The 115,343-nt window shown below is 62.5% G+C and carries 95 protein-coding genes and 3 tRNA genes; 41 read left to right on the forward strand and 57 right to left on the reverse strand.

Annotated elements, in window-relative coordinates:
* Positions 1-51: 51 nt before the first annotated feature.
* From GTP27_RS05140 to GTP27_RS05160, 5 genes are all read right to left on the reverse strand, one after another.
* Positions 52-1,245, reverse strand: coding sequence for an alkaline phosphatase family protein (locus tag GTP27_RS05140; protein ID WP_161038083.1), 1,194 nt, complete (start codon positions 1,243-1,245; stop codon positions 52-54).
* Positions 1,246-1,370: 125 nt separating this feature from the next.
* Entirely contained in the window at positions 1,371-1,985 is a 615-nt protein-coding gene (locus tag GTP27_RS05145; protein ID WP_161038084.1) for an FxDxF family PEP-CTERM protein, read from the reverse strand.
* Positions 1,986-2,198: 213 nt separating this feature from the next.
* Positions 2,199-2,828, reverse strand: coding sequence for an FxDxF family PEP-CTERM protein (locus tag GTP27_RS05150; RefSeq protein WP_161038085.1), 630 nt, complete (start codon positions 2,826-2,828; stop codon positions 2,199-2,201).
* 298 nt (positions 2,829-3,126) lie between these two features.
* Entirely contained in the window at positions 3,127-4,161 is a 1,035-nt protein-coding gene (locus GTP27_RS05155; protein WP_161038086.1) for a hypothetical protein, read from the reverse strand.
* Positions 4,162-4,472: 311 nt separating this feature from the next.
* Positions 4,473-6,167 carry a DEAD/DEAH box helicase gene (locus tag GTP27_RS05160; protein ID WP_229633392.1) on the reverse strand — a complete coding sequence of 565 codons (1,695 nt, stop codon included), beginning with the start codon at positions 6,165-6,167 and terminating at the stop codon, positions 4,473-4,475.
* A 304-nt stretch (positions 6,168-6,471) separates the two neighbouring features.
* Between GTP27_RS05160 and GTP27_RS05165 the strand changes: the two genes are divergently transcribed.
* On the forward strand, positions 6,472-9,576 hold the full coding sequence (locus GTP27_RS05165; RefSeq protein WP_161038087.1) for a diguanylate cyclase: 3,105 nt from the start codon (positions 6,472-6,474) through the stop codon (positions 9,574-9,576).
* A 7-nt stretch (positions 9,577-9,583) separates the two neighbouring features.
* Positions 9,584-9,808 (forward strand): oxidoreductase-like domain-containing protein, encoded by a 225-nt coding sequence (locus GTP27_RS05170; protein ID WP_161038088.1) that lies wholly within the window; start codon positions 9,584-9,586, stop codon positions 9,806-9,808.
* An 18-nt stretch (positions 9,809-9,826) separates the two neighbouring features.
* Here GTP27_RS05170 and GTP27_RS05175 read toward each other — a convergent pair whose 3' ends face one another.
* Positions 9,827-11,527, reverse strand: coding sequence for an alkaline phosphatase family protein (locus GTP27_RS05175; RefSeq protein ID WP_161038089.1), 1,701 nt, complete (start codon positions 11,525-11,527; stop codon positions 9,827-9,829).
* Complete coding sequence (locus GTP27_RS05180) at positions 11,527-13,782, reverse strand: TonB-dependent receptor (protein WP_161038090.1); 2,256 nt, start codon at positions 13,780-13,782, stop codon at positions 11,527-11,529. Before GTP27_RS05180 ends, GTP27_RS05175 begins: the two co-directional genes overlap by 1 nt.
* A gap of 161 nt (positions 13,783-13,943) precedes the next feature.
* Here GTP27_RS05180 and GTP27_RS05185 point away from each other — a divergent pair, with 161 nt between their 5' ends.
* Entirely contained in the window at positions 13,944-15,266 is a 1,323-nt protein-coding gene (locus GTP27_RS05185) for an NRAMP family divalent metal transporter (RefSeq protein WP_161038091.1), read from the forward strand.
* A 28-nt stretch (positions 15,267-15,294) separates the two neighbouring features.
* The gene (locus GTP27_RS05190) at positions 15,295-15,630 is read left to right on the forward strand and encodes a hypothetical protein (RefSeq protein WP_202416553.1); all 336 of its coding nucleotides are present in this window, start codon (positions 15,295-15,297) and stop codon (positions 15,628-15,630) included.
* A 27-nt stretch (positions 15,631-15,657) separates the two neighbouring features.
* Here GTP27_RS05190 and GTP27_RS05195 read toward each other — a convergent pair whose 3' ends face one another.
* Entirely contained in the window at positions 15,658-17,976 is a 2,319-nt protein-coding gene (locus tag GTP27_RS05195) for a putative bifunctional diguanylate cyclase/phosphodiesterase (protein WP_229633396.1), read from the reverse strand.
* Positions 17,977-18,109: 133 nt separating this feature from the next.
* Positions 18,110-18,715: a LysE/ArgO family amino acid transporter gene (locus tag GTP27_RS05200; RefSeq protein WP_161038092.1), complete on the reverse strand. Its 606-nt coding sequence runs from the start codon at positions 18,713-18,715 to the stop codon at positions 18,110-18,112.
* A gap of 86 nt (positions 18,716-18,801) precedes the next feature.
* On the opposite strand from GTP27_RS05200, the gene GTP27_RS05205 reads away from it, so the two are divergent.
* Complete coding sequence (locus GTP27_RS05205; RefSeq protein WP_161038093.1) at positions 18,802-19,704, forward strand: LysR family transcriptional regulator ArgP; 903 nt, start codon at positions 18,802-18,804, stop codon at positions 19,702-19,704.
* Here the strand turns inward: GTP27_RS05205 and GTP27_RS05210 are convergent.
* Together GTP27_RS05210 and GTP27_RS05215 are read right to left on the reverse strand one after the other, a co-directional pair.
* Entirely contained in the window at positions 19,701-20,702 is a 1,002-nt protein-coding gene (locus GTP27_RS05210) for a class I SAM-dependent methyltransferase (protein ID WP_161038094.1), read from the reverse strand. The two genes, GTP27_RS05205 and GTP27_RS05210, sit on opposite strands and share 4 nt — an antisense overlap.
* A gap of 1 nt (position 20,703) precedes the next feature.
* Complete coding sequence (locus GTP27_RS05215) at positions 20,704-21,063, reverse strand: DUF5710 domain-containing protein (protein WP_161038095.1); 360 nt, start codon at positions 21,061-21,063, stop codon at positions 20,704-20,706.
* A gap of 156 nt (positions 21,064-21,219) precedes the next feature.
* Here GTP27_RS05215 and GTP27_RS05220 point away from each other — a divergent pair, with 156 nt between their 5' ends.
* Entirely contained in the window at positions 21,220-21,840 is a 621-nt protein-coding gene (locus tag GTP27_RS05220) for a hypothetical protein (protein WP_161038096.1), read from the forward strand.
* A gap of 90 nt (positions 21,841-21,930) precedes the next feature.
* Positions 21,931-22,638: a lysoplasmalogenase gene (locus GTP27_RS05225; RefSeq protein ID WP_161038097.1), complete on the forward strand. Its 708-nt coding sequence runs from the start codon at positions 21,931-21,933 to the stop codon at positions 22,636-22,638.
* On the opposite strand, the gene GTP27_RS05230 is transcribed toward GTP27_RS05225, so the two are convergent.
* Genes GTP27_RS05230 through GTP27_RS05250 form a run of 5 tightly spaced genes read right to left on the reverse strand, consistent with a single transcriptional unit; the run spans position 22,551 to position 28,828 of the window.
* Positions 22,551-24,197 carry a Na/Pi symporter gene (locus tag GTP27_RS05230; RefSeq protein WP_161038098.1) on the reverse strand — a complete coding sequence of 549 codons (1,647 nt, stop codon included), beginning with the start codon at positions 24,195-24,197 and terminating at the stop codon, positions 22,551-22,553. The two genes, GTP27_RS05225 and GTP27_RS05230, sit on opposite strands and share 88 nt — an antisense overlap.
* 26 nt (positions 24,198-24,223) lie before the next feature.
* Positions 24,224-24,574 carry an STAS domain-containing protein gene (locus GTP27_RS05235; protein WP_161038099.1) on the reverse strand — a complete coding sequence of 117 codons (351 nt, stop codon included), beginning with the start codon at positions 24,572-24,574 and terminating at the stop codon, positions 24,224-24,226.
* 47 nt (positions 24,575-24,621) lie between these two features.
* Complete coding sequence (locus tag GTP27_RS05240; protein WP_161038100.1) at positions 24,622-27,033, reverse strand: ATP-binding SpoIIE family protein phosphatase; 2,412 nt, start codon at positions 27,031-27,033, stop codon at positions 24,622-24,624.
* A gap of 12 nt (positions 27,034-27,045) precedes the next feature.
* Complete coding sequence (locus GTP27_RS05245; RefSeq protein WP_161038101.1) at positions 27,046-27,471, reverse strand: phosphate ABC transporter substrate-binding protein; 426 nt, start codon at positions 27,469-27,471, stop codon at positions 27,046-27,048.
* A gap of 10 nt (positions 27,472-27,481) precedes the next feature.
* The gene (locus tag GTP27_RS05250) at positions 27,482-28,828 is read right to left on the reverse strand and encodes a hypothetical protein (protein ID WP_161038102.1); all 1,347 of its coding nucleotides are present in this window, start codon (positions 28,826-28,828) and stop codon (positions 27,482-27,484) included.
* A 248-nt stretch (positions 28,829-29,076) separates the two neighbouring features.
* Here GTP27_RS05250 and GTP27_RS05255 point away from each other — a divergent pair, with 248 nt between their 5' ends.
* Positions 29,077-32,694, forward strand: a complete 3,618-nt coding sequence (locus tag GTP27_RS05255; RefSeq protein WP_161038103.1) for an AfsR/SARP family transcriptional regulator — start codon at positions 29,077-29,079, stop codon at positions 32,692-32,694.
* Positions 32,695-32,758: 64 nt separating this feature from the next.
* Here GTP27_RS05255 and GTP27_RS05260 read toward each other — a convergent pair whose 3' ends face one another.
* The 9 genes from GTP27_RS05260 to ybiB all read right to left on the reverse strand — a co-directional run bounded on the left by GTP27_RS05260 (position 32,759) and on the right by ybiB (position 43,178).
* Positions 32,759-34,153 (reverse strand): hypothetical protein, encoded by a 1,395-nt coding sequence (locus GTP27_RS05260; protein WP_161038104.1) that lies wholly within the window; start codon positions 34,151-34,153, stop codon positions 32,759-32,761.
* Positions 34,154-34,402: 249 nt separating this feature from the next.
* Positions 34,403-34,479: transfer RNA gene (locus GTP27_RS05265), tRNA-Ile, on the reverse strand.
* 91 nt (positions 34,480-34,570) lie between these two features.
* Positions 34,571-36,820, reverse strand: coding sequence for an RNA polymerase sigma factor RpoD (rpoD, locus tag GTP27_RS05270; protein ID WP_161038105.1), 2,250 nt, complete (start codon positions 36,818-36,820; stop codon positions 34,571-34,573).
* A 496-nt stretch (positions 36,821-37,316) separates the two neighbouring features.
* On the reverse strand, positions 37,317-39,113 hold the full coding sequence (gene dnaG / locus GTP27_RS05275) for a DNA primase (protein ID WP_161038106.1): 1,797 nt from the start codon (positions 39,111-39,113) through the stop codon (positions 37,317-37,319).
* Between the two features lie 117 nt (positions 39,114-39,230).
* A complete protein-coding gene (locus GTP27_RS05280; protein ID WP_161038107.1) occupies positions 39,231-39,680 on the reverse strand; it encodes a GatB/YqeY domain-containing protein in 450 nt (149 codons plus the stop codon).
* A 129-nt stretch (positions 39,681-39,809) separates the two neighbouring features.
* Positions 39,810-40,022, reverse strand: coding sequence for a 30S ribosomal protein S21 (gene rpsU, locus GTP27_RS05285; RefSeq protein WP_008451879.1), 213 nt, complete (start codon positions 40,020-40,022; stop codon positions 39,810-39,812).
* A 128-nt stretch (positions 40,023-40,150) separates the two neighbouring features.
* Positions 40,151-40,750 carry an FxDxF family PEP-CTERM protein gene (locus GTP27_RS05290; RefSeq protein WP_161038216.1) on the reverse strand — a complete coding sequence of 200 codons (600 nt, stop codon included), beginning with the start codon at positions 40,748-40,750 and terminating at the stop codon, positions 40,151-40,153.
* Between the two features lie 133 nt (positions 40,751-40,883).
* Positions 40,884-42,098 carry a BaiN/RdsA family NAD(P)/FAD-dependent oxidoreductase gene (locus GTP27_RS05295; RefSeq protein WP_161038108.1) on the reverse strand — a complete coding sequence of 405 codons (1,215 nt, stop codon included), beginning with the start codon at positions 42,096-42,098 and terminating at the stop codon, positions 40,884-40,886.
* Between the two features lie 78 nt (positions 42,099-42,176).
* The gene (gene ybiB, locus GTP27_RS05300; protein ID WP_161038109.1) at positions 42,177-43,178 is read right to left on the reverse strand and encodes a DNA-binding protein YbiB; all 1,002 of its coding nucleotides are present in this window, start codon (positions 43,176-43,178) and stop codon (positions 42,177-42,179) included.
* A 74-nt stretch (positions 43,179-43,252) separates the two neighbouring features.
* Here ybiB and GTP27_RS05305 point away from each other — a divergent pair, with 74 nt between their 5' ends.
* Together GTP27_RS05305 and tsaD are read left to right on the forward strand one after the other, a co-directional pair.
* On the forward strand, positions 43,253-44,311 hold the full coding sequence (locus tag GTP27_RS05305) for a 3-deoxy-7-phosphoheptulonate synthase (RefSeq protein ID WP_161038110.1): 1,059 nt from the start codon (positions 43,253-43,255) through the stop codon (positions 44,309-44,311).
* A gap of 154 nt (positions 44,312-44,465) precedes the next feature.
* Positions 44,466-45,506, forward strand: a complete 1,041-nt coding sequence (gene tsaD, locus GTP27_RS05310) for a tRNA (adenosine(37)-N6)-threonylcarbamoyltransferase complex transferase subunit TsaD (RefSeq protein WP_161038111.1) — start codon at positions 44,466-44,468, stop codon at positions 45,504-45,506.
* Between the two features lie 21 nt (positions 45,507-45,527).
* Here the strand turns inward: tsaD and GTP27_RS23575 are convergent, their stop codons facing one another.
* The 5 genes from GTP27_RS23575 to plsY all read right to left on the reverse strand — a co-directional run bounded on the left by GTP27_RS23575 (position 45,528) and on the right by plsY (position 49,659).
* Complete coding sequence (locus GTP27_RS23575) at positions 45,528-45,704, reverse strand: hypothetical protein (RefSeq protein WP_202416554.1); 177 nt, start codon at positions 45,702-45,704, stop codon at positions 45,528-45,530.
* A 208-nt stretch (positions 45,705-45,912) separates the two neighbouring features.
* Positions 45,913-47,160: a metal-dependent hydrolase gene (locus GTP27_RS05315; protein WP_161038112.1), complete on the reverse strand. Its 1,248-nt coding sequence runs from the start codon at positions 47,158-47,160 to the stop codon at positions 45,913-45,915.
* Positions 47,153-48,202, reverse strand: a complete 1,050-nt coding sequence (locus tag GTP27_RS05320) for a sensor domain-containing diguanylate cyclase (RefSeq protein WP_161038113.1) — start codon at positions 48,200-48,202, stop codon at positions 47,153-47,155. Before GTP27_RS05320 ends, GTP27_RS05315 begins: the two co-directional genes overlap by 8 nt.
* A gap of 99 nt (positions 48,203-48,301) precedes the next feature.
* Entirely contained in the window at positions 48,302-48,949 is a 648-nt protein-coding gene (locus tag GTP27_RS05325; RefSeq protein ID WP_161038114.1) for a DsbA family oxidoreductase, read from the reverse strand.
* Between the two features lie 89 nt (positions 48,950-49,038).
* A complete protein-coding gene (gene plsY / locus GTP27_RS05330; protein WP_161038115.1) occupies positions 49,039-49,659 on the reverse strand; it encodes a glycerol-3-phosphate 1-O-acyltransferase PlsY in 621 nt (206 codons plus the stop codon).
* 294 nt (positions 49,660-49,953) lie between these two features.
* Between plsY and GTP27_RS05335 the strand changes: the two genes are divergently transcribed.
* From GTP27_RS05335 to GTP27_RS05350, 4 genes are read left to right on the forward strand one after another with little or no spacing between them, the layout of a single operon-like run.
* Positions 49,954-51,330, forward strand: coding sequence for a porin family protein (locus GTP27_RS05335; protein ID WP_161038116.1), 1,377 nt, complete (start codon positions 49,954-49,956; stop codon positions 51,328-51,330).
* A gap of 10 nt (positions 51,331-51,340) precedes the next feature.
* Positions 51,341-51,745, forward strand: a complete 405-nt coding sequence (locus tag GTP27_RS05340; protein ID WP_161038117.1) for a phosphate ABC transporter substrate-binding protein — start codon at positions 51,341-51,343, stop codon at positions 51,743-51,745.
* 3 nt (positions 51,746-51,748) lie between these two features.
* Positions 51,749-52,330: an SCO family protein gene (locus GTP27_RS05345; RefSeq protein ID WP_161038118.1), complete on the forward strand. Its 582-nt coding sequence runs from the start codon at positions 51,749-51,751 to the stop codon at positions 52,328-52,330.
* Positions 52,331-52,332: 2 nt separating this feature from the next.
* On the forward strand, positions 52,333-53,859 hold the full coding sequence (locus GTP27_RS05350) for a methyl-accepting chemotaxis protein (protein ID WP_161038119.1): 1,527 nt from the start codon (positions 52,333-52,335) through the stop codon (positions 53,857-53,859).
* A 58-nt stretch (positions 53,860-53,917) separates the two neighbouring features.
* Here the strand turns inward: GTP27_RS05350 and ybaK are convergent, their stop codons facing one another.
* Complete coding sequence (gene ybaK / locus GTP27_RS05355) at positions 53,918-54,409, reverse strand: Cys-tRNA(Pro) deacylase (RefSeq protein WP_161038120.1); 492 nt, start codon at positions 54,407-54,409, stop codon at positions 53,918-53,920.
* A 49-nt stretch (positions 54,410-54,458) separates the two neighbouring features.
* Here ybaK and GTP27_RS05360 point away from each other — a divergent pair, with 49 nt between their 5' ends.
* From GTP27_RS05360 to GTP27_RS05370, 3 genes are all read left to right on the forward strand, one after another.
* A complete protein-coding gene (locus tag GTP27_RS05360) occupies positions 54,459-55,412 on the forward strand; it encodes an endonuclease/exonuclease/phosphatase family protein (protein WP_161038121.1) in 954 nt (317 codons plus the stop codon).
* A 219-nt stretch (positions 55,413-55,631) separates the two neighbouring features.
* Positions 55,632-56,846: an efflux RND transporter periplasmic adaptor subunit gene (locus GTP27_RS05365; protein ID WP_161038122.1), complete on the forward strand. Its 1,215-nt coding sequence runs from the start codon at positions 55,632-55,634 to the stop codon at positions 56,844-56,846.
* A gap of 2 nt (positions 56,847-56,848) precedes the next feature.
* A complete protein-coding gene (locus tag GTP27_RS05370) occupies positions 56,849-59,983 on the forward strand; it encodes an efflux RND transporter permease subunit (RefSeq protein WP_161038123.1) in 3,135 nt (1,044 codons plus the stop codon).
* A gap of 75 nt (positions 59,984-60,058) precedes the next feature.
* Here the strand turns inward: GTP27_RS05370 and GTP27_RS05375 are convergent, their stop codons facing one another.
* The 3 genes from GTP27_RS05375 to GTP27_RS05385 all read right to left on the reverse strand — a co-directional run bounded on the left by GTP27_RS05375 (position 60,059) and on the right by GTP27_RS05385 (position 61,709).
* Positions 60,059-60,238 carry a hypothetical protein gene (locus tag GTP27_RS05375; RefSeq protein ID WP_161038124.1) on the reverse strand — a complete coding sequence of 60 codons (180 nt, stop codon included), beginning with the start codon at positions 60,236-60,238 and terminating at the stop codon, positions 60,059-60,061.
* A gap of 68 nt (positions 60,239-60,306) precedes the next feature.
* Positions 60,307-61,212 (reverse strand): site-specific tyrosine recombinase XerD, encoded by a 906-nt coding sequence (xerD, locus tag GTP27_RS05380; protein WP_161038125.1) that lies wholly within the window; start codon positions 61,210-61,212, stop codon positions 60,307-60,309.
* Positions 61,188-61,709 (reverse strand): methylated-DNA--[protein]-cysteine S-methyltransferase, encoded by a 522-nt coding sequence (locus tag GTP27_RS05385; protein WP_161038217.1) that lies wholly within the window; start codon positions 61,707-61,709, stop codon positions 61,188-61,190. The genes xerD and GTP27_RS05385 overlap by 25 nt, the downstream gene beginning before the upstream one ends.
* Positions 61,710-62,306: 597 nt before the next feature.
* Between GTP27_RS05385 and GTP27_RS05390 the strand changes: the two genes are divergently transcribed.
* From GTP27_RS05390 to GTP27_RS05405, 4 genes are all read left to right on the forward strand, one after another.
* Positions 62,307-62,954, forward strand: coding sequence for a TRAP transporter small permease (locus GTP27_RS05390; protein WP_161038126.1), 648 nt, complete (start codon positions 62,307-62,309; stop codon positions 62,952-62,954).
* Entirely contained in the window at positions 62,951-64,345 is a 1,395-nt protein-coding gene (locus tag GTP27_RS05395) for a TRAP transporter large permease (RefSeq protein WP_286173187.1), read from the forward strand. The genes GTP27_RS05390 and GTP27_RS05395 overlap by 4 nt, the downstream gene beginning before the upstream one ends.
* A 398-nt stretch (positions 64,346-64,743) precedes the next feature.
* Entirely contained in the window at positions 64,744-65,388 is a 645-nt protein-coding gene (locus GTP27_RS05400) for a hypothetical protein (RefSeq protein WP_161038127.1), read from the forward strand.
* A 246-nt stretch (positions 65,389-65,634) separates the two neighbouring features.
* Complete coding sequence (locus tag GTP27_RS05405) at positions 65,635-66,963, forward strand: patatin-like phospholipase family protein (RefSeq protein WP_161038128.1); 1,329 nt, start codon at positions 65,635-65,637, stop codon at positions 66,961-66,963.
* Between the two features lie 55 nt (positions 66,964-67,018).
* Here the strand turns inward: GTP27_RS05405 and GTP27_RS05410 are convergent, their stop codons facing one another.
* Complete coding sequence (locus GTP27_RS05410; RefSeq protein WP_161038129.1) at positions 67,019-68,005, reverse strand: TRAP transporter substrate-binding protein; 987 nt, start codon at positions 68,003-68,005, stop codon at positions 67,019-67,021.
* A 128-nt stretch (positions 68,006-68,133) separates the two neighbouring features.
* On the opposite strand from GTP27_RS05410, the gene GTP27_RS05415 reads away from it, so the two are divergent.
* Both GTP27_RS05415 and GTP27_RS05420 read left to right on the forward strand, forming a co-directional pair.
* Positions 68,134-70,161, forward strand: coding sequence for a sensor histidine kinase (locus GTP27_RS05415; protein ID WP_161038130.1), 2,028 nt, complete (start codon positions 68,134-68,136; stop codon positions 70,159-70,161).
* Between the two features lie 3 nt (positions 70,162-70,164).
* The gene (locus tag GTP27_RS05420) at positions 70,165-70,752 is read left to right on the forward strand and encodes a response regulator transcription factor (RefSeq protein ID WP_161038131.1); all 588 of its coding nucleotides are present in this window, start codon (positions 70,165-70,167) and stop codon (positions 70,750-70,752) included.
* Between the two features lie 36 nt (positions 70,753-70,788).
* Here GTP27_RS05420 and GTP27_RS05425 read toward each other — a convergent pair whose 3' ends face one another.
* Both GTP27_RS05425 and queG read right to left on the reverse strand, forming a co-directional pair.
* Positions 70,789-72,567, reverse strand: a complete 1,779-nt coding sequence (locus GTP27_RS05425; RefSeq protein WP_161038132.1) for a DUF885 domain-containing protein — start codon at positions 72,565-72,567, stop codon at positions 70,789-70,791.
* Positions 72,568-72,607: 40 nt separating this feature from the next.
* Positions 72,608-73,702 (reverse strand): tRNA epoxyqueuosine(34) reductase QueG, encoded by a 1,095-nt coding sequence (gene queG / locus GTP27_RS05430; RefSeq protein WP_161038133.1) that lies wholly within the window; start codon positions 73,700-73,702, stop codon positions 72,608-72,610.
* A gap of 77 nt (positions 73,703-73,779) precedes the next feature.
* On the opposite strand from queG, the gene tsaE reads away from it, so the two are divergent.
* Genes tsaE through GTP27_RS05445 form a run of 3 tightly spaced genes read left to right on the forward strand, consistent with a single transcriptional unit; the run spans position 73,780 to position 76,548 of the window.
* Positions 73,780-74,265 (forward strand): tRNA (adenosine(37)-N6)-threonylcarbamoyltransferase complex ATPase subunit type 1 TsaE, encoded by a 486-nt coding sequence (gene tsaE / locus GTP27_RS05435; protein ID WP_161038134.1) that lies wholly within the window; start codon positions 73,780-73,782, stop codon positions 74,263-74,265.
* Positions 74,229-75,656: an N-acetylmuramoyl-L-alanine amidase gene (locus GTP27_RS05440; protein WP_161038135.1), complete on the forward strand. Its 1,428-nt coding sequence runs from the start codon at positions 74,229-74,231 to the stop codon at positions 75,654-75,656. The genes tsaE and GTP27_RS05440 overlap by 37 nt, the downstream gene beginning before the upstream one ends.
* A 46-nt stretch (positions 75,657-75,702) precedes the next feature.
* On the forward strand, positions 75,703-76,548 hold the full coding sequence (locus GTP27_RS05445) for a D-hexose-6-phosphate mutarotase (RefSeq protein ID WP_161038136.1): 846 nt from the start codon (positions 75,703-75,705) through the stop codon (positions 76,546-76,548).
* Positions 76,549-76,560: 12 nt separating this feature from the next.
* Here the strand turns inward: GTP27_RS05445 and GTP27_RS05450 are convergent, their stop codons facing one another.
* Both GTP27_RS05450 and GTP27_RS05455 read right to left on the reverse strand, forming a co-directional pair.
* Entirely contained in the window at positions 76,561-77,646 is a 1,086-nt protein-coding gene (locus tag GTP27_RS05450) for a carbonic anhydrase (RefSeq protein ID WP_161038137.1), read from the reverse strand.
* Positions 77,647-77,798: 152 nt separating this feature from the next.
* Entirely contained in the window at positions 77,799-78,443 is a 645-nt protein-coding gene (locus GTP27_RS05455; protein ID WP_161038138.1) for a VTT domain-containing protein, read from the reverse strand.
* A gap of 149 nt (positions 78,444-78,592) precedes the next feature.
* Between GTP27_RS05455 and GTP27_RS05460 the strand changes: the two genes are divergently transcribed.
* The 5 genes from GTP27_RS05460 to GTP27_RS05480 all read left to right on the forward strand — a co-directional run bounded on the left by GTP27_RS05460 (position 78,593) and on the right by GTP27_RS05480 (position 82,884).
* On the forward strand, positions 78,593-79,495 hold the full coding sequence (locus GTP27_RS05460) for a peptidylprolyl isomerase (protein ID WP_229633398.1): 903 nt from the start codon (positions 78,593-78,595) through the stop codon (positions 79,493-79,495).
* A gap of 52 nt (positions 79,496-79,547) precedes the next feature.
* Positions 79,548-81,560: a DNA mismatch repair endonuclease MutL gene (gene mutL, locus GTP27_RS05465; RefSeq protein WP_161038140.1), complete on the forward strand. Its 2,013-nt coding sequence runs from the start codon at positions 79,548-79,550 to the stop codon at positions 81,558-81,560.
* A 1-nt stretch (position 81,561) separates the two neighbouring features.
* Positions 81,562-82,518, forward strand: coding sequence for a tRNA (adenosine(37)-N6)-dimethylallyltransferase MiaA (gene miaA, locus GTP27_RS05470; RefSeq protein WP_161038141.1), 957 nt, complete (start codon positions 81,562-81,564; stop codon positions 82,516-82,518).
* A 153-nt stretch (positions 82,519-82,671) separates the two neighbouring features.
* A tRNA-Met gene (locus tag GTP27_RS05475) sits at positions 82,672-82,748 on the forward strand.
* Between the two features lie 59 nt (positions 82,749-82,807).
* Positions 82,808-82,884: transfer RNA gene (locus tag GTP27_RS05480), tRNA-Met, on the forward strand.
* Positions 82,885-82,951: 67 nt separating this feature from the next.
* Here GTP27_RS05480 and GTP27_RS05485 read toward each other — a convergent pair.
* Together GTP27_RS05485 and GTP27_RS05490 are read right to left on the reverse strand one after the other, a co-directional pair.
* On the reverse strand, positions 82,952-83,971 hold the full coding sequence (locus GTP27_RS05485) for a transporter (RefSeq protein WP_161038142.1): 1,020 nt from the start codon (positions 83,969-83,971) through the stop codon (positions 82,952-82,954).
* Between the two features lie 106 nt (positions 83,972-84,077).
* Entirely contained in the window at positions 84,078-85,550 is a 1,473-nt protein-coding gene (locus GTP27_RS05490; protein WP_161038143.1) for a hypothetical protein, read from the reverse strand.
* Between the two features lie 471 nt (positions 85,551-86,021).
* On the opposite strand from GTP27_RS05490, the gene GTP27_RS24010 reads away from it, so the two are divergent.
* Complete coding sequence (locus GTP27_RS24010; protein ID WP_161038144.1) at positions 86,022-87,647, forward strand: methyl-accepting chemotaxis protein; 1,626 nt, start codon at positions 86,022-86,024, stop codon at positions 87,645-87,647.
* Between the two features lie 17 nt (positions 87,648-87,664).
* Here GTP27_RS24010 and GTP27_RS05500 read toward each other — a convergent pair whose 3' ends face one another.
* Entirely contained in the window at positions 87,665-91,147 is a 3,483-nt protein-coding gene (locus GTP27_RS05500; RefSeq protein ID WP_161038145.1) for an EAL domain-containing protein, read from the reverse strand.
* A 235-nt stretch (positions 91,148-91,382) separates the two neighbouring features.
* Between GTP27_RS05500 and GTP27_RS05505 the strand changes: the two genes are divergently transcribed.
* The 6 genes from GTP27_RS05505 (at position 91,383) to GTP27_RS05530 (ending at position 97,236) form a co-directional block, all read left to right on the forward strand.
* Entirely contained in the window at positions 91,383-92,132 is a 750-nt protein-coding gene (locus GTP27_RS05505) for a substrate-binding periplasmic protein (RefSeq protein WP_161038146.1), read from the forward strand.
* Positions 92,133-92,266: 134 nt separating this feature from the next.
* Positions 92,267-94,303 (forward strand): sensor histidine kinase, encoded by a 2,037-nt coding sequence (locus GTP27_RS05510; RefSeq protein WP_161038147.1) that lies wholly within the window; start codon positions 92,267-92,269, stop codon positions 94,301-94,303.
* 27 nt (positions 94,304-94,330) lie between these two features.
* Positions 94,331-94,717 carry a hypothetical protein gene (locus GTP27_RS05515; protein WP_161038148.1) on the forward strand — a complete coding sequence of 129 codons (387 nt, stop codon included), beginning with the start codon at positions 94,331-94,333 and terminating at the stop codon, positions 94,715-94,717.
* A 185-nt stretch (positions 94,718-94,902) separates the two neighbouring features.
* A complete protein-coding gene (locus tag GTP27_RS05520; RefSeq protein WP_161038149.1) occupies positions 94,903-95,697 on the forward strand; it encodes a methionine ABC transporter ATP-binding protein in 795 nt (264 codons plus the stop codon).
* A complete protein-coding gene (locus GTP27_RS05525) occupies positions 95,690-96,352 on the forward strand; it encodes a methionine ABC transporter permease (RefSeq protein ID WP_161038150.1) in 663 nt (220 codons plus the stop codon). The genes GTP27_RS05520 and GTP27_RS05525 overlap by 8 nt, the downstream gene beginning before the upstream one ends.
* Before the next feature lie 47 nt (positions 96,353-96,399).
* Entirely contained in the window at positions 96,400-97,236 is an 837-nt protein-coding gene (locus GTP27_RS05530; protein ID WP_161038151.1) for a MetQ/NlpA family ABC transporter substrate-binding protein, read from the forward strand.
* On the opposite strand, the gene GTP27_RS24015 is transcribed toward GTP27_RS05530, so the two are convergent.
* The 12 genes from GTP27_RS24015 to GTP27_RS05590 all read right to left on the reverse strand — a co-directional run bounded on the left by GTP27_RS24015 (position 97,233) and on the right by GTP27_RS05590 (position 109,952).
* Positions 97,233-98,693 carry a methyl-accepting chemotaxis protein gene (locus GTP27_RS24015; RefSeq protein WP_161038152.1) on the reverse strand — a complete coding sequence of 487 codons (1,461 nt, stop codon included), beginning with the start codon at positions 98,691-98,693 and terminating at the stop codon, positions 97,233-97,235. The genes GTP27_RS05530 and GTP27_RS24015 overlap by 4 nt on opposite strands.
* 91 nt (positions 98,694-98,784) lie before the next feature.
* Positions 98,785-101,829 (reverse strand): sensor histidine kinase, encoded by a 3,045-nt coding sequence (locus tag GTP27_RS05540; protein ID WP_161038153.1) that lies wholly within the window; start codon positions 101,827-101,829, stop codon positions 98,785-98,787.
* 157 nt (positions 101,830-101,986) lie between these two features.
* Positions 101,987-102,643, reverse strand: a complete 657-nt coding sequence (locus GTP27_RS05545) for a YoaK family protein (protein WP_161038154.1) — start codon at positions 102,641-102,643, stop codon at positions 101,987-101,989.
* Positions 102,636-103,085: a DoxX family protein gene (locus GTP27_RS05550; RefSeq protein ID WP_161038155.1), complete on the reverse strand. Its 450-nt coding sequence runs from the start codon at positions 103,083-103,085 to the stop codon at positions 102,636-102,638. The genes GTP27_RS05545 and GTP27_RS05550 overlap by 8 nt, the downstream gene beginning before the upstream one ends.
* Before the next feature lie 7 nt (positions 103,086-103,092).
* Positions 103,093-103,245, reverse strand: a complete 153-nt coding sequence (locus GTP27_RS05555) for a DUF1427 family protein (protein ID WP_161038156.1) — start codon at positions 103,243-103,245, stop codon at positions 103,093-103,095.
* Between the two features lies 1 nt (position 103,246).
* Positions 103,247-103,474, reverse strand: a complete 228-nt coding sequence (locus GTP27_RS05560; protein WP_161038157.1) for a DUF1427 family protein — start codon at positions 103,472-103,474, stop codon at positions 103,247-103,249.
* Between the two features lie 11 nt (positions 103,475-103,485).
* On the reverse strand, positions 103,486-105,339 hold the full coding sequence (locus tag GTP27_RS05565; RefSeq protein WP_161038158.1) for an amidohydrolase: 1,854 nt from the start codon (positions 105,337-105,339) through the stop codon (positions 103,486-103,488).
* A 93-nt stretch (positions 105,340-105,432) separates the two neighbouring features.
* On the reverse strand, positions 105,433-106,086 hold the full coding sequence (locus GTP27_RS05570; protein WP_161038159.1) for a hydrolase: 654 nt from the start codon (positions 106,084-106,086) through the stop codon (positions 105,433-105,435).
* Between the two features lie 59 nt (positions 106,087-106,145).
* Entirely contained in the window at positions 106,146-107,582 is a 1,437-nt protein-coding gene (locus tag GTP27_RS05575) for a catalase (protein ID WP_161038219.1), read from the reverse strand.
* A gap of 15 nt (positions 107,583-107,597) precedes the next feature.
* Positions 107,598-108,017, reverse strand: coding sequence for a hypothetical protein (locus GTP27_RS05580; protein WP_161038160.1), 420 nt, complete (start codon positions 108,015-108,017; stop codon positions 107,598-107,600).
* Positions 108,018-108,028: 11 nt separating this feature from the next.
* The gene (locus tag GTP27_RS05585) at positions 108,029-108,994 is read right to left on the reverse strand and encodes an alpha/beta fold hydrolase (protein WP_202416555.1); all 966 of its coding nucleotides are present in this window, start codon (positions 108,992-108,994) and stop codon (positions 108,029-108,031) included.
* Positions 108,995-109,184: 190 nt separating this feature from the next.
* Positions 109,185-109,952 carry a hypothetical protein gene (locus tag GTP27_RS05590; protein WP_161038161.1) on the reverse strand — a complete coding sequence of 256 codons (768 nt, stop codon included), beginning with the start codon at positions 109,950-109,952 and terminating at the stop codon, positions 109,185-109,187.
* Positions 109,953-110,206: 254 nt separating this feature from the next.
* Between GTP27_RS05590 and GTP27_RS05595 the strand changes: the two genes are divergently transcribed.
* Positions 110,207-110,857, forward strand: a complete 651-nt coding sequence (locus GTP27_RS05595) for a response regulator (RefSeq protein ID WP_161038162.1) — start codon at positions 110,207-110,209, stop codon at positions 110,855-110,857.
* Here GTP27_RS05595 and GTP27_RS05600 read toward each other — a convergent pair.
* Positions 110,854-111,411, reverse strand: coding sequence for a thioesterase family protein (locus tag GTP27_RS05600; RefSeq protein ID WP_161038163.1), 558 nt, complete (start codon positions 111,409-111,411; stop codon positions 110,854-110,856). The genes GTP27_RS05595 and GTP27_RS05600 overlap by 4 nt on opposite strands.
* A 96-nt stretch (positions 111,412-111,507) precedes the next feature.
* Between GTP27_RS05600 and GTP27_RS05605 the strand changes: the two genes are divergently transcribed.
* Together GTP27_RS05605 and GTP27_RS05610 are read left to right on the forward strand one after the other, a co-directional pair.
* Entirely contained in the window at positions 111,508-112,467 is a 960-nt protein-coding gene (locus tag GTP27_RS05605; protein WP_161038164.1) for a GlxA family transcriptional regulator, read from the forward strand.
* A 92-nt stretch (positions 112,468-112,559) separates the two neighbouring features.
* The gene (locus tag GTP27_RS05610) at positions 112,560-113,534 is read left to right on the forward strand and encodes a M14 family zinc carboxypeptidase (protein ID WP_202416556.1); all 975 of its coding nucleotides are present in this window, start codon (positions 112,560-112,562) and stop codon (positions 113,532-113,534) included.
* A gap of 6 nt (positions 113,535-113,540) precedes the next feature.
* On the opposite strand, the gene GTP27_RS05615 is transcribed toward GTP27_RS05610, so the two are convergent.
* Positions 113,541-114,551 carry an AraC family transcriptional regulator gene (locus GTP27_RS05615; RefSeq protein WP_229633401.1) on the reverse strand — a complete coding sequence of 337 codons (1,011 nt, stop codon included), beginning with the start codon at positions 114,549-114,551 and terminating at the stop codon, positions 113,541-113,543.
* Positions 114,548-115,312: a helix-turn-helix transcriptional regulator gene (locus tag GTP27_RS05620; protein ID WP_202416557.1), complete on the reverse strand. Its 765-nt coding sequence runs from the start codon at positions 115,310-115,312 to the stop codon at positions 114,548-114,550. Before GTP27_RS05620 ends, GTP27_RS05615 begins: the two co-directional genes overlap by 4 nt.
* Positions 115,313-115,343: the final 31 nt, after the last annotated feature.

Consider the following 115,343-nt stretch of genomic DNA (forward strand, 5'->3'; position numbering starts at 1 on the left):
GCTCATGCCGCGTGAAATTGCAAGAATTGTAAATAGGCGCTGGCTGCGTGCCTAGCGCAGTGCTGGCCGCCAGGGCGCGAGCCGGCCGTCCGAAGGCAGTGGCGCCAGCGCCAGCAACTGCATCAGCAGCGGATACACATCGACGTTGTCGATCACCGGCAGCTGCACGCCGCTGCGCAGGGCCGGGCCGGCTGCAATGCACAGCGCTGCCATCTCGGGCGCCGCATTGTCGTAGCCGTGGCGGCCGCCATGGACTTGGGCCGCCTGCTCGGCGCTGAACACGATGCTCCAGCCGGGTTCGGCCAGACAGAGCAGCGGCGGTACGCGCGCATGCCGGCCATATGCCAGCCGGGCCGGAATATCCTGCTTGCGCCAGCACTGCATGTGCGGCCATGGCCTGAGCAGCGCTGCCTCCAGCCGCGCCGTGCGTCCGGCCACGGGATACAGGCCCGCATAGGGTCCGTCCACCACTTTTTCGTAGCTGCCCTTGGGCGCCAGCCGGTCCAGGCGGATTACCCGCCGGGGACTCACGGCGGCCATGCCGTGATCGGCCACCACGACCAGATTTGCCTCCACGCCGCGCTGCTGCAGCCCGGCCAGCAGCCGGCCTATGGCCTGATCGGCCTGCGCCACCGCTGCCGTGGTGAGTTCCGCATCCGGTCCGTAATCATGGCCGGCATGATCCACATGGCTGAAATACAGCGACAGAAAATCCCACTGCTGCTGCGGCTGGTCCAGCCATGACAGCAGCAGATCGACCCGCTGCTCGGGCGTGAGCGTATCGTCGAAGGGCGGCGCCAGCGTGGGCCGCACGCCCTGGATATCGGCCTCGGAGCCGGGCCAGAACAGCGAGGCCGAACGCAGCCCGTGCTGTTCCGCCGTGACCCACACGGGCACACCCTGATCCCACCAGCGCCGGTCCAGCACGGCCAGCTTGTCCTTCAGCTGGAAGCGCCGTTCGGGGATGGCCGGATCGATGATGACATTGCCCACCAGTCCATGATGGTCGGGCCGCAAGCCCGTTACCAGCGTGTAGTGGTTGGGAAAAGTCAGCGAGGGGAAGGATGGCCGCATGGCCTGCACCCTGACCCCGCGCGCCGCCAGCGCATTCAGGTTCGGCGTCACGCCGCGTTCCAGATAGTCGGCGCGGAAGCCGTCGATCGATATCAGGATCAGCGGCGCTGCGGGACGGGCCAGCACGGTCTGCGCCGCCAGCATCAGCAGGAGAGCAAATAGTTTTTTCATAGCCCTCTACCTTAACACGGCGCTGCCGGCAGCGGCCTGGCCTCAGGCCGCAACAGCTGCAGGCAAAAAAAAACGCGCCGGAGTCCGGCGCGTTAGTTCTTCGGCGTCAGAGCGACGCCGCAGCATCAGGCCTTGCGCGCTTTGCGGCGAGCTACCGCGCCTACCAGAGCCAGACCGGCCAGCAGCATGCCATAGGTTTCCGGTTCTGGTACCGGCGCTGCAACCAGCGAAATTTTATCGAGCGAAGTGCCGAGCGAATCGCTGGTACCGGCGGCAGCAAAGCGCAGAGTGCCGCTGGCGCCGTTGCCGATCACATCCAGAGTTTTAACGGTCCAGCTGGTGGCATTGCTGAATACACCCTGGCTAGTACCGTTCCAGAACACTTCCACACCTTGCGAGCTCAGATCCACACCGGCGCGATCCTGGATGGCGAAGCTCAGGGTGTAGTGCTTGCCGGCCGAGGTAGCCACTTGCTGCTCGATAGCGCTGTTGCTATAGGAATCCAGTTCAACAAAATTGCGGCCGTCGTAAGCGCTACCTGCAATATTGTTACGCAGCTCGATGCCGCTGCCGATGTTGGCCCAGCCTGGCAGCGAACCATACACGCTCCAGCTACCGTCAGGAATGCTGGTCGCTTCGAAACTGCCATTGGTAAGCAGCTCGCTCGGGGCTGCATGAGCCTGACCAGCAACCAGAGCAGCGATAACAGCAACGGATTTGAAGATGGTAGCAGCGCGCATTCGATTCCCCTTTGAACTTGTTTATTTGAAATTATTGTTTCCTAATGAATACAACTAGTGTATCCATGACATCATCGCATGTCTAGCAGTTTTTGATAAAAATTAGAAAATATAATTTCCACAAGGAATCATCAGTAAATTACTGCGGCAAAAACAAACGCGCCCCGCAGAAAACTGCGGGGCGCGTTCGGACCGGCGCTAGAGCTTTCGTGTTTACGCCTGAGCAGCTTTGCGGCGGCGCGCTACCACACCCACCATGGCCAGACCGGCCAGCAGCATGGCATAGGTTTCCGGTTCAGGTACAGGAGCGGCAACCAGCGATACCTTGTCGAGCGAGGTACCGTAGGAGTCGCTGGTGCCGACGGCAGCAAATTTCAGCAGGCTGCTACCGGCAATACCTTTTACGTTCAGGGTCACGGTTTTCCAGTTGGTGGAATCGTTGTACACCCCCTGGCTCACACCGTTCCAGAATACTTCGATACCTTCCGATTTCAGTGCCACGCCGGGACGGTTTTCGAAAGCAAAGCTCAGCGTGTAGTTCTTGCCCGCAGCGGTAGTAATGGACTGCTGCATGGCGCTATTGGCGGTGGTGTCCAGTTCGACGAAATACTTGCCGTCGAATGCGCTGCCTGCCACGTTGTTGCGCACTTCGATACCGTGGCCGATACCGCTCCAGCCAGTGATGCTGTTGTAGATATTCCATTGACCACTGGCCAGCGTGGTGTGGCCATCGATCGATTCGAAACTACCGTTATTGATCAGCTCGATGGCAGCGGCATGAGCCTGGCCAGCTACCAGAGCAGCGATCACAGCGAAAGATTTGAAAAAGGTGGCAGCGCGCATCAGATATCCTTAAATGTTGATTAATATCAATTTATGTTTCTTTTAAGATGCACAAATTGTAGTCACCTCAACAGTTCCTGTCTAGCGAAATCTGATGCTCAATTGAAAATATAATTTCCATGAGGTAAATATTTGCCTCCTCTTAGTACAGAAAGCGCTTATCTCGCCACTAAGCGTTGAACTACTGCGACCTCTGCCTTCCGCAGTATGACGGGCGCCCTCGGTCTGACCAAGAGCGCCGCCGCCAAGGGAAGATAGCCGGAATCACGGACGCCCTCCCTGTTGCCGCTTGTGCGGTCTACACGGTCTGGCTTGCCGGCGCGAACAGCCTTCTGCTCTGGCTTCTATCAGACGAAATCTGCTCATACCAGAGACCATCTCGCTTGAAGTAATGCCACAGGTGTTCAGGTACGCTCGGGATAATATCGAGCGGACCGGGACCATACCTGAACAGTTTTCTGTGATCGGGATGCTGGAAAAGCGGCGCGAATAGCTTCAATTTGGCGGCCGTTTCGCCGGTGAAGCCAAAACGCCTGTAGGCGCACAGGGCCAGGATCGCAGGGCCCACCGGATTGTCTAGCGGCTTGTCAGAATTGATTTTAGCCGCATAATTGATCAGCGCCACCGCTTCCTCGTGCGTGGCAACGCGTACCGCTCCCAGCACATCGGAGTAGTTATCGGCGTTAGTCAGTGCGTTCCATACTTTTTCCTTGCGCGCCCGAACGGCATCATTTCTGCCCGTTTCAACATCCGCAATACCGGCCTGTATGCCCCTCACCAGCTCATACTCCGCGAGGTGATCTGCGCTGATAGCATTCTGCCAGAGCGCCACCACCGATCGGATACCTTCTAATATGTTGACGCGCTCGGCCGTGGGCCTGCCATCAGCCGCGGCATTGCCCTCTATTTGCTGTGTTCTGGCGGCATCGACTATCGTCTTCATGTGCTGCAAAAAATCCATACGCGCTTCCGGCAGCATGGCAAACCGTATCGTCTGGGCATCCTCAGCTTTTCTGGCGTACGCCAGTTGCTGCAGCAGTTTCATAAACGCCACGTCTTTCTGCTTGGCCTCGCCATGCAGATAGGCTTCGTAGCGCCCGGCTGCACGCTTGCCCTGCGTAAGTCTGGAACTGAATACGCATTTCAGATGCGTTAGGAGATTGCGCTGTTCTGGCTTGACAAAGCCCAGACGCGCGAAAGTGGCAGGTTCCACGCTGCAGGTCTGCAGCGACGCTTTGCGGCCGCGAGTGGCAGCGACATGTGGGAGATCGGTTTTTTTATCGAACCGGAAGCCGTAGGAAAAGACGAAGTCTGGCAATTTAAGAGTGTTCATGATGTCGGGTAAGGGTCTAAGCAAGTATCTAATGGGATGCCACGCAGACGCAGTCCGCGCATCTACTCGCTATTTCTGTAACCCGAAGACGGCAAAAGTTCAGCTTGCGGCCGCACGATGTGTTGAGGTGCGGCGCAGCGTTTGAGGAGTGCCGCGCGGAACGCAGCAACTGTCCTGCGAACGAACACGGGGGATGCGGGCCGGCACGCTCGGACCGGCGTGAAGTGGGAACAATTCGAAATTTGGCCCTTACATAGCCCAAAAAAAACCGCCCGGCATAGCGGGCGGTGATGGTTTCAGCTGGGCCGGGCTTAGCCGCGCGGCACGCCGCCAAGCAGGAAGGCCAGCTTCTGCTTGGGCTTGGGCGCTGCCGCCGAAGCAGTGCTCAGGGTTGCCGTAGTGGCAGGAGCCGGCGCCTTGGCTGGCTCGTACGGCTTGAGGAACCACGGATCCACTTTTTCTCGGCGCGGTGCGAACGCGCTGCTGCCGCTACGCGGCACGGCACGCTCGCCCATACGGCTGCTGCTGCTGCGCGGTGCCTCATCGCGGCGGCCACGGCGCTCGCCACGTTCTTCGCTTGCATACGCGGGCGCCGGATTGAAGCCGGCCAGATCGCCACGCTTGATGGTCTGCTTGATCAGCTTCTCGATATCGGCCAGCAGGCGCTCGTCCTTGTCCGAATAGATCGACAGCGCATCGCCGGACGCGCCGGCACGGCCGGTACGACCGATACGGTGCACATAGTCTTCCGCGTTATACGGCAGGTCGTAGTTGATCACGCACGGCAGATCGGAAATATCCAGACCGCGGGCCGCCACGTCGGTGGCGACCAGAATATCGATTTCGCCTTTCTTGAAAGCGTCCAGCGCCGCCATCCGTTCCTGCTGGCTCTTGTCGCCGTGAATGGCCACGGCTTTCATGCCTTCCTGTTCCAGTCCGCGCGCCAGACGCGACGCGCCGATCTTGGTATTCGAGAAGATGATCACCTGTTTCAGCTCGCGCTGGCGCAGCAGGTGCACGGTCAGCGCATGCTTCTGGTTCTCGGCCACCTTGTACACCACCTGCGTCACCTTGTCGGCGGTCTGGTTGGTGCGGGCCACTTCGATGGTGACAGGATTGGTCAGGAAGGTGTTGGCCAGCTTCTTGATCTCCGGCGAGAAGGTAGCGGAGAACATCAGGTTCTGGCGCTTGGCCGGCAGCAGGTTGATGATGCGCTGCAAATCAGGCAGGAAGCCCATGTCCAGCATGCGGTCAGCTTCGTCCATCACCAGCATCTGCACCTGATTCAAGGCGATATTCTTCTGTTCGACGTGGTCGAGCAGACGGCCCGGCGTGGCGATGACGATTTCCACGCCATTGCGCAGCACCACGGTCTGCGGCTTCATGTCCATGCCGCCGAACACCACGGTGGAACGCAGCGGGGTATGCTTGGCATAGGCCTGCACGTTTTCCGCTACCTGCACGGCCAGCTCGCGGGTAGGCGTGAGGATCAGGGCGCGTACCGGATGGCGCGCCGGCGAGGTGCTATGGCTGGCGTGGGCCAGCAGCATCTGGATGATGGGCAGCGAGAAGCTGGCAGTCTTGCCGGTACCGGTCTGGGCCGCACCCATCACATCGCGGCCTTGCAGCAGCACGGGGATGGCTTGCGCCTGGATAGGCGTCGGATGTTCGTAGCCCTGCTCGGTCAGCGCGCGCTGGATCAGCGGCGACAGGCCGAAGTCAGAGAAGCGCACGCCGGCCGGCGCTGGCGCGGCAGCCGGTGCGGCGACATCCGTTGCTGCGGCCACGGCCGCGACTTCGCTCACGGCAGCGGCGCCAAGCTCGCTGACAACTTCGACAGAAACGCTTGCTACGCTAAGAACTTCGGCACTAAGGGCGGCAACAGCTTCAACAGCAACTGGCGCGACTTCAACCGGGGTGGCCGCAATTACTGGCTCGGCGGCAACTGGCACGCTGGCTGGCACTGGCTCGGACACGGTCGGGGTGAAATTATCGGTTTCGGACATAATGTGGGTGGCGGCCCTGCGGCGGGCAGCCCAGCTTTCTTCAATTAACAACCTGTTTGCGCGGCCGGCCCGGCGCTACTGGACAACCTGGGAGAGGTGCGGAACCACCGGCGGAGCGGTAATGCGGTGAGCACGATACTATAAGCGCCGTAAACTATACCCTAAATTCCGGCAACTGCGCTAAAAAACCCCAGTTTGTGTTAATTTCATTGCATCAATGGCATGTATAATAGTCATTCTGCTCAGATACCAATCAATGTTTAGCACGGCGCGTGGCTGCTTGCGCCGACCATGGAAAATCAACATGCCTGACCTAGCACCAGCCTTGCGCCGCGTTCTGCGGCTATTTCTTTTTGCCTGTACCGTACTGTGTATCCTGCCCGCCGCCGAGGTGGCTGCCGCCCCCGCCCCTTCCCTGCGCTTCAAGAAACTCGGCCCGCTCGATGGTGACGAACCGTCCATGCTGTCGCTGCTGCAGGACCGCAAAGGCTTTATCTGGATAGGCACGCATACCAATGGCCTGTACCGCTACAACGGCTATCAGGCCGTCAAATACATCAACATCCCCGGCGATGCGCACAGCCTGCCCCATGACCGCGTGTCCGCCATCTACGAAGACCAGCAGGGCACGATCTGGGCCGGTACCCAGAACGGGCTGGCCCGCTTCAATCCCGACACCAACAACTTCACCACTTTCGCGCCCAGCGACAAAGCGCCCAAGAACCACCGCATCATCAAGAACATCATTTCCGATGGCAAGGACGGCATGTGGGTGGGCAGCTGGGGCGGTCTGCAGCACTTCAACCCCGTCAGCGGCAAGTTCACCGTCTACGCCCATGACGACAACGATCCCGACAGCCTGGCCAGCAATGACCTCAATGCGCTGGAACGCGATAGCCGGGGCGGCGTCTGGATCGGCACCTGGCCGGGCGGACTCGATTATCTGGCGCCCGGCAGCAAGCGCTTCCAGCACCATCAGGTCGACCCCAACCCCGTGCCCGATGCGCGCGTCAACATCGTGCGCGCCCTGCAGTTCGACCGCAACGGCGCGCTGTGGATAGGCACGGAATCGGGCGTGATCCGCTGGGACGGCAAGAGCGACTGGAGCACCCGTCAGGCCATCGCCTCGCCCTACAGCCGCATTACCAACTTCAACCTCGACGACAAGGGCACGCTGTGGTGCACCACCCTGTCGGCCGGCCTGCTGCGCTGGAACGACGCCACGGCCAGCTTCGACCAGTTCGTGCATGCCGCCGACGACCCTTACAGCCTGCCCGGCGACAATCTGCGCGCCGTGCTGCAGGACCGCGCCGGCATGCTGTGGATCGCCTCCTTCACGGACGGCATCAGCCTGGCCAATCTGAATAGCGAAGGCTTCACCCGCCACGTGCCGTTCCGCATCGACAGCCGCTCCGGCCCGGCCAGCAATGCCTTGCTGAGTCTGGCGCGGGCGCCGGGCGGACGGGTCTGGCTGGGCGGGAATGTGGGCATGAGCTTGTACGATCCGGCCACCAGCACGGTGATCCGCACCTACCATGCCGACGACAAGACCAAGGGCAAGCTCAGCCACTCCATCATCTACAGCATGTATCAGGATGTGGCGGGCAAGGGCCCCCTGTGGCTGGGCACTTCCAACGGTCTGAACCGGCTCGACACGCCGGACAGCCCGTTTCAGGTCATCCACTTCGGTAATACCGCCAGCGACTACATCAACGCCATTGCCCCCGGCGCCGGCGGCATGCTGTGGCTGGCCACCGGCAATAGCCTGATCCGCTACGACCCCAGAACCGATGCGCGCAAGATCTATTACAACGATCCGAAAGACCCTACCACGCGCGCCGTCAACGGTACCTCGGCCGTACTGGAAGATCGTCAGGGCCGCGTCTGGGCCGGCTCGGAATGGAATGGCGGCGGGCTCGATCTGCTCGATCCGGCCACGGGCAAATTCCGCCACTTCCGCCACAGCAGCAAGGATGCGGCCAGCCTGAGCGACGACAATATCGCCAGCCTGCACGAAGATGCGCAGGGCCGCATCTGGGTGGGCACCAGCAAGGGCCTAGACCTGGTGCAGTTCGGCGCCGATGGCACGGTCAGCTTCAAATCCTACGCCGCCGCCATGCGCGCGCCGAAAATCCTTGCCATCGAGCACGATAGCGAAGGCCGCATCTGGTGTTCCACCATCGCCGGCCTGTACCGGCTCGATCCGGCCAGCGGACAGGTGGCCCGCTTTACCGCCTCCGACGGCCTGACGGAGGGCTTTACCGTCAACTCCTCCACTACCGACGAAAAGGGCGTGCTGTACTTCGGCGGCGTGCACGGCATGACGGCCGTTACGCCGGCCAATGTGCGCACCAGCTCGCGCCCGCCGCAGGTGGCGATTACCGACATCACCGTGTTCAACCACTCGCTGCAGGATGGCAAACCGGGCGAGAACGTCAAGGCCGAGGGCCCCGTCACCGCCCCCACGGCGCTGACCCTGTCGGCCCAGGCGTCGGTGTTCTCGATCGAATTCGCCGCCCTGCACTACACCGAACCGGGCCTGAACCGTTACGCCTACCAGCTCGACGGCTTCGATCAGGACTGGGTGGAAACGGATGCAGCGCACCGCAGCGCCAGCTATACCAACCTCAATCCGGGCCGCTACATCTTCCGCGTCAAAGCTGCCAACCATCTGGGCGTGTGGAATCCGCAACCGGCTACGCTGGAGGTGACGATTACGCCGCCGTTCTGGCAGCGCTGGTGGTTCCGCGGCGGGGTGGTGGTGCTGATCGCCGGCGCCCTGTTCCTGCTGTATCAGATCCGCATCCGCCGCCTGACCCGCCATCAGGCCAAGCTGGAACAGCTGGTGATGGCGCGTACCGCCGAACTGGAAGAATCCAACCGCAAGCTGGCGGCCCTGACCACCACCGACGGTCTGACCGGGGTGAGCAACCGGCGCGGCTTCGATCTGGCGCTGGAAGCGGAATGGCGCCGTGCCGCCCGCACCGGCCAGACGCTGGCCCTGACCATGCTCGATGTGGACTACTTCAAGAAATACAACGACCACTACGGCCACCTGGCCGGCGACAGCGCACTGCGCACCGTGGCCGAACTGATCACCAGCCATGGCCGCCGCACCACCGATCTGGTGGCGCGCTACGGCGGCGAGGAATTCGCCCTGCTGGCCGCGGCCACCGACGCCACCGACGCCTATGGCACGGCACAGGAAATCTGCGCCGAGCTGGCACGCCGCCAGCTGCCGCACGTGGCCTCGCCGTTTGGCGTGATGACCATCAGCATAGGCGTAGCCGCCATGGTGCCGAGCGAGGACAGCACGCCGGACCAGCTGGTGCAGATGGCCGACCGCGCCCTCTACCGCGCCAAGGAAAAGGGCCGTAACATGGCGCTTCTGGCCATGCCACCTGTCTGAGAAAACTATGTCTGAAGCAAACACACCTGTATCACTGCCCGCCGTCCCTGAGCACGATCCGCAACCGGAGGCACCGCAGCCACCGGCACCGGGCGACTGCTGTCACAGCGGCTGCACCTACTGCGTGGAAGATATGTATCAGGGCGAGCTGGATCGCTACCGCGTCGCCCTCAGGGAATGGCAGGAACGCCAGAGCGCCGCGCAGCAGAAGGCTGGTGACGCCCAAGCGTAAGCAGCGGCTGCCGGCGAATTAGCGGCGGCTGGCGGAAAAATCGAACAGCGGCATCAGATCGCCTATCGCCGGACGGTTCAGCGGCACATACGGATCCGCCTTGCCATGTACGGGATTGGGCAGATTGTCGCGGCTGCGTGCCGACAGCGGCGGCAGCGACCAGTTGCGCTCGATGAATTTGGCAATCGACGCGTGGTCGTAATAGGTGTGATCGACTACACCCTTTTTGGCCCACGGCGACACCACGATCAATGGTATCCGCGTGCCGTCGCCGAAGAAGTCGATCGGCTGCACATAGCCTGAATCAAAATAGCCGCCGCCTTCGTCGAAGGTAATCAGGATGGCAGTGTTCTTCCACAGTGCGGGATTAGCTTTAACGCGGTCTATCACACCGGCCACCAGTTCGTCGAAGCTGGTCTCCATGGCATAGCCGGGATGACCGGAAATGCTGTCGTACGGGGCGATGATGGACACTGCAGGGAAGCTCGCTGCATCTTTCACATCGACGTAGAACTGCATCAGATCGACCAGCTTGGCCTTGTCGGCGCCCTGCATGGTGGAACTGAAGAAGGTGGGCGTGTCGCACATGCCGCAGTATTCCTTGTCCACCTTGACGCCGTCGTTGCGGCCGCCGCTATACCACTTCCACGACACCCCGCCCGCCGTCAACGCATCGCCGATATGCGGCATGGTCTGCGGCGGCAGCAGGAATTTGTCCGGCCCCAGTTCCAGCGCCTGCCCCATCGGGCCATAGGCGGGATCAAGGTTGTTGACCATGTAGTAGTGGCCCGGCGCGCAGTTGCCGTCGTTGAAGGCTTTATATGGCAGCGCCGCCAGCAGCTGGCGGATACCGACCACACCGGGCTGGCTCTCGTCGGCACAGGCCACATAGGTGCCGCCACGGTAGCCGTCTTCCGTGTACCAGTTATTGCTACCCGGCTGGGCATCGGGATTTTCGATCAGCTTGGCCGGCGGCGTGGCCGGTTTGCCGTCTTCCAGATACACGCCCACATCGGCGGTGGCCAGCGCAAAGTAATTGGCCGTGGTGCCGCCCATGATGGGCTGGTGATAATTGTCGGCGATGGCGTATTGATCGGCCAGCCGCTTGAACAGTGCCGCATCGCCGCGCGCCATATTGTAGAAGCCCATGGCCACGCCGCCCTGCCCCGTCCTGCCGGGCGCCAGCGGGAAGGGATTGCTGGGACCGGGGCCGGTCTGGTCGCCCACCCAGACAAACAGATCGTTCTTGCCGCCGTTCACCTGCTGCCACATCTGGAAGAAGCGGTGCGTGGGGTCGCCCGTGTGGGCGCCGTAGCCGACGTGGTGGGTGATCTGGAACGGGCCGTTAGGCAAGTCAGCCGGGAAGCGTGCATCGGGCACGTCCTGACGCTGGCCGAAAGCACCGGCCGCCCATGGCTGCGGCAGGGTTGTGTACGCCCCCGTCACCGCAGGGGTAGGCGTGTACGCGCCTTGCGACAGGCCCAGCTTCTGCGCCGCATCGGCGTAGCGTGGGCCTGGCGTGCCGTCGAGATTGACGATCTTCTTCGACAGCAGGTTGGCAACAGTCTGTCCCCTGCGTGGCTGGTAGACCCCGTACAGATTATCGAAGGTCCGGTTCTCGCCGATCAGCACGATGACGTGCTCGATCGGCGTAGTGGCCGCTGCGGCGGCCGTGACGTTCAGCGCACCGCAGACCAGCGCCAGCAGGGGTGCCCGCATTACAGCTTACCGTTCAGCGAGACGAACAGCTGACGTGGAGCACCCGTCAGCATACTTTGCAGAGTATGGCTAGGATCGGTCGCAGTGAAGCCGTTGGTGCCGATAGACCCCAGATACTTCTTGTCGAACAGATTGGTCACATTGGCTTGCAGGGTCAGGTCTTTCAGGCCGCCCATCGCTTTCAGCTTGTAGCCGGCCGACAGGTTGGCCAGCCAGAACGACGGTACGCTGGCATCGTTGGTGTAGGTGTAGTAGCGCTGACCCGTGTACTTGGCGCCGAGGCGGGCGAACCAGCCGGCGTTTTCGTACGAAGCTTCGGTGTTGAACAGCACGCGCGGCGCATCGACCACCTGCTTGCCGCTGACGGCGACCAGATTCTTGCCATCGACGTAATCCGATTTGTATTTCGAATCATTGAAGGTGGCCGAGTTGAACCAGCTCAGTTCACGGTTGATCTTCCAGACAGCGATCGCTTCCGCACCCTTGGTATCGACCTTGCCCACGTTGACCAGCGTCGACGGGCAGCCGACGATACCGGCGCAGGTAGCCACGCTGAGCTGACGGTCGTCGAAGCGGGCGCTGTAGACGGCCAGCGAGCCCTGGACGTCAGCGCGCTTGAAACGGTAGCCCAGATCCAGATTCACCGAGGTTTCCGGCTTCAGTTTGGCCGAGCCGGCATCGAATGCCACCTGGGTCTGCGAGAACGGACCGCTCACGCCCGGCTGGAAGGCACGCATGTTTTTCGAGGCCGAAGCAAACACTTCGTCATCGCGGCTGATGGCATAGTTGACGCCTGCCTGCGGCAGGAAGGATTTCTCCGCGCTCAGCGTGCCGGCAGCACGGCTGCCGACCAGATTGGTGGCATTGATGGCGACATCCATGCCTTTGAAGCCGGCGTTGAATTTCAGCTGGCCGTCCATGGCGCTGAAACTATCCTGCAGGTAGTACTGCGAGGTGGTGGTGATGAAGTTCTGTTTCCAGTCGGTGCGGAACGGCTTGGACAGGAACACCATGGTGTCGGCAGGACCGGTCACGCTGTAGTAGTTGCGGCTGACGGTGTGATTGCTGCGCTCGCCCCACAGACCGAAGTTGACGGTATGGCTGCCCAGTTCCCAGCTCAGATTGCTGGTCACGCCGTCGCGACCGATCGAGTATTCGGTGGTGCGCAGCGAAATCGGATTAGCCGCATCGGTCGGCACATACGGGGTATACCAGTGGCCCTGACCGTCGTTATCGTGGTGGTAGATGGTGCTGTTCAGGTTGACGTGGCTGCCGAAGTTCAGATCCAGCGTCAGGCCGCCGAGGGTATCTTTGCGCAGGCCGCCGGCCGAATAGTAGGCATCATCGAGGCTGTTGACGCCACCCGTGAACTGGCCCTTGGCCGCATTCACGGCACGCTGCCAGTCGCCTTCGTAGTTATCCCACTGATAGCCCAGACGCTGCACCATTTCCGGCGACACGTCCTGATAGTCGACTTCGCGGCGGTCCGAGTAGTTGAGGAAGCCGGTCAGCTTGTTTTCGCCGAAGTTGAAAACGAACTTGGAGTTCAGCTGATCCTGATTCTGCCCACCGGCGCCCTTGGTTTTATCGGTGCGCTGGCGGGTGCCGCTCAGATAGGCTTTGGCCACGCCGTTCAGCAGGCCGGTATCGACGCGGGCAAAGGTGCGCGAGGTGGAGTCGCTGCCGAAGGTCTGGGCGAAGGTCAGGCCCAGTTCATCGCTCGGCATCTGCGAGAAGAACTGCACGGTGCCGCCCAGGTTGCTGGTGGAAGCGGTGGCCAGTGCACCGGCGCCTTGCGACACGGTGACGCTGCCAATATTTTCCGACGAAATCGCACGGCTGATGTGCAGGCCGTTGTTGTTACCGTAGCTCATATCTCCGAGCGGCACGCCGTCCAGCGTGAAGCCCAGCTGGTTCTGGTTGAAGCCGCGCACGCTGAAGCGGGTCGACCATTCGTAGGCGCCGAAAGGATCGGCCGACTGGAAGTTCACACCCGGCAGTTTCTCCAGCACTTTCAATGGGCTGGTGCCCGGCAGCGCTTCGGCCAGATCGGTCTTGTTAATGTTCTGCACCTGACGCGACTGGCCGCGGCCAGTGATCTCTACCGTCTGGATAGGGCCAACCACGGCACCAGCCAGATTGCTGTCCGCAGCGGCATCGGCTGCGTCGGCAGGGTTTGCCGCCAGAGCAGCGTGGCAGGCCAGCGCCTGCAGAACCAGCAGGCACAGAGGTTTCAATGGGAAGCGCTGTTGCATGATTTTTTCTTTCTTGTGAGTGAATGTAGAAGCGGTGCAAACTAACTCGCAAGATTGTAGAAACAGCATGTGACGCGTCTATGACGCAGCCATGACAACTTTATGACAAGATTTCTTCACCTCGGTTAGTATGCAGAACCGAGTTCCACTCCGAGACGCATATGCCTCAGCCCACGCCACCCAGCTTCGGCACGCCGCCGCCAAGCCGTTCTGCCAGTCGCCCTGCCAGCAAAGACAGCAGCTGGCTGGGTAAGCTCGGCCCCGGCCTGATCACCGGCGCGGCCGACGACGATCCCAGCGGCATCGCCACCTATTCGCAGGCGGGTGCCCAGTTCGGCCTGCAGATGCTGTGGACCGTGATCCTGACCCTGCCGCTGATGGTGGGCATCCAGGCCATCAGCGCCAACATCGGCCGCGTCAGCGGCGCCGGGCTGGCCACCAATATGCGGCGCCATCTGCCACGCCCGCTGCTGTACGCCATCGTCAGCCTGCTGCTCGTGGCCAACACCATCAATATCGCCGCCGACATTGCCGCCATGGGCCAGGCGGTCAGCCTGCTGACAGGCGGCGGCAGCCACTGGTACGCAGCTGCAGCCGGGCTGCTGTCGCTGCTGCTGCAAGTGCTGCTGCCCTACCACCGCTATGTGAATGTGCTCAAGTGGCTGACCCTGGCCCTGTTTGCCTACGTGCTCACGGCCATCAGCCTGCACCTGCCATGGCTGCAGGTGCTCAAGGCCATCGTCTGGCCTGAGCTGTCATGGCAGCCAGCCTATATCACCACCGTAGTGGCCGTATTCGGCACCACCATCAGTCCCTATCTGTTTTTCTGGCAGGCCTCGCAGGAAGTGGAAGACCTGCGCGCCGACCCGCTGGCCCACGCGCTCAAGCACGATGCCGGGCAGGCGGGCCCCCAGCTCATGCGCATCAAGATCGACACCGTGGTCGGCATGGGCTTTTCCAATCTGGTGGCGCTGTGCATCATGCTGACCACTGCTGTCACGCTGGGCGCGCACGGCATCACCGACATCGCTTCTTCGGCGCAGGCGGCGCAGGCCCTGCGCCCCATCGCCGGCGACTTCGCCTTCGCCCTGTTCAGTCTCGGCATCATCGGCACCGGCCTGCTGGCCGTGCCCGTGCTGGCCGGTTCGGCCGCCTACGCCATGGCCGGCGCCATGCACTGGCGCGGCAGTCTGGAACTGCAGTATGGCAGCGCGCGCAAGTTCTACGGCATCATAGGCGCCGCCACGCTGATCGGCACGGCGCTCTGCTTCACCAGCATCGATCCCATCCGCGCGCTGTACTGGAGCGCCGTGCTGAACGGTGTGATCTCGGTGCCCATCATGGTAGTGCTGATGCTGCTGGCACGCCGCCCTGCCGTAATGGGCGCGCTGGTGATTTCGCGCCGTTTGACGCTACTGGGCTGGCTGTGCACGGGCGTGATGGCGCTGGCGGTGGCCGCCATGCTGGTGACGATGGTTTTATAATGGCCGCAACAGAGACAGGGAGCAGCCCATGCGAGCGACACTCCGGCTAGCGCTATTGCTGCTGGCCAGCGCGGCCAGCCTGGACGTACAGGCTTACGAACGTCCGTTTCCGGCCCATGCCGTGCGCGGCAAAATGACGCCGGCCTATTTCCCCGAAGTGCTGATCGATGGCAAAGTACGCCAGCTGGCACCGTCGGCGCGCATCTTCAATCAGGACAATCTGATCGAGCTGCCCGCAGCGATACGCGGCAGTGATCTGGTGGTCAATTACACCGTCGATAGCTGGGGCAATATCGACCGCATCTGGATACTCACGGCTGAGGAAGCGGCGCAAAAACCGGCAGCGGCCGGCAACGGCCGCTGAAACCCCAGCGCTGCCAGCAGGGCAGGCTCAGACGCTGGCAGCCAGTTGCGGCAGTGCGCCCGCTTTCAGGCGGCTGGCAAAGCCCGGCAATTCATCGGCCGGTATCGGCAGCGAGATGTGATAGCCCTGCAGATGATGGCAGCCAAGCTGGCGCAATATGCTGGCCTGCCCTGCCGTCTCCACGCCTTCCGCCACCAGTTGCAGGCCCAGGCTCTGGCCCATGGCAATAATCGCATGCACCAGATTATTGCTGCGCTCACTGTGCTCGATATCCATCACGAAGGCACGGTCTATCTTCAGCGTATTCAGATGGAAGCGGGTCAGGTAGCTGAGCGAGGAATAGCCGGTACCGAAATCGTCCAGCGAGATGCCCACACCCATGCCGCGCAGCTGCGCCAGCACGCTCTGTACCTGACTGCCGTTATCGATCAGCACCCGCTCCGTCAGTTCCAGCTCCAGCTGGCGCGGCGCCAGCCCGTTGCGTTCCAGTGCCTGCTGCACCAGCCCGACAAAAGCCGGATCAGCTAGCTGCCAGGCCGAGACATTGATGCTGACCGTGAGCTCGCCCAGCGCGCCGGTTTTCCACACGCCGAGCTGGCGGCAGGCTTCGTTCAGCACCCAGCTGCCGATTTCCACGATCATGCCGCTATCTTCCGCTACCGGAATAAAGCGGTCGGGCGCCACATTGCCCAGCGTGGCGCTATGCCAGCGCAGCAGCGCCTCCACCTTGGTCATGGCACCGCTGGCCGCACTGGTAATGGCCTGGTACACGAGACGGAATTCCTGCCCCGCGATGGCGCCGCGCAGCGCACCGTCGATCACCAGCGCATCCTTGGCCGCCGCATTCATGGCGTCATTAAAGAAACGCAGCTCGCCGCGTCCGCTCTTCTTGGCCACATACATGGCGATATCGGCATGGCGGATCAGCGTGGCGCCATCCAGACCATGCTGCGGATAGCAGGCCACGCCGACGCTGGCCGACACGCCGATCACATGGTGGGTCACGGTAAAGCTGCTCTCCATGGCAGCGATAATCTGTTCGGCGCAGGCGCGCGCGCGCTGCTCGGCGCTGCCCGCCGCCAGCTCCGGCAGCACCACGATGAATTCGTCGCCGCCGAAACGGGCCAGCACATCCTGCGGCCCCAGCACGGAATGCAGGCGGCGCGCGAACTGGCGCAGCAGCTCATCGCCCACGGCATGACCGAAGGAGTCGTTGACGCGCTTGAACTTGTCCAGATCGATGAACAGCACGGCGCACTCGCAGGCCGCGCTGCAGGCCAGCGTGACCTCTTCGCGCAGCCGGTTGGTAATGGCGTGGCGGTTGAAATAGCCGGTCACCGGATCGATGTTGGCGGCCTGACGCAACAGATCATCCTTGCGGGTGCGTTCGCTGATATCGAGCAGCTGCACCAGACAGTAAAGGCGGCCGCGCTCTTCATACGGCGATGCCAGCAATTCCACCGGCAGCCGCGTGCCATTGTGCAGCTGGAACATGGCCGTCTCCACCAGCGGATAGACGGCATCGGGCGCCATGAAGCGCTGGAAGTATAGGTCGGCCATCTGCGGTGTCAGTCCCGGCAGCAGATCGCTCACATGCCTGCCCACCAGATCAGCCGGACCGGCAAAGCCGAGCAGGCGCGCGCAGCGCTCATTGGCCACCTGCACATAGCCGCGCCGGTCGCGAATCAGGAAGCCGTTACTGAGGCTGTCGATGGTGCGCGCATAGCGCTGCTGGATTTCCTGCTGCACGGCGTAGATCAGCCCCAGCATGCTCAATGTCTTGAGCACCGTGGTGCCGACAAACCAGAACAGATACAGCTCGGGCCCCAGCGTGACGGCACTGAGCATATTGAAAATCCCGCGCAGCAGCAGCGTCATGCCGAGGAACTGGTAGCGGTTCTTGTTGCGGATCAGGCGCTGGCCGCACCACACCATCACCACGCCGAGGATGGCGGCGCTGCCCGGCGCCAGCAGCGCCGGCGTGGCATCCCACACCCGATAGCAGACCAGGGTAATGGCCAGCGCCACCGGCAATATCCAGCGCTGCTGCGCACGGTGCAGTTCACCGAGGAAGAATTTGGTGCCGCTCCAGTAGCCCGCCATGCCGGCCGCCAGCATGGCCGCGCAGAGGGGAATGCGCCACTGTTCGGACAGATAGCGGCCGCCGATAAACCACAGCACGATGCCGCTCATGACGGACAGCTGGCCCAGCCCCCAGTACAGCGCATGCTTTTCCTTGCGCTGCATCAGCCATAGAAAAATCAGCAATGTGCTCAGAATGGCATCGGCCGCAAAGGCCGCGGCGATGGCGGATAGGTGGCTGTAACTACCGAGATCGGTGCTCATAAATGGGGCCCTGCGGTCCAGCGTCTCAATGATAGGAATAATTATTCAGACCATTGTATGCCCAAGCTCCCGCGCCGCGATACGGCAGAGCACGTCTAGCGCCGATTTCTGTTGCCGATTAACACAGACGCTGTCACAGGAACAAGGAAATTGCCAGACTCCACATCACCAGCGCAATCACCGCATCGAGGATCTGCCATGCACGCGGGCGGGCAAAGACGGGCGTCAGATAGCGCGCCCCGAAGCCCAGACTGGTGAACCACAGCAGCGAAGCGAGCATGGCGCCCGCCGCAAAATACCAGCGCCCCATGCCGGCCTGCTGGCCGCCGATGGAACCGAGCAGCACCACCGTATCCAGATACACATGGGGATTGAGCAGGCTGAAGGCCAGCATGGCCGCCACCACCGTACGCCGTTCGCTGGCGCCGCTATTGGCCTGGGCCTGCATGCTGCCCGGCTGCAGGGCGGAACGGGCAGCGCGCCAGCCATACCAGCCCAGAAAGGCGGCACCGGCCAGTTTGATCAGCCACAGTAGCGACGGCGCCTGCGTCATCAGTTCGCCCATCCCGGCCACCCCGGCGCCGATCAGCAGCACATCGCACAGCACGCAGATGGCTACGCACACCAGCACGAACTCGCGCTTGAGGGCCTGCCGCAGCAGATAGGCGTTCTGCGAACCGATGGCCACGATCAGGCTGCCGCCCAGCCCCATCCCCTTGAAAAAAGCTGCTGCCAGCATGCTGTCCCCCTGATTGAAAACGCCAGCTTAGCGGGACGGCGGAGATAAGTATAATTAATAAAAATCACCAAATATTAGGAAAACTAATGAAGCAGGTCGATTATCGGGGTCTGGCCGCGCTCGATGCCATCATCGAATACGGCAATTTCGACAAGGCCGCTGCCGCGCTGGCCATTACCCAGTCCGCCGTGTCGCAGCGCCTGCGCATGCTCGAACACAGCGCAGGCGAACTGCTGATCGTGCGCAGCCAGCCACCGGTACCGACCGCAGCCGGCCAGCGCCTGATCGCCCACTACCGTCAGGTGCGGCTGCTGGAAGCGGCACTGCTGCAGGCCGCGCCGGGCGGCGCACCGACGGTGGAAATCGCCATCGCCGTGAATGCCGACAGTGCCGCCACATGGCTGCAGGAAGCCATCACCCCGCTGATGCTGCGCGGCGACTGCATGCTGCATATCCGTATGGACGATCAGGACCACACGCTGAGCATGCTGCGCGAAGGCCGGGTATATGGCTGCGTCACCAGCGAATCGGCGCAGGTGGCGGGCACCTCCTCCACCCCGCTGGGGCGGATGCGCTATCTGTGCGTGGCCAGCCCCGCCTATGCGCAGCGCTGGTTCCCGCAAGGGATGACGGCGCAGGCCGTGCAGACCGCTCCCGTGCTGATTTTCGACCGCAAGGATGCGCTGCAGCAGCGCTACATCGCCCAGTACACCGGCTATACGGGCAGTTTTCCGCACCATGCCTACGCCAGCTCGGACGGCTTCCTGCGCTTTGTGGCGGCCGGTTTCGGCTACGGCATGCTGCCGGTGCTGCAATGCGCAGCAGGCTTACGGGATGGCACGCTGATCGATCTGACGCCGGGCCACTATCTCGATGTGCCCCTGATCTGGCACCGCTGGGATATCGATACGCCCTACACGCGCCAGCTATCGGCGCGCATCATCGCAACGGCGCAGCGCTGGCTGCTGCAGGAAGCGGCCCCGCACTAGCGCGCGGCCAGTTCGGCCCGGGCGCGCGCTTCCCATTCGGCCGGATCAGCGCCGTAGCTGAGCGGCGCTGCTGCGCTGCCATCCCAGTCGCCATAACGCTGGTACAGATTCACGCTGGTCCATGCCAGCGTACCGGCAGGGAAATGCTGCAGGATGCGGAACGCCGGATGCTGCAGCGGATAAGTGGTGGTCGATACCAGCGCCCCCGGCTGCAGCTCGCTGGCCAGTTTTTGCGCCAGCGCCGGCATCAGCGGGCCGAAGCAGGTACTGTAGAGGAACACCAGCGTGGCCGCGCTGACATCGACCTTGAACATATCGGCCTCGATAAACGCCAGCCGCTGCGGCAGGTCGCGCAGATGCGCCAGCGTCATACTGGCACCGGACGGCAGCAGCAAGGTCTGCTCGTGCTGCAGCGGTGGCGGCAGCTGGGCCAGCTGCTGCCCGTTCAGCGCCAGCATGTGCTGGCAGCGCTGCAAGGCCAGCTGATGGCGATACGCCATCAGCTCCACCCCCACACAGCGCCGGAACGGCAAACTCAGCGCGGCCGTCATCACCACCTTACCCAGACCGCTGCCCAGATCGACCATCAGGCCGCCGGGCGCCACAAACGGCGCGATGGCCGCAAAATAGCGCTCCAGTTCATCCTGCTGCAGTTCGCCGTAGATCAGGCCGGCATCCTGCACCAGCCAGTCATGAATTTCCGTATCGCTGATCTGCTGCAAAGGGCGGAAATGCGGCAAGGCCGGGCTACGCGGCAGCATGCTGTGCGGCTGCAGCCCGGCCGGCAGCGTGCCGACGATCACGCTGGCATGGGGGCGCAGGCGCTGCAGCAGATAGTCGTGCTGCAGGCGGTCCTCCAGACAGGCACGCAAGGCGTAGCCGGTTTCGATATATGCGAGAAAGGGCGCATCAGGCGCCAGCAGCAGGGGCGGACGCTGGTGCTGCTCGCCGCCCTGTATGGCGGCGTACAACGGTGCCAGCAGCTGCGTCGCCAGCATATCAGCGCAGGCTGGCCAGCATAGCCTGCACCTCGTCGTGTGCAGCCTGCCAGCCCACTTCCTGCAGGCGCGGCGCGCAATGGGCGCAGCCCTCGAACGGATTGCACAGGTGCTGCAGATCGATAAAGTGCTTGCCCGCTACCGGCTTGCCGGCATAGCTATCCACCGTCACGGGGTGGGAACGGGGCGTGACGGCCGCAATGGCCGGTACAAAATCGGCGCCGCCGGGCGGCAGCCAGCGGGCGAATGGCTCGGTGGCCTTTCCGTCCGGTACATACCACGACTTGCGCTCGCCATTCCAGCGTGCACCGAGCGCTTTGGCTTCATCCTTTTCCGCAAACGGAACTTTTAAAAACATCATGACGACAACTCCTCTTTACTCCGCCATTTTACTCTGCCTGCGCCCGCCGCTGCGGCAAACTGCCCCAGCCCCGTTATCTCCGTAATCGCCGTCATCCACGCTACAATAGCGGCTTGCAAGCAAACGCGCCGCAGGGCCAGCCTGTCCCCGAACACCATGTCTATTATCGAACCGATCACCCTCACCGTCGCCGAACTGGCCGCCCGCTGGCAGCAGAGCGAAGCGGCTATTCTCGCTAGCGGCCTGCCCATGTATTTCTACTTCGACGGACTGGTATTCGAATTCGGCGACAAATGGCACCGCCATCATGGCGAGCTGCAGGAAGCGCGCAACCTCGAAGCGCAACAGGCGCGCCAGAGCACCGTCGATCTCGACATCCAGCGGCAGAATCTGCACCGGCGCGGCCTGCTCAAGCTGACCCAGTGGGAAGCCCCGCTGGACGACGACGCGCTGGCCGCGCTGTATGCCGAGCAGGAGCACTTGATACAGGACATCAAACGCCTGCAGACGCTGCTCAAGGCGCGCAACGAAGAGCGCCAGCGCTTTGTGCGCAATGGCCTGCTGCGTGCCGCGCCGCGCACACTGCGCGAGATTGCCGCCCATGGCCACAGCAGCTTCCCCAACTTTGCCTTCATGCCGGCCAGTACCAGTATCGGCGCCGACGAAAAGATCAGCGCCGGCGCCGTGGTCGCGCTGGAGGACGGCTTCCCCGCCAAGACCCGCCTGAGCGCGGCCGATCTGGTGCTCTCCATGCACGACGTGCGCGGCAAGGAATAGTCGCCGCGCTGCTGCACTGGCCCGGTGTGGCGAGCTTGTGCTAGGCTAGCCCGACATTTTTTGCCGTCATCGATGATCGGGGACTACGCCATGCCAGTTTCACGTCTGCACCAGTATGCGATTGCCGCCAGCGTTGCACTGGCCATACTCGGCTCCACGCTGGGCGGCGCGACCATCTGGTTGCACTACTTTGCCAAGCCGCTGGCCACCTTGCTGATCGCCGCGCTGGTCTGGCGCCAGCACGCCCCCCGGCATGAAGCTTATCGCCGCGCGCTGCTGGCAGGGCTGGCTTTTTCGTGGCTGGGCGATGTGCTGCTCATGCTGCCCAGAGAGGTGCTGGCGGCGGGCTTCGAACTGGGCCTCGCGGCCTTCCTGCTGGCCCACCTGTGCTACCTGCGCGCGCTCACGCGCGATGCGCGCTGGGCCCGTCCGCTCTGGCCTTTGCTGCTACTGCTGCTGGTGGGTTGCCTCAACCTGGCCGTGCTCTGGCCCGGCATAGGCGCCGCGCTGCGGCCCCCCGTGCTGGCGTATATGCTGTGTCTCGTTGCCATGAGTGCCCAGGCCATCGCCCGTGCCCGCAGTCTGGCCACGCCGGCCAGCACTAGCGCAGCAGCGGGAGGCCTGCTATTCCTCAGTTCCGACACGCTGCTGGCCTATAACAAATTCCACGCGCCGCTACCCGCTTCCGCCCTGCTGGTGCTAGGCACCTATTATGCAGCGCTATATCTGCTGGCACGCTCGCTGCCCGTCGCGGTAACCGCCTCGCCAGCCGGCCTGACATCCAGCAGCAGCACGTAACGGCGCAGCAGCCAGACACTGCGCTCGAACAGGCCGGTCGCCGAGAACACTGCCTGCTGCACCTCGGCGGCCACCCCGCCGCCCTGCAGGCGGCGGCGTATCGCATCCATCAGTTCCGAGCGGTCGTGGGTCAGCATGCGCAGCATTTCCAGATCGGCTGCCGCCGGTGCTGCCGCCACTTCGGCCAGCGTTTCCAGCATCATGTGCAGGCTTTCCACCATACTGTCGATCAGGCCGCGCACCTCGCCCATGCGGGCCGGATCGCCGATAGTCTTGTCGAGTTCCGCCAGCGCCTCCTGCAGATTGCCCAGCAGCTGGTTGCGGTCGCGCAGCACGATGGTCTGCTCCAGCACTTCGCGGCTATGGTTGCGGTCCGCCAGTTCGGTCAGGAATACGGCACACTCGCGCAGCACGCCGCCTTCCGCCGCCAGCAGTATATGCGCGGCCGGGCTGGTGCTCGACACCTCCTCGCGCACCGCATCGAGATAGGCCGGCAGGCTGGCCAGCAGACGCTGCTGCTCGCGCTCCACCAGCAGCAGCGCAGTCTCCGGTTCCACCAGCGCTTCATCATTGATGTAGTGCGGCCGCCCCAGCGTTTCCTCCACCGACGGTGGCGCCAGCCGCTCGAGCAGCTGCAGCACAGGCGCGCGCAAGGCGCGCATGGCCAGATCGGAAGCAATCTGCAGCAGAATATAGATGGCCGCCAGCTGACCGGAAGGCCCCAGCCCCAGTTGCAGCATGGCGTGCTCCGCCAGCCCCTGCCCCGATAGCCAGTCCGCCGTCAGCAGGGCCAGCATCACGCCCACGCCGCTGGCCTTGAGCGCCACCTGATACAGCACCAGCTGGCGCGCACTGCCGGTCAGCTTGCCCGTCATCGATAGCGTGGCAAGACCGGAGCCCAGCCCCGCTCCCAGCACGATCATGGCGCCGCTACCGAATGGCAGCAGGCCCGCCGCCGCCATCGCCATCGCCACCACCGTCACCGTGGGCGACGACTGCACCAGCGCCGCGATGGCCGTGCCGATGGCGAAGCTCAGCAAAGGATAATGGCCGGCCACCTGCATGGCATCCTTCAGCCAGGCCGTGTGTTTGAGGATGGCCGAGCCGGATTTGATGAAGTCGATGCCGAGGAATAGCAGCCCCAGTCCCAGCAAAGCACCGATGGCATGGCGGTAGCGCGCCGACTGGTCCAGATTCAGGTAGTAGGTGGTGCCGGTAATCCCGATCAGCAGCAGGATCAGCCAGTGCATATTCAGCGTGGCCATCAGAATCAGCACCGAGGTGCCCAGATTGGCCCAGCTGATCACGGGGAAGGCGCGGCGCTTGTCGATCGCGCCGGCGCTTACCAGCGCCACCATCACGAAAGTCACCGCGTTCAGGCTCTGGATGATGGCGCCTGCGAGCAGGCCCAGTAGCGCCACTGAACCATTGCCGGACACCACGCGGGTGATCAGCACGCGCATGCGCCGTCCGATCAGCTGCTTGACGTTGTTACTGAGCAGACGGATGCCGATGAAAAACAGCCCCAGTCCGGCGAATACGCTGGCAAAAATATCCATGCTGGCTAGCCCGGTTAGGCGTAGTGTCAGGCGCTGACGCGCAGCTGCTGCAGCGCGCCGGCAGCGTCGTCGGCCACATCGAGTATGCGCAGGAAGCCGCTGATTTCGAACACGTCGCGCACCTGCTGCTGCAAGCTGCACAGCACCAGCGCGCCCTGACTCTGCTTGGCGCGCTTGGCTGCCATCAGCACCACCCGCAGGCCGGCGCTGGAAATGTAGTCGAGCGCGCTGAAGTCCAGTAGCACGCGGCTGGCGGGCAGCGTGAACAGATCCTGCAGCGGTTTTTCGAAGCCGCTGGCCGTCGCGCTATCGAGCCGGCCGCTCAGGCGGACGGCGGCTGCGCCTTCGAGTTGGGATAATTCGTATTGGAAGCTCATGATAGGTCCTCGGCAGGTAGTCGGTTCGGGGGAGTTCTGGGGGCGCTTCAGGTGCGCAGGGTTTTCAGCAGTACGATCAGATTGCCGCTGCCGTCGAAGTAGGCGCGCGCATCATCCATCAGGGTCTTCACCAGATGCACGCCCAGACCGCCGATCGGACGGGCATCCAGATCGCCATCCAGATCGGGTGCCGGCGCTTCGGCAAACGGATCGAACGGCGGTGCATCATCTTTCAGGATGATCTCCAGCCATTCATCGGAAATGCTCATGCGTACATGGATCACCCGGTCCGGCGCACTTTCGAGGCCATACTGTATGGTGTTGGTGACCAGTTCTTCCAGACAGAGATTGGCGGCAAACGCCAGGTCGCTGCGCTCCGGCAGCGCCGTATTCACCGCCTCGGCCAGCTGGGCGATTTCGTCCACCCGCGACGGCAGGTCATATTCCAGCAGCAGGCGTTTGTTATGCAGGACGATAGGTGTTGTATCCATCAGGGGGACTCCCGGTTTTCGTCTGAGCACCAGACAGGTCAGATCATCGGACGCTTCCGCGCCATTCACGAAACAGGCTACATCGCGCACCAGACTGGCTACCGTGGCGGCGGCACTGCTTTCATTGCTGCTGCCGAACCACTGCAGCAGGCGGTCATCGCCATAGGCTTCGCCCGCTGCAGAGAAGGCTTCCGTCACGCCGTCGGTGTACAGCAGCAGCGCTTCACCGGCCGCCAGCGTGGCATGCTGGTCGGTGTACGCCAGTGCCGGCATCCAGCCCAGCGCTACATCCATCATGCAGGGCAAGGCGGTCACTGTGCCATCGGCAGAACGCCGCAGCGGCGGCGGATGGCCCGCGCTGGCATACACCAGCGACCCATCCTGCGGGTTGTAGATGGCGTAGCAGGCCGTCACGAACAGTTCCATGGGGTTGCGTTCGCACAGCAGGTCATTGGCGGCGGCCAGCACCCTGGCCGGGGCGTCACCAGTCATCGCCAGATCAAGCAGCACCGTGCGCGAGACCGCCATGAAGAAGGCCGCCCCCACGCCCTTGCCCGAGACGTCGGCCACCAGCACACCGCAGCGGCCGTCCGCCAGCGGGAAGCAGTCATAGAAATCGCCGCCCAGTTCGCGCGCCGGATACATGGCCGCATGCACCGCCCAGTCATCCTCGGCCGGGAAGTGCTGCGGCAGTATGGCCAGCTGCATGGCACGCGCCAGATCAAGTTCTTCCTGCACCCGTTCACCGGCAGCACGCAGCGCCTCGTTCTTCTCCGCCAGTTCCCAGGTACGCGCTGCTACCTGCTCTTCCAGTTCGCGTTCGCGTGATTCGTTCTGCTCGCGCACCACTTCCAGCAGGCCGGCAAACTCGCTGGCCACCGTGTTGAAGTTATTCGCCACCAGCACCAGCTCGTCGCGCGTATCGATATGGATGCGGGTATCGAGCCGGCCCGCGCAGAACGACTGCGTGCCTTCCGACAGGCTGCGCAGCGAACGCAGGGTGGACAGGTAAATACCGGCGAACAGATAGGCGATGGCTGCGATCACGGCCACCAGTATCAGCGCGACGATGATCTGCGACTGCTGCAGGCGGGCGATGCGCGCTGCCAGAAATTCGTCGGCATCGCCTGCGGTGGCTTCCAGCAGCTCGCGCGCGGCCTGCAGATTGTCGGTGGCCAGTGCGCGCAGTTCGTTGACGCTGGCGGGCGCATCCAGCGTTTTGTCGGCCGCATCCTGCTGGCGCGCGATATTGGCCAGGAACTGGCTCAGCGGCTGCTGCAGCCGCTGAGCCGGACCGTGCAACGCCGCCAGCTGCGACAGGCCGGCCTTGAGATTGGCTACGGATTCGCTCAGCACCACTTGCGCGCCCAGCGCATACGAGGCCATATCGTCCGAGCTGAAGGTGAGCGCATCCTGCTGGCGCGCCAGCGTTTCCGCTACCAGCGGCAGGCGGTTGGCCAGCATGTCGAAGGTGGCATCGAGCTCGCCATCGACATTGAGCCGGTGGCTGCGCGCATCTTCGCGCATCAGTCCCAGCACCGCATTGATGCTGCCCGTCAGCGCCACAAAACGCTGGCGCCGGTCCCCCGACTGGGCAATGCTCTGTACCTGCAGCCAGCTGCTGCGCACGCGCGCCGCTGCCTCCTGTGCAGCGCCGCGGTATTCGGCGAGCATCAAGCGGGCCATGCTGCTGTCCAGCGCCTGCCAGTCGGGCCGGTCCAGCGGTGCCAGCACCGCGGCGCTGCGCGCGTTCACCAGCGCATACAGCACTTGCGCCTGCGCCCGATAGGCTACCAGGCCTTCGCGCTCGCTGCGCGCCAGCTCGATATCGCTGCCCACTTTGCGCAGCAACGGTGTGCACAATAAGGCCAGCGCCAGCAGCACCACCGCACCGATCAGCGCGTACTTGCGCTTGAAGCTCAGGCGGCTGGACAGCCAGACGGTGGGAGCCAGAAAATGACTCAGCATGGTGCGGCGCAATCAGGGTGTCGTTTCAAGGACCACTTTCAGCGGCGGCGCCACCTGCTTTTTGTTGATGTAGCCAATCGCGCCCGGCGTGGCCTGTACCAGCTTGCTCACTTCCTCGGCGCTATCGGCCTGCTTGGGCGGAAAGCCCATACCGGTAAAGCTCTGGCGCGCCCAGTAGGCTCGCACCTGGCCGGGGCTGCGTCCGGTCACCTTGCTATAGAACTCGGCGCGCAGCGGCGCACCTTCGCGGATATCGATAGGCTGCACCGGTTTGCCATCAGGCCAGGTCTGTACCTGCTTGAGGAACATCTGGGTGGCCTGATCGGAATTGATCTTTTCCACGGCAGTGTCGCGGTTGACCACCACCACGACCTGCGCCTGGGCCCAGCTGCAGGCCAGCAGCAGGCAGCTGATCAGAGAGTACTGTGCTATGCGCATGATGCGACCTTCAGAAAACGAAATCGAGCGACACAGTGAACAGGTTCACGGCCGGACGGATAGGCAGGTGGGACACGGCAAAGTAGCCGGGGGCATAAGCGCCGGGTGTCTTCAGATGGTCATACTGGAGTTTCAGCGCCATATTGCCGCGGAAGTCGTAGCGCACGCCGGCACTGATGGAGCGGGTGGAGAGATCGGCATAGCGCGCTGCCTGATCCAGCCCGCCCTTGAGTTGCGCCAGTGCGCCATCGAGCGCAGGATCGAGCCCGGTGGGTGCCAGCGCCGAGGTATCGAGCGCCGCACTGGCGCGGCGCTGGCGTGCCAGCGATACATACGGTGTAATCTCGTCGAAGCTGCGCGCCAGCGTGAACTGGTAGCCGTGGTATTTGCCCACCATGGCGGAGCGCGAATCGAGCCGCGTGGCTTCGCCCAGCAGGCGCCAGTCGCCGGCATTGGCGTCGAAGCCCACACTGGTGTATAGCGGACGGCTATCGAACGGAGCGGCCAGCGCGCGTATGCCCTGCGCCTTGGCCTGCAAGCCGGCGCCTAGCCCAGCCGGCAGGAAGGGATAGTCCGCAGCAGCCTGCAGCGCGCCGGCAAACTGCGCGGTCGCACCGTTAATCTGGCTGACCTGCGGCGAGCGCATGGTGTAGCTGCCGATCAGGCTGTGCGAAGCGCGCAGGATCAGATTCGGCAAAGTGGCGCTCACGGCCAGCCCGCGGATGTGGCGCAGACTGGCATCGGCCGCCTGCACGGGAGCGAGATTGTAGAAGCGGTGATGGTAATCGGACTGGCCGTAATAGGCCTGCGCCAGCACGGCGGTATCGCCGAAATTGTGGCGCCACTGCAGATCGGCGCCATCCAGCGAAGCCACGCTGTTGACGGTGCCGTACAGCGGCAGCGCAGGACGGGCCATCAGATAGGCATAGCCGATTTCCACTACATCCGAATCGAAGTACAGCGGGCTGCGGATACGCCCCCCGCGTACGGCAAAGTCGTTGCTGATCTGCTGGCGCAGATAGGCCATGCGCAGCGCCGGCGACAGATCGTCGCCCGCCCGTGCTACGCCCTGCAGCACGAAGGCGGTATTCTCGCCGGCCTGCCATTCCAGCTGCAGCCCCAGTACGGAATCCAGATTGGCCGACCAGCCCTGTCCGGCAGGCCGCTTCTGCGCGCTGGAGAATATCGCACCGGCATCGTGGTTGTCATTGTGGGTAAAACCCAGTGTGCCGAAACCGGATAGGCGCAGCGCTGGTGCATCAGCTTCGTCAGCGCGGGCAGTGGCCAGCGCACCGGCCAGCAGCAAGGCCAGCGCCAGCGACTGGCGGCGTGTAGGAGTCAGGAAAAAAGTGGTCATCGCGCTTGCAGTCGGTGGTGGTTCCATGCGGGCCGCGCCGGCAACACGCACGCACCCGCCCTCAACGCAGTCCGCCGGGGCACTGCGTCACTTGATGATAAAATATCCTAATTGCATTAAATATAATTTTGATCGTAACAAGCCAGCGTAAACTGGACGTAAACTGAACGCTAGCTGAACGTTAGCTGCGGCCCACGCTGCCACCTGGCGATGCTCTGACAACCAACCACCCGACCCGCGCCATCACCATGCCAGCCGCCGCCAGCTCTCCCGTCCGATTGCATCTCAGCCTGCTCGGCGACATCGAACTGCGCATCGAGGGCCAGCCGGCTGCTGGCAAGGTGTATGGCAAGATGCTGGCCCTGCTGGCCTATCTGGCACTGGAGAGCCAGCGCAGCCACCGGCGCGAGCAGCTGGCCGACCTGCTATGGCCACAACTGCCGGCCGAAGCGGCCCGCATCAACCTGCGCCAGACGCTCTACCACCTGCGCCGCATGTTGCGTGATAGCGACGCCCGGCTAATCACGGGGCGTGATGCCGTACGCCTGAATAATGCCGGCGACTGGTGGCTGGACGTGCGCGCTTTTCTCGCCGCCGCCAGCTCGGCCGGCAACGGCGCGCAGTCCGATCATCCGCAGCAGATCGAACAGATGGAGGCTGCGGCGGCCCTGTACCGTGGTGACTTCCTCGCCAGCCTGGCGGTGGACGATGCGGCCGAATTCGAAGGCTGGCGCGATGGCTGGCGTGCCACGCTGCAGCAGCACATGTTGCGCCTGCTGGAACGCCTGCGCGATAGCCATGCGCAGCAAGGTACAACCGAGCGCGCGTTGCAGCATGCCCAGCACCATCTGGCACTCGAACCGTGGAACGAGGCGGCGCACCGCGCCGTGATGCGGCTGCTGGCGGCAGCCGGACGCACGGCCGAAGCACTGGACCAGTTCGAAAACTGTCAGCGCCTACTGGCGCAGGAACTGGGCACCAGCCCCGCTGACGCCACCCGCCAGCTAGCCGAGGCCCTGCGCGAAGATCTGCTGCGGCGCGAGCACAGCAAAGTGCCAGCGGCGATGCCTGCCCCCAGCGCAGCCGGACAGTACGGCAGCGTGCTGACTGCGGCGTATGCCGAACGGCGCCAGGTCACCATCCTGTACTGCAGCCTGAACGCATCCGGCAGCGCGGATGCAGAAGAAATCGCCGAACGCCTGCGCCTGCCCTACCAGCTTGGCACCCGGCTGGCCAGCCAGCATGGCGGCCATGTTCTGGCCGCGCCGGGTGGCAGCTTCATCGCCTACTTCGGCTATCCGGTGGCGTCGGAAGATGCCGCGCGCAGTGCCGTGCGGGCCGCCCGCGCCATCGCCGCCATCTGTCGCGACGGTGTGCAGGCCCGCAGCGGCATCCATAGTGCCAGCATCGTAACCGGCAGCATCGCCGGCCAGCCCGATCCCGCCGGAGTGGCTTCCGCACTGGCGCTACGCCTGTGCGAACGGGCCGCGGGCGGAGAAGTCCACCTCAGCGACAGCACTCGCCAGCTGGTAAGCGGCTACTTCTATCTGCAGCCCTGCGGCTCGCAGGCCTTGCGCAGCTACCGCGTCGCTGGCGCCACCTCCGCCAGCAACCGTCTCGATGCGGCCGCGCAGCTGCAGCAGCTAGTGGGCCGCACGGCAGAAATGGCACAGCTGCTGGCACTGCGCGATGCGGCCAGCGCAGGGCCAGCGCAGCAGGTGGTACTGCGCGGCGAAGCCGGCATAGGCAAATCGCGCCTGCTGCGCGAACTGGCGGGCACACTGGCCCCGGCGCGCTGGCAGCGGCTGGAGCTGCAATGCGAAGCCGCCTTCCACAGCACGCCGTGGCAGCCGGTGATCGCTCTGCTGGAGCGGCTGATCGGCTGCCAGCCAGACCAGCCGGCGGCCAGCAAGCGCAGCATGCTGTCCGACTATCTGGCCAGCCAGCACGCTGCACTGGCAGCGAGCGTGACAGCCACGCTGCAAACGCTGCTCGGCATCGCCGAACAGCCTGCGGCCATCAGCAGCGAAGCGCTCAGGCAGCAGACCAGCGCAGCGCTGCTGGCCCTGTTCCACAGCGCCGCAGCGCAGCGCCCCGTACTGCTGGCAGTGGAGGATCTGCACTGGGCCGATCCCTCCACGCTGGCGCTGCTGGCCGCACTGGCACGCCACACGGCCGCGCTGCCGGTAATGACGGTCTACACCGTGCGCAACGACAGCGGACTGGAACCATGGCTGCAGGAGAACAGCACGGTGCTGGAACTACAGCATCTCGATGATGGCGCGATGACGGTGCTGGTGGGCGCGACCGGCGCAGCCCTGTCGGCAGCGGCGATTGCGCGCATCGTCGCCAGCGCCGAGGGCATACCGCTGTTTGCCGAAGAACTGGCACAGCAGGCGCTGGAGCAGCCCGGCGCGCGCCAGTTGCCTGCTACGCTGGCCTATCTGCTGGCGGCCCGGCTCGATACCACCGGCGCAGCGCGCCGGCTGGCGCAGCTCGCCGCCACCATAGGACGCCGCTTCGATCTGGAGTTGCTGGCCCACGTCGGTCCGGTCGATAACGATCATCTGCAGGCCTTGCAGCAGGCCCGTTTACTGGAACAGTGCGATGCGCGCCATTTCGAATTCCGCCATGCGCTGATCCACGCCGCCGCCTACCAGTCGCAGACCCGTGCCGACCGCCAGCATGCCCACCGCCGCGTCGCCGATGCGCTGCTGCAGCACTACCCTCAGCGGGCCAGCCAGCAACCGGCCCAACTGGCCCACCATCTGGGCGAGGCCGCCGACTATCCTGCTGCGCTGGCATGGTGGCTACAGGCTGGCCGTCAGGCGCTGGCCGCACATGCCTGCGCCGAAGCGGCCGAACATCTGCGCAGCGGTCTGGCCGTCCTGGAGCAGATACCGGCCAGCGCCGCGCGCGCCGACAGCGAATGCGAGCTGCTGCTGGCACTGGGCCAGACCCTGCTGGCACTGGCGGGTTATGGTTCGGCCGAAGCCGCCAGCGTGTACGACCGCGCCCATGCGCTGTGCAGCGGCGAGTATGCTGCGCAATGCGACGGCGCCCGGCGCTTCGACGTGCTATGGGGTTTGTGGATGGTCTCCAGCTCGCGCGCGCAGGCCAGTTTCCGTACCAGTGCCGCGCTGATCCCCGACCTGCTGCAGGCGGCCAGTGCCAGCGGCGACTGGCAGCGGCGCGGTCATGCCCATGCGGCGGCAGCCAATCTGGCGCTGTGGCGGGGGCGCTTCGAGGCAGCGCTCGAACATGCGCGCAGCGCCGTGCAGCTGTGCAGCGGCCAGCCGCGCCCGCGCGATCACCAGCACGGCCACGACCCGCAGGTCGCGGGGCTGGCCTATGCGGCATGGGCCCACCTAGCACTGGGCCAGCATGCCGCTGCGCTGGAAGACTGCAGTGCCGCCATTGCGCTGGCACGTACGCTAGACCATCCGGATTCGCTGTGCTTCGCGCTGGTGCATGCCGCCACCGTGTACCGGCTGCGCCACGATGCGGCGACCGTCGCTACACTGGCCGACGAAATTCTGGCACTCGCGGGCCAGTACCAGCTGGCGCTCTGGCAGGTGGCCGGCACCATGCTGCGCGGCTGGTGTCTGGCTTATGCGGGCCAGCGCGAAGGTCTGGCCCTGCTCGAATTTGCCGCTGACGCCGTGCGCAGCGTGATGCCGGGCATACTGGTAGCCTTCCTGCATCCGCTGGCCGAAGCGCTGGGCTTCCTGCACGACTACCCGGCCCAGCTGGCCCAGCTCGATGCCGCGCTGGCCAGCGCCGAGCAGCTCGATGACCAGCTGCACCGCGCCAGCCTGCTGCAGCTGCGTGCAGCCTGTCTGGCCAGCCTCGAGCATCAGGCTTGATTCTGCCCGCGGCAGCCTGACGGTGGCCCATCAAACTCACAGGCATCGGCAGACGGGTCTGGACCTAGATGGCCAGCAGAGTAGCTAAGCCCGGCAATAATTGCCCTTGCTTTTCAGCCTGCTCAACAACGCGGATAGGCGCGCTCAGCAAGCTTCTGACATGGTCGCGATACTCGGGCCGAACATACTCGGCTATCCAGCGGTCTCGCCGCAGCTGTGGCAACTCCCCCGATTTAAGCAAGCTGCTTGCCCTGATCATGCTTAGCAGCATGGCGTATTGATCGCTAGCCTGAAACGCTATGCGCCGGTTGTCGTGCATAGCCTTATGCAACTTGGGCGTGGTCCACGCGGGCGTATAACCAAATGCCTGGCGCTTGGCGGGATGCCAGTTGATGCGTCCATCCACATCGATAAAACGCACCTTGTGATCATCAAATGTCAGATTGGCGGTCTTGATATCGACCAGATAAATTTTCTTGGCGTGCATGGCGTCCAGATCCGCCAACGCAGCTTTGAAAGCGCTCACCGGCACTTGCTGCCCCGCCCCGATCCGCGTCGCAAGGTCAGTGCCGGCATTGTGCGCCAGCATCAGGCGATCACTCACCACCAGATCCACGCTTACTGTCTCGAACGGCAAGATGTCCGCATTATCCCGGCCACGGCCGAACCCTTGCAATGTGCGCGGCTGCAGTGCGACAAAGTGCTGATCCTTGCCCACCATGGTCTTCCATCCCCCCTGAGTGGTCTGCTTGGGCGGCGTCTGCGGCGCGTAGGCGACGGGGAAGCGCTGACGCACATTGGCAGCCACCGGATAGTAATAAACCTGCCGGGTGGCCTCGTGCTTTAAGCGGGCCAGCGGCTGTTTATTCTCTCGGGCCGCTTGCAGCGCCTGCTCTTTGGTTTTGGCATGCAGTTGCACATTGCGCGCAATCGTCGCGCTTGCCAGATAGCTGGCGAGTTCGGGGATATCGCGTTGCAGCGTAGCGATCAGCGCAGCACGCTGTGCTACGGGCACCTGGCGCATGAATACGGCAATCTTGCGCAAGATTTGCTGACGCTCGACGCTGCCGGCAGCTGTCGCTGCAAACTCCAGCGGCCAGCGAGCTATCGTGGCCTGGCGGGCCTGAGCCAGATGTATGGCTTTTTCATAATCCTCACGCAAGCCACCTGCCAGCCCGGACGAGGAAGCGGCCTTGCCCGCTGGCGCATCACTGCCGAGCTTCAGCCCTTGCGCTTGCTGTGCTTGCAACTGGGCAATTGGCTGCCATGACAAGGCCTTGCGCACGTCCGTGTGTATTAAGTGTTGTTGGGCGACGATTTCTTCTGTCGCCACCCCTTCAAGCTTGCCCAGACGCAGCAATAGCTGATCCAGTCTGCGCATCGATCCCGCTGCAATGACGCCTGCGGAGGCGCGCTGGCTTAACTGGTGGCGAAAATAGCGTAGCTCGGTTTCGATCACGCGACGCCGTGCCGTGCCGGAGCGGAGCGGCAGGGTAACACGCTGCCACAACGACGAACGACTGGGCTCGGGCATGACACTCGCAGCACGGCTGGGCTTACTCGCAGATATAGTGGGCAGCATGGCAGAGGAATAGAATGGTTACTGCCATAAGTAACACGCCCGCGCATTGTGTTCTGTACCGGGCCGGCACGACCGGCGCAGCAATGAAAAAAGGAGCCAGACTTTAGGTCTGGCTCCTTCTTGTATTGGTAGGCCGTGCAGGACTTGAACCTGCGACCAAAGGATTATGAGTCCTCTGCTCTAACCAACTGAGCTAACGGCCCATACTTTGCAAGCTTACGCCTTAAGGGTATCGGCAACGATCCGCTAAGCGAATGCGCGAGGATACTGGCTAGCGGGGCCTAGCGTCAAGTCCTAGTTACCTTCCAGGAAGCTCTTGAGCTTGTCGGAACGGCTAGGATGACGCAATTTACGCAGTGCCTTGGCTTCGATCTGACGGATGCGCTCGCGCGTGACGTCAAACTGTTTGCCCACTTCTTCCAGCGTATGGTCGGTCGACATTTCGATACCGAAACGCATGCGCAGCACCTTGGCTTCGCGTGGCGTGAGGGAATCGAGCACATCCTTGACCACACCGCGCATCGAGGCATGCAGGGCCGCGTCGGACGGCGCCAGCGTGTTGTTATCCTCGATGAAGTCGCCCAGATGGGAATCGTCATCGTCACCGATAGGCGTTTCCATGGAAATCGGCTCTTTGGCGATCTTCATGATCTTGCGGATCTTATCTTCCGGCATCTCCATCTTGATGGCCAGCGTGGCCGGATCCGGCTCGGCCCCCGTCTCCTGCAGGATCTGGCGCGAAATCCGGTTCATCTTGTTGATGGTTTCGATCATGTGCACGGGAATACGGATGGTGCGGGCTTGATCGGCGATGGAACGGGTAATTGCCTGGCGGATCCACCAGGTGGCATAGGTGGAGAATTTATAGCCGCGGCGGTATTCGAACTTGTCCACCGCCTTCATCAGACCGATATTGCCTTCCTGAATCAGATCAAGGAATTGCAGGCCGCGGTTGGTGTATTTCTTGGCAATCGAGATCACCAGACGCAAGTTTGCTTCCGTCATCTCGCGCTTGGCCTTGCGCGCCTTCATTTCACCGGCCGCCATCTGGCGGTTGATGTTGCGCAGATCGGGCAGCGGCAGCACCACGCGGGCCTGCAGGTCGATCAGACGCTGCTGCAGTTCCTTGATGGTCGGGATATTACGGCCCAGAATCGCGCTATAAGCGTGACCGGCAGCCACTTCGCCATCGACCCAGTCCAGATTGGTTTCATTGCCGGGGAAGACCTTGATAAAGTGGGCGCGCGGCATGCCGCACTTGTTCACGGCCACATCCAGAATCTGCTTCTCGATATGGCGCACTTCATCGACCTGACCGCGCAGGGTATCGCACAGCTTCTCCACCACTTTGGCGGTGAAGCGTATGCCCAGCAGCTCGTAGGAAATGGCTTCCTGCGCCTTGACGTAGGCTTTCGAGTTATAGCCTTCTTTCTCGAAAGCACGGCGCATCTTGTCGAAATTCAGAGAGATGACATCGAATTTTTCCAGCGCAGCCGCTTTCAGAGCTTCCAGCTGTTCCGCCGAGTAACCGGCCGCCCCGGCGGCAGACCCACCGGCCTCTTCCTCTTCCTCTTCTTCCTCTTCTTCCTCGTCCTCGTCTTCTTCCTCGTCTTCGGACGGGGCCGCAGCGGCAGGCGCGGCGGCGGCTTCCTCGCTCTCGTCTACCAGACCGTCAACGATTTCGTCGATCTTGATCTCTTCGGCGCGGATCCGGTCGGAAGCAGCGATAATTTCGGCGATCGTTACGGGACAGGCGGAAATCGCCTGGATCATGTCTTTCAGGCCGTCTTCGATACGCTTGGCGATTTCGATCTCGCCTTCGCGCGTCAGCAGCTCGACCGAACCCATTTCGCGCATATACATCCGCACGGGGTCGGTGGTACGACCGAAATCGGAATCGACGGTAGACAGCGCGGCTTCGGCGGCCGCTTCGGCCTCGTCGTCGCTGGTGACGGTGGCAACGTTATCGGACAGCAACAGGGTTTCGGCATCGGGCGCATGCTCGTAGACGGCGATGCCCATGTCGTTAAAGGTGCCGATAATGCCTTCGATCGCTTCCGGATCGACGATATTGTCAGGCAGGTGGTCGTTGATCTCGGCGTAGGTGAGGAAACCGCGTTCCTTGCCGAACTTGATCAGCGTCTTGAGTTTCTGGCGGCGGCGTTCGAGTTCTTCTTCCGACGCTTCCGTATCCGACGAGAAAGCATCCTTGAGCAGTGCTTTTTCCTTGGCCTTGCGGTCCTTGGCCTTGGCCTTGTCCACCGCCTTCAGCTCGGCGCGCTCGACCGCATTCAGTGCGGCCACTTCGTCGTTTTCAGGCTGGAATTCCTTGGGCTTGCGACCGCGCCGCCCCGGCACTTTCACCGTCGGCAGCACGTAGCCCGAAGTATCAATGGCTGCCAGAGCGGCAGCATCGGTGGTCTGGCTCACGGCCGGCACTTTGCTGGCAACACGCGTTTCCGACTTGTCCGCCGTCTTGGCAGATTTTGCGGTCACTTTGCTCGGCTTTGCAGCCGCTTTGGATTCAGGTTTCTTGGTTGGCACAGGCGCTTTCGATTACACAACGACTTGCTTATTTAGGATAAAGTTTCTTGCGGCCCTATCGAACCTCGGTCTGCGGACTTGCCGACTACCCAAGTCCGACAATACTACGACTTACTTACATCCGGTCAGGACGATCTACCGCGTTAGAACTCCGCCACTCTTGGCAGAAATTCTACTGCATAGGAACCGTGTGTGGGGACAAGAAACCATGACCGGGTTGGAAGCGCACTCGCGCGCGCCGCATATTGCTCTTGCAACAGGAACACTCCTGCTGCCACAACCCAAGCTGGCCCATGCCGCCGACACCCGTTCTTCCATGTCGATCAAGAGCCTAACTTACTGAAAACAAACACACTCTGAGCTGAAAAACGATGCCTAAAATTACAACACTTAGCGTTTTATTATAGCACGCCACTTTTCAATTTCCAGAGGGCGGAACCATGCTACGCCCTCTACTACAGACCACACAGACAGACTGTAGCGGACCTGAGCCAGATCAACGGTTCGCCGTTTCTGCCTGCGCTTCGCGCAACAATTGATCCTGCTGCGCAGTAATCTCGCGGTAGCGCACGCCGATCTGCTCGGACGACAGGCCGGCGGCAAACAGCTGGCTGAGTTCTTGCTTCAATGCATCATTTTTCACCTGCCGGATGGCGCCGCGCAAGAATAGCCGCACGGCATCAAACTCCGATTCAGGCTCCTGCACGATTTCGGCAATGATGCTGTCGTACTCGTCGCCCTGCGCTTTCAGATGTTGCGCAAATGCTGCAAAACTGCCTTGCGGCCCCAGTGCCTGCGCTTGCGCCACCAGCTGGGCCAGCCGTTCGGCCGGTTCCGCCCCGAAGTACTGGAAGGCCGCCAGCGCCGCCCCGTCCACTTCCTGCGCCAGCGGCGGATGGGCAATCAGGATGCGCACGATCTGCAATTCCAGCCCCACCGGCACCGGCCGCCCCGTACGGGCCGGGGCCTGGCGCGCTAGCGCCACCGGCTTGGCCAGCTCGTACAGCACCTCGATCTCGGATGGCGAGGTCTGGGTCAGCTGGGCCAGTCCGCGCACGATCTGCAGCCGCAGCGCCGTCGGCGTCATGGCCTGCAGCATGGGCTTGGCGTCGAACTGCACGCGCGCCCGCCCTTCCGGACTCTGCAGATCATGCTCGCCCACCGCTTCCTTGATCAGGAACTGCGACAGCGGCATGGCTTCATGTATTTCCTGCTCGAAGGCCTCCCTGCCGTAAGTGCGCACATAGCTGTCCGGATCATGCTCGGTGGGCAGGAACAGGAAGCGTATCGTCTTGTTGTCCGTCACATGGGGCAGACAGGCTTCCAGCGCCCGCCGCGCGGCACGCCGCCCAGCCTTGTCACCGTCGAAGCTGAAGATCACATTGTCGGTTTGGCGCAACAGCTTCTGCACGTGGAACGGCGTACACGCCGTGCCCAGCGTGGCCACCGCCTGCGGAAAGCCCATCTGCGCCAGCGCCACCACATCCATATAGCCTTCCGTCACCAGCACATAGCCGGCATCGCGGATGGCCTGACGGGCTTCGAACAAGCCATACAGCTCGTGACCCTTGGAAAATAATGGCGTTTCGGGGGAATTCAAGTATTTCGGTTCGCCCTGATCGAGCACGCGTCCGCCGAAAGCGATCACCTGCCCCTTGGTATTCTTAATCGGGAACATCACCCGCTCGCGGAAGCGGTCATAACGCTTGCGGTTGCCGCCATCCTCGTCGACGCGGTCGATCACCAGCCCCGCTTCGGCCAGCACCACGGCTTCGTAATCAGGGAAGATGCTGCGCAGATTATCCCAGCCGGGCGGCGCATAGCCTAGCCCGAAACGGGCGGCAATCTCGCCCGTCAGGCCACGCCCTTTCAGATAGGTAATCGCATTGGTGGCACCACGCAGCTGGGCGCGGTAAAAGTCGCTGGCACGGGTCATGGCTTCCGTCAGCGCCATGCTGTGCGCCGCCATCTGGGCGCGCTGGGCCGGCGGGATCTTGTCATCCTGCTCGGGCACCACCATGCCCACATTCTGCGCCAGCTCTTTCACCGCATCGACGAAGCCCATGCCCGAATATTCGATCATGAAACCGATCGACGTGCCATGGGCGCCGCAACCGAAACAGTGGTAGAACTGCTTGGTGGGACTGACGGTAAAACTGGGGGATTTTTCGCTGTGGAAAGGGCACAGGCCCATGTAGTTAGCGCCGCCTTTTTTCAGCTGCACATAACGGCCCACCACGTCGACGATGTCGACCCGGTTGAGCAAATCGGCAATAAATGATTGTGGGATCACAGGGCTATACAGTCTTGTTGTGAATCAGGCTATACCGCCGCAGCGATCCGGTATTGCGCCGGATCAGACTGCAGCTGCTGGACAGCATAACGCCATCCAGTCTCTTACTGGCAGCAATTATGCCGGAGCCAGTGCCTTTTTCACCAGTGCCGACACCACCGTCATATCGGCACGGCCAGCCAGCTTGGGTTTGACGATGGCCATCACCTTGCCCATGTCCTGCGGACCGGCAGCACCCGAGGCCGCCACGGCAGCAGCCACTTCGGCAGCCACTTCTGCATCCGACAGGCCGGCCGGCATATAGGCCAGCAGCACGGCCAGTTCGGCTTTTTCGATATCGGCCAGATCGGCACGGCCACCGGCCTCGAACTGGGTGATGGAATCCTTGCGCTGCTTGATCATTTTTTCCACGATGGCCACGGTCTGCTCATCGCTCACTTCGATACGCTCGTCCACTTCCTTGCGCTTGATTTCCGCCAGAATCAGACGCACGGTCGCCAGACGGCCGGCGTCTTTGGCACGCATCGCGGTTTTCATATCTTCGGTAATTTGTTCTCTCAGGCCCATAGCGTTCTTTCAGAAGGAATAAAAATGCGAAAACCCGCCGCGGCGAACCGGGGCGGGTATCTCTCGATGCCGCAAGAGACAACCCGAGGCGTAAGCGCCATACTGCCGGGTTGACTCCTTGGAGCAGTCTTAGAAGAGTTTTTTCGGCAGCTGTTGGCTGCGGATGCGTTTGTAGTGACGCTTAACGGCAGCTGCCAGCTTGCGCTTGCGCTCAGCCGTTGGCTTTTCGTAGAACTCGCGTGCGCGCAGTTCGGTCAGCAGACCGGTTTTTTCGATGGTGCGTTTGAAGCGACGCATTGCGACTTCGAACGGCTCGTTTTCTTTAAGGCGAATGGTGGTCATGTAAAATTCAAACCGTTAGAGGTTATAGGAAGAAGAAGATAGTAGCACTATTTTTGAAAAAAGGGAAGCCCGAAATCGGCTTCCCTTGCGCCCTGCGTGGCGAAAACAGTGACGAGACAGCAGGCTAATCAGGCCTTGCGGCGACGTGCCGCACCTGCCACCAGACCCAGGCCGGCCAGCAGCATGGCATAGGTTTCCGGTTCCGGCACAGCAGCGACGTTCATGCCGACATTGTCAATAAACGCCGAGGTATCGTAAGCGTTGTGCGGATTCAGACCGGAGAAGGTCAGCGTATGACTGCCCGCAGCCAGAGTGATGGCGCTGGTGCTGAACGAGTTCCAGCCGGTCGAAGCCGCATCGTAGTTGCCCAGCGAGTGGCCATCGAGGCTGACACTGACGACCTGGCCAGTGCTGTAGTAAGGACGCAGCGCCATATCGAAGGTGATGGTGTAGCTGGCCGCCGAGCTATTGCTGAAAGTCTGGGAAATCGATGCGATATTTTGCAGCACTGCGAAATAATCGCCGCTTGCCGTATTGCCATACCATGGAGTGCCGTTATGCGACACTGCGCCACCGCCGGTAAAACTCCAGCCGGCGGCCACATTGCCGTAGTCATACCAGTTACCAACGGTGTTCACTTCAAAGCTGGCATTTTGCAGGCTGACGGTATTGGCCAGCGCGCTGGTGCTGAGCAGGGTTGCGGCGATAGCGATAATGATTTTTTTCATGATGGAGTCCCGAGGGTTAAATATTTGCACCCCACCTGATATTATCAAAACAACACTTCAAGTGTTTTAAGTGCAACTTAAGTATTCATGATGCAATGCTCGGGACTTGAAGTCAAGAAAATAATTATTATTTCTATACGGAAATACCCGCCGCCACTGCGGAAGCCCAGGCCCACTGGAAGTTATAGCCGCCCAGCCAGCCCGTCACATCGACCGTCTCGCCGATGAAATACAGGCCCGGCACCTTGGTCGCCATCATGCTCTGCTGCGACAGTTCGCGTGTATCGATTCCGCCACGCGTGACTTCGGCTTTCTTGTAGCCTTCCGAACCGCTAGGAGTGAGCGTCCACTGGTTGATGGCAGCACCGAGTTTGCGCAGTTGGGCGTCCGGCATATCGGCCAGTCTGGCATCGCCAGCAAAACCATGGGCGTGCAGCAGGCCTTCGGCCAGCCGCGCCGGCAGCCACTGCGCCAGCACATTGCCCAGCTGCTTCCTGACGGTGCCCTTGGCTTCGATCAGCGCGGCGGCCAGATCGAGTTCCGGCAGCAGATTGATGACGATGGGCGTGCCCGGCGTCCAGTAGGACGAAATCTGCAGGATGGCCGGACCGGACAGGCCACGGTGGGTGAACAGCAGGTCTTCGCGGAAACGTGCTCCGGTAGGATTGCGGCCTTTGACGGAGCCCGTCTCCACATCGACTTCGAGCGCAATTCCGGCCATTTCCACGAATGGCGCCCAGCTTTGCGCATCAAAGGTCAGCGGCACCAGCGCCGGACGGGGCGCCACCATGCGCAGGCCGAACTGTTCGGCGATGCGGTAGCCGAAGTCGGTGGCGCCGATTTTCGGTATCGACAGGCCGCCAGTGGCGATCACCACGCTATCCGCTTCGATCTCCCCCTGATCGGTCTGCAGCACGAAGCCGCCTAGACCAGCCGGTGCCTGCTGCAGCGCTGCCACCTTGCAAGGCATGCGCCAGTGCACGTCGCCACGGCTGCACTCGTCCTTGAGCATGTCGATGATCTGTTCCGCCGAGTCGTCGCAGAACAGCTGGCCGCGGTGTTTCTCGTGGTAGCCGATGCGGTGCTTCTTCACCAGCGCAATGAAATCGGCGGCCGTGTAGCGCGACAGCGCGCTTTTGCAGAAATGGGGATTTTCCGACAGATAGTTGGCCGGAGCGGCATTGATATTAGTGAAGTTGCAACGCCCGCCGCCGGAAATGCGGATTTTCTCGGCCAGTTTGCTGGCGTGGTCTATCAGCACCACGCGCCGTCCGCGCTGGGCCGCCGTTGCTGCACACATCATGCCGGCAGCACCTGCGCCGATTACCACCACGTCAAACTTAGCCATAACTATCCTATCGTCCAAAGGGATATTGTACTTGAGACACACCCCTGGCCGGCAGAAGCTGGCTGTTCCAATACTGTCCTAGACGATAGGTTCCTGGATGCGCTGGCGCGACTGCAGCGTGCGCGATACCAGCAGACACTGCGCCACCTGCTCGGCGATCGAGGGCGGCACGGCAACGTCGCCGGCCAGCACGGCCTGGATCCACGCCGCCGTGGTGGCTGCATCGCGCTCGGCCGGCAGCACGGGCAGTTCACCCACCAGCGTCTGCTTGGGCACCAGCGTAGTGCGCAAGCCGCCGTGGAACCAGTCGATCTGCTGGGCCTTGTTGGCATTGGCCACGGTTTCCCCTTCCGTGCCGCGCATCAGGAAAGCATCGCCCCGTTCCGGCAGGGCCGAACCGGTGAAGTACTCGCCCAGCAGTTCCAGATATTCGGGGTGGGTGTAGGACACCAGCCGCAGCGCCGGACCGGCAAACGGCTGCATGATTTTCACCAGCGTGTGGGTGGAGTTGCGCACGCCCAGACGGCGCCGCAGCGACAGCAGATAGGCCAGCTTGGGCGCCAGGGTATCGATGGTGATCAGCGCCACCTTGCCCTGCGCCAGCGACTGTTCCGCCTCGGCACTATCGCTTGCGGGCATCACGCCGAGCGCTTCGAATACTTCGGCGGTACTCACCCGTCCTGCGTCGCGCAGCACGCCATGCACCAGCACGGGCACGCCTTCGCGCGCCAGCAGCAAGGCCAGCAGCGGCGTCAGATTGGCCATCTTGCGCGCACCGTTGTAAGTGGGAATGCAGACGGGCGCATATTGCCCGCCCGGCGCCTGCAAAGGCGGGAACGAGGCTTCAGCCGCATCGAGGAAGCCGGCCAGTTCGGCTATGGATTCGCCCTTGATGCGCAGCGCCAGCAGGATGCCGCCCAGTTCCAGTTCTCCCACCCGGCCGTCCAGCATGGCACGGTAGAGTTCGCGGGCATCGTCGCGGCCCATGCTGCGCGCGCCATGCTTGCCCCGCCCTATCTCCTTGATGATGGGAGCGGCAGGAAACAGTGTCTCGGCGGAAGGGGGATTAGTCGTCGTCATACGCGCAGCTTAAACCAGTCTGGCCCATTTCGGCTACACTATCCCTCCCCCGCATTGAAACGAGCTAGAGAATCATGATCTCCCCAGATATCGAAAACATCAACGTCACCTCGTTCGCGCCCATGCCGACGCCGGAAGCGCTGCATAGCAAGCTGCCACTGTCGGATGCGGCCTCGGACACCGTGATGAAGGGCCGCGAGGCCCTGCGCAACATTATCGACCGCAAGGACAAACGCCTGTTTGTCGTAGTGGGCCCCTGCTCCATCCACGATCCCGTTGCCGGTCTGGACTATGCGCGCCGCCTCAAGGCGCTGCAGGCAGAAGTGGCCGACACCATGTTGCTGGTGATGCGCGTGTATTTCGAAAAGCCGCGCACCACCACCGGCTGGAAGGGCTATATCAACGATCCCGACATGGACGATTCCTTCCGCGTCGACGTGGGCATGGAAAAAGCGCGCCAGTTCCTGCTCGACGTGTGCGAACTGGGCCTGCCCACCGCCACCGAAGCGCTGGACCCGATTTCGCCCCAGTATCTGGGCGACCTGATCGCCTGGACCGCCATCGGCGCGCGCACCACGGAATCGCAGACCCACCGCGAAATGTCGTCCGGCCTGTCCACCCCGGTGGGCTTCAAGAACGGTACCGACGGCGATATCGGCATTGCCATCAACGCCATCCTGTCCTCGGCCCACCCGCACTCCTTCCTGGGCATCAATGCGCAGGGCAATGTCGCCATCGTGCGCACACGCGGCAATGCCTATGGCCACGTGGTACTGCGCGGCGGCGATGGCCGTCCCAACTACGATTCCGTCTCCATCGCGATTGCCGAACAGGCCCTGCACAAGGCCAAGCTGCCGGCCAATCTGGTGGTCGACTGCTCGCACGCCAACAGCTACAAGAAACCGGAACTGCAGCCGCTGGTAATGGCCGACGTGATCCACCAGATCGCGCAGGGCAACCAGTCGCTGGTGGGGGTGATGATCGAATCGAACATCGTCGGCGGCAACCAGAAGATTCCGGCCGAGCTGAGCGAACTGAAATACGGCTGCTCGGTAACGGACGGCTGCATCGACTGGGAAACCACGGAAAAAATGCTGCGCGACGCGCACCAGCAGCTGAAAACCCGTCCGTAATCGCGCCGCCCAGAGCGGCCGGCAGACGGCCAGGCACGCGCCCCTAGCGGGCTGCGTGCCTTTTTTATGGGCGCGCCCCGCCTGTGGAGGATGGGGCCGCCCGTACGGCTTTCCATTACAATGGCGGATTGTTCTCTAGCATAGACTGCATTTTATGATCGTTCTCGGCGTTGAATCTTCCTGTGACGAAACTGGCCTGGCGCTGTATGACAGCGAGCACGGCCTGCTGTCGCATGCCCTGTATTCGCAAGTGGCCATGCATGAAGAATATGGCGGCGTGGTGCCCGAACTGGCTTCGCGCGACCATATCCGGCGCGCCCTGCCCCTGCTGACCCAGGCGCTGGATACAGCCGGCAAGCAGCTGGAACAGATCGATGCCATCGCCTACACCCAGGGTCCCGGTCTGGCCGGCGCCCTGCTGGTGGGTTCCTCGCTAGCCTGCAGTCTGGGGCTGGCGCTGGACAAGCCGGTGCTGGGGGTACACCATCTGGAAGGCCATCTGCTATCGCCGCTGCTGGCCTCGCAGCCGCCGGAATTTCCGTTTATCGCCCTGCTGGTATCGGGCGGCCACACCCAGCTGATGCGGGTCGATGGCGTGGGCCAGTACACCCTGCTCGGCGAGACGCTGGACGATGCGGCCGGTGAAGCGTTCGACAAATCCGCCAAGCTGCTGGGTCTGGGCTATCCGGGCGGACCGGCGATCTCGCGGCTGGCCGAATTCGGCGATCCGGCCGCCTACAAGCTGCCGCGCCCCATGCTGCATAGCAAGGATTTCAACTTCAGCTTCTCCGGCCTGAAAACGGCCGTGCTGACCGTGGTCAAAAACCACGAACAGCAGGTGGTGGCCAATATCTGCGAGCAGGACAAAGCCAACATCGCCCGTGGTTTCGTCGATGCAATTGTCGATGTGCTGACGGCCAAATGCGTCTCCGCGCTGCGCCACACGGGCCTGAAGCGGCTGGTGATCGCCGGCGGCGTAGGCGCGAACGCCCAGCTGCGCGCCTCGCTCAACGCGGCGGCGGCCAAAAAGAAGTTCAGGGTCTACTACCCGGAACTGGAGTTCTGCACCGATAACGGCGCCATGATCGCATTTGCCGGCGCCATGCGCCTGCAGATCAATCCTGCTGCTGCCAAGAAGGACTACAGTTTCAACGTGCGGCCGCGCTGGCCGCTGGAAGAATTGCGCGTCATCTAGGACGGCTTTGCGTAGCAGGCCTCAGGCCTGCACGAAGGCCACCGAGGCCAGCACGGCCAGCCCCACCAGCGGGATCAGGTAATGGGCCTTGCCCAGACGCACACCCTGCGCGGCGATGCGTTCGCTGCGCGAACGGCGCTCGTCGGCGGCGGATTCGTGGAAAACTTCGCGGTTTTTTTGTTCGATTGTCTTATTCATAACTGCCTCCATAAGGAAAGATAATCTTACTTTCCAGAAGGCATTGCAATTGTCATGCCATACAACATTGTCTGAAATTGCTTCAGATCAGGAATTTCTAGCACTTTTGTGGTGAACATGCCACAGTCTGCGTGCCACGACAGTTCTCCGCAGCACCAAAGTCGTGCAAGCGGCCTGTCATGCGGGTTTCCGCGAATCAACTTCAGATCTAAAGTATGCCGTTCACGCGCGGCACCAGCAGATCCTGACGGGGATAATCCCATTGCGGCACGCCGGACGGACACTGGCCCGGCGGCTGGCCGGCCCCGGCCGTTTCCAGCACGGTGAAATTGCCTTTGGGCGTGGCCGCAAAGCGATAGTCGCTCAGGCTGCCCGTCGCCAGCACCAGCGCGGGCAGGCGGGCAAAGCGCAGCCATGCTGCTGCCATGCAATTCTGTTCCTGCAGCGTCTGCAGCGCCGCCAGCGGCGCCAGCACATGGGCAAATTCGCTCACCGTGGGCGACAGGGGCTGGCGCGCTTCGCTGCCCACCAGCGCAGCCGGACAATCGAGCGCAGGCGACAGGCTGAGCACACCACGACGCAAACGGTAATAGCCCTGGCGCGGATTGCTTTCCACGCTGGCATAAGTCCAGCACAGCGGCATGCTGGGGAAAGCCGTCATGGCGACATCGAGCACCTGCGCTTTGGGATCCAGCTGCTGCAAGGCCGCCGTCACCGCCTGCCGGCCCAGCTGCGAGGTGTAAGCCTGCAGCCCCAGAAAAACTGCGCTCAGCGCCAGCCCCAGCAGCAGACCGGCGCGGCCCTGTTCGCCTGCACGGCGCTGCACCCATGCGCCCGCCACGCCCAGCAGGCCCAGCGCCGCTAGCGCCGGCCAGAGCAGATAAGCCTTGAAGGCAAACGCCAGCACCACGCCGGCCAGCGCCAGCAGCCAGCCGTAGCGCAGCCATGGCCGCCGTACCAGCATGGCCAGCGGCACGCCCAGCAGCACCCAGAATAGCGGTTCGACGATGAACACCATATCGCCGTAGAACCAGCGCGCGTCGAACGGATACCACGGATGCAGGCCGTAGGAATTGCTGTAGTCCATCAGCAGATGCAGCGCCAGCCCCAGACCTATGGCCAGCCCCAGACCCCGCCGCGCCGTGCGGCTGGCACGCAGCAGTGTACGTGCGGCCGGCCACAGCAGCCAGAGCAAGCCGGCTAGCAGCAGACCTTGCGGTATGGCCAGCAACGCCGTGTGCGTAAATCCCCGATGATGGAGCAGATAGCCGAGCGGTTGCTGGAGCAGCGGCGAGAGCAGCAGATCGAGATCAGGAAAATTGCTGGCCAGCACGCAGGCGAGCAGCAGCAGACGGTGGCGCAGACGCTGGGCAGCGCTGTCGGGTTCGGCCGGCAGGCTACGCTGCACCACGACGCCAACGGCAGCGCCGATGATGCTGTGCGTCAGATTATCCATGTACGGCCAGGCTGCCGGCGCTGTCACTGCGGGCTTGCGTCAGCATGCGCCCGGCCAGTTGCAGCAGGCTGTCGCCATCACTGATCTCCATAAAGTCCAGCGCGGCCACGCCCACACTGGCGCTGAGCAGCATCTCGCGCCCGCCCAGCCGGTGCACTTGGGCGGCAATTTTCAGCCGCAGATTATTGGCCAGAATGCGCGCACCATCGGGCGGCGTGTTCGGCAGCAGGATGCAGAACTGGCTATCGTTGTAGCGGCCGGGCAGGTCGATCACGCGCACGCTGTCGCGCAGCAGCTGGCCTACGCTGGCCAGCACCTGTTCGGCAGCAGCCGGGCCGTAGGCGGCACGCAGCTCGGCCAGCTGGTCCAGTTCCAGCATCAGGGTGGACAGGTGGGAACGGAAGCGGCGTGCCCGCGCCACTTCGAAGGTCAGCTTCTGCAGCAGCGAACGGCGGTTGTGCAAACCGGTGAGCTCGTCGGTGGTGGCCAGCAGTTCACGTTCCTGCAGCACGCGCGCCAGCGTGTTCTGGGCGGCATTCCGGTCCAGTATCGCCATGACCTGCCGCGCCAGCTGCAACAGCGTGCTGCGCTGTTCTTCGCTCAGCTGGCCGGGCTGCCCGCTCAGCACGGCCAGAGTGCCGATCGGATAGCCATCAGGCGACAGCAACGCCGCCGCACAGTAATGGTGCACCTGCGGCGCCTGCACGCTCCAGCGCATGCCGGCGGTGCGGTAATCCTGCTGCACATCGGTGAATTCGGTGATGCCATCGCCCAGCACGGCCAGCGCGCAGTAGCTATCGTCGCGCTCCAGCGCGTGGGTGGGCAGGCCGTAACCGGACTTGAACCAGACCCGCTCGCTATCGACCAGCGCCACGCAGGCCAGCGGCATCGCGCACAAGCGGGCCGCCATGGCAGTCAGGAAATCGATATCGGCATCGGGGGCGGAGTCGAGGATCTGGTAGCGCTGCAGGGCAGCCAGACGGAACTGCTCCGTCTGAGGACGGGCAAGCGGGAGGGACGTAACGTTTTCAGCGACCTGCATGGGCTTCCTGTACGGCTACGAACTGCGATGAATAAGCACTGGACGCCGTTGCACAGCGTCCACCAAAGATGCAATTCAGACAGTTTAGCCGAAACAGGCTTAGCTTTGTGCCATGATTTCGCGCAAGGCTTTTTCGAACACGGCGGCCGGCTGGCCACCGGCGATCAGGTGGCGCTGGTTGATGATCACGGCGGGCACGGAGTTGATGCCGTGGCGCTGGAAGAACTGTTCGGCCGCGCGCACCTCGTCGGCAAATTGCTGCGAGGACAGCACTGCCGTCGCCGCGTCCTTATCGAGGCCCACGGCTACGGCGGCGCGCAGCAGCACTTCATGCGAACTAGGGTCTTCGCCACGGGTGAAGTAGGCGGCGAACAGTTCGCCCTTGAGCGCTAGCTGCTTGCCCTCGCCTTCGGCCCAGTGCAGCAGACGGTGCGCGTCGAAAGTGTTGTAGATGCGGTCGCGTTTGCCCATGGCGAAATCGAAGCCGACTTCGGCCCCGCGCGCGCGTATCATGGCCCGCGCCTGTTCCTGCTGCTGCGGTGTCGAGCCATATTTCTCGCTCAGATGTTCATCGATATTCTGGCCTTCGGGGCCCATGTTCGGGTTCAGTTCGAAGGGCTGGATATGCAGCGCCACTTCGGCCTCGTCGCCGATATTGTGCAGGGCCTGCTCCAGCGACTTCAGGCCGATCGCGCACCACGGGCAGGAAACATCAGAAACGAAATCGATGGTCAGGGACTTGCTCATAACGGCCTTTGCTAAACGGATGAAAGTTCAGCATATGGCGATGAGGCTGGAAAAATCAAGGGAGGGACAGGCCTGCCTGTCCCTGCCGCTTATTTCTTTTTGGCATCGGCGCTCTTGCTGCCGATACGGCTTTCCTTGCCAGCCAGAAGGTTGCTGATGTTTTTGCTATGACGGAAGGCCAGCAGCGCGCTCATCACGAACACAGCCACCAGTTCGGCATCGGCACCAAACAGCAGGCCGTAGTAGAACGGCGCAAACAGAGCCGCCACCAGCGCGGCCAGCGAGGAATAGCGGAAGGCAAACGCCACCGCCAGCCAGGTCACCAGCGTTGCCAGACCCAGCCATGGATTCAGCCCCAGCAGCACACCCAGCGCCGTCGCCACGCCTTTGCCGCCGACGAAACGGAAGAACACGGGCCACAGGTGGCCGAGGAATACGGCGATCGACACCAGCGCTATCGTCATGTCGCCGATATCGAGCTGTTTCTGGAAATGAATCGCCAGCCAGACGGCCAGCCAGCCCTTGGCGCCATCGCCGATCAGGGTGGCGATGGCGGCTGCCTTGTTACCACTTCGCAACACATTGGTGGCGCCGGGATTTTTCGAACCATAGGTGCGCGGATCGGCCAGCCGGAACACTTTACTCATTACGACGGCAAACGAGATCGAGCCGATCAGATAGGCGGCAACGGTCATCCAAACTGTATTCATTGTTTCCTCAAAGTAGATCCGCAGGGGCTGAAAAATTGCCCAAAACGCTAAAATATACACTGTCCGCCGTGCGCCGACCAGAGCCAGCCTGCACGACATTACTTGCAAGCACTATAGTTAATTGCTACAGTGCATCAATCACTGGCGCCCATGCCGTTCCGCGCCCAGCATCCACAGCCTCGCTGTTCCAGCGCCGCCCAAGCACCGCGGCCCCGTTTTCCACCACCCCCAGATCCGGTGCGGCCACTTTTCATGGTCGTCGAATAGTCTTACCCCTACAAGAGAGAAAAAAATATGCAATCGATTGCTTTTAACGCGTTTACCGCGCGCCCACGTCTGCTGGCACTGGCTGTGAGCCTGTGTTTTTCCGGCGCTGCCCTGGCCGGCACGAGCGAACAGGCCCGTATCGCCGAACTGGAAAAGAAACTGGAAAAGAGCATGGCGCTGATCGAGCAGCTGAGCAACCGCCTGCAGCAGGTGGAAGCTGGCGCCGCACCAGCCAGCGCCAGCGCCAGCAAAGCCCAGGCCGCTGCCGCCGAAGCGACTGCCAGCGCGCGCGCCGCCAGTGAAACACTGGTGGCCCAGCAGGCCCGTATCGAACAGGTGGAAAGCAATCTGGTACAGGTGGCCGACACCTCGGCCAAACGGCGCGAAATGGGCCTGCCCGTACACGGCTTTGCCGACGTCGGCTATGCCTATGCCAGCAAGCCGCTGGACAAGCGCAAATCCGGCTTCGTGCTCGGTAACTTCGACCTCTACCTGACGCCGGATCTGGGCGACCGCGTCAAAACCATCATCGAGCTGGCCTTCGAATACGATGAAAAAGGCAATTCCGTCGGCACCGACGTCGAACGCCTGCAGATGGGCTATACCTTCAGCGACGAGCTGACCCTGTGGGCTGGCCGCTTCCACACCCCGTACGGCTACTGGAACACGGCCTTCCACCACGGCGCCCAGATTTCGCCATCGATCGCCCGTCCGCGTCTGATCGCCTTCGAAGATCAGGGCGGCATCCTGCCTTCGCACACGGTGGGCGCCATGGCTACGGGCACCACCCGCATCGACGGCGGCCGCCTGAACTACGAAGCGTTTGTCGGCAACGGCAGCCGCCTGGCCGGCGACACGGGCGACAAGACGCTGGACTACAACGCCGGCAAGGACGACAACAATAACAAGGCAGTGGGTGCCAATGTGCGCTACACCTTCGGCGGCGTGCTCGACGGCGTGACGGTAGGCCTGAATGCCCTGCGCCAGCAGGTGGACGAAGAAAACACGGCCAACAAGACCCGCCTGAACATGACGGGCGCTTTTGTTGCCGTCGACCGTGACAACTGGGAAATCATCAGCGAGTACTACCGCTTCCGCAATCAGGACCTGTCCGGCAACACGGGCAAGCATAGCAGCTGGGCCGGCTTTGCCCACCTCGGCTATGCCATCAACCCCGTCTGGACGCCGTTCGTCCGTCTGGAAAAAGCGGTGCTCGATCAGGCCGACAACTACTTCCTCGGTAATATCAATGGCCGCTCCTACCAGCGTCAGGTGTTCGGCGCCAAGTACAACCTGACCAACACCACTGCCCTCAAACTCGAGATGAACCGTACCAAGGAACTTCAGCCGGCTGGCGAATTCCAGTACCACGAAGCGCGCGCCCAAGTCGCGATTCGTTTCTAAGGAGCCCGCCATGACCGTATTTTCCCAACTATCCCGCACCCTGCTGGCGCTCGCTCTGAGCCTGCCGGCGCTGGCCATGGCCGGCGATGTGATCGTGATCAGCCACAGCAGCCTGAACATGCCGGCCGGCGACATCCGCGACGCCTACATCGGTGAAAAGCAGATCGAAGGCGGCACCAAGCTGGTGATCTTCGATAACGCCGCGCTGCAGAAAGACTTTCTCGACAAGGTGGTGCAGGTCGATAGCGCCAAGTATTCCTCGATCTGGACCAAGAAAGGCTTCCGCGAAGGCCTCAATCCGCCAGCCGTAAAAGCCACCGACGCCGAAGTGATCGCTGCAGTGAAGAGCACGCCCGGCGCAGTAGGCTACGTCAGCAAAGCACCAGCCGACGTCAAAGTCGTCAAGAAGTTCTAAGCCGTGACAGCATTGCCCCGCCGCACCGACTGGCGCCACTGGCTGGCGGGCGCCGTGCTGGGCGCCTGCGCACTCGCTGCGCAGGCCGTCGGGCTGCTGTACCAGATGCCCTACCGCTGGGTGGATACGGACGGCCAGAGCCTGAAGCTGAGCCAGTATCAGGGCAAGCCGGTGGTACTGACGCTGGCCTACGGCGCCTGCAAGAAAATCTGTTCCAGCAGTATCTACGCCATGGAACAGATGCAGGTGCTGGCCGACCGCCACAAGACCGAACTGCAGTTCGTCATCGTCAGCCTGGATCCGGAACAGGATACGCCGGCCGACTGGCGCGAATTACGCAAAACCCGCAAGCTGCAGCGCCCCAACTGGAACGTGCTGTCCGGCTCCGTGGCCGACACCCGCGCGCTGGCCGCCGCGCTCGGCATTACCGTATGGCGCTACCACGACCATGTGCTGCATGACTTCGGCATCGCCCTGCTCGATGCCAACGGCAACATCGTGCGCACCATGCGCCACTACGACGACAGCATTCCCGCATTTCTACAGGGCGTACTGGCTACGCCCGCCACCAAAACTCTGGAGTAAGCATGTTCGCCCGTCTGAAACTCAAACAGAAAATGTATCTGGAATTCGGCCTTGCCGTGATTCCGCTAGCCGCCCTGCTGCTCTATCTGGTCACTTCCGTGAGCGATCTGCCGCAGCGCGTCAAAGGTGCATTGAATACCTACCACATCGGCCTGCAGGCCACCTCGGACTACAAGGATTTCCTCAATGGCGTAAGCGATGCCGTGGACACCGGCAAACTCAGTGACAAGAGCCTGACGCTGCTGGCCGCCACCCGTGCGGAAGTGGAAAAACTGCGCAGCAGTGCCTCCACGCCCACGCTGGAAGCACTCGCCACCACATTGGGTCGGGTGTCGCAGAGCCTGAGCCGCGATGCCGGCATCGCGGCCGTCATGCCGCTGCGGGATGACCTCAACACCATCAAAAAAGGGCTGGAACAGCTCAATGCCGATACCGAACATACGCTGGAAGACATGGTCGAGCAGGATGCCAGCCATGCCAAAACTAGGAACCGCGTGATCGGTATTGCCGCCGTGATTACCATCGGCTTGCTGGCTTACATGATCCGTAGCCTGATCCACGGCATCCTCGCGCCCGTGCTGTGGGCCGTGCATGCCGCCAAGCGTGTCGCAGCGGGCGATCTGTCCGGTGCCGGAAGCATCGCCATGCGCCACGATGAAATCGGCGAACTGCAGCAGGCGCTGATGGAAATGAACGATGCCCTGATCGCCGTGGTCACCCGCGTGCGCGAAGGCGCCGACACCATCGCCATGGCCTCGAGCGAGATCGCCAGCGGTAATCAGGACCTGTCAGTGCGCACCGAACATCAGGCCCATGCGCTGGTACAGACGGCTAGCTCGATGGGCAACCTGACCACCACCGTAGCGCAGAACGTGGACGATGCCGTCCACGCCAACCAACTAGCGCAGCAAGCGTCGCGCGTGGCAGCCGAAGGGGGCAACATCGTCGAACAGGTAGTGGACACCATGGGCGCCATCGCCACTTCGTCGAAAAAAATCGTCGACATCATTGCCGTGATCGACGGCATCGCTTTCCAGACCAATATTCTGGCACTCAACGCGGCAGTGGAAGCGGCCCGTGCCGGCGAGCAGGGGCGGGGTTTTGCAGTGGTAGCGACCGAGGTGCGCAATCTGGCCCAGCGCAGCGCCACGGCAGCCAAGGAAATCAAGGACCTGATCAATGATTCGGTCGACAAGGTCAACAGCGGTAACGAACTGGTCGGCCATGCCGGCAGCCATATGCGCGACATCCTCAGCAACATCGATGAACTGGCTACTATCATGGACCGCATCACAGCCGCCAGCCATACCCAGCGTGCCGGGATCGAACATGTGAGCGAAAACATTGCCAGCGTCGATGGCAGCACCCAGCAGAATGCGGCACTGGTGGAGCAGGCTGCCGCCGCCGCGACCAGCATGAGCCAGCAGGCGCAGACTCTGGTGAAGGTGGTCAGCGTGTTCAACCTCAAGCATCAGAGCGCAGGCGTGCAGACCCGCAATATTCCACCGGCACGCCGGCTAGCCGCTTAGTTGCACACTCAGTTGCTCACTCAGTCAGCCAACTTAGTTAGCTAACTGAGTTGCCGGCTTAGTCCGGCAGCGCCACTTCCACCGCCCGGGCATTGAGCACGCGCAGCAGTTCCTGCGGCGCGATACTGACCAGAAAACCGCGGCGTCCGCCATTGATATAGATCTGCGGCAGATCGAGGATGGTCTTTTCCACGTAGATGGGCATCTGCTTGCGCGTGCCGAAGGGGCTGGTGCCGCCGACCAGAAAGCCGGTGTGGCGGTTGGCTACTTCCGGCTTGCACGGATCAACCTTCTTGCAGCCGATCTGGCGCGCCAGATTCTTGGTCGAGACCTTGCAGTCGCCATGCATCAGCACCACCAGCGGCTTGGCCGCCTCGTCCTCCATGATCAGGGTTTTGACGACCGCGTGCTCATCCACGCCCAGTTCACGGGCGGACACACTGGTGCCGCCGTGTTCTTCGTAGTCGTACGGGTGTTCGGTAAAGGAAACGCCGTGCTTACGCAAAAACTGCGTGGCGGGCGTCTCGGAGATATGCTCTTTTTTTGCCATGCGTGATACGCTGCCTGTCTATCGGGGTTTAGCAGAGGAGGCTGTCATTATGCCGCAGGAAATCCGTTTTGCCACTTTCAATGTATGCAATCTTTCCCTGCCCGGCGAGCAACTGTATGACAATCTGCCCCCCCTCACCCCCGACGCCTATGCCGCCAAAGTGCAATGGACGGCGCAGCAGCTCGACCGTCTCGATGCCGACGTGATCGGTCTGCAGGAAGTATTCAGCCTGCAGACCTTGCGCGACGTCATGGCCGCTAGCGTAGGCTATCGCAATGCCGTGCTGGCAGGCGTCAGCACCGCGCCCGACCCCGTCACAGGACAGCCGCGCCAGATGCCGCAGGTGGCGCTGATCTCGCGCCTGCCACTGGCCGCACCGGCCGCCATCCATACCGATTTTCCGGCCGGCGTCACGCTGCCGGCCGGCAGCCGCGACGCCCTGCGTTATGCCCGCGCCCTGCTGCGTGTGACGCTGCAGCTGGAGCACCAGCGCCAGCTCGACGTCATCGTGCTGCACCTGAAATCCAAACGCCCCGACTACGACGGCGAAGTAGCCCACGACAACCCCATGTGCCACGCGCAAGCCCAGCTGCGCTCGCTGATCCGGCGCGGCACGGAAGCCGTAGCGCTGCGTTCGCTGCTGTGCCAGCTTAACCGCGAGGCGCCCCGCCCCCGCATCGTGCTCGGTGACTTCAACGATAGCGTCGATGCCGTCACCACCTCCATCATCATGGGCGAAGGCGGCAGCGAGACGGCAGGCCGCTATTACGATAGCCGCCGCATCCAGCAGGATCCCACCAGCTCGGCGCACGGCTACACCATCCTGCATGAAGAACACCGCATGACCATCGATCACGTGCTGGTGTCGGAGCACTTCCATCCCGCCTCGCCGCAAGCGCTGGGACGGGTGAGGTCGGTGCGCTATTTCAGCGAGCACTTGCCCGAGGCAAGTCCCTGCGCTTCCGATCACGGCCAGGTATTGGTACAAGTGCAACTAGACTAGGCTGCGGCGGCACGGCCCGTTTGCCTCACTTCAGCGCCGGCGGCGCCATTCCAGCGGCAACATTGCCACTTTCGCCCCCCTGATTTAGCAGTTCAGCGCGAAATTCGCACCGCCTGTCGCACGGGACTGGTCAGTGGCCTGGTAATTTCATACAGTGGCAACATGCGCCATGCCGCCCATTGCTCCATGCCGATTGCGGCCTATCAAGGATAACCACAAATGAAACTAGAGACCCTGCCCCCAAGCCAGCACGCCACCCGTTCCAGCCGCCGCTGGCGCAAGCCGGTGGCCATCCTCGTCGTGCTGGCCGCCGCAGGCGGGGGCTGGAGCGTGATGCAGAACAAGGCGGCACCACCTGCTACGGCCGCTGCCAAAGACAAGGCCCCCGAAGTGCTGGAACTGGCCGGCACCGACATCACCGCCGTCGATGCGCGCGCGCTGGACGTCAAGCTGCCCCTGTCCGGCTCGCTGGCGCCGCTCAGCTCGGCCACCATCAAATCCAAGGTCTCGGGCGTGGTGGAAGCCACTACCGTGCAGGAGGGCATGAGCGTCACGGCCGGTCAGGTACTGGCCCGCATCGATCAGGCCGACCTGCGCGCCCGTCTGCAACAGCAGCAGGCTGCGCTCGATGAAGCGCAGGCCAAGTTGTCGCTGGCCAGCAAGAACGAGAACAATAGCCAGGCTCTGCTCAAGCAGAAATTCATTTCCCAGACCGCCTACGATGCGACCCAGAACAGCGTCGATCTGGCCCGCGCCAACGTCAAATCCGCGGCGGCCATGGTGGAAATCGCCCGTATCGCCCTCAACGACGGCGTGATCCGCGCCCCTATCAGCGGCGTGATCAGCAAGCGCCACGTGCAGGCCGGTGAAAAACTGGCGCCCGATATGCCCGTGTTCAGCATTGTCAATCTGTCCGAACTGACGCTGGAAGCCCAGGTGCCGGCCGCCGAAATCCCGCGCGTAAAAATCGGCCAGGAAGTCAAATTCAAGGTCGATGGTTTCCAGGGGCGCGACTTCGCCGGCAAGGTCAGCCGCATCAATCCGGCCACGGAAGCCGGTTCGCGCGCCATGCTGGTGTACATTGCCGTGCGCAATGAAGACAGCGCGCTGCGCGCCGGCATGTTCGCCAAAGGCAGCATCGTCACCGACCGTTCCGCCGTTGCTCCCATCATTCCGCTGACGGCTCTGCGCGGCGACCAGAACCAGCCGGTGGTGTACCAGATCGTGGCCGGCAAAGTGGTAGCCCAGCCCGTCAAACTGGGCCTGCGCAACGAGGACGAAGGGCTGGTGGAAGTGCGCGCTGGCCTGCAGGCCGGCGCCAACGTCATCGTCGCCAGGCTCGATGCCGTCAAGCCGGGCACCCAGGTCAAGCTGCCTGCCGCCGCGCAGGATAGCAGCCGTCAGGCCAGCGCCGCAGCCGGCCAGAAAGGCTGATCATGTGGATTACTAAAACCAGTATCCAGAACCCCGTGTTCGCCACCATGGTGATGGTGGCGCTGATGGTGCTGGGCCTGTTCTCCTACCGCGGTCTGGGTCTGGAAGCCATGCCCAATGTGGACATCCCCGGCGCCATGATCGAAGTGAAGTATCCCGGCGCTTCGCCCGAGGCGGTGGAGAACGACATCACCCGCCCTATCGAGAACGTGGTCAACACCGTCAGCGGCATCAAGACCCTGCGCGCCAACTCGTGGGAAGGCCGCTCCGGCGTCTACATCGATTTCGAACTGTCCACCAATATGGACAAGGCCATGCAGGACCTGCGCGACAAGGTAGCGCAGGTGCGGCCGCGCTTCCCGCGCGAAGCCAAAGACCCGTTCATCGTGCGCTTCGAAGGCGAGAACAGCCGCCCTATCGCCCAGATCGGCCTGACCGCCACCGGCCATACCCTGCGCGAGCTGTCCACCATGGCCGACCAGCTGATCGGCAAGCGCTTCCAGGGCGTGGCCGGGGTGGGACAGGTACGCCTGAACGGCATGTCGGCGCGCGAAATCCTGATCAGCCTGCGCCCGCAGGATCTGACCGCGCAAGCCATCGGCGTCGATGAAGTGATCAACGCCATCCAGGCCACCAACACCAACCTGCCGGCCGGTTCGATCAGCTTTGCCGGCAACGAACAGCTGGTGCGCATCGAAGGCAAGATGAAAGATGCGCGCGACTTCAACCGCATCATCGTGGCGCGCCGCGCCAACGGCCCCGTCTATCTGGATCAGGTGGCCACGGTGGTCGATGGCGCGCAGGAAGAACTGTCGATCTCGCGCCTGAACGGCCAGCGCGCCGTCACCATCGATATCACCAAGGTGCAGGATGCCAATGTGGTGGAAGTGGGCCGGCGCATCCAGAAGGTGGCCGACGAACTCAAAGAAACCCTGCCGGCCGACATTACCCTGACGGTGCTCAACGACGAATCGCTCAAGGTGCAGAGCCAGCTCGATAACGTCAAGGAAACCATCATCGAAGGCGCCGTGCTGACCATGGTGATCGTGTTCTTCTTCCTGCACTCGTGGCGCTCGACCATCATTACGGGGCTGACCCTGCCGATTTCCGTCATGGCCAGTTTTATTGCCATGAAATTCTTCGGCTTCACGCTTAACTTCCTCACTCTGATGGCGCTGTCGCTGTGCATAGGCCTGCTGATCGACGACGCCATCGTGGTGCGCGAAAACATCGTGCGCCACCTCGGCATGGGCAAGAACCACCGCAAGGCGGCCGAAGACGGCACCAACGAGATCGGGCTGGCCGTGATGGCCACTACCTTCGCCATCGTGGCCGTGTTCATACCCGTGGCCTTCATGCAGGGCATTATCGGCCGCTTCTTCCTGCAGTTCGGCATCACGGTGGCCGTGGCCGTGCTGGTGTCGCTGTTCGTCAGCTTCACGCTCGATCCCATGCTGTCCTCGGTGTGGCCGGACCCGGTCAAGAACCGTTTCCGCTATGTGCCTTGGCTGGGCCACTGCATGCACCGCATCGAACACGTGATCGAGCATCTGCACGTCTGGTACGGCAAGGTGCTGGCGCTGGCACTGCGCTGGCGCAAGCTGACGCTGACCATCGCCTTCGCCCTGTTCGCCGGCAGCCTGATGCTGGTGCCCATGATAGGCGGCGAAATGTTCCCCGAGCAGGACAATGGCTGGATCAATCTGCGCCTGAAAACCCCGGTCGGTTCCAGCATCGAATACACCGACAGCAAGGTCAAGCAGGTGGAACTGGCGCTGAAAGAATTCCCCGAAGTGGCCAAAGTCATTGCCGTGGTGGGCACGCAGGATGGCCGCAACACGGCGCAGGTGGACGTCAAGCTGCAGGACCGCAAAACCTTCAAACGGCGCAGCCAGAAGGAACTGGAAGGCGTGGTGCGTGCCCGTCTGAACAAGATTGCCGGCATCACCATGTCGGTGGGCTGGAAGCCTATCTTCATCGCCATTCTCGGTACCGATGAAGGCAAGCTCGATGCCGTCGCCCACCGCCTGATGGACAAGATGCGCAAGATTAAAGGCGTGGCCGACCTCGAATACAGCCAGGAAGGCGCCAATCCGTCCACCACCGTGCGCATCAACAATGAGCTGGCCAGCGATCTGGGCTTATCAGTGCAGCAGATAGGCACAGCCTTGCGGCCTTTCGTGGCCGGCGATACCACCAGCCACTTCCTCGCCGACGACGGCCAGAACTACGACGTCAATGTGCAGCTGCCCAAGTCGGGCCGGCAGAAGATCGCCGATCTGGCCGACCTGTCGCTGGCCTCGTCCAGGCTGGGCCCCGATGGCCGGCCGCTGATGGTGCCGCTGCGTCAGGTGGTGGAATTCGTGCCCTCGTTCAGCCCGCAGGTGCTCAAGCGTCAGGCCCTGCAACGCCGTGTGGCCGTGTACGCCTCCGTCGAAGGCCGTCCGGCCGGCGACGTCGACAGCGATGTGCGCAAGGCCATGAAGGAAATCGAGCTGCCGGCCGGCGTGCGCTTCGACGTGGGCGGCAATGCGCAGGATATGGCGGAGAGCATGTCCTCGGCCATGATCGCGCTCAGCATCGCCGTGATCTTCATCTATCTGGTGCTGGCCTCGCAGTTCGGCAGCTTCCTGCAGCCGGTGGCCATCATGATGTCGCTGCCGCTGTCGCTAATCGGCGTGCTGGTGGCCCTGCTGGTCACGGGCAGTACGCTCAACATCTTCTCCGTGATCGGCTTCATCATGCTGATGGGACTGGTGACCAAGAACGCGATTCTGCTGGTGGACTTCAGCAACCATGCCCAGCGTGACGGCATGGGCCAGATCGAAGCGCTGATGAGTGCCGGTCAGGTGCGGCTGCGGCCCATCCTGATGACCACGCTGGCCATGATCTTCGGCATGCTGCCGATGGCGATAGGCATGGGCGATGGCGGCGAAACGCAGGCGCCCATGGGCCGCGCCGTGATCGGCGGGGTGATCACCTCGACCCTGCTGACGCTGGTGGTGGTGCCGGTGGCCTACACCTACCTCGACACGCTGGGCAAACGCTGCGCCCGCTACTTCCGTGGCCGTGCCCATGACGAAGAGGAAGAACATCTGCATCCGGTCAAACCGGCAGATATCGCGGAAGTAGCCTGAGCCGCCCTAAGGCAGCAGGTACATGCGAGAAGTAAACGGCAAAACCGGGCCTGGCCCGGTTTTGCCATATTCCCGCTACTCGCCAGCCGCAGCTTGCTGCTCCCCGTCATCGGCGCTGTCCGTCTCGGCCAGCTCCTGTTCTGCTAGTCCGGGCTGAGCTTTAGCCTCGGCTTTGCGTCTGGCTTTCTCCTCCGCCTTTTTCTTTTTTTCCAGCTCGCGCTGGCGCTTTTCATATGCGAAGTTGGTTTTTGCCATGTGCCGCCTCTCTCTATCCGGTTCGTTATTCACCCCATTATGAACCAGTTAGCGTCTGGCCTGCTGATTCATCCACGCGGATGATGATGTGCATGCAATTGTTTGAGACGTTCGCGCGCTACATGGGTGTAGATCTGGGTGGTGGAAATGTCGGCATGACCGAGCAGCAATTGCACCACGCGCAGGTCGGCGCCATGGTTGAGCAGGTGGGTAGCGAATGCATGGCGCAAGGTGTGCGGCGACAGCGGCACGCTAATACCGGCTTGCAGCGCATGTTTCTTGACCAGTATCCAGAACATCTGGCGCGTCATGGCGCCGCCCCGTGCCGTGACGAACAGGGCGTCATCCTGCTGACCGTTGAGGATCTGGCCGCGCGCGTCGCGCAGATAGCGCTCCAGCCACAGGCGTGCCTGCGCACCGAAGGGTACCAGCCGGGTTTTGGCGCCCTTGCCCGTTACCCGCAACACGCCATCATTGAGGCCCAGATCGAGCAGCTTCAGGCTGACCAGCTCGGACACGCGCAGGCCGGACGCATACATCAGTTCCAGCATGGTACGTTCGCGCAACCCCAGCGGCATGGCCACATCGGGCGCCGCCAGCAGTGCTTCCACCTGAGCTTCGCTCAACGTATGCACGAAGCGCTGCGGCTGCTTGGCAGAGACCAGTTTCAGGGTGGGATCAGCGCTGATGCGGTGCTGGCGCAGCAGCCACTGATAGAAACGGCGCAGCACCGAGCGGCGCCGATTAGAAGAACTCGCTTTCTTGCTGTCCTCATGGCGCGCCGCGATATAGGCCTGTATGTCGTGGGCGGCCACGCCGGCCAGCCCCGCCACCTGCGGCCGCTGGCTGTCCAGCCAGTGAGCAAACAGGCGCAGGTCGCGCCGGTAGGCTTCCAGCGTGTTTTTCGACAGCCCGTCCTCCAGCCACAGGCTGTCGCAGAACTCGTCGATCAGAGCAGCGTTGTCTGTTGCCATGCGTATTCGCTCGAACCTTCATGGGCCAGCAGCCAGCGTTTGATCGCCAGCAGATAGCCGTTCGGATCATCACTGCGGGAAAAGCCGCCCAGTCCGGTAGCCGCCGTCACGCGGTGGCAGGGTATCACCACGGGAAACCAGTTGGCGCCGCAAGCCTGGCCCACGGCACGGGGCACCGAACCCAGGTGGCTGGCCAGCTCGCCGTATGTACGCACGCTGCCGCGCGGAATGGAACGGATGGTGTCCCACACGCGCTGCTGGAATGGCGTGCCCACTGCGCGCAGCGGCAGGTCGAAGACATAATCAGCGTCCTCGCAATAGCGCCGTAATTGATGTGCCGCAATTTCGGCGATGGCGTCCTGTGGCGCTTTTGCATCAAAATGGGGCGGCAGGTAGCACAGCTCGGCAATCTGCCCGGCCTCCGTCCGCACCCCGATTTTGCCTAGCGGCAAGTCTACTATGGCCTGAAACAATGCGACTTCCTGTTGTATTTTCATCACACCACATGCACCAAAAAAGGATGGGCAACGTTGTAAAAATGCACCAACATGTTGCGATTTCATCATATTGAAATAATCGTACAACTGTCTTGCTGACAGCATTCTAAGCGCCAGCACCGATTCGCGGCGCAAAAAAAAACGCACCCTCAGGTGCGTTTTCAAATACTGCTTCACGTTCCCGGTCGTTTGCGTGATGCCGTAGCGCGCTTATGGCGGCTTGCAGCCTCTATCACAACGACATTCTGTAAAACGTGTGTCTCCTCGTTCAATCGCCGGCATTGATTGCCGTTTCTCTACACACTCCCCACCTACAATTCTGGGCTCTTGCTACAGGGACAAATATGTTTATGCGTTATTCCCTGAGAGCGACGCCATCATAACGTAAGGCTTTCGTTTTTGACCAACTATTTTATCCGCGCCCGGAGGGGATTATTTCAAATCTGAACCAATTTTTACGCAGATGGCGAAAGTTGTGGTAGGCATCTTTTTGCTGTTCCCACCTAGTAATTCCCCTCATTGCCAGCCATGGCGCATCCTTATATTTTTAGCCCACAGCCGGATTTCCCGGTACCAATATAAAACTCGAGACACATCATGCTAAACAAACTACTCGATCACTTCGAGGAGTGGATGATCACCTTCCTCATGGGTGGGGCGACATTCATTATCTTCCTTTCCGTTGCACACCGCTATGGCACCGGCCTGCCGATTCCGGGCGTACAGGACTATCTATTAAGTCTGCACTTCGAATGGGCGCAGGAACTGGCCATCATCATGTTCGTGTGGATGGCCAAATTCGGCGCCGCCTATGGCGTGCGCATGGGCGTCCACGTGGGCGTGGACGTACTGGTCAGCCGCCTGCCGTCGGAATGGCGCAATCGCGCCACCTATGTGGCACTGGCCTGCGGCATGCTGTTTACCGGCATTATCGGCACACTGGGCCTGACCTTTGTGTGGGAAAACGGCATGCACTATGCCATCTTCAACAAGCTCGGTCTGGATGTCAGCGCACTCACCGAAGGTCCCACCACGCCCGATCTGGAATGGCCGACCTGGTTTGTGTATTCGGTCGTGCCCATGGGTTCCTATCTGATGTGTCTGCGCTTTATCCAGGTCACCATCGCCTTCTGGCGCACCGGTGAAATGCCGCATCAGGACGAATCGCAGGTCGATGGTCTGGATGACGATGAAGACGACGACATGTTCGCCGTTGCCCAGCCCGCCCAGGGAGGTGCCAAATGAGCCACGCTAATAATGCCCTCACCGCTGTCGCCCAGATGAGCAAGCAGCGCGCCGGCGCCTGGCTGCTGGGCATAGGCGCGATTTTGCTGGCGCTATGCTTCATTGGCGGCAAGGTCGGCATCGTGTTCGCCCTGCTACTGGCGCTGATGCTGACCGGCATCCCCGTCTCCATCGCGCTCGGTCTGACCGTGCTGATGTTTATGTATCTGCTGACCCACGTACCGGTCGAAGCGGTGGCGCTGAAGCTGTTCAGCGGCATCGAGAAGTTCGAAATCATGGCGATCCCGCTGTTTATTCTGGCCGGTAACTTCCTTACCCACGGCGGCGTGGCCAAACGCATGATCAAGTTTGCCACCAGCCTGATCGGCCACTGGCACGGCGGGCTGGCGCTGGCCGGGATTATCGCCTGTGCCATGTTTGCGCTGGTGTGCGGCTCTTCCGTTGCAACCGTGGTGGCGATCGGCTCCATCATCCTGCCTGCCATGGTCAAGCAGGGCTATCCGAAACGCTTCGGCGCCGGCGTCATCATCACGGCCGGTTCGCTCGGCATTCTGATGCTGCCGTCGATCCCCAAAGTGATCTACGCGATTTCCACCAACACCTCGATAGGCGCGCTGTTCCTGGCTGGCCTGTTCCCCGGCATCCTGCTGACGGTCATGCTGTGCACCACCACCTGGGTACTGGCCAAGAAAAACGGCTATCCGCGCATGCGCAAGGCTAGCTGGGGCGAGCGCCTGAAAGCTTTCAAGGAAAGCGTGTGGGGACTGATGCTGGTGGTAATCATCATCGGCGGTATCACCAAGGGCATCTTCACCCCGACCGAAGCAGCCGCCATGAGCGCCGTGTATGCCTTCCTCATTTCCGTGTTCGTCTACAAGGACATGCCGCTGAAGAAGACGCCGGAAGTGCTGAAAAAATCGGCCAGCCTGAGCGCCATGCTGCTGTACATCATCACCAACGCCGTGCTGTTCTCCTTCCTGATGGCGCACGAAAACATTCCGCAGGCAATGGCGGACTGGATCCTGGCCAAGGATCTGGGTCAGGCCGGCTTCCTGTTCTTCACCAACATACTGCTGCTGCTGGCCGGTAACGTGATGGAACCCTCATCCATCATACTGGTGATGGCGCCTATCCTGCACCCTGCAGCCATCCGTCTGGGCATCGATGCGGTGCACTTCGGCATCATGATCGATGCCAATATGGAAGTAGGCCTGTGCCACCCGCCGGTGGGCCTGAATCTGTACGTGGCCAGCGGCATCTCCAAGATGAGTATTTCGGAGCTGACGGTGGCCGTCATGCCGTGGCTGCTCACCATGCTGGTGTTCCTCGTCATCGTCACTTACTGGCCGGGACTGTCCCTGTGGCTGCCGAAAGCCATGGGCCTGATGTAAGCAGGCCCGCCTCCCCCCGAACAACGTCACTGATAACGTTGTTCGGGGCTTCCTGCATGAACCTATCAGCCACTTCCGTCCGGCATGGAAAGCGCTGGACGATCTGCAGCCTCTCCCCCTCCATCGATGAATCGCACCGCCAGTCAAGCTGGATGCGCGAGTGCCGACGATTGAACATCGCTACGGCACGCTGGGCCACAATCCGAGCAAGAAAACGTACATCTTGCAGATCGGCGCGCTCAACCGGGCCCCTGGGCTTATCTGGTGCGCTTGCTGGGGCAAATATTTCCCAATATAGGCGTTGAGACAACTTTTTCTCTGTGGCGGTTACCTAGAGAGAAGAGGGTCTGCACGCTGCATGCCTAGCCTTAAAAATAACTTTAAGCAGAAATATTGCCATGCCGATTAAAACATCATCTATCCGAAACTACCTTAACACCAACCCACTGCAGGAATGCTCGCGCAAAAATATCGAAAACAGAATTAAGGCGCTGGAGTCGAAAACCGTCCATCCGACGCAGCCCACCATTGCACGCGCTTCCAGCAAAAGCAGCCCTTACAAACTGGTGACCAACCTTTTTGAACGCGTCCGGATTGCGTTGTTTAGCAACACGGCTGAAAAACGAATCCGTGCAATCGCGCGACTCAATACTTTCGTCGCGCTTGAATCGTCAGCGCAAAATCCCAAAGAAAAAAAATGGTATGCGACCGCTATAGATATTTCGCTAGCTAAATGCAAGGAAACGGGGGTGGCTGTGCCGCGGGATGCCCTAAGTAAGGCCTATGAAAGAGATGGATTGACTAGTCCAGCCTATGCGGTGTGGGAAAATTATTGCAACGAAAAAAAACTGACTTCCACATTGGCCCTGACGCTAGGCGACGTAGCTAGCAACGATCCGTTTGCCGATATTAGTGAAACTGCAACAATGTTCTCGATACATGCAGCACCGGCAGAATATTGTATGAATCCGTTCGGCATGGAGCCTGTTCGCTCTGGCGGCAATAACTTGACTCCGTTCGATCCGAATGAATCGTGGTCCTAGTCGGGCAAAGTCGAGCGCGTCAACGGCTATTTTCGACTAAAGCCGGTTTGCCTGGCCGTGCGTAAGTGCAGCGGCCCAAGACAAAAACCCCTTGTGGCGTTTAGTCCACACGGGGTGCGGCGCACGGCCCGCTGCGCGCCCCGGCGGAAATCAGAAAAGAACCATCACAGACTGATGTTATCCAGTATCCCGGCCTGCAGCGCAGCGATGCAGTTGGGATAAGACCTGATTTAAGTAAGTGAGATCATGCATATCAGTCAGAAAGAACATACTATTCTCTATGAATATGATCAGGCGCTACAGCAGGCCGGCGGGCGTGATTTTCAATTTCGCATAGACGGCCGGAGCTATTCGGTAACTGCCTGCGCGACCAGTCATCTGCAGGTGCGCTGCCGCAGCACCTGGGCACGCTGGACCGGCAAATGGCTCGATCAGTCTGCGCAGATAGAAAGCACGCTACGCCGGCACTACGCCAGCTATCAGCAACAGAATTTACCAAGCTATCAGTCGATTTGTTTTAGTGGCGGCGGCGCCAAGGGGATCGCTTATAGCGGCGTGATACGCCAGCTGGGCAAGCGGCTGGGCGCTGTGCGGCAGGTATCGGGCGCCTCGGTAGGCGCCTTGACTGCCATGCTGGTGGCGGCGGGCGCCGACAGTGACGGTATCGCCAAAATATTCCGCTCCCAGCCAAGCCGGCTGGATCAGGAGCTTCTGAAGCAGAGCTTGCGCGCAGCACTGTGCCAGTGCTTGTCGCCCTATCGCGCCATATTTGCACAGGTATTGCATCTGGCCGAAACGCAAGTGAGCGACGACATGCTGCGCGATATCAGTTTCGGACAACTCGATGCGCTACGGATAGCCTTGCAAAATCAGGGAAATTATTCCTTGAAGGAGCTTTTCGTCAATGCCAGCCTGTTCGACCAAGCGCGCAATCTTGGCGGCGAAGTCTTGCTCTCCGCAGCAACCACGCCTGATCTGCCTTTATGGCAGGCAGGTATCGCCAGCGCGGCCTTACCGCTGGCGCTGCCGCCCGTGGCCATTCCCAACCATATGCTGCTGCAAGGCGCGGTATATGGCGCGGACCAGCCGGAGCATGCAGTTTTGCTGCGCGATGGGGGCTTGCAGAACAACTTGCCACACCTTTATCTACATCCCGTCAACAAATTAATTCTCGGTTTCAGCTCGGACCGGCATCTGGCCGCCCATGGCCCGACATGGGTATCCCGCATCAAGGAATTTCTATGCGGAGAACCGGCCTATGCCCGCCGCTATGCAGATCTACAGCTGGCACAGTCATACGGCATGCATTACATCGATGCCGGGGTCGGCACCTTGCAGATCAAGGCAGCAATCGCCCGCTACACCGAGCTTACTGATCGATCTGCGCGCGATTTTAACTTTTACGAGATTGTGCAGCGCCCCGTAGCGGGCCAGCCTGCCCCCTGCTCCGCTGAGCAGAGCTGGAAGCAGCTCAATGCGAGAAAATATGCGACCGCGGGCGAGAAGTCAGGCTTCTGGGACTGGTGGTATCAAGCACGCCATGGGATGCCGGCCAAATCGGCTACAGGGAGCTGAATCAGGCCCGGGCAGCACCCGCGAGCGCGGGTGACTGCCGGATCAGGCTGGCCGCTTACTTGGCAGCTTCCTTGTTGATTGCAGAGATCAGGTCTTTACCAATACGGCCTTCCATATCCTTCTGCACCGGCAGCAGGGCTTTACGCCATTCAGCCTGCTCTTTTACGCTCGGCGTATAGATTTCCGTCTTGCCGGCCTTCTTGATAGCATCGAGCGCCATGTCGTTGTCGCGCTGGGCGATGGCTTTCTCGAACGTGGTGGCATCCTTCATGGCTTTGTCCAGCGCGGCACGGATATCGGCCGGCAAACCGTCCCAGAACTTCTTGTTGACGATGACCGCATAGCCCAGATAGCCGTGATTGGATACCGTCACATGCTTCTGCACTTCATGCATCTTCTGGGTGTACATATTCGATGGCGGATTCTCGGTACCGTCCACCACGCCGGTCTGCAGTGCCTGATACACTTCGGAGAAGGCCAGCACCTGCGGATTGGCGCCCAGCGCACGCATCTGCGCGTCCAGCACTTTGGACGACTGGATACGCATTTTCAGGCCTTTGAAGTCGCTCACTGCGTGCAGCGGCTTGTTCGCCGACATTACCTTGAAGCCGTTATCCCAGAAGGCCAGGCCGGTAATACCTTTAGGCTCCAGCTTTTTCAGCAGGCTCTTGCCGATTTCGCCTTCCGTCACGTTATACAGTGCCGTCTTCGACGGGAAAATGTAAGGCAGGTCAAACGCTTCGAATTCCTTCACGCCCAGCGGGCCGAATTTGGCCAGCGATGGCGCCAGCATCTGCACGGCGCCCAGCTGCAGCGCTTCCAGTTCTTCCTTGTCTTTATACAGCTGGCTGTTCGGATATACCTCGACCTTGACGCGGCCGTTGGTGGCTTTTTCTGCCAGCTGCTTGAAGCGCTCTGCAGCCTGTCCTTTCGGCGTATCCGTTGCCACCACGTGGCTGAATTTGATCACGATAGGTGCCTGGGCATAGGCATTGATGCTCAGGGCGGCGCCCAGAGCCAGAAGCATGGCGTTGAGTTTCATGGAGTCTCCAGAAGGAAGGAAAATACGGTATTGTTCTAGTGTGAACGATTCTCACCATCCTAGACAAGCCCTGCAACTGTGGAAAACCACAATGGCGAGCAGCGTGCAAGGCGATACCCTGAACGCCCATGACCGACTCCACCACCACCTCCTCCACCGGCCGGCGCGGCCTGTCCAGCAGCGCGCTGCGCTGGCTGCTGCCCATTGTGCTGGTACTGTTTTTTCTGGCAATATTAATCTGGCTGCCATGGCAGGCACGCCAGATGGAAAGCACGGAGCGGCAGGAACAGCTGATCGCCGACACGCTGTGGGTAGAGCAGACCATACGCTTTCAGCTGGGCCGCGATGAAGAGTCGCTGCGCGCGCTGGCCAACGAAATCGGCGCGGTGCACCTGAGCGACGAACAGCTCAAGGCACGCCTGACACGCCTGCTGAAAAACGGCCATGAATTCCTCCGCGTGGTGTGGCTGCGGCCCGATGGCAGCCTGCACGCCAGCAGCGACGCCATCCCCCTGCCGGTGCGGCTGACCCAGGCCTCGGCATCCACCATGGAACTGGTGCGCAAGACCCGCAAACCGATGTACACCCAGCCCGAAGTCCAGAGCGGCAACCCGAATGCGGCGCCGGCCGCCGTGCTGATGGACTACCACGTACCGCTGTTCCGCGGCGACGAATATCTGGGCGATCTGGTGGCCACTTACCAGACCAGCGTGCTGCTGGAAGAAATGGTGCCATGGTGGTTTGCGCAGGATAATCAGGTATCGCTGATCGACCGCGACGACCGCCTGCTGGCGCGCCGCGCTGCGGCCGGCCCCGGTCACGGCGTGTACACCCACAAGCGCGCACTCGATCTGCCCGGCGCCAACATCACGCTGGTGACGGACAGCGTGAAGAGCGAACCCAAGCTGCTGCCCAATCTGCTGGTCGGTTCCGTCATCGTGCTGTCGCTCGGCCTGCTATGGAGCCTGCTGGCTCTGTGGGGCCACATCTCGCGCCGTCTGGCCGCCGAAGGCGCGCTGCGCCAGCAGATGTCGTTCCGCACGGCGATGGAGAATTCGCTGGTGACCGGCCTGCGCGCACGCGATCTGGAAGGCCGCATCACCTACGTCAATCCGGCTTTCTGCCAGATCGTCGGCTATCCGGCCGAAGAAATTGTCGGCAAGCTGCCGCCCATGCCCTACTGGGCGCCCGAAGCCATGGCCGAATACCAGACCCGCTTCGCCTCGGTGCTGGCCGGTAAAGTCACGCCGCAGTTCGAAACCTATTTCCAGCGCCCCGATGGCGAGCGCGTGCCGGTACTGATCTTCGAAGCGCCGCTGGTGGATAACAACGGCAAGCAGACCGGCTGGATGGGCTCCATCCTCGACATCTCCGACCGCAAGCGGGTGGAAGAACTGAATCGCCAGCAGCAGGAAAAGCTGCAGTCCAGCGCGCGCCTTGCCACCATGGGCGAAATGGCTTCCATGCTGGCGCATGAACTGAACCAGCCGCTGGCCGCCATTTCCAGCTATACCACCGGAGCCCTGAATATCCTCAAGCGGGCCGCCGGCCAGCACGCCACGGTCGAAGCCAGCGCGCTGATTCCTGCACTGGAGCAGGCCAGCACGCAGGCGCAGCGGGCCGGCCAGATCATCCGCAGCGTGCATAAATTCGTCAAGAAGAGCGAACCGCAGCGCCAGCAGATCGCCATTGCGCCGCTGCTGGAAGGCATACGCACGCTGATCGAACTGCAGGCGCGTCAGGCCTTCGTGTCGTATAAAACCAGCATCCCCGACGATCTGCCGCCCGTGCTGGCGGACCGCGTGATGATAGAACAGGTGCTGCTCAACCTGAGCCGCAACGGCATCGAAGCCATGCAGCACATACCGCCCCAGCGCCGCGTGCTGAAAATCCAGGCCACCTATCTGCCCGCAACGGCACAGGTCAGCGTCGAAGTGATCGACCAGGGCCACGGCATACCGGAGGATGTAGCGCAGCGCCTGTTCTCGCCGTTCTTCTCGACCAAGGCCGAAGGCATGGGCATGGGCCTCAATATCTGCCGAACCGCGATAGAATTCCATGGCGGGACACTGACCCATAGCGCTAACCCGCAAGGGGGCACCATATTTACCTTCGTACTGCCGGCAACCACGGACAGCACGAAAACGGAGACATAAAGCATGCTGCATATCGTTGATGATGAAGAAGTGGTGCGTGACGCACTGACCTGGCTGGCCACCTCGCGCGGCATCAGTTCGCGCAGCTATGCTTCGGCACTGCAGCTGCTGCGCCATGCCGATAGCGGCCAGTTCGATCCGGACGGCGATTGCGTGCTGCTCGATGTGCGTATGCCCGACATGAACGGCATTGCCGCTTTCGACCAGTTATCGACCCGTGGCCTGACCCAGCGCATGCCGGTGATTTTCCTTACCGGCCATGGCGATGTGCCTATGGCGGTTGACGCGCTCAAGCGCGGCGCGTTCGACTTCTTCGAAAAACCGTTTAACGACAACCAGCTGATGGACCGCGTGCAGGAAGGTCTGGCCGGTTCGCGCAAGGCCGGCGAAATGGCGCAGGTGCACGCCCGCCTCGCCACGCTGTCGGCACGCGAACGCGAAGTGCTGGACCTGATACTGGCGGGGAAAATGAACAAGGTGGTGGCCGATGAACTGGGCATCAGCATGCGCACGGTGGAAGTGCACCGCGCGCATATCTTCGACAAGATGCAGGTAAAAACTGCGGTCGAACTGGCCGGCCTGCTGAAGTAGCCCGCAGGCCGCCTTATTATTGTTACTGGCGCCGTGTCAGCCCTTCTTCTGCGCCGCGATCCACTCGTCCACCACCTGCTCCAGCACGGCCAGCGGCACATTGCCCGTCTCCAGCACGGTGTTGTGGAAAGCCTTGAGCGAGAAACGCTCGCCCAGCGCCTGCTGGGCACGGGCACGCAGCTCCAGGATGCGCATCATGCCGATCTTGTAGGAGCAGGCCTGGCCCGGCATGGCCACATAGCGCTCCACCTCCGCCGGCGTGATGCCGTAATCGATGCCCTGCTGGCGCGTCCATTTCATCGCGTGCAGGCCGGTATCAACCACTAGCCGGCGCGCGCGGAACAGCTCCGCATCGAGCTGGCCCAGATGGCCCACGACATCGCCGTCATACCAGTGGTTTTCCACCGCCAGCTGCTCGGCATACAGCGCCCAGCCCTCGCCATAAGCCGAGCCGACCGGGAATACGCGGTCGCGCCGATAGCGTGGCAGCTGATTGTTTTCCTGCTGCAGCGCCACCTGGAAATGGTGGCCCGGCACACCCTCATGGTAGGTCAGCGTACGCAGGCCGACGATGCGGAACACAGGACCCGGCATCGGCGCCCAGAAAATACCGGGGCGGGTGCCGTCATTGGCCGGCCCCGTGTAGTGGGCCGCTGCCGTTTTTTCCGTAAACGGCGGCTCGCGCCTGACCACCACCGGCGCTTTGGGCGTGATGTCGAACAGTTCGCGCGAGCGTTTCTCCGCATCGCGCAGCACTTCTTCATAGCGCGCCAGCAGCGCCGGACGCGGCTCGGCTTCCTGCGGCTGCTGGTCCTTTTCCAGCCTGGCCATACGCTCCTTGGTACTGCCTTCCGTATAGCCCAGCGATACCAGCAGGCCATCCATTTCCTTCTCGATGCGAGCTACTTCGCGCAGGCCGATCTGGTGCACCTGCTCGGGCGTGTAATTGGTCGAGGTCATCTGTTTAAGCAGCACGGCATAGGCCTTATCGCCATTGGGCAGACGCCACAGGCCCGCATCGCTGGTGGTATGCGGCAGCTGCTCCTGCAGCAGCGTGCGGACGCGCTGATAGGCCGGCAGCACCGACTGGCGCACGATGTTCTCGGCACTGGCAGCAAACTGCTGCTGGGCTTCCGGCCCCAGCTCCTTCACGGCCGCCATGCGCTGCCTGAGCGACACCACCAGCACATTGGCTTCCGCTCCGCCTTCGAGGAAGCGGTCCAGCTGGCCGATGGAAGACTGGGTCAGGAAGGTCGGCATCAGGATGCCGCGCGCGCCCAGTCCGCGCGCCTGCAGTATGCCGGTATCGATCTTGCCCGCTACCGCCTGCAGCCGCACCAGATAATTTTCCACATCGCGCTGGTTGCGGATAGGGTGGGCCTGACTGAGGAAATTCACCAGCTGTACATGCAGACCGCCAAACTGGTTGAACACGAAGTTATAGTCGGCATAGGCATAGTTTTCCACCTGTCCCTGCAGGTTCCAGCGGATGGTAGCGGCGCTGGCGCGCTGCTGCGGCGTGAGCTTGTGCAGGTCCATCTTGTCCAGCTGGGCCAGCGCCTTCTTGGCTGCCGCCACGTCACGCGCCCGCTGCACGATGGAATTGGGCGTCAGCTTGCGGTCCAGCGCATCCTGCTCCTTGCCGCTGAAATACTGCTTGAGCGTGGCCTGCTCCGGATCGTTGCGCACGCGGGTAGTGGCCAGATTATCGGCCCACTGGTCAAAGCTGAGTGCCTGCGCCGGCAGACTGGCTGCAAAACTCAGCACAGCACTGGCGGTGGCAAGAAACACGATGGCGTGGCGCGGAGTAGGCATGATCTTCCTCGGTAAGTCGATCACGCGAGTGTAGCGCAGTTCAGCGGTGGCAGGCCAGCGCCCACTCCAGATGCTCGCGCAGCAGCGGCGTAGCATCGGCGCAGCGCGCCGTCAGGGCCGCCACGATGGCGCTGTCGCCATGCGCGCCCATGCTGGCAGCATTGCCCAGCGCAACCGCGATATTGCGCAGCCAGCGTTCATGGCCGATGCGGCGTATCGGGCTGCCTTCCATCTTGCGGTTGAATTCATCTTCCGTCCACGCAAACAGCTGCAGCAGGCTGGCGCTGCCAAGGCCGTGGCGCTCGTCGAAATCCGGCAGTACGGCCTTCTGCGCGAACTTGTTCCACGGGCAGGCGGTCTGGCAGTCGTCGCAGCCATAGATATGATTGCCGATCAGCGGGCGCAGCTCAGGCGGAATCGCGCTTTTCAGTTCGATGGTCAGATAGGAAATGCAGCGGCGCGCATCGAGCTTGCCCGGCGCGAGGATGGCAGCGGTGGGACAGGCAGTGATGCAGGACGTGCACTGGCCGCAGTGGGCGCCGGTGGGCGCATCCACCGGCAGCGGCAGATCGACCAGAAATTCGCCCATGAAGAAAGTGGAACCGGCGCTGCGCGAAAGCAGCAAGGTGTGCTTGCCGCGCCAGCCCAGCCCGGCCTTTTCGGCCAGCGGCAGCTCCATCACGGGGGCCGAATCGGTGAACACGCGGTAGCCGAATTCGCCGATCTGCGCCTTGACCTTGTCGGCCAGCTGCTGCAGACGGGCGCGCAGCACCTTGTGGTAGTCGCGGCCCCGCGCATACACCGAAATCACCGCCGCCTGCGGGTCGGCCAGCCGCTGCGCTTCCCGTTCGCGCCAGTCGGGCGCGGTGTCGCTGGGCAGGTAGTCCATGCGGGCGCTCACCACACGCACCGTGCCCGGCACCAGCTCGGCGGGGCGGGCCCGTTTCATGCCATGCGCCGCCATGTAGTCCATTTCGCCATGATAGCCGGCGTCCAGCCAGGCCTGCAGGCCCGCTTCGGCGTGACTGAGGTCGATATCGGTGATGCGTACTTCGGCAAAACCCAGTTCCACACCCCAGCGTTTGATGCTGGCGGCCAGTTCGGCTAATTCATTTTGGGACAGGGAATGCGGCATGGGGCGGTGTAACGATGTAAGAATGGTCGCAGGCGGTTACAATGGCTGGCGTAGCCACCAACCTGACATTTTAATTGATGCCGCACTTTCAAGCCCATCTCCACGACGAAGCCGGCACGGCCGCCCTCGGGGCCGCGCTGGCGCACGCCATGGCGCCCGGTCTGGTCATCTATCTGCATGGTGATCTGGGCGCAGGCAAAACCGCCCTCACCCGCGCCCTGCTGCACGCGGCCGGCCACGTGGGCACCGTGAAAAGCCCTACCTACACCCTGTCCGAGCCATACGCCATCACGCTGGGCGGCCAGCCCGTCAGCGTGATCCACTATGACCTGTACCGCATGGGCAGCCCGGAAGAGTTCCTCGACGCGGGCTTCCGCGAAGACTTCAACGGCAGCAATATCTGCATCGTCGAATGGCCGGAAAAGGCCGACGGCGTGCTGCCGCCGGCCGATCTCGATGTCAACCTGAGCGTGGCTGGCCACGGTCGTGATGTAGAATTGCGGGCATCCACCCCCGCCGGTCACTCATGTCTGCAACGCCTGAAATTCGCGCCCAATCTGTGAGCGCCGCTGACGCTGGTACTGCCAGCCCCGCCGCGCGCAGCCGCCGCACCGTACTCAAAGCGGGCGGCGCCCTGCTGCTGTCCGTGCTGGCACCTACCCGCGCCATGGCGGCGCAGATACTGGCCGTGCGCGTCTGGCCGGCCGAGGACTACACCCGCGTCACGCTGGAAAACGATGCCGTCCTCAAAGCCACCCACTTCACGGTCAAAGATCCGGAGCGGCTGGTGGTCGATATCGAAGGGCTGGAACTCAATCCCACGCTGAAAAGTCTGGTCGCCAAAATCCAGTCCAACGATCCGTATATCAGGCAGGTAAGGGTGGGCCAGAACCGGCCCAACGTGGTGCGGCTGGTATTCGACCTGAAAGAAGAAGTCAGGCCGCAGGTGTTCACGCTGGCGCCGGCCGGCAGCTACGAGCACCGCCTGATTTTCGACCTCTACCCTGTCAGGGAAGCCGATCCTATCGCCGCCATGATAGAAAAAGGCGACTGGTCCAACGATGGCAAGAGCGCCAGGGCTGATCAGAGCGCGCCGTCCGCCAGCAAGGCAGCGCCGGTCGAGACCCCGGCCACGCCCGCCAGCACGGCCAGCACAGCCGAAACGGCAAAGCCCGAACATGACGCCAAACTGGCGGAAACGCCCGTCAAGCCGGCGGAAAAATACGACCATAACGGCAAGCTGGTACGCATGCTGACAGTGGTGCTCGATCCCGGCCACGGCGGCGAAGACCCCGGCGCATCGGGCAAGAACGGCAGCCGCGAAAAAGATATCGTGCTGGCGATTGCCAAGCGTCTCAAGAACAAAATCGAAGACATCCCGAATATGCGGGTCATGCTTACGCGCGATGGCGACTACTTCGTACCGCTGGGCACGCGGGTGGAAAAAGCCCGCAAGGTGCAGGCCGACCTGTTCGTCTCCATCCACGCCGATGCCTTCGTGCAGCCCACGGCGCGCGGCTCCTCGGTGTTCGTGCTGTCGGAAAAAGGCGCCAGCTCGACGGCGGCGCGCTGGCTGGCGGACAAGGAAAATCTGGCCGACACCATAGGCGGCGTCAACGTGCGCAGCCACGACCGCCAGCTGGCCAGTGTGCTGATCGATCTGTCCACCACGGCCCAGATCAACGATTCGCTCAAACTGGGCAAGTCCGTGCTGGGCGAAATCGGCGGCATCAACCGCCTGCACAAAGGCTCGGTCGAGCAGGCCGGCTTTGCCGTGCTGAAGGCGCCGGACATTCCGTCCATCCTGATCGAAACGGCATTCATCTCCAATCCGGAAGAAGAAGCCAAACTGCTCGACGACGGCTACCAGAACCAGCTGGCCGATGCCATCGTCAAAGGCATACGGCGCTATTTTGCCAAGAACCCGCCGCTGGCCAAGAACCGCCTGACCTGAGCCCGGCCTTACTTACTCACGCATTCACCCACTTTACGGAACCCACATGGCTGTAGTAACGATGACGGAATATGGCGCACTGCCTGCAGCGCAGATCTGCGCTGCTGATGGCGCCGAAATCACGCTGTCGCTGTTCGGCGCCCACCTGCTGTCATGGAAAACCGCCGATGGCCAACAGCGGCTGTTCGTCAGCAGCCAGACCCCGCTCGATGGCAGCAAGGCCATACGCGGCGGCGTGCCGGTGATTTTCCCCCAGTTTAATATGCGCGGCCCCGGCCTGCGCCACGGCTTTGCCCGGGTCAGCCACTGGCGCGTGGGCGCCAGCGGTGAAGAAAACGGCCAGGCCTTTATCGAACTTGAGCTGAACCAGCAGGACCTGCCGGCCGAACATGCCGCCGCATGGCCGCATGACTTTGCACTGACGCTGCGCTATACGCTGCAAGGCGATGCGCTGGCCGTGCGCTTCACCGTGCACAATTGCGGCACGCGGGAGTTCCCTTTCGGCGTGGCGCTGCACACCTATTTCGACGTGGGCCAGCTCGCTGCCACCAGCGTCGCCGGCCTGCAGGGCCAGCGCTACACCGACCATCATCTGCAGACCGCCACGCAGGACCAGCCTGCCCTGCACTTTACGGAAAAACAGGACCGGCTATACCAGTCGACGCCGGCGCTGACGCTGAACACGGCCAGCGCCACGCTGCAGCTGGAACAGCAGGGCTTCGATAACTGGGTGGTGTGGAATCCCGGTCAGGCCGATGCAGCAGCACTGACCGATCTGGCGGATGAAGAATATCTGCGCTTTATCTGCATCGAACCGGCCCGCATCGACCAGCAGCCGCTGGCAGCAGGCGCCAGCTGGACCGGCTCGCACCGGATCCGCTGCTGCGGCTAACGCTTAATCCGCTTAATTCGATTCCTTGATGATGCGGCCGGAACCGGGCTGGATGGGCCGCGCATTCATCGGATACAGGCGGGCAAACAGCGCCATCTGGGCTGGCGAAGCCTGTACCGGTTCTTTCATCACCAGCCACAGCACGCCTTCGCTGCAGGGCGGCGTGGTCAGCGAACCCATGAAAGTGTAGTAGTCGCGCCGGGCCGGAATCAGGTCGATAGGATCGATCACCGAGGACGGCGCCATGGTGTCGAGCTTTTCCAGCGGCAGATTGTTCCACACCGTCTGGATCACCGGCTGCGCACGGCCACGCTCGAGCAGCAGCGCAATCACCGCCAGTTTGCCTTCGCCATCCTTGTGCACCAGATGCATCACCATCTCGTAGCCCTTGCCGTTGACGCGCTCTTCCGAAGGACGGTGGAAGTGGAACTGGATCAGTTCATACATGCGGTTCTGCACCGTGATGAAGTTACCGCCCCCCAGCATCACCTGCACGGTGTGGCCGTTGTCCGTCACATTGAACGAGGACGGATGATAGTCGAAGCTGATCTGCTCCAGCTCGACTTTCATGCCATCGCGGATATCGATAGGCGACTGGCGGTTGCCGGTGCTGCATTTGGCCCATTCAGGATTGATCTTGCCCCAGTTGGCAGGGCCGTTCTCGCCCTCGTACGACCAGTGGTGGCTATACACTTTGGGCACGGCTTCCACTGCGGCAGCGGCTTTCTTGGCTTTGGCAGCCGCGGCCACGCGGGCCTGCTGGTTGGCGCGCATCAGCGCCAGACGGGCAGCTATCTTGGCCGACAGATCGGCTTCCGCCTCGGCTTCGCGCTCGCGCGCGCTAGGCGCCGCAGCCGATGCCTTGCGCGACGAGGACGCAGGTTCGCTATCGCCTTTTTCGGCAGCCGCAGCCGCGATCTGCTTGAGCGGCACGCCGCCCACGCTCACGCCATGTTCCGATTTGGCGCCCGCAGCCGGAGTGCCTTTGGTTTTCACCGTGGATGCTGCTTTGCCCGCTGCCGGTTCAGACGCCTCGGAGGCGCTGGCAGCATGGGCGAACGCGCAGCAGCAGACGATCAGGGTGAGTAAAGTACGCATCGCAGTCCAGAAGTATAAGAATTACACACTGGTATACGGATGCAATTGGGAAAAACTTGAGCGAACGTCCGGATAGGAGATATTTATTTGTGAAATATGCCGGAATCCACTGCCGCGCCGCTGGCCCGGATGCGGCGCAGCGGCAGGCTGGCCTAGCGGCCCAGCATGCGGCGGCCCAGCTTGTACACGCCGCCCAGCGCCATCGGCACCACGGCCACGCCTACGCCCACCAGCACGATTTCCGTCAGATGCTCGCGCACGATGGCGATATTGCCGAAGAAATAGCCTGCCGTCGTCAGCAGGGTTACCCACAGCAGGGCGCCGGTGATGTTATACAGCTGGAAGCGGCCATGGGTCATGTCCGACACGCCGGCCACGAACGGTGCAAAGGTCCGCACTACCGGCACGAAACGGGCCAGCACGATGGTCTTGCCGCCGTGTTTTTCGAAGAATTCATGGGTACGGCGCAGGGCTTCCTTGTTGAGCCAGCGGTAATCATGGGTGAACACCCGCTGCCCTATGGCCTCGCCTATCCAGTAATTGGTGGTGTTGCCCAGTACGGCAGCAGTAATCAGCAGCCCGTTGAGCAGGAACAGATTCATTTCGCCCAGCGCGCACAGGGCGCCCGCGATAAACAGCAGAGTGTCGCCGGGGAAGAAGAACAGAACGACCAGTCCCGTTTCACAGAAAATGATGGCAAACAGCACGACATAAATGAGCGTTCCGTATTGCTCTATCAGCACTTGCAGCGTTTTGTCGACATGCAGAATCATGCCGAAGAATTGCATAAAATCCATATTCTTCCCGTAAAGTCAGCGCCGGAATCATACACCACGATGGCGCCCAGGTGAGCAGTTTCCAGCGGCGTGTCATCCAGATTAAAATCTTTCACGGCCGCGCAAACCGCGCGCCCCACTAACCAGGGAGATACCGGATGTACCGAACCATGCTGTTACCGTCCTTGTCCGCTGCCGCGCTGCTTACCAGCGGCCTGGCCAGCGCTGCCGATCTGCCGGTCAAACCGAGCGTCGGCGACCTCGTCAAGCAAGCGCAGGCGTCCGACTGGCGCCCCACCGACCCGCAACACACGCTCTACATGGAACTGGACAGCGGCCGGGTGGTGATCGAACTGGCACCCGATTTCGCGCCGCAGAATATCGCCAACATCGAAACGCTGGTGAAGGAAAAGTATTACGACGGACTGGCCATCCTGCGCTCGCAGGACAACTATGTGGCGCAGTGGGGCGATCCGCAGGCCGAATCGGCCAGTCCGCGCCCGCTCGGCAGCGCCAAGGCCAAGGTAGTAGGCGAATTCAGCGTGCCACTGAAGCATGACAAACACTTCGTACGCCAGCCGGACCGCGACGGCTATGCCCCGCAGATCGGCCATTCCAACGGCTTCCCCGTAGGGCGCGACCCGAAAGCCGGCACCACCTGGCTGGCACACTGCTACGGCATGGTAGGCGTGGGGCGCGATACCGGCACCGATAGCGGCAATGGCGCCGAGCTGTACGCCGTCACCGGCCACGCACCGCGCCATCTGGACCGCAATATCACGCTGGTAGGGCGCGTACTGTCCGGCATCCAGCTACTGTCCACGTTGCCACGGGGCAGCGAAGCCATGGGCTTCTACGGCGCCAAGGAGACCCGCATGGGCATCAGATCGGTGCGGCTGGAGGCCGACGTGCCGGAGGCCGAACGCAGCCATCTGGAAGTGATGCGCAGCGAAGCACCGATCTACCAGCAGGTGATCGATGCCCAGCGCAACCGTGGCGGTCCGTGGAACAAGTTCTCGCCCGGCTACGTCGAGCTGTGCAACGCGCCGATACCGGTGCGTGTGCGTCCCTGAGCGGGCGCGCTCGCAGCGCATCTGGCGCGCTGCGAGCAGTTATAATCGCGGGATGAATGCGCCCGATACTTCCCCTAGCAGCACCGGCCCGCGCCCTATCCGCGCCCTGCCCGACCAGCTGATTTCCCAGATTGCCGCCGGCGAGGTGGTAGAACGCCCCTCGGCCGTGGTCAAGGAATTGCTGGAAAACGCGCTCGATGCGGGCGCTACCCAGATCAATGTGCGGCTGGAAGAAGGCGGCGTAAAACGCATCGCCATTACCGATAACGGCCGCGGCATTCCGCCCGAGCAGATGCCGCTGGCACTGGCCCGCCACGCTACCTCGAAGATCGCCTCGCTCGATGATCTGGAAAACGTCGGCACGCTGGGCTTCCGCGGCGAGGCACTGGCCTCGATTGCCTCGGTAGCTTCGGTCACCCTGACTTCGCGCACGGCCGACGCTGCCCATGCATGGGAAATCGCCGGTTCGCATCAGGGCACAGTGGCACCATCCTCGGGCGCCTATGGCACCACGGTCGATGTACAGGACCTGTATTTCAACACCCCGGCACGGCGCAAATTCCTCAAGTCGGAACAGACCGAATTCGGCCACTGCGCCGAAGTGGTGCGCCGCATTGCGCTGGCGCGGCCCGACGTGGCCTTCACCCTCAGCCACAACGGCCGCACCATCGATCACTGGAACGTCACCGAGATGGCCAAGCGCAGCGCCCACATACTGGGCGACGGCTTTGCCGAGGCGCGCCTGCAGATCGACGAGAGCGCAGGCCCCTTGCGCCTGCACGGCTATACCGGCCTGCCCACCGCTTCCAAGGCGCGTGCCGATGGCCAGTTCTTCTACGTGAACGGCCGCTTCGTACGCGACAAGGTGCTGGTCCACGCCGTCAAGGCCGCCTATCAGGATGTGCTGCATGGCGACCGCTTCCCGTCCTATGTGCTGTCGCTCGATCTCGATCCGGCGCTGGTCGACGTCAACGTCCACCCGTCCAAGATCGAAGTGCGCTTCCGCGACAGCCGCGCCGTGCACCAGTTCGTATTCCACGCCGTGCAGCGCGCCCTGGCCCAGACTTCGGCCACCGCCCACGGCAGCGCACCATCGCCACTGCCCGCGGCCGACAGCCTGGCAACCACTCCATGGCGCGGCGAGCAGACCAGCTTCGGCGCCCTGCTCAAACCGGACTACACGCCCACCTTTTCGCCTTCGCCGTTTGGCCGGCCGGCGGGCAGCGAAGCCGATAGCAGTTCCGCTGGCGGCCCAAACTATGCGGCCCACGCTGCGCAGCGTTTCGATGCGCGCAGCGGTGGCATAGCCCAGAGTACCGAGCGCTATGGCGCCCTGTTCAGCGAGGGCGCCCGCAGCGGCGCGCCCGCTGGCGACTACAGCCGCAGCGACAGTGCGCTGGCCGATAGCGATCGCGCCCTGCCACAGGCCAGCAGCTACACCGTCTCCCCCGCTGCCATGGCGCAGGAAGAGTTCCCGCTCGGCTTCGCGCTGGCCCAGCTGCACGGCATCTACATCCTCGCCCAGAACGCCAAAGGGCTGGTGCTGGTGGATATGCATGCCGCGCACGAGCGCATCCTGTACGAACAGCTCAAACAGGCGCTGCAGAGCCATGTAGCGGGTGTCGCCATGCAGGTACAGCCGCTGCTGATCCCCGTCACCTTCTACGCCGATACGATAGAAGTGGCCACCGTGCACGAACATCAGGACACCCTGCAGGCACTGGGCTTCGACATCGCCGCCCTGTCGCCCACTACGCTGGCCGTGCGCTCGGTGCCGGTGCTGCTGAAAAATGCCGACGCCCAGACGCTGGCGCGCGACGTGCTGCGCGATGTGCGCGAATTTGGCGGCTCGCGCCTGCTGATCGAACGCCAGAACGAACTGCTGGGCACACTGGCCTGCCATACTGCCGTACGGGCCAACCGCATCCTGTCGGTGCAGGAAATGAACGCCCTGCTACGCCAGATGGAAAGCACCGAACGGGCCGACCAGTGCAACCACGGCCGCCCGACCTGGGTGCAGGTAGAAATCGGCGCGCTCGACAAACTGTTCCTGCGTGGCCAGTAACATGACGCAGTCTGCACAACGGCCACTGGCCGTGGCCATCATGGGCCCCACGGCGTCCGGCAAGACGGCCGCCGCGCTGGCCATCGCCGCGCGCATTCCGGCGGAAATCATCTCGGTCGATTCGGCGCTGGTGTTCCGCGGCATGGACATCGGCACGGCCAAGCCCACCCGCGCCGAACTGGCCGCCGCGCCGCACCACCTGATCGACATCATCGATCCGCTCGACGCCTATTCCGTCGCCCAGTTCCGCAACGATACCCTGCGGCTGGTCGATGACATCGTCGCGCGCGGCAAACTGCCGCTGCTGGTGGGCGGCACCATGCTGTATTTCAAAGGGCTGGCCGACGGTCTGGACGACCTGCCCGGCGCCGATCCGGCCCTGCGCGCCCAGCTCGAAGACGACGCCGCCCGCGTCGGCTGGCCTGCCATGCATGCCCGTCTGGCCCTGCTCGATCCGGCCACGGCAGCACGGCTGGCGCCCGCCGATGCCCAGCGCATCCAGCGTGCGCTGGAAATCTGTACGCTGAGCGGCAAGCCCATGTCGGCCCTGCTGGCCCAGCGCGAGAAAACCGAACTGCCGTTCGAACTGCTGTCGTTCGCACTGGAGCCGTCCGACCGCGCCGTGCTGCACGAGCGTATCGCCCGCCGTTTCGACCTGATGCTGGCCGATAGCCCGGACGGCAACCTGCTGACGGAAGTGGAACAGCTGCGCCGCCGCGGCGACCTGCATCCGGGCCTGCCCTCGATACGCTGCGTGGGCTACCGTCAGGCCTGGGATTACCTCGACGGCAATATCGACTACGCCACCATGCGCGAAACGGGCATCATCGCCACCCGCCAGCTGGCCAAACGCCAGCTGACCTGGCTGCGCTCCATGCCGGGGCGCAGCGTGATCGACTGCCTGGGCGCCAACCCGACGGGCGAATTGCTGGCACAAATCGGCAAAAGGCTGGGCTAGCAGCCAGCCCTGGCGTCAATCGGACGTTGAAAAAATTGCACGCTTTATCGCCCCAAACAGCCCTGCGTAAACAAAATAAACGGATTATTTGGGGAAAAACCGGCGCTATCCTTGACAGTCCGGCGCTCTACCCCGATAATATCGGGCGTTGCAGGTGATATAGCTCAGTTGGTTAGAGCACAGCATTCATAATGCTGGGGTCGATGGTTCAAGTCCATCTATCACCACCAAGAATTCTAAAAAGCCTCTAGCAGATCTGCCTAGAGGCTTTTTTAATCTGCTTAGCACCGGTGATATAGCTCAGTTGGTTAGAGCACAGCATTCATAATGCTGGGGTCGATGGTTCAAGTCCATCTATCACCACCACGAATTCCGATCAGCCTCCCCGCAGTCCTGCTGCCGGGAGGCTTTTTGTTTGGGCGCTTCGGAGTGACTAGTCCTTGCTCTGCATGCGCGCCACTACCACGCCCGCTACCAGCGTAAATGTCACGACCACCGCAGCAATGATCCAGAAACCATCAGGGTGCTGGGCCAGCGGTATGCCGCCCACGTTCATGCCCAGCATGCCGGCAATGATGTTGATCGGCAGGGCCAGTACAGTCACGATGGTCAGCACATACAGGCTGCGTCCCGTTTCCTCATTGAGTTGCGCGGCAATTTCTTCCTGCAGCAGTTTGATGCGCTCCTGCAGCGACGAGACGTCGCTGAGCACCACGGCAAACTCTTCGCTCGACTGGCGCAACTCCTGCGTATCGAGTTCGGACATCCATGCGGGCGGCCGCTGCAGCAAACGCAGCAGGGCAGACGGCTCAGGCGCCAGCAGCCGCTGCAGGCGTACCAGCACGCGCCGCATATTACCCAGATCAGCCCGCTTGGCGCGCACCCGCCCCGCCAGCAGCGAATCTTCGATGGCATCGACCCGCGCCACCGCCGTGCGCACGATATGCATCAGCACATCGGCCTGATCGCGCAACAGGTGTACCAGCAGTTCCACCGACGAGCGCAAGGGCTCGCCGCGCCGCACGGCCTGATGCAGCCGCTCGATCGACTTGAGCGGCGTACGGCGCGCGCTGATCACCAGATGGGGCGCCACTCCCAGCCACAGCGTGGAAATATCGGATGCGTCGAAATTAAATTCATGCAGCACGTCGTTGACCACCGCCACCAGCGCATTGTCGACCAGTTCGATACGGGTGGAACGCGAACCCTGATGCAGGGTCTCGAAGAATTCGTCGGACAGGCCGGCATACGCCCTCAGCCATTTTTCGCTGGCCGCGTGGGACAGATTGAAATGCAGCCAGATAAACTCGCCCGCCTTACGCGGCGCACCGTTCAGCCATGCCAGCGCCTGGGTGGAATTCATCGCTTGTGCCGCTGCCTTATCCGGCCCCAGCAGATAACCCCACACCAGCCCGGCAGTATCCGAGCCATATGTCACATCGATTGCTTCCATATTCTTCCCAGCGCAGCTTGCCCAACGCGGATTGTAGCCGAGCGGGATGAATATTTGATGACCGTATCATATTCTTATGGAACGCCCGCCGGGGCGCACGAACCGGTCAGCGCTTCAGCACATCGAAGACGGGAGCGTTGTCATCCTTGGGACGGCAGAAATGCGCCACCAGCGTAGTCGGCAAACGGTTCATGGTTTGCTGCAGGCCAGTCATCAGATCGGCAAAGTACACATTCTTGGCCTCGCGGTTGAGCAACACAAAGTCGAACGGCCGGGCGGCGCCATCACGGTTGATTTCGCCTATCAGTTGCGCCACATCTTGCGGCTGGGTGCCTATGCCGCCATCCAGCGAATAATTGGTCGAATTCAGCCGTGGCGCCGACATATAAATCTGATCGTCGGCAATGGCAATCTGCTTATCCTTGAGCCGCTTCGCGTATTCCATGGTACGCGACGACATCACCGTGTTATCAGGCGTAGCGAACTGGAACTCTACGCCGCCGGGCTTGGTGAAAGTACGCCCCTCCCTGCCATTGCCGTGCGACGATAACATCATGGTAGGGTTGTATTTACCCTTGCCGTGGAATACATAGGCTATTTCTTTGCCATCGAGAATAACCGGCGTAATGTCGATATTGTGGCGCGCCATCAGCTCCAGTCGCGCTGCCTCGGGCAGGTTGGTAGAGCTGGCCTGTATATGGCGGCCGGGCGTCAGTTGATCTACCAGGAAGGGCTGCACCTCGTCCAGACTTTGCGCCACATAGCAGCCCTTACCCGGCACGGCCACGCCATAGCCGCCGGGCACACTCTTGCTAGGCCAGATGGCCGGATAGCCAGGCTGGGGCTCAGGGTAGGACGCCAGCACGGTGACTTGATGGCCCCAGCGCTGGGCTGCCGCTTTTTTCAAGTCATCAAGCGATACGCCACGCTGCGGCGCGACGCTGGCGGCCATCTCCACTATCGGCGAGGACGGACGCGGCGGCACTGCCAGTGCAGTGAGAGGCCGATCAGTGAATTCCGTCTTGTCGGCACGCGGTGGCTGTGCCACGGGCGCCAGATTGGCTCTCCACAACTGCAATTCGGCCCAGCTCATATGCGTACGTTCGACGCCAGCCCCGGCGCTCGGCGCAAGTGTCGAGACTACGTTGTCCGGCGCAGCCGGCTCAGGTGCACTAGCCTCTTGCTGCTGCGACTGGTACTTGACCAGCCCCTCCCGCGCTGAGGCGATATCCTGGTATCTGGAAAAGTCTTTATTGCCGGGGAAACTGACGCCAAACGTGCCCGGCTGACTTGCACTAGGCCAGATCGCTGGCACATCCAGTACAGCATCAGGTTTGCTTGTGAGAACCCGGACGAACGGCAGCTCCCGCACCAGATGGTCGAGCGCTTGAAGCGAAGCAGAGGCAGACTGGGCTGGCAGAGCTGGCTGGGCTGGCTGGACTGGCTGGGCTGGCCGGGCTGGCTGATCGGGCCGGGCCAGCGTTGCCGTCACGCCAGGTGCCGGCGCCGGCTGCTGTCTTGCCAGCGACGCCACCACCTCCAGCTTGCGGCTGGTCAGCGCCGTTGGCGGCGTTGGCACTGCAGCCTGCTTACGCCGCGGGAACAGCGCTTGCACAGCGCAAAAGCTGCGTTTAAAAAAGCTGCCACAGGCACGGAAGGCCGTGATCACTGGCGCCAGTATGGTGGATGGCTGATTGGAGGAAATGTTCATCGGGCGGCTAATGGAAGGGAGCGTCCAAAGCTGGCACAAGCGCCAGCGAAAAAAGTGGATTGATGCCTATCAGTAACCGTAAAAGCCGCAAGGTTCCATCGGCGGCGGCGGATTGCGCAGCTTGGCGCACAGCGGGCCAGTTGGCCCCGTCGAGTTCCGTAGTAACACGTAGAGAGAGGCTTTCCCGAGGATTTTTTGATTCAAATCATACCGGCTCTCACTTCGAAAATTTATCGTGCAACTTCCTTAATTAAAAACAAGATGTTTTGAGCAAGCGCATGCTGCGCATCGCCACGCACTCGCTGGCACTCGAAGTACTCGCAACTGTGAAAGCCTCCCATGAATTTCAGGAACTTAGCCATCGGTAAAAAACTTGGACTCAGCTTCGCCATCGTGATCGGCATGCTGATCATCGTTGCCGCCCTCGCCTATCTGCGTGTGAGCGGCCTGAGCGACGACCTCCACCTGATCAACCAGGACCGCTACCCGAAAACCGTGCTGGTGCATACGGTCAAAGATGAACTCAACGAGCAGGCACTGAATATGCGCAACCTGCTGCTGATGGATAAACCCGAGGACGTGGAAAAGGAATACGCCAGCATCGCCAAAAACACCCGCGTGATCACGGAAACCCTGAGCAAACTCGATAAAGTGCTGACCAGCGAAAAAGGCGTGGCGCAGCTGCGCGCACTGGAAGAATCGCGCCGCAAATATCTGGCCGCCCGCACCACCTTCCTCGACAACACCCGCCAAGGCCAGCGCGACGCGGCCCTGCATAATCTGCTCGACGAAGTGCGCCCCATCCTGCAGGTCTACACCACCCAGCTCGACGGTCTGATCGCCTATCAGGAAGAACTGATGACGGCCTCGGGTCAGCAATCGCAGGCACAAGCGCAGCAGACCATCGTGCTGATCGCCGCGATCGCGCTGGCAGCCTGCCTGATCGCCGTCACGCTGGCCGTGCTGACCACCCGCACCATCACCACGCCGCTGCATCAGGCAGTCGATGTGGCGCGCCAGGTGGCCGATGGCGACCTCACCATGCTAATCCGCGTTGATACGGCCGAAGAAACCGGCCAGATGCTGGGCGCTCTGCGCGATATGAACTCGGCCCTGACCCGCATCGTCGACGAAGTGCGCACCGGCGCCGACAATATCGCCACCGCCTCCGGCCAGATCGCCAGCGGCAACCTCGATCTGGCGGCGCGCACCGAGCAGCAGGCCGGCTCGCTGGAAGAAACCGCCTCCGCCATGGAACAGCTGACCGCTACCGTCAAACACAATGCCGATAACGCCCGTCAGGCCAACCAGCTGGCCGTCTCCGCCTCGGACATTGCCGTCAAGGGCGGCTCGGTGGTAGCGCAGGTGGTGCAGACCATGGGCGAAATCAACAGCTCCTCGCACCGCATCGTCGACATCATCAACGTCATCGATAGCATCGCTTTCCAGACCAATATTCTGGCGCTCAATGCCGCAGTGGAAGCGGCGCGTGCGGGCGAACAGGGGCGCGGCTTTGCCGTAGTGGCCACCGAGGTGCGCAGTCTGGCCCAGCGCTCGGCGGCAGCGGCCAAGGAAATCAAGCAGCTGATCGATGATTCGGTGGGCAAGGTGGAAAGCGGTTCGCGCCTCGTCAACGAAGCAGGCGACACCATGAACGTGATCGTCGACAGCATCCGCAGCGTGGCCGACATCATGGGCGAAATCACCACTGCCAGCGCCGAACAGACCCAGGGTATAGAACAGATCAATCAGGCCATCGTCGAGATGGACCACGCCACCCAGCAGAATGCCGCGCTGGTGGAGGAAGCCGCATCGGCCGCCAGCGCGCTGCAGGAGCAGTCGCACCGGCTGGTGGATGTGGTCGATGTGTTCAAACTGGCCGTTACGTTCGGCGCGCCGCAGCAACGCAAGCGCAATGCGGCCTCTGCCATGGGCCGCCGCCCGCTGCATGCACTGGCCAGCTAAGACTAGGCCGCCTGATATCACGGGTCATTCTTCACCCCGCGCTCGGGGCCGTCCGTCCATGGCGGCAAGCGCGTCCATGGCTGTTCCTGCTGCCAGCGCGCCAGCCAGTCGAATAACTCACTGGCTGGCATGGGGCGCGCAACGCCATAGCCCTGCGCCAGCTCGCAGCCCAGTTGCAGCAGCGCGGCGCCGTGCTCCAGCGTTTCCACCCCTTCGGCTATCACCCCGCGGTGGCAGGCGCCAGCGAGGCGGATAATCCCTTCGACGATGCCGCGGTCGTCAGGGTCGCTGAGGATGTCGCGGATAAAGCTCTGGTCGATTTTCAGCATATCCACCGGCAGCTGACGCAGATAGGTCAGCGAAGAATAGCCGGTGCCGAAATCATCGAGCGCGAAATGCACGCCCAGCTCGCGGCAGCGCAGCAGGATGGTGATAGCCTGCTCCATATCGGCCAGCGCCGCCGTTTCCAGCACTTCCAGTTCCAGCAGAGCGGGCGGCATATCGGTGTGCTCGGCCAGCAGCGTCTGCAGCTGGCTGAAGAAGCTGCCATGCAGCAGATGGTCGGCGCTGATGTTGACGCTGATGCTGGTGGCGCGTCCTTCACGGGCCCAGCTAGCGCCCTGCGCCAGCGCCGTGCGCAGCACCCATACTCCCACCGGCTGTTCCAGCGGACTGCCATCGACGGCGGGCAGGAACTGCGCCGGCGGCAACAGCCCCCGTTCCGGATGCTGCCAGCGTATCAGCGCTTCCACCCCCACCAGCTGACCGCTGCGCAGATGCACTTTGGGCTGGTAGTACAGCACCAGTTCGTTGTTCTCCAGCGCCTGCTGGATAGAATCGAGGAAGCGGCGGTGCTCCTGCACCTGCCGGTCCGCCTCGGGATCGAACAGATGGTAGCGGTTCTTGCCCGCTTCCTTGGCCAGATACATGGCCTGATCGGCATGGCGCAGCAGCGCATCGGCATCGGAATTATCGGTCGGGTACAGGCTCACGCCTATGCTGGCGGTGACGCTGATCGCTTCGCCCTCCACCTGTACCGGACGGGTAATGGCCTGCAGCACGCGGTCCAGTATCAGCATGCATTCCTCCGGCGTGGCGATATCCGACAGCAGCACCACGAATTCGTCGCCGCCCAGCCGGGCCAGCGTGTCCTCGCTGCGCAGCATGTGCTGCAGGTGATGCGCCACCCCCACCAGCAGGCTATCGCCGGCAGCATGGCCCAGCCGGTCGTTGATCTGTTTGAAGCCATCGAGATCGATAAAGCACACCGCCAGTGCGCGCCCGCTGCGGGTGGCACGGGCAATGGCCTGCTCCATGCGGTCGGTCAGCAGACGGCGGTTGGGCGTGCCGGTGAGCGGATCGTAGTGGGCGATGCGATCCAGCTCCGCTTCGTGCGCCTTGAGCTGGCTGATATCGGAAAACACGCCCACATAGTGTTCGATTTCGCCGGCACTATTGCGCACGGCCGAAATCGACAGCAGCTCGGCATACAGTTCACCGCTCTTGCGGCGGTTCCAGATTTCGCCGCTCCAGAACGTCTTGTGCAGCACCGATTCCCACATATTGCGGTAATAGGCCGGATCCTGCTGGCCGGACGACAGTATGCTGGGCGGCTGGCCTAGCACTTCGTCCGCCGTATAGCCGGTAATGCGGGTGAAAGCCGGATTGATCTTGGTGATCTTCAGGCCGGCGCTGACCACCATGATGCCCTCGTAACTGCTTTCGAACACGGTGCTCGCTTCGCGCTGGGCCAGCTCGAATTCCTTGCGCTCGGTGATATCGGTATGGGTGCCGGACATGATCAGCGGCCGGCCGTCGGCACTGTGCTGCACCACGCGGCCGCGCGTCAGTATCCAGCGCCAGCCGCCATCCTTGGTGCGGGCACGAAATTCCGCTTCGTGGCTGGCGCTGTTGCCGCTCAAGTGACGCTGGATCGATGACATGGCGAGCGGCAGATCGTCCGGATGCACCAGCTGATTCCAGTTGCCCACCGAAACATCCATTTCGCCGGGACGGTAGCCCAGCATTTCCTCCCAGCGGGCGCTGACTTCGAATTGCTGGGTCTGCACATTCCAGTCCCAGTAGCCCTGATCCGAGCCTTCCACCACGCGCGACAGGCGCTGCTGCTGTTCGCGCAAGGCAGCGGCAGCCTGCTTCTTCTCGCTGATATCGGACAGGATGCCGACGATGCGGGCGACCGAACCGTCGCTATTGAATTCGGTGGCGCGCCCGCGCGTGTGCATCCACTTGATATCGCCGCTGCGGGTCTGCAGGCGGAATTCGAAATCCAGCCCGGCCGACAGTCCTTTGCGATGGGCGTCGATCGCGGCCACGACGCCAGGCAAATCATCGGGATGCACGAGCCGTCTGAAAAACGCCAGATCGTGGGTATCTTCCGCCGCCACATAGCCGGTCACGGCATAGTACTGCGGCGAGCGGTAGACCTTGCCGGTGCGCAGATCCCAGTCCCACAGGCCGTCACTGGTGGCCTCGATGGCCATTTCGAAGCGCTGCTGATTGAGCCGGTTCTGATGCGCAATCTGTTTGGCTTCCGTGATATCGCGCGAGATGCCGAAGATGCCGCCGATCTGTCCCAGCTGGTTCAGGATGGGCCCTTTGGTGACAGAAAAGTCGCGTACGCTGCCATCGGGCAGGGTCAGGCGTTCTTCATGGGTATGGGTGGCGCCGCTGGCCATGACGGCATGATCCCTATCCTTGACGATCTGGGCCGATGTACCGCCCAGCAAGGCATAATCATCCTGTCCCAGTATATCGCTGACAGGCTTGCCCAGAAAACCGGCTGTGGCCTGATTGGCCAGCTGGTAGCGCCCCTGCAGATCCTTCACGAAGATGGCGTCGGAGGTACCGGAAATGACGGCATCGAGCAGCTGGCGTTTGGCTTCGGCGCGGTTGATGGCCTGTTGCAGCATTTCGCTCAGCACGCTCACCGCCACGCCGTTGACCACCATGAAGCCCCATTGCAGCAAATTGTTGGGATTGCCGATATGCCAGTCGAACACGGGCGGAATCAGACAGTATTCCGTGCTGATGGCAGCCAGCGCCGTAGCCAGCAGACCGGGCCCCATGCCGCCCAGCGTCGCACTGAGCACGATGGGCAGCATGAACAGGATCAGCATGGGATCGCGCTGGGTGGTCCAGACCAGATGCAGGGCCAGTGTGCTGAGCGTGATGATGGTCGCCACCAGATACATGGGCCAGCGGCTGCGCTGCTGGCTCAAGCCGCTGGTCAGGGCATTGATCAAGGTCAGGTTGGACGGCGCATCGCCGGCCGGCACCGAACGCAAGCCCCAGAAAAACAACGCGGCCGTGGTTATGACGAAGAAGACCCCTTTGGCTGTGGACAGCCAGACGATGGACTGCCAGTCCGTCAGGGCCGACAATAGCTGGTCAGACAGGAAAATCCAGAGCAGAGCGCCAACGACATACAGTGCCGTGACAGAATAGATGAAACGCTGGCGGGAAGAAACGGTAAAACGCATGGATTCTCACTATGGGCAATTACACCTGCGCGGCAACGTATCGCAAGGTCAGGGCGATACCAGCGCAGACCCTTCCAATCTGAACGTTTTGCGTCAATTTGTCTACCAAAATTGCCGTGCCGGCGTTGTAGCCGTGCAAGATTTGCAGCGCGCACGGCACTGTGCCGTTGACTTTTACGCTACCATGACAGCCAGCTATTTACTCGATTGCAGGATACGTTTGCGGAGCCGCGCCATGCGCCGATTGCTGGCAGTATGCCTAGGGAGTCTCATGTGCGCGCTGGCGCAGGCCGCTCCCATCGAAATCATGGTAGAAGACGCTGCGGCGCCCATGTCCAATCCGGATGGCAGCGGCTATGCCAACGAAATCGTGCTGGCTGCATTTGCCGCCATGGATACGCCTGTCAAACTGACGGTGGTGCCGTATGCGCGCTGCAAAAAATACGTGCTGTCCGGCGCTGTGGCGGCCTGCCTCAGCATGTCCGACGCACCCGAGCTGGCCGGCAAGGTGCGGCTCTCCGGCCTGCCCCTGTTCTATGCCTATCCGCGCTTCTACTACCATGCCAGCCATCCGCTGAGCGCGAAAGGGCTGACCGATCTGCAACCGGGCCTGCGCATCGGCATCGTCAACGGTTACGAATACCCGCCCGAAATCCTGCGCCTGACGGAACGCGGCATCCATCTGCTCGAAGCCCGCTCGGAAGAAACCAATCTGAAGAAACTGGCCGTGGGCCATATCGATCTGGCGGTCAGCATGATGGACGATTTCAAAAGCGACGATGCGCTGATCGCGCGGGCCGGCGTGCAGCAGGTGGTGTTTGCTTTCGAAACCACGCCGCAGGGATCGTATATCGGCTTCAGCAGCCTGCACCCGCAGGGCGAACAGGCACGCCAGCTGTTCAATCGCGGCTATGCCGCCATCATACTCAATGGCACACGCGCGGCCATCGAGCGCAAGTGGAAACGTGGCAAGCCCTTATCCTGACAGACACTTTAACGATTTGCTATGTTAGCTGCAAAATAGCAACACACAGCTGAGCCATCAGTCTATCGCTGTTTGGTTGCAAGCCACTTCATGGGATACTCGATCCACGCGCCAGTGCGCAACAGGGTCATGCCATGTCAGCTTCGGAAATCAGCCCACAGCATGCGGCAGCCGCGCCGGCGGAGCTGCTGCTGCACAAGCTGCGGGTATGCCTGTCCGGCCACGAAATGCTGCATTTGCGTCCCGTGCTGCTGCAGCTGCAGGCAGAGAAACTGCATGCTGCGCAAAAGCTGGAATGCGCAGCCTTCCAGCTGCTGGACCGCGCCGCCAATGTAGAAAATTCGGCCGAAGCGCTGCTGATGCCGGCCAAGTCGCTGCAGCTGCAAGCCCAGACCGAACAGCACCCGCTGGCGCAGGCCGCTGCCTTCCGCGCCCTGCACTGGGTGCAGATGCGCATGCGTCTGCACCATGCAGCGCTGGACTCGCTGGCCCGTGCCGCCGAACTGTACGAACGCTGCGCCCAGCCGGCGCTGGCGTTACAGATGAAGGCAGCGCGCTGCCGCGTCCTCCTGAGCGCGGAGATGCACGAGGAATTGCGCCAGTTCTGCGCCGACATGCTGGCCCAGAGCGGTACGCTCAGCCCCGCCATCTACACCACCCTGATCGATTATTCCGCTTCCGCCTCCTACTATCTGGCGCTGGAAGAAGGCGATCCCGTCAAGGCCGACCAGCACTGGGGCGACTGCCTGTCGCGCCGCTTACAGGTACTGCAGTGCACGCGCAGGTTCGGGCTGGAATCGCAGGAATGCGTGGCGCTGCTGAATCTGGCGGTGGTCTCGGCTACGCGCGAGCAGACCGGCGAAAGCCGCCACTACATGCAGCAGGTGTATGACAAATATGGCAGCGAGGGCTACTGGGAACCGTGGCTGCACCTGTGCCGCCTGCTGATCCAGTGCGCCGAAGGCGAACCGCGCAAGGCGTGGCAGGAGCTGCTGGCCTACGACGCCACGCTGGCACGCGCATCGCTGCATCCGAGCCGGCTGCGTGAAATCAGCCTGTATGCCATCCGCCGCTATGGCCGCCGCTGGGGCCATCTGGAACAGGCCCTGCAGGCCACCATCGATCAGGTGGCGATGGAACGCCATTACAAACGCGAACTCTCTACCTCGCTGGGCGAAACCCTGACCGCCGTGATGGAACGCCCGCAACTGCTCTACCAGAATGCCCTGCTGGCCCAGCATGGCACCGTGCTGGAAAACTCGCTGGTGCAGCGCAATCAGGAACTCCAGCAGACACTGGACAACCTGCAGCGCGAAGTAACGGTACGGCAGGCGGCGGAAGCGGCACTGCAGACGGCACACGACCGGCTGGAACAGGAAGTACGCGAACGCACGGCGGCACTGGAGCAGGCCATGCACTCGCTGATGCAGCAGGAGAAGCAGCTCGGCCTGTCGCGGCTGGTGGTCGGCATGGCGCATGAACTCAATACCCCGCTGGGCAATGCGCGCGTGGCCGCCAGCGCCATCACGGCACAGGCGGCAGCGCTGCAGCAGACCATGGCCGCGGGCAGCCTGCGCCGCAGCCAGCTCGATGGCGTGCTCGACGATGTGCAGATGGGCGGTGCGCTGGTGGACCGGGCACTCTGCCAGATCAGCCAGCTGGTGGAGCGTTTCAAGAGCCTGTCGGGCGAACCGGCGCAGGAAGTGGCCGGCCGCTTCGACTTGAGCGACCGTCTGCGCTACTGTGCCGACAGCTGGCGCCCGCAGCTACAGGCGCGCGGCATCACGCTGACCCTGTCCATGCCCGAGCAGCTATGGCTGGTGGGCTATCCCGGCGCCTGCCAGATCGTGTTCCAGCACCTGCTCGACAACTGTCTGATGCACGCTTTTGCCCAGCGCAGTAACGGCAACATCGTGGTGCGCACGGCGCTGCGTGCACAGACCGTGGAAATCGACTGGGTCGACGACGGTTGCGGCATCGCGCCCGAACATCTGTCGCATGTATTCGAACCCTTCTTCACCACCCAGCTGGGCCTGACAGGTACCGGACTGGGACTGGCCAGCGTGCACAGCATGGTGGTCAGCATGATGCGCGGACAGGTTATACTCGAGAGCACCCCCGGTATCGGCAGCCACTTCAAGCTGCGCCTGCCCACCGGGCTCGATGCCTGAACCACCCTACCGGAAAGTAGCAACACCTTGAAGCTGGAATTTGAAACGTGGCTGGCCCGCGTCCTTTTACTCAACGGCCTGCTGACGCTGGGCGTCTGTCTGGGCTGGCTGGGCGAAGCCCATAGCGGCCTGCCGCTCGCCATCCTGACCGGTTGCGCGATGCTGGCCATCGTTTCGGCTGCGCTGGCACTCAAGCGACAGCGGCTAGGCTGGTACGGCGCGCTGCCGTATTACGGCGTGCAGGTCGTGAGCTACTATGCCTACGACGGCAGCAGCCTGTGGGCCGTCAAGGCCGGCGTCAGCCTCGGCATGGTGCTGCATCTGGCCAGCGGCGTCGTGGTACTGAATATGCTCGCGGCCTGCCTGCTGGCGGCCAGCGGCTGGGTACTGTGGCGTCAGCATCATCCCGTCTGAGCGGCCAGCGCGCTTTCTGCTTGCTCGAAAGCCGCATTAGCTAACGCGAATTACTTCGTTCACGCTGCGCAGCGCACAGCGCATACTGCCGCACTGACAGCCCGCTGCATCATCCGGCAGCAGGGCTGGCGCATGGCCACCATCACGGCCATGCGCATCGACTTTACACCAGCGCGGCGGGCCCCATGCAGAACCTCATCCAGCTACACGGCATCAGTAAATCCTTCCGGCTGCCCGATGGCAGCCGCTATCAGGCACTGCAGGACGTCAGCCTGTCGGTACGGGCGGGCGAAATCGTCGGCCTGATCGGCCGCAGCGGTGCCGGCAAGTCCACCCTGCTACGCAGCATCAACCTGCTGGAGCGGCCCGACCACGGCACTGTCCAGATCAATGGCCAGGACCTGATGCGCATGCCTGCTGCCCGGTTGCGCAGCGCGCGCGAACAGATAGGCATGATGTTCCAGCACTACAATCTGCTGCATAACCTGAACGTCTACGAAAACGTCGCCTTCCCTCTGCGTCTGCATGAACGTCTGAACGCACCACGGCTGGCGGCACGGGTGCGCGAATGTCTGGACATGGTCGGCCTGGCCGACCGCGCAGGCAGCTATCCGGCCCAGCTTTCGGGCGGCCAGAAACAGCGCGTCTCGATTGCGCGCGCGCTGGCCAGCCGTCCCGATGTGCTGCTGTGCGACGAGCCCACCTCCGCACTCGACGCCACCACCATGCGCAGCATCCTCGCCACGCTAAGCAACATCAACCTTGCGCTCGGCGTCACCATCGTCATCGTCAGCCATGAACTGGCGGCCCTGGCGCAACTGTGCCACCGCGTGGTGGTGCTGGAAGATGGCCGTATTGCCGAGCAGTTCGATCCGGCCGATACCGCCAGCTTACGTGTCACGGCGCTGGGACGCGAACTGGCCTACTACCGCAGCGAAAGCGGGCAGGCTTGCAGCCGCGAAGGAGTCCAGCATGTTTGAATCGCTACTGGCGATCATGCCAGATCTGTGGCTGGCGCTGGGCCAGACTTTGCTGATGCTGGCCATCTGCCTGCTGGTGGCCGTGCTGCTGGGCGGCCCGCTGGGCGTGCTGCTGTTCCTGCTCGGCCCGGGACAGATGCTGCAGCAACGCGCGCTGGGCGCCGTGCTGGGCTGGCTGGTGAATACGCTGCGCTCCTTCCCCTTCATCATCCTGCTGGTGGCGCTGGTGCCGCTCACCCGCTGGATAGTCGGCAGCTCGATCGGCCCGCTGGCCGCCTCGGTGCCGCTGGCCTGCGCCGCCGTGCCGTATTTCGCCCGGCTGGTGGAACAGCAGCTGCATGAAGTACCGCGCGGCGTGCTGGAAGCGGCGACCGCCATGGGCGCCAGCCCGTGGCAGATGGTATTCCGGGTGCTGCTGGTGGAAGCCCGTTCCGGTCTGGTCAGCGCGCTCACCGTGCTGGCGATCAGCTTCCTGTCCTACTCCGCCGTGGCTGGCGTGGTGGGTGGCGGCGGCATCGGCGATCTGGCGATCCGCTTCGGCTACTACCGTTTCGATACCGCCATGATGGTGCTGACCATCGCCGTACTGGTCGCGCTGGTCCAGCTGATACAGTTCGGCGGCAGCCGGCTGGCGCGCCGCCTCGACCGGCGCTAGTGCCCTCTATCTTCCCTAATTTGTCGCTTTATCTGACGGAGAATTCCATGCCATCCCATCGTTCCGTATTACGCCGCCGTCTGCTCGGTCTTTCGCTGGCCATGCTGGCCAGCCACAACGTCGCCGCTAAGGATCCCCATGAGCTGGTCATCGGCACCAGCGTGGGGCCCTACGCCGATCAGGTCAAACTGGGCATCAAGCCGATACTGGAAAAACAGGGCTACAAGGTGAAAGTGGTGGAATTCAGCGACTACATCCAGCCCAATTTCGCGCTGGCCGAAGGCGCGCTCGACGCCAATATCTTCCAGCACATCGTGTATCTGCGCCAGTTCGCCAGCGAGCATAAACTGGCCCTTAGCGAGCTGATCACCATCCCCACTGCGCCCATCGCCATCTACAGCAAAAAACACAAGGCACTGACGGAAGTGCGCGAAGGTGCGCTGGTGGCCATGCCGAACGATCCTACCAACCAGGCACGTGCGCTGGTCCTGCTCGACCAGCTGGGCTGGATCAGGCTGCGTCCTCAGGTCGATCCGCTGCGTGCTTCGGAAAAGGATATTGCAGTCAACCTCAAAAAACTCAAACTGGTGGCGCTGGAAGCGGCCCAGCTGCCCCGTTCACTGCAGGACAGCGACTACTCCTTCGTCAACGGCAATTTCGCCCTGGCCTCGGGCCTTAAACTGACGGACGCACTGATCACGGAAAAGATCTCGCCCAACTACATCAATCTGGTCGCCGTGCGCAGCGCCGACAAGGACAAGCCCTACGCGCGCGACATCGCCGCGGCCTACCGATCGCGCGCCTTCCTCGATTTCACCAACCAGTATCTGCAAGGCTATGCCAAGACCGACTACCAGCTGGCGCAGCAAGCAGCGGCGCGCTAGCCGGCAGCCAGTGCCAGCCGCGCTGTCCCCGCATTCGGACGCTCGCCCAGTTTGAAGGCGGCCACCAGTGCCGCCAGATGCTGGGCTTCCTGCGCCAGCGCATCAGCCGCTGCGGCATCCTCTTCCACCAGCGCGGCATTCTGCTGGGTGGTTTCATCAAACGCCACGATGGCGCTGTTGATCCGCTCTATGCCCTCGTTCTGCTCCTGATTGGCGCTGCTCATTTCGCCCATAATGGCGGTTACCCGCTGCACGCTAGCGACCACTTCCAGCATGGTACTGCCGGCACCGTCGACCAGCCGGCCGCCGCTCTCCACCGTCTGTACCGTATTGTTGATCAGTTCCTTGATTTCCTTGGCGGCAGCGGCAGAGCGGTGCGCCAGATTGCGCACCTCCGTCGCCACCACGGCAAAACCGCGCCCCTGCTCGCCTGCACGCGCTGCTTCCACCGCAGCATTCAGGGCCAGAATATTGGTCTGGAACGCGATCCCGTCGATCACGCTGATGATGTCCACGATCTGGCGCGAGGACGCATTGATCACGCCCATAGTATCGACCACCTGCCGCACCGCCTCACCACCGCGTTCGGCAATCTCGGAAGCACTCTGCGCCAGCGCATTGGCCTGACGCGCGCTCTCGTTATTCTGCCGCACCATGGCAGCCAGCCGTGCCATCGAGGTTGCCGTCTGCTCCACGCTGCTAGCCTGCCGTTCCGTGCGGCGCGATAACTCGGCATTGCCGTGCGCAATCTCGCCCGAGGCGGCAGCGATCGCATCGGCGCCGGCCCGCACTCCGCCTATGGTTGCCCGCATGGTGGCCAGCATTTCCACCAGCTTGCTGGCGAGGCGGCTGCGCGGGCTGGTCTCGGCAGCCGACAGGTCGATGCGCCCCTCGATGGCCGCCAGCGCCGCCACGATGCTTTCCAGTTCGGCGGCCTGACAGGCAGCGCGACGCAGTATCAGCGACAGATGAATCAGCACCGCCGATTCCACCACCACGTACGCCGCATGGATAAACACGGTGGACAGCTGCGGGCGGGTAAAGCACATCACCCCGTAGCCCCATTCCTGCAGATAGTGGAAGCTCAGGTGATGCACGGCGATGGCAGCGGCAGCAACGACGATCGGACGCCAGTCGCGGTAGGCCAGCAGAAAAGCCAGATAGACGAATATGCCGAAATGCAATTCGGTCAGACCCGCACCCTGATGGATATTCAGCGCGGCAAACACCATCAGGGCTAGCGCGATGGCACAGCGCGTCAGCAATGCGCCGGGGGCGTTAAAGTGCAGCATGGCGGGTAGGGCGGCGCTGGGCAGGCCGATCAGCAGCGCCAGCCCCCACGTGTGGTTCAGTCCCGCCAGGGCTAGGGAAAACAGCAACAGTGCGCCCAGTACAGCGAGCATGATCTTGTCGGCCTGCTCGGCGATGGCTTGCAACGGGTCATAACGCTCTTGCATGGAATACTCCCGATGGAAAATCTGAAGGACTATGGCAATAAGCTCGGCTGCTTGCGCGATGATATGCCAGAGTTCCCGCAGCGGAAAGTATTTATTTTCCCGCTACACCGCCACGCAACAGGCGGCGCCACCAGCGCGATGGTGCAGCGCTCGCATCTGGCGCTCTGGCCGGTTGTGCTGTCGCCAGCGTCATCCCCAGTCGGAGTTCGATACGGGTGCCCTGCCCCGCTGCCGATTCGAGCTGGAACTGGGCTCCCATGGCGACGGCCCGCTCGCGCATGCCCACCAGCCCCCAGTGGCCTGCGCGCTGGCCCGCCTCGGCAATATGGCAGGGCAGGCCCAGGCCGTTGTCGCTGACACGCACGATAAAGTACTCGCGCTGGTAGTCTATCTCCAGCACCACCATGCTGGCCTTGGCATGGCGTGCCGCGTTAAGCAACGCTTCGCGCGCGATGGCATGCACTTCATTACGCACCGCATCGCACAGCACTCTGGGCTTGCCCAGCACGCGCATAGTGAAGTGCTCGTGCAGTAGTACCCGCCCATACTGTTGCAGCGACTGTTCCAGCTGGTCCGGTATGGCCTCGCTACGCAGATCCATGATGTGCTCGCGCCCTTCCACCATCAGCTGGTCGGCCAGATCGAGCGTCTGTTCCAGCTTGGCCCGCTCTGCCGAATCGCTAGGCAGGCGCCGTGCCTGACTGTCGAAATACATGATCAGGCCCTGCACGCTTTGCAGCAGCGTGTCGTGCAGGCCGCGCGCAATGCGGGCCCGTTCCGCCAGCCGTTCATGCATCAGGTCCTGCATATGCGCGGTCAGGTAGCGCACTCGCAGCAGGTAGAAAATGTACAGCAGCACCAGCGCAGCAGCGGCCAGCAGCAGGTAGAACAGCGGCGTTTCCGTAAACGCCGGTGCGATGTTCAGCCACACGTCTGCGCCCTGTTCGTTCCACACGCCGTCTTCATTGGCGGCCTTGACGATAAAGCGATAGCTGCCCGGCGGCAGGTTGGTGTAAAACGCTTCGCGCCGGCCCTGCGGGTCCTGCCACTCTTTATCGTAACCCTGTAACTGGTAGCGGAACGCCACCCGCTCCGGCATGCTCAGGCTGAGCGCGGTGAAACTGAAGCGCACGTCGCGCTGATTCTGCGGCAGCTGCACCGCCGGACTGGCCGGATAATCAAGCCCGCCCGCGCGCACGCTGGTTATCTGCACAGACGGCACCAGCGCATTGCGCACAATCTGGCGCGGATCGAGGCTGGCCACTTCGCTGGCGGTGGAAAACCAGAGCCGCCCCGCGCTATCGGCCTGCACGGTGTTGAGCGGCCGGAACTGGCCCGGCAGACCGGGCAAACCATCGAGCGCATTGAACTGTTCGGCCGGCACCGGCTGCTCCGGCTGCGCCAGCAGGCGCACCACATCTGCTGCGGCGATGCGGGTAATGCCATTGGCGCCATGCAGCCACAGCTCCCCCGCGCTGGTACGCACGATGCCGGAGATACCGCGCAGGCCAGAGCCTGCGGCACTGCCAGCCAGATGGACGGGCTGGAATTGCAGCGGCTTGCGTTGCAGGTCCAGCACGGCCAGCCCCGTTTCACCGCCTAGCCAGAGATGATCGCCATCGACCAGCAAGGCGAGTACATTGCCCAGCGCAAGCCCCTGCACAGGACCAAACAGCTGCACCGTACGGCCTTGTATCATGGCCAGCTGATTGCGCAGATAGCCCACCCAGACCCGGCCCGCACCATCTCGGACCAGACACATGGCCATGTCGTCGAGCAGTCCAGCGAGCCCGCCGTGCTTGCGCCACTGGCCGTGCTCGATGCGGTACAAGCCCTTGCGTCCGACCGACACCCACATCCGCTGCACCTCGTCATGCACCATGGCCTGCACGGGAAAGCCCGCCAGCTCCGGCGGCATGGGCGTGCGGCTATAGCGGGCCGGCCCTTCGCGGCGCCACAGTCCAGCACCATTGCCCAGCCAGATAGCGCCCTGCCCGTCGCGATAGGCGCTATCGAAGTGAGCGGCCAGTTCAAACTGGGCGCTGCCATCGGGACGGTAGCGCCGCAGCGGCGCGGCCGAATCGGAGATCAGCATTTCGCCATTGCCGGCGCTGACCATCATGGGCTGGTCGAACGGCACGGCTACCGGCATCACCTGCAGGCGATTGCGCCGCAAACGGTCGATGCCGTTCGACGTGCCTATCCAGATATTACCTTCGCGGTCCTGAAAAAACGTCTGCGGCAGCGGGCCGCTCAAGCCGCTCTCCTTGGTCAGCTGCTGGGCTGCAGGCACCGCTCCGCTGCCCGCCTGCAGATGCCGGTTCAGCGCATGGAAGCGCAGCGTCCACATGCCGCCGGCACGGTCGAAATGCATGCCGTTGCCTTCCACTTCCGCCCGCGGCGCAGCATTGCCGGCCGGCGCAGTCATGCTCATTCGATAGCACTTGCTGAGGCCATCGCAAGCCCACATGCTGCCATCCGGCCCTTGCGCCATCGCCATCAGATCGAGCCTGGGCCAGGCCTGCGTATAGCGGCTGGCGCCCGGCGCACGGAAATATACCCCGCCTTGCGCCGATACCCATTGCACCCCGGCGCGGTCGAACAGAATCTGGCGCACCAGCGTATGGGCCAGTCCCGAAGTCTGGTCCGGCGTGGTGAATTGCGCTGCGCCCGGTGCCAGACTGGCCATACTGGCGCTGGTAGCCACCCACACGGTGCCGTCCGGCCCCTGCGCGATACTCCACACCGAGCTATCGGGCAGACCTTGCGCCGGACCGAAATGGCGCACGCCCTGCGGGCCGAACACGCTCACGCCACCGAGCCGGTAGCCCACCCACAGGCTGCCGTCGGGCGGCGCCAGCAGACCCATCACGTTATTCGAGCGTAGCGCCTGCCCCTGTATCCTGTCCATCCGTTCGAAATGCACGCCATCGAAGCGGAACAGACCAGCAGGCGTGGCAGCCCATAGCCAGCCATCGCTGGTCTGGGCGATCTTGTGCACATCGATGGGAGCGCCATTCAGGCCATTCCACGCCGTATGGGTGTAATCGGATAGCAGCGGACTGGCTGGCGTTGCCGCCTGCAGCGGCGTCAGCGCCAGCAGCCCGGCGCCACACGCCAGCACTGCTTTGCTCAACCCGGCATGTATTTTTGCAAAATACACAAACATTCCTCTGAGCATTATAAAAATGACAGTGTAACCAGAAATGCAAACAGGCAGAGGACTGGCGGCTATGACTTTTTTCACGCGATCCGGCGCCGAACATCATCGGCGGTTGAGGCCGCAAACTCTTTCAGCGCTGGGTCAGCAGCACGGCAGCGAGTATGGCGCTAGGCCCCAGCAAGGCATAGAAACCGGCGTAGTGGTAGGCAAACGCCCCGGAGATGGCGCCCAGACCGAAAGCCAGCACCGGCCAGAGAAATTTCCCCAGGCGCGAGAGCGTGCCGGGCGCAGCACTGGCCCGCGCCAGATCCACCAGATCGATTACCAGCTGGGTCACATTGCCCGTCATGACGGTAGTGGGCGCCAGCTCGCTCCAGACTAGCCGGCTGGCGGCATTCTGCACCCCCATCGCGGCGGCACCGGCCATGCCGGCCAGCAGCGGCAGCAGCGCATCGGTCTGCTGCACGGGCGTGGCGGCACAGCCCAGCAGCATAAACCCCAGCAGCAATAGCAGTTGCAGCAGGGTCAGTGCCGGCGCGGCCGGACGCTGGCGCGCTTCCAGCCATACGGACAGCAGACGTGCTGCCGCTACCGCCAGTATAAAAGCGGGAAAGGCCAGCAGCTTGATCAGCACGCCATGGCCGGGCCGGGCCAGCTCGCTGCCGATCAGCACGAAGTTGCCCGTAACGTGGGCGGTGAACAGACCGAATAAAGCAACGAAGCCCACCGTGTCCACATAGCCCGCCGTGTAGCCTAGCGCTATGCCCAGCGCGTGCCGGTTAGCCATGCGCGCCGCCGGCAGCAGACGACTCGCGCTTGGTGTCCGCCGGACCCAGTAGGGCCAGCAGCGTGTAGCGGCCCGGCCCCGCCACGCTGATGCTGGCAAAGATCACCAGCAGCAGCCAGCCGAACTGGCCATCGGCCAGACTCCAGTCCGGATGCACCGCCAGCATGGAAACCAGCAGCAGCACCAGCACGGGCAGGCAGGCTAGCCGCGTGCACAGGCCAGCGGCGATCGCCAGCGGGCACAGTACTTCAGCCAGCAAAGCCAGCCACAGGGTCAGCCCGCGCCCCAGATGCAGCGGGTCGTCGATGTGGGCCAGTTCGCCCGCGTAGTGCTGCAGCTTGGGCAGGCCATGCACCATCAGCAGCAGATAGGCGCCGCCCAGCCGCAATAGCAGCAGACCCAGATCGGGCCGGGGTGCCAGCCATGAACGAGGTTTCAGCATAGTGTCCTCACGCTAGCTGGGCAGCAGCCAGATAGCCTGCCGTCATGGCCACCACCAGCAGCGCGCCGATAGGCGTAGGTGGTGCCGGTGAAGGAATATCGAGCCAGCGGCACAAGCCACCGATGGCCAGTCCCAGTAGCACGCCGATTAACAGTCCCATCTCAGCCCTCCTTGCCCATGCTGACGGCGTGGCCGCCGCACAGGTGCTTATGCTGTGCGGCGCGCCGGCGCATAACACGGTCCACCAGCCAGTAACCCACGCTCATGGCAAACACCAGCAGCGCCCCGCTCAGTACCGGTGGCGAAGGCACGGGAATGCGCAGCAGCTGGCAGCCCGCCCCTGTGATGAAGGAGATCACCAGTCCCAGTAATACTTTGGCATATGACATATGGCGCTCTCTCAGAATGCAAAGCAGCTGCAACCGAACGCACCCCAGAATCCGGCGTAGTCGGAGACTGGTACCTTGGAGCGGCGCGCCACATCATGCTGGTGCGCATGCACGCCGCAGGCACCACGGCACTGGTGCGGCAAGGCAGCTTTGGGCCGGGACGAATACACGGCGCGGTAATGGCCGCTGACCTGCGTCACAGGCGACCATTCGGGCAGCACAGGCAGGGCCGGTGGCCCCAGCGGGCCGAATTCCGCCGCGCCATAGACGATCTTGCCATCCACCATAGTCAGCACGGATTCGATATCCTTGATGCAGCCTTCCGGCACGCTGAAGTAATCCGCCGACAGCACCGCCAGATCGGCCAGCTGGCCTTCTTTGATCTGCCCCTTCTTGCCCTGTTCGTTGGAGAACCAGCTACTGCCCCGCGTCCACAGCTCCAGCGCGGCGTCGCGCGACAGCCGTGCATGGACACCGGCGATGCGCAGGCCGCCCACGGTGCAGCCGGACACCAGCCAGTACAGCGCCGTCCACGGGTTGTAGCTGGCCACGCGGGTGGCGTCCGTGCCGGCGCCTACCGGCACGCCCATTTCCAGCATTTTGGCGACCGGCGGTGTGGCGCTGGCCGCCTCGGCGCCATAACGCTCGACAAAGTACTCGCCCTGGAAGGCCATGCGGTGCTGGATGGCGATGCCGCCGCCCAGTGCGCGCACGCGTTCGATATTGCGCTCGGAGATAGTCTCGGCGTGGTCGAACATCCAGTGCAGACCATCGAACGGAATCTCGCGGTTGACCTTTTCGAACACATCGAGCATGCGGCTGATCGATTCGTCGTAAGTGGCATGCAGGCGGAACGGCCAGCGCTGGCTGACCAGATGGCGCACCACTTTTTCCAGCTCGTCTTCCATGCCGGCCGCCAGATCGGGGCGCGGTTCAAGGAAGTCCTCGAAGTCGGCAGCGGAAAACACCAGCATTTCACCGGCGCCGTTATGGCGGTAGAAGTCGCTGCCGTCGCCCGGTTTGACCATGCCGCTCCAGCGCTGGAAGTCCTGCAGTTCCTGTCCCTTGTTCTGGGTGAACAGGTTGTAGGCGATGCGCACGGTAAGCTGCTGCGCGCGCGCCAGCTGGTCGATGATGGCGTAGTCCTCGGGGTAGTTCTGGAAACCGCCGCCCGCATCGATGGCGCTGGTCAGGCCCAGCCGGTTCAGTTCGCGCATGAACTGACGGGTGGAGTTGACCTGCATTTCCAGCGGCAGCTTGGGGCCCTTGGCCAGCGTGGCATACAGGATCATGGCATTCGGGCGGGCGATCAGCATGCCGGTGGGATTGCCGGATGCATCGCGCTGGATTTCGCCGCCGGGCGGATTCGGCGTATCTTTGCTGTAGCCCACTGCGCGCAAGGCAGCGCGGTTAAGCAGAGCGCGGTCATACAGGTGCAGAATAAACACCGGTGTATCGGGTGCCGCAGCGTTGATTTCGTCCAGCGTGGGCATGCGCTTTTCGGCGAACTGGAATTCGGTCCAGCCGCCTACCACGCGCACCCACTGTGGCGTGGGCGTGCGCAGGGCCTGCTGCTTGAGCATGCGCAGCGCATCGGCCAGCGAAGGCACGCCTTCCCAGCGCAGTTCGAGGTTGTAATTGAGTCCGCCACGGATCAGATGGATGTGGGAATCGTTCAGGCCGGGGATCACGCAGCGCTTCTGCAGGTCGATCACGCGGGTTTTCTCGGTCAGCAAGCGCATTACGCTGGCATCGTCGCCCACGGCGAGGAATTTGCCATCCTTGATGGCGACGGCGCTGGCCAGCGGCTGGCTGCGGTCCACGGTGTGGAACCGGCCGTTATGGAGTATCAGGTCTGCGGACATGGGAGCCTTCCGGTATGCAGGGTGTGGGTCCGGCCGGCACGCTGGCCGGACCCGGTCTAACAAGGATACAAATAACGTGGCTAAATGTGCCGCTTAATGGCCTTCGCTGGCGTTGAACATGCTCTTGGCATAGATCAGGCCCAGACCATAACCGCCGCCATGGGTGACTGCCGTGGCCACGGTCTGGTTATAGGTCTCGCCACGGGCCCAGTCACGCTGCAGTTCCAGCAGATACTGCAGCGAGGTCATCGGCCGTGCACCCAGCTGTATCATACGCTCCATGGCGCGCTGGTGCGCTTCGTCGGACACGTCGCCGCAGGCATCGGCGATCACATACACTTCGAAGCCCTGCTCCAGTGCCGACAGGGCCGGGCCGACGATGCACACCGAAGTCCACAGACCGGCCAGCACGATGCGGCCCTTGCCTTTGGCATTGACCAGTTCGGCGATGCGGCTATCTTCCCAGGTGTTCATGGTGGTGCGGTCGATGATGTGCTCATCGGGGAAGACGCTTTTGATCTCTTCGAAGATGGGGCCGGAGAAGGATTTTTCCGCCACCGTGGTGAGAATGGTCGCCACCTTGAATTCCTTCGCGGCCTTGGCCACCATGGCGGCATTGTTACGCAGCGCCACCGGGTCGATGGACTTGGTCGCGAACGCCATCTGCGGCTGATGGTCGATCATGATCAGGGTGTGGTTGGTCGGGTTCAGCAGGGCTTTGCCGGCTTCGGCTTTTGCGATAGGCATGATGTCTTCCTTGGTTGGGGTGGGTGAATCAAATAAATGCGGGTACTGCAACTGCGCGCCTAGCCTTGCAGCGCCGCCAGTGCGGCTGCAACACCGGCGCCATAGGCCGGATCGGCGAGTCGGCAATGACTGATATGGCGCTGCTGGATGTCGGCGGATACGCCATGCAGCGAACGGGCCGTGTTGTCGAACAGGGCCTGACGCTGTTCGACATCGAACAGGCGGAACAGCGCGCCGGGCTGGCTGTAATAGTCTTCGTCGACGTGGTGATCCCAGTGACCCGCTGCGCCTTGCAGCGCCAGCAGCGGCTCGGCAAACTCGGGCTGCTGCTGCCATGCGCCGTGCGAATTGGGCTCGTAGCCTTTAGTGCTGCCGTAGTTGCCATCGACCCGGCCGGCGCCGTCGCGGTGATAGCTGTGGAACGGACACTTCGGCGCATTCACAGGGATCTGGTGGTGGTTCACGCCCAGCCGGTAGCGCTGCGCATCGCCATAGGCAAACAGACGCGATTGCAGCATGCGGTCAGGCGAAAAGCCTATGCCCGGCACCACATTGGCGGGCGAGAAGGCAGACTGCTCCACGTCGGCGTAATAGTTATCGGGATTGCGGTTCAGTTCCAGCACGCCCACTTCGATCAGCGGATAGTCCTTATGGGGCCAGACTTTGCTCAGATCGAAAGGGTTGAGGTGGTAGCTCGCGGCGTCGTGTTCCGGCATTACCTGTATCTTCAGCACCCAGCGCGGGAAGTCGCCGTGCTCGATACTGTGATACAGATCGCGCTGCGAACTCTCGCGGTCCTGCCCCACCAGCTGCTGTGCCTCGGCATCGGTCAGATTGATGATGCCCTGCTGGCAGATGAAGTGGAACTTCACCCAGAAGCGCTGGTTGCTGGCATTGAGCATGCTGAAGGTATGGCTACCAAAACCGTGCATGTGGCGGTAGCTGGCGGGGATGCCGCGCTCGCTCATCACGATGGTAATCTGGTGCAGCGCTTCCGGCATCAGGGTCCAGTAGTCCCAGTTGTTTTCGGCACTACGCAGGTTACTGCGCGGGTCGCGCTTGACGGCGTGGTTCAGGTCGGGGAACTTGAGCGGATCGCGCATGAAGAATACCGGCGTGTTATTGCCCACCACGTCCCAGTTGCCCTGCTCCGTGTAGAACTTGACGGCGAAGCCGCGGATATCGCGCTCGGCATCGGCGGCGCCCCGCTCACCGGCCACGGTGGAAAAGCGCATGAAGATAGCGGTCTGCTTGCCCACTTCGGCAAACAGTTTCGCTTTGCTATACGCCGAAATATCATGCGTGACCGTAAAGGTGCCGAAAGCGCCGGAGCCTTTGGCATGCATGCGCCGCTCCGGTATCACTTCGCGGTTGAAGTGCGCCATCTTCTCCAGATGCCAGACATCCTGCAGCAGCAAGGGGCCGCGTGCACCGGCACTCTGGGTATTCTGGTTATCGGCCACCGGAGCACCGGCCGCCGTCGTCAGTTTAGTCATCATCATTCTCGCTTTTCAGATTTCATCATCAGGGCTGTCAACAGCTGGTTCGGGCGCGGCTGCCGTTCGCACCACGATCAGGCGGCGGCCGAAAAACTGCGCGTCCAGCGAATAGGCACCGGGCCCCAGCAAGGCCAGCGCCACGCTGTTGGCTATCATCAGTCCGTACATCACCAGCACTGGCGGCGCGGCAGGCCAGTGGCTGCCCAGGCAGTACAGCGCCGTTGCAGCATCGAGCAGGGCCAGCAGCGGCGTGGCGATACCTATGCACAGCAGCACGGCCAGCACCTGCGCCAGCCAGACCACGGTGCCCGCCATGACAGGGTGGGCGCAGCCGCCGCCCAGCGCCAGCCACTGCAGCGCCACCACCAGCCGCAGGATCAGCAATCCCGCTCCGGCCCTGCCAGCCGGGAACATGGCAAACAGTCTGTGCATGGATGGGCGGCTTATCCCTTGATAAAGGCCAGCATGTCCTGATTGAACTGCTCCTTGTGGGTGTCGGTCAGGCCGTGGGGCGCACCGGCGTACTCGATCAGTTTCGCGTTCTTCACCAGCTTGGCGGCAGCGCGGCCCGCCGCGTCGATAGGCACGATCTGGTCATCGTCGCCATGCACGATCAGGGTGGGGATGTTGAATTTCTTCAGGTCCTCGCGGAAGTCGGTTTCCGAGAATGCCTTGATGCAGTCATAGGTGTTCTTGTGGCCGGCCTGCATGCCCTGCGCCCACCACGAATAGATCAGGCCTTGCGACACTTTCGCGCCCGGACGGTTGAAGCCGTAGAACGGGCCACCGGCAATATCCAGATACAGCTGGGCGCGATTGGCTAGCGAGCCGGCGCGGATGTCGTCGAACACCGACATCGGCAGACCGCCGGGGTTGCTATCGGTTTTCAGCATCAGCGGCGGCACTGCCGAAATCAGCCCCGCTTTGGCCAGACGCTTGCTGCCATGGCGGCCGATGTAGCGGGCCACTTCACCACCGCCAGTAGAAAAACCGAACAGGATCACATTCTTCAGGTCCAGCAGTTCGATCAGCTGGTGCAGGTCATCGGCATAGTGGTCCATATCGTTGCCCTGCCATGGCTGGCTGGAACGGCCGTGGCCGCGGCGGTCGTGGGCGATGCAGCGATAGCCTTGCGAGGCGAGGAAAATCATCTGCGATTCCCAGCTATCGGAGTTCAGCGGCCAGCCATGGCAGAACACCACCGGCTGACCCGAGCCCCAGTCCTTGTAGTAGATATCGGTACCGTCTTTGGTTTTGAAGTAAGCCATTTTTTTCTCTCCGTGAAAGTGATGTTCGGGCTGAGTGCCTGCTGCCATTGCTGCATAAGGGAAGTTGAGTGCGCCGATTGCGGCGGCGCTACCGAGCATGACCATGCGACGCTGCTGGTCTACCGGCTCTTCGCTATCCATGATTTCTCCTATCCCATCTGGTTGAGGACTACGCAGCGCGCAGAAAGTTCACGCTACGCCTCGCGTCCAGACCACAACTGACTGGATCACGTATGCCACCAGTTTAGGAAAAGCGACAACATTGCACATCGCCATTAAGCGGGGGAGAACGGCTACTCTTTCGGGTAATTTCTAGCGCCGCGCGGGCGTGCTAGAACGGGTATAGGTGCTGCTGCCACGGCCGGCAGCGGCCATGCTGCGCAGTGCCATGCAGAGCGAACTGGAGCAGCAGTTCCAGTCCGGCGGCGCCGCTCCATACCTGCAGTGCGCCAGGCTGGGCTGGCGGCAGCAGCCGCGCCAGAACGGCAGCATCGAACGGCTGGCCCGGAGTGGTAGCGCTACCATCATGGCGCACATACAGGCGCAGCACATCGCGTCCGAACAGCAGCTCCACTTCGACTTGCCGTCCGGCTGGCAGCGCACTCTCCAGCACCGCCTGCACCGCCTGCAGGCTGGCCTGCCGTATGGCCAGCGGCAGTGCCTGCGCCCTGCCCTGTACGCTCACGCGATACGCCAGTTGTCCCGGCCAGCCTGAGCACTGCGGCAGTTCGGCCAGTTGCTGCTCCAGCCGGCAATCGGCTTCGCGCTGCAGCTGCAATGCCAGCCGGCTTTGCGCCAGCCAGCGGTCGCCCTCGTCGAGTAGCCGGTCCAGTTCATGCCGCCCCGCGCTACCGGCAGGCAGATGCAGCGCTGCTGCGTACAGGCTCAGCATCAGTCCCTGCCCGCCCTGTATCAGCGCATCGTGCTGGCCCAGCTGTCCGGGCCGGCTGCGGCTGACCAGACGGCGCGCCCGCGCCATGGCCACCACACATAGCCCATATACCAGCGCACTGCTGGCCAGCACCTGAAGCAGAGTGGACACATCCTGCCCGCGCGTAGCGCACAGCAAGGCCAGAACAACGTCGGGAGCTAGCAACATGGGACCCATACTCCGGTCAGAAAAATGCACTGTCGCCGCTGCGGCGCCGGATCACAATGACCCGAAAGGGTAATTGACTTTACGCCCCTGCCTGCAATGCAATGGCAGCAGGCAAACCTGCCCCGGCATCAGCTCTGCCAGCGACTACCGGTTAGTTAAATAGGTGCTATAGTTGTGATTTACATCAATACTGTGGATGCTAGTGACGGCCGCCTGTGGCGTGCTGGCACCCAGCTCCACTTGCGGTTGGAATCATGGAAACTTGCGAAAAGACCGCAGTGATCCGCATACTGTCAGTGGATGACCATCCACTGATGCGGCAGGGTATTGCCAGCGTTATCGAAAGCCAGCCTGACATGCGGCTGGTGGGCATGGCAGCCAGCGGCAGCGAAGCGCTGGAAGTATTCCGCCAGCTCCAGCCGGACATCACACTGATGGACATCCAGATGCCGGACCTGAACGGCATCGACGCCACCATCGCCATCCGCAAAGAATTCCCGCAGGCGAAAATCATCATCCTCACCACCTACGAAGGCGATGTGCGTGCCCTGCGCGCCGTAAAGGCCGGTGCGTCCGGCTACCTGCTGAAAAGCATGCTGCGCAAGGATATGCTCGATACGGTCAGACAGGTGTACGGCGGACGGCGCTGCATCCCGCCCGACATCGCCATGGAAATGATAGACCCGGCCGGTGGCGATACGCTGAGCAAGCGCGAAGTGGAAGTGCTCAGGCTGGTGGCCGACGGTAAATCCAACAAGCGCATCGCCCTCAATCTCGACATTTCCGAAGACACCGTCAAAGCCCACGTCAAGAACATCCTGGCCAAGCTCACCGCCAACGACCGCACTCATGCTGCCGTGCTGGCACTGCAGCGCGGCATCATCGAACTGAACTGCGCACGCTAGGCGGCGCGCAGGTCGCGCCCTTCTTCCGTGCGCAACTGGACGCTCAGACCGTCGCAGCTGGCCGACCAGCGCAGCAGCCAGTCCGGCAGCGCCGGTGACTGTTCCGCCACGCCGAGGTCGCGCACGATTTCCACTGGCGCCAGCGTGCCCTTGGCAGCACGGAACACGCCGCGCATGATCACCACGCCCACCACCCGGCCTTTGCTGACGAAACGGTGCTCCATGAAGCTCCACTTGTCATCCCAGCCCAGCATGCGGGTATGGATTTCGAAGCGTTCGAACAGGCGCAGCTCGCGGCGGAACTTGCCCCACACATCCCCCACGATGGGCACGGCCTTGTGGCGCAGGGCGGTGCGGTAGGCGCCAGTCTTGAGCACATAGTCCATGCGGCCCACATCGGCCATGGTGAAGTAGCGCCCGTTGGTGACGTGGACATTCAGATCAAGATCGAGCGGCCACACCCGCATCTGCACCACGGTGGTGGAAAACGGATCGGCCGACTGGCGCCACGGACGGCGCAGCAGCATGTTCAGGAGACGGAACCAGAGATTCATAGCGCAGCAGGACGAAGTAGAGGATGGACACCACTATAGGGCAGGCAATTCTGCTAAGGTAGGTGCAGAAATGACTTATTTCATGCGAAATCCGCCATGCACCTGACCCTGCTCCTGTCCGACCTATGCTCGGCCGCCAGCGCCACCACGGCACTGGAACTGCTCAAAGCCGCCAACCTGTTTGCCGGCCAGCCCGTATTCGAGATCCACACCGCCTCGCTCGACGGCGGCCCCGTAACCACCCTGAGCGGCCAGACCCTGCATGCCGATCTGGCGCTGGACGCCATCAGCCACACCGATCTGGTGCTGGTGCCGGGCTTTCTGTTCACCCTGCGCGATGCCCTGCCCGGCTTCGGCCGCTATGCCGACTGGCTGCGCCGCCAGCACCAGCGCGGCGCCGTGCTGGCGTCGCTGTGCACGGGCGCTTTCATGCTGGCCGAAACGGGCCTGCTGGACGGCGCGCACGCCACCACCCACTGGGCGCTGGCAGATCTGTTCCGCCGCCGCTACCCGCAGATCGCCATGGCCGAGCGCGACGTGCTGTGCGAAGACAACCGCGTCATCACCAGCGGCGGCGCCGGTGCTTCGGCCCATCTGCTGCTGCACCTGATCCGCCGTTACGGCTCGCTGGAACTGGCGCAGAAATGCAGCCGCTATCTGCTGATCGATAGCGCCCCCACCGAGCAGTCGGTGTACGTGATGTGGAATATGCCCAAAGCCCATGGCGATGCCGACATCCTGCGCGTGCAGAACTGGCTGGAGCAGCATTTCGATCAGCCGCTGGCCATCGACGAACTGGCCCAGCGTTTCGGCTTCAGCCCGCGCAACTTCGTGCGCCGCTTCAAGGAAGCCACGCAATACACCCCGCTCGCCTATTTGCAAACATTGCGTCTGGAGCGTGCCAAGCACCTGCTGGAATCGACCCGCATGAACCTCGACAGCATCACCTTCAAGGTGGGTTATGAAGACAGCAACTCCTTCCGCCGCCTGTTCCAGCAGCGCGTCGGCATGCAGCCTGCGTCCTACCGCAAGAAGTTCCAGTCGCCGGCCGGGTGAGCCAGTGCCCGTCACACCAGAGCGAATCCAGGGGTGAATTCAGCTATAATGTGGGCCGGATGCGGGCTACTCCTGCACACTCCAGTTAGCCGATGCGACCACTCAATTTTCCCGCCTTATTCAAGTTCGCCATTACGTTCACCATAACGTGTACCAGTTCCGTTTTCAGCGCCACCGCGCTGGCGGCTCCGGCCCATGCAGCGGCGCACGCAGCACCTCATGGCCACGCGCCCGCCCATAAGAACAACGCGCCGGCAGCGAACAATGCCAGCAATGCCCGCACCCCGTGCGCGCGCCTGACGGCACGCCTGCAAAGCGTGACGCCCGCCATGTGCCAGAACAGCCAGCTGGTGCAGTCGGGCGCCCGTTCGCGTCAGGGTTTTCCCATACTCACGCGCCAGCAGGCCTCTACCAGCAAAAAGGATTCCGTCCGCGTGCTGCTGATCGGCGGCATCCACGGCGATGAACTGAGCGCTTCTTCGGCCGTATTCCAGTGGATGCAGTGGCTGCCGCCAGCCGACAGCAGCCCGCTGCACTGGAATATCGTGCCGGTGCTTAATCCCGACGGCATGCTGGCGGCCAAGCCGCGCCGCGTCAACGCCAACGGCGTGGACCTGAACCGCAACTTCCCTACCCCGCGCTGGAATGTGGAAGCGCAGCGCTACTGGATCAGCAAGACGGGACGCGACCCGCGCCGCTTCCCCGGTTCCAGCCCGCTGTCGGAACCGGAGAGCCGCTGGCTGAGCGACGAGATCAAACGCTTCAAACCACAGATCATCATCTCCGTGCACGCGCCCTTCGGCGTGCTCGATTTCGACGGCCCGGTCGATCCGCCGGTGCGCTTTGGCGCGCTGCGGCTAGCGCCGATCGGCGTCTATCCCGGCTCGCTCGGCGCCTACAGCGGCAATCAGGTGCCGGTGCTGACCATCGAGCTGCCGAGTGCCGGCCGCCTGCCCGATCAGGCGGAAATGCGCCGCATCTGGCAGGACATGCTGAAATGGATAGAGCAGAATATCCCGTCCGGCAATCAGATCGCCATGGCCAACAGCAAGTCCAGCGCGCAGTAACGCCTCCTAACCGGCCCGCCACGCAGTGGGCGGCACGCCCTCCCAGCGCTTGAAGGCGCGGCGGAAATTGGCGATATCCGTATAGCCGAGCGCATAGCTGATTTCCTGCACGCTGGTCTGGCCGCCACGCAGATATTCGAGCGCCAGCATGTGCCGTACTTCGTCGAGTATCTGCTGATACGAGGTCTGCTCCGCCAGCAGGCGCCGGTGCAGCGTGCGCGGCGTCAGATGCAGCATACGCGCCGTCAGCGCCAGCGAAGGAAAAGCCGTGCGCTGCTCCAGCATCAGCTTGCGCACCCGCCCTGCAGTGGAATACGGCGTCGCCAGTTTGTCCAGTTCGCGCTGGCAGATCTGCAAAGCCAGTTCGAAACTGGCCGCGTCGCCCACCTTGAGCGGCGTATCGAGTGCCGCCGCAGGCAGCAGCATGCCGCTCCAGTCCTGAGCATAGCGCACTTCGCACTGGAACAGTTCGCGCGCCAGTGCCATGTCGTCCGGCGCCGAACAGCTGAACGCCACCAGCTGGCACGGCGCACTGCCGCGCGCAATAAAATCAAGAATGTTCTTAATCGACAGCAGCACCGCTTCCAGCACAGGACGGGCAATATCGCCCAGCGGCAGGCACTCCACCAGCTGCAGACGCAGATACTCGCCCTGCTGCTCCAGCGCCGTATCGAGCATGCTGGTGCGCAGACGGAAATAGCGCCGCGTGACGTCCAGCGCCTGCCGCAAGGTGCTGCTGTTGATGGCGGCATAACCGAGTATGCCGTGGGTGTGGGCGCGCATGCGCTCGCCGATCAGCAAGCCTAGCGCAGGCTCGCGCGTCAGCGCCATGGCATCGAGCAGCAGCAGGCGGAATACGGGAAACGACAGCTGGAAGGCCGGATCATCCAGCTGCGCCGTCTGCAGGCCCTGGCGTCCCAGCCATGCATCCACATCGCCGCCCATGCTGGCTACCTGATCGGCAATCTGGCGCAGGTAGCTGCTGGCCATGGGCGGGTCGTTGAACGGCATCGTCATGCTGTGCCCCCGCGCACGGCCAGCTGGCGGTACTGGCTAGGCGTCACGCCCGTGGTGGCCTTGAACTGGCGGGTAAAGGCCGAATGGTCGCCATAGCCGCAGGCCTGCGCAATGTCGGCCACGCTGGTGTCGCCTTGCAGCAGACGGGAAGCGGCATCGACCCGGGTCTGGATGATCATCTGACGCGGCGTCAGGTGGAAGATGCGCAGGAAGTAGCGTTCGATCTGCGCCACCGACATGTGCGCGGTGGCGGCCAGTTCGGCCAGCGTCAGCTGGCGGCCATATTCTTCGTGGATCAGGCTGACGGCGGCAGCCACCTTGCGGTAGGCCGGGTTCTTCTTATCGGCCATGGCCAGATCGCGCGACACCCCGGTCAGGCCGACGATGCGCCCATGGCTATCACGCAGGGCTTTTTTTCGGGTCAGACACCAGCCGGGATCGCGGTTGGGATACAGGTGCAGCTCCAGCTGCTCCTCGATCTCGCCGCCTCCGCCCAGCACCGCCATATCCTGCGCCAGATAGGACTGACCGAACGGGTGGGCAAACACTTCCGCCGGCGTGCGGCCTATCAGGGCGGCCTTGTGCTTCTGGCCGCAGCGCTGGGCCAGCGTCTGGTTCACCACCACGTAGCGGCACCGTTCGTCCTTAACGAAAAACACCACATCGGGCAGCGCATCGAATAGCGCTTCGCTGAAAAAAGGGTCGGCAATGGCCGCGCCCAGAGCGCGCCGCGCCACCTCGTCATGTAGGGATTTTTGCATAGTTCCGATTCTGCCAGCGCCCTCGCAAAGT

It is taken from the genome of Duganella qianjiadongensis (genome assembly GCF_009857915.1).
In the GTDB taxonomy this organism is placed as follows: domain Bacteria; phylum Pseudomonadota; class Gammaproteobacteria; order Burkholderiales; family Burkholderiaceae_D; genus Rugamonas; species Rugamonas qianjiadongensis.

Coding starts and splice junctions, on each gene's coding strand:
- GTP27_RS05385 (WP_161038217.1), bottom strand. CDS start 61,709: ATGAAAATACAACAGGAAGTCGCATTGTTTCAGGCCATAGTAGACTTG.
- GTP27_RS05155 (WP_161038086.1), bottom strand. CDS start 4,161: ATGAACACTCTTAAATTGCCAGACTTCGTCTTTTCCTACGGCTTCCGG.
- ybaK (WP_161038120.1), bottom strand. CDS start 54,409: ATGGCAAAAAAAGAGCATATCTCCGAGACGCCCGCCACGCAGTTTTTG.
- GTP27_RS05395 (WP_286173187.1), top strand. CDS start 62,951: ATGAGCCACGCTAATAATGCCCTCACCGCTGTCGCCCAGATGAGCAAG.
- GTP27_RS05440 (WP_161038135.1), top strand. CDS start 74,229: ATGTCTGCAACGCCTGAAATTCGCGCCCAATCTGTGAGCGCCGCTGAC.
- miaA (WP_161038141.1), top strand. CDS start 81,562: ATGACGCAGTCTGCACAACGGCCACTGGCCGTGGCCATCATGGGCCCC.
- GTP27_RS05525 (WP_161038150.1), top strand. CDS start 95,690: ATGTTTGAATCGCTACTGGCGATCATGCCAGATCTGTGGCTGGCGCTG.
- GTP27_RS05620 (WP_202416557.1), bottom strand. CDS start 115,312: ATGCAAAAATCCCTACATGACGAGGTGGCGCGGCGCGCTCTGGGCGCG.
- GTP27_RS05250 (WP_161038102.1), bottom strand. CDS start 28,828: ATGACCACTTTTTTCCTGACTCCTACACGCCGCCAGTCGCTGGCGCTG.
- GTP27_RS05315 (WP_161038112.1), bottom strand. CDS start 47,160: ATGGATAATCTGACGCACAGCATCATCGGCGCTGCCGTTGGCGTCGTG.
- GTP27_RS23575 (WP_202416554.1), bottom strand. CDS start 45,704: ATGAATAAGACAATCGAACAAAAAAACCGCGAAGTTTTCCACGAATCC.
- GTP27_RS05230 (WP_161038098.1), bottom strand. CDS start 24,197: ATGGATATTTTTGCCAGCGTATTCGCCGGACTGGGGCTGTTTTTCATC.
- GTP27_RS05485 (WP_161038142.1), bottom strand. CDS start 83,971: ATGGAAGCAATCGATGTGACATATGGCTCGGATACTGCCGGGCTGGTG.
- GTP27_RS05570 (WP_161038159.1), bottom strand. CDS start 106,086: ATGCCTATCGCAAAAGCCGAAGCCGGCAAAGCCCTGCTGAACCCGACC.
- GTP27_RS05255 (WP_161038103.1), top strand. CDS start 29,077: ATGCCAGCCGCCGCCAGCTCTCCCGTCCGATTGCATCTCAGCCTGCTC.
- GTP27_RS05360 (WP_161038121.1), top strand. CDS start 54,459: ATGCCGCAGGAAATCCGTTTTGCCACTTTCAATGTATGCAATCTTTCC.
- GTP27_RS05375 (WP_161038124.1), bottom strand. CDS start 60,238: ATGGCAAAAACCAACTTCGCATATGAAAAGCGCCAGCGCGAGCTGGAA.
- GTP27_RS05445 (WP_161038136.1), top strand. CDS start 75,703: ATGGCTGTAGTAACGATGACGGAATATGGCGCACTGCCTGCAGCGCAG.
- GTP27_RS05340 (WP_161038117.1), top strand. CDS start 51,341: ATGACCGTATTTTCCCAACTATCCCGCACCCTGCTGGCGCTCGCTCTG.
- GTP27_RS05160 (WP_229633392.1), bottom strand. CDS start 6,167: ATGTCCGAAACCGATAATTTCACCCCGACCGTGTCCGAGCCAGTGCCA.
- GTP27_RS05235 (WP_161038099.1), bottom strand. CDS start 24,574: ATGAGCTTCCAATACGAATTATCCCAACTCGAAGGCGCAGCCGCCGTC.
- GTP27_RS05350 (WP_161038119.1), top strand. CDS start 52,333: ATGTTCGCCCGTCTGAAACTCAAACAGAAAATGTATCTGGAATTCGGC.
- GTP27_RS05225 (WP_161038097.1), top strand. CDS start 21,931: ATGCCAGTTTCACGTCTGCACCAGTATGCGATTGCCGCCAGCGTTGCA.
- GTP27_RS05610 (WP_202416556.1), top strand. CDS start 112,560: ATGCGACCACTCAATTTTCCCGCCTTATTCAAGTTCGCCATTACGTTC.
- GTP27_RS05455 (WP_161038138.1), bottom strand. CDS start 78,443: ATGGATTTTATGCAATTCTTCGGCATGATTCTGCATGTCGACAAAACG.
- tsaD (WP_161038111.1), top strand. CDS start 44,466: ATGATCGTTCTCGGCGTTGAATCTTCCTGTGACGAAACTGGCCTGGCG.
- GTP27_RS05400 (WP_161038127.1), top strand. CDS start 64,744: ATGCCGATTAAAACATCATCTATCCGAAACTACCTTAACACCAACCCA.
- GTP27_RS05615 (WP_229633401.1), bottom strand. CDS start 114,551: ATGACGATGCCGTTCAACGACCCGCCCATGGCCAGCAGCTACCTGCGC.
- GTP27_RS05140 (WP_161038083.1), bottom strand. CDS start 1,245: ATGAAAAAACTATTTGCTCTCCTGCTGATGCTGGCGGCGCAGACCGTG.
- GTP27_RS05365 (WP_161038122.1), top strand. CDS start 55,632: ATGAAACTAGAGACCCTGCCCCCAAGCCAGCACGCCACCCGTTCCAGC.
- GTP27_RS05410 (WP_161038129.1), bottom strand. CDS start 68,005: ATGAAACTCAACGCCATGCTTCTGGCTCTGGGCGCCGCCCTGAGCATC.
- queG (WP_161038133.1), bottom strand. CDS start 73,702: ATGCCGCATTCCCTGTCCCAAAATGAATTAGCCGAACTGGCCGCCAGC.
- GTP27_RS05520 (WP_161038149.1), top strand. CDS start 94,903: ATGCAGAACCTCATCCAGCTACACGGCATCAGTAAATCCTTCCGGCTG.
- GTP27_RS05545 (WP_161038154.1), bottom strand. CDS start 102,643: ATGGCTAACCGGCACGCGCTGGGCATAGCGCTAGGCTACACGGCGGGC.
- GTP27_RS24015 (WP_161038152.1), bottom strand. CDS start 98,693: ATGCAAGAGCGTTATGACCCGTTGCAAGCCATCGCCGAGCAGGCCGAC.
- GTP27_RS05180 (WP_161038090.1), bottom strand. CDS start 13,782: ATGCAACAGCGCTTCCCATTGAAACCTCTGTGCCTGCTGGTTCTGCAG.
- GTP27_RS05165 (WP_161038087.1), top strand. CDS start 6,472: ATGCCTGACCTAGCACCAGCCTTGCGCCGCGTTCTGCGGCTATTTCTT.
- GTP27_RS05595 (WP_161038162.1), top strand. CDS start 110,207: ATGGAAACTTGCGAAAAGACCGCAGTGATCCGCATACTGTCAGTGGAT.
- GTP27_RS05325 (WP_161038114.1), bottom strand. CDS start 48,949: ATGAGCAAGTCCCTGACCATCGATTTCGTTTCTGATGTTTCCTGCCCG.
- GTP27_RS05195 (WP_229633396.1), bottom strand. CDS start 17,976: ATGAGCACCGATCTCGGTAGTTACAGCCACCTATCCGCCATCGCCGCG.
- GTP27_RS05510 (WP_161038147.1), top strand. CDS start 92,267: ATGTCAGCTTCGGAAATCAGCCCACAGCATGCGGCAGCCGCGCCGGCG.
- GTP27_RS05590 (WP_161038161.1), bottom strand. CDS start 109,952: ATGTTGCTAGCTCCCGACGTTGTTCTGGCCTTGCTGTGCGCTACGCGC.
- xerD (WP_161038125.1), bottom strand. CDS start 61,212: ATGGCAACAGACAACGCTGCTCTGATCGACGAGTTCTGCGACAGCCTG.
- GTP27_RS05450 (WP_161038137.1), bottom strand. CDS start 77,646: ATGCGTACTTTACTCACCCTGATCGTCTGCTGCTGCGCGTTCGCCCAT.
- GTP27_RS05565 (WP_161038158.1), bottom strand. CDS start 105,339: ATGTCCGCAGACCTGATACTCCATAACGGCCGGTTCCACACCGTGGAC.
- GTP27_RS05170 (WP_161038088.1), top strand. CDS start 9,584: ATGTCTGAAGCAAACACACCTGTATCACTGCCCGCCGTCCCTGAGCAC.
- GTP27_RS05530 (WP_161038151.1), top strand. CDS start 96,400: ATGCCATCCCATCGTTCCGTATTACGCCGCCGTCTGCTCGGTCTTTCG.
- GTP27_RS05190 (WP_202416553.1), top strand. CDS start 15,295: ATGCGAGCGACACTCCGGCTAGCGCTATTGCTGCTGGCCAGCGCGGCC.
- GTP27_RS05420 (WP_161038131.1), top strand. CDS start 70,165: ATGCTGCATATCGTTGATGATGAAGAAGTGGTGCGTGACGCACTGACC.
- GTP27_RS05215 (WP_161038095.1), bottom strand. CDS start 21,063: ATGATGTTTTTAAAAGTTCCGTTTGCGGAAAAGGATGAAGCCAAAGCG.
- GTP27_RS24010 (WP_161038144.1), top strand. CDS start 86,022: ATGAATTTCAGGAACTTAGCCATCGGTAAAAAACTTGGACTCAGCTTC.
- rpsU (WP_008451879.1), bottom strand. CDS start 40,022: ATGACCACCATTCGCCTTAAAGAAAACGAGCCGTTCGAAGTCGCAATG.
- GTP27_RS05585 (WP_202416555.1), bottom strand. CDS start 108,994: ATGGATAGCGAAGAGCCGGTAGACCAGCAGCGTCGCATGGTCATGCTC.
- plsY (WP_161038115.1), bottom strand. CDS start 49,659: ATGAATACAGTTTGGATGACCGTTGCCGCCTATCTGATCGGCTCGATC.
- GTP27_RS05295 (WP_161038108.1), bottom strand. CDS start 42,098: ATGGCTAAGTTTGACGTGGTGGTAATCGGCGCAGGTGCTGCCGGCATG.
- GTP27_RS05460 (WP_229633398.1), top strand. CDS start 78,593: ATGCTGTTACCGTCCTTGTCCGCTGCCGCGCTGCTTACCAGCGGCCTG.
- GTP27_RS05200 (WP_161038092.1), bottom strand. CDS start 18,715: ATGCTGGCAGCAGCTTTTTTCAAGGGGATGGGGCTGGGCGGCAGCCTG.
- GTP27_RS05245 (WP_161038101.1), bottom strand. CDS start 27,471: ATGCGCATAGCACAGTACTCTCTGATCAGCTGCCTGCTGCTGGCCTGC.
- GTP27_RS05290 (WP_161038216.1), bottom strand. CDS start 40,750: ATGAAAAAAATCATTATCGCTATCGCCGCAACCCTGCTCAGCACCAGC.
- GTP27_RS05150 (WP_161038085.1), bottom strand. CDS start 2,828: ATGCGCGCTGCCACCTTTTTCAAATCTTTCGCTGTGATCGCTGCTCTG.
- GTP27_RS05560 (WP_161038157.1), bottom strand. CDS start 103,474: ATGTCATATGCCAAAGTATTACTGGGACTGGTGATCTCCTTCATCACA.
- GTP27_RS05425 (WP_161038132.1), bottom strand. CDS start 72,567: ATGCCTACTCCGCGCCACGCCATCGTGTTTCTTGCCACCGCCAGTGCT.
- GTP27_RS05210 (WP_161038094.1), bottom strand. CDS start 20,702: ATGCTGGCGACGCAGCTGCTGGCACCGTTGTACGCCGCCATACAGGGC.
- GTP27_RS05390 (WP_161038126.1), top strand. CDS start 62,307: ATGCTAAACAAACTACTCGATCACTTCGAGGAGTGGATGATCACCTTC.
- GTP27_RS05600 (WP_161038163.1), bottom strand. CDS start 111,411: ATGAATCTCTGGTTCCGTCTCCTGAACATGCTGCTGCGCCGTCCGTGG.
- GTP27_RS05370 (WP_161038123.1), top strand. CDS start 56,849: ATGTGGATTACTAAAACCAGTATCCAGAACCCCGTGTTCGCCACCATG.
- GTP27_RS05185 (WP_161038091.1), top strand. CDS start 13,944: ATGCCTCAGCCCACGCCACCCAGCTTCGGCACGCCGCCGCCAAGCCGT.
- GTP27_RS05280 (WP_161038107.1), bottom strand. CDS start 39,680: ATGGGCCTGAGAGAACAAATTACCGAAGATATGAAAACCGCGATGCGT.
- ybiB (WP_161038109.1), bottom strand. CDS start 43,178: ATGACGACGACTAATCCCCCTTCCGCCGAGACACTGTTTCCTGCCGCT.
- GTP27_RS05320 (WP_161038113.1), bottom strand. CDS start 48,202: ATGCAGGTCGCTGAAAACGTTACGTCCCTCCCGCTTGCCCGTCCTCAG.
- GTP27_RS05555 (WP_161038156.1), bottom strand. CDS start 103,245: ATGGGACTGTTAATCGGCGTGCTACTGGGACTGGCCATCGGTGGCTTG.
- GTP27_RS05335 (WP_161038116.1), top strand. CDS start 49,954: ATGCAATCGATTGCTTTTAACGCGTTTACCGCGCGCCCACGTCTGCTG.
- GTP27_RS05145 (WP_161038084.1), bottom strand. CDS start 1,985: ATGCGCGCTGCTACCATCTTCAAATCCGTTGCTGTTATCGCTGCTCTG.
- mutL (WP_161038140.1), top strand. CDS start 79,548: ATGAATGCGCCCGATACTTCCCCTAGCAGCACCGGCCCGCGCCCTATC.
- GTP27_RS05175 (WP_161038089.1), bottom strand. CDS start 11,527: ATGCGGGCACCCCTGCTGGCGCTGGTCTGCGGTGCGCTGAACGTCACG.
- GTP27_RS05405 (WP_161038128.1), top strand. CDS start 65,635: ATGCATATCAGTCAGAAAGAACATACTATTCTCTATGAATATGATCAG.
- GTP27_RS05415 (WP_161038130.1), top strand. CDS start 68,134: ATGACCGACTCCACCACCACCTCCTCCACCGGCCGGCGCGGCCTGTCC.
- GTP27_RS05575 (WP_161038219.1), bottom strand. CDS start 107,582: ATGACTAAACTGACGACGGCGGCCGGTGCTCCGGTGGCCGATAACCAG.
- GTP27_RS05205 (WP_161038093.1), top strand. CDS start 18,802: ATGAAGCAGGTCGATTATCGGGGTCTGGCCGCGCTCGATGCCATCATC.
- GTP27_RS05240 (WP_161038100.1), bottom strand. CDS start 27,033: ATGCTGAGTCATTTTCTGGCTCCCACCGTCTGGCTGTCCAGCCGCCTG.
- tsaE (WP_161038134.1), top strand. CDS start 73,780: ATGCCGCACTTTCAAGCCCATCTCCACGACGAAGCCGGCACGGCCGCC.
- GTP27_RS05605 (WP_161038164.1), top strand. CDS start 111,508: ATGCACCTGACCCTGCTCCTGTCCGACCTATGCTCGGCCGCCAGCGCC.
- GTP27_RS05550 (WP_161038155.1), bottom strand. CDS start 103,085: ATGCTGAAACCTCGTTCATGGCTGGCACCCCGGCCCGATCTGGGTCTG.
- GTP27_RS05500 (WP_161038145.1), bottom strand. CDS start 91,147: ATGCGTTTTACCGTTTCTTCCCGCCAGCGTTTCATCTATTCTGTCACG.
- GTP27_RS05505 (WP_161038146.1), top strand. CDS start 91,383: ATGCGCCGATTGCTGGCAGTATGCCTAGGGAGTCTCATGTGCGCGCTG.
- GTP27_RS05305 (WP_161038110.1), top strand. CDS start 43,253: ATGATCTCCCCAGATATCGAAAACATCAACGTCACCTCGTTCGCGCCC.
- GTP27_RS05220 (WP_161038096.1), top strand. CDS start 21,220: ATGTCTATTATCGAACCGATCACCCTCACCGTCGCCGAACTGGCCGCC.
- GTP27_RS05580 (WP_161038160.1), bottom strand. CDS start 108,017: ATGCACAGACTGTTTGCCATGTTCCCGGCTGGCAGGGCCGGAGCGGGA.